Genomic DNA, 115,343 nt, shown 5'->3' with positions numbered 1-115,343 from the left:
CAAGATAACGGGCGATGTAAGCCGTAGCGGCAATATCCGAAATTGCCGGTAACTCATAAAGCTCAGCTTCAACCAGCTCAGCGTCAGCAGCGAGAATAGCTAACTCATCGGCTTTGGTGATTTCACCATCGGGGCGATAGAACTTAAGGCCGTTACGATCAAATGGAATATGGCTACCCGTAACCATAATGGCAGGCATGTTTTGCTGCATCGCGACAAAAGCCAATGCTGGAGTTGGCACAACCCCAAAGTATATGGGCTGCAGACCTAATGCAATCAAGGCGCTGGCACATGCCTGCGCCATTGCTTCACTGCTAGGGCGATTATCGATAGCAATAGCAACATGAGTGAATGCATAGTGCTGCTTCATCACGCCAACAAAAGCCTGGGTAAAAGCCATACAAACTTGGGGCGTAAACTGGGTTACCAATCCCCTTGCACCGCTGGTACCAAAAGCAACACCCGATGCCGAAATAATATCCGAAGTTATTTTCATCATGTTATCTCATAAAAAATTGTGGAATTTTACTCAAATTCTTAAATAGCAGGGCCTTTGGCCAAAAAACTCCATTTTTTTTCAGAGCAAAAATATCTTCTTTACTTTTCAAATAAATATTTTTCAAACTCCTATTGCTTGCACCACCAACACGCATTTTAATTAACACGTTTGAAATGTAAGCAAGCGTAATCTTATTAACCCACAAATATCTCAAAATAGAGTCATAATCAGCGGCTATCTTAAAATTCAAATCAAAAAATCCAAACTTTGAATACAGTTCACGCTTCATATAAAATGTTGGATGGGGCGGCATCCAACCATTTGCTAATTGCTTTCTTTCATAAACACCTGAGCGCCACAATCTGACTATTTTACTGGTATCCGTTTTATCAACATATTCGAGATCACCATATACAGCATCGACATTGTTTTGCTGAAAGCAATCGACAATATTTTGCACTATATGTGGCGAAGCAAACAAATCATCCGAATGTAAAAAACCGACTATATCACCGGTAGCAGCCGCAATACCTTTATTTAACGCATCGTAAATACCGCGATCTGGTTCAGAAATTATTTTAGCCACCCGAGTACAATTATCTTGAATCACCTCTAAAGTATTATCTTTAGAAGCACCATCTACAATAATATATTCGATATTAGTGTAAGTTTGCTGCTCTAGGGATTTTAAGGTATCGACAATAGTTGCTGAGCTATTATAACAAGCCGTAATAATAGATACTTTCATCAACTTCTACCGTATCTATCTTCAAAACGAACGATATCGTCTTCACCCAAGTACGAACCGGATTGCACTTCAATCAATTCAAGATCAACTTTGCCCGGGTTTTCAAGCGCATGTATCACACCTACTGGAATATAAGTCGATTGATTTTCGGTTAACAAAATATCCTTATCACCATTGGTTACTTTGGCTGTACCGGATACCACAATCCAATGCTCGGCGCGGTGATGGTGCATTTGCACCGATAACTTAGCGCCCGGTTTTACGGTAATACGCTTAACCTGAAAACGTTCGCCATTATCGATGGAGTCATACTTACCCCAGGGGCGATAAACCTCACGGTGGAATGTGACCTCGCTACGCAGCTCCGCTTTAAGCTGACCCACAATCGCTTTAACATGTTGTGACTGATCTTTATGGGCAACTAATACAGCATCCTTAGTGTTTACAATCACTAAGTCCTCAACACCTACTGTGGTGATAAGTTTATTGCCACCAAAAACTAAAGTGTTTTTAGTATCCACTGATTTAACATCACCATTGAATACGTTACCAGCGGCATCTTTAGCTGAAACTTCCCACAAAGCAGCAAAACCGCCAACATCGCTCCAACCCGCATCCATGGGTACTACCACTGCGTCTTTAGTCTGTTCCATCACCGCATAGTCAATAGAATCATCTGGGCAGGCTTCAAAGGCCGCTTTATCAATCCGAACAAAATCGCTGTCATTATTCTGCACCTGCATCGCAAGCTCACAGGCAGCATAGATATCAGGGCAATAGGCTTTTAATTCGGCAAGGTAACGGCTGGCTTTAAATAAAAACATGCCGCTATTCCAGTAATAATCACCACTGGCAATATACGCCTTAGCGGTTGCTAAATCTGGCTTTTCAACAAAGCAATCGACCACAAAACCGTGCTCACAGGCAGCGCCACGCTTAATATAACCGTAACCCGTTTCAGGTTTATCACCCACAATACCAAAAGTGACTAGCTTACCCGTAGCGGCTAACTCAGCGGCTTGACTAACCGACTGCTGAAATGCAGCAACATCTTCGATTACATGGTCAGCCGCTAACACCAATAACAAAGGGTCTTGTCCAGCTTCAACCGCTTTAAAGGCCGCTAAAGCAATAGCAGGCGCAGTATTACGGCCAACAGGTTCTAACAAAATGCCGTTATGTTTAACACCTAACTGGCGTACCTGCTCTGCGGCAATAAAACGATGTTCTTCATTACAAATTAGCATCACAGGTGCATGCTCAATGCCCTGTAAGCGACTAATCGTGTTTTGCAGCATGCTCGCTTTACCAGAAAGCGTTAAAAACTGCTTAGGAAAATTGCCACGCGACAAAGGCCATAAACGGGTGCCGGAGCCTCCTGCCATGATTACGGGTAAAATCATCATCAATCCTTCATTAACTCGGTATAGGTTTTATCAAAGTACCACTTAGTGTGGAGATGGACTTTAGGATCAGCCAGTAAACTAGGTACATCAAACCAGTGGTAACCGCCATGCTGCACAGCAAGAGGTAAATTGGCTAATGGGCCATCAAGCTGCAAGGTAAAAGCGATAGCAACATAATGGGTGCTTTCATCATCACCAAAAACATCAGAACTAAATACATTGTCAGTATAAAAATGATCAAAGGGCCCGAGTAAAGTCGCTTGGTCAATAGTAAACTCTTGTCCAAGCTCATCACGGGTTAAACGCTTAAAGGCATTGGCCAGTGATTCATTTTTTAAAATTCGCCCGCCGGGTACAAACCAGTAATCTTTTGCCGGGCGATTTAAGCGCTGGCCAAGTAACACTTGGCCACTTGAGTTGGTTACCACTAAATCGATCGACACTAAAGGCGTGCTTGCAATAACCGTTGAAAAGGTAGGTTGGTCTAAAAACATGCAGACCTACTTTCTAAAGTTATCTTGGTTAGCCAAGAACCATTGGTAGGTTGTCTGTAATCCCTGCTCCAAGGTTATCGAGGCCTGCCAACCTAAAGATTTTAGGCGTGATACATCCATCAACTTACGCGGCGTACCATCGGGTTTAGTGGCATCGAATACAATGTCACCGGTAAAACCCACCACTCTTGCAACGGTTTCGACCAATTCACGAATAGTGCAATCGACGCCAGTTCCCACATTGATATGACTTAACATAGGCTCGGTATTGGCTTCATAAGTCGCTTGGTCTAAATTCATTACATAAATAGAGGCTGCAGCCATATCATCAACGTGTAAAAACTCCCGCATCGGCGTGCCAGAGCCCCATGCAACCACCTGCAGGTCGCCCTTAAGCTTTGCTTCGTGAAAACGGCGCAGCAGCGCAGGAATGACATGGGAGTTTTCTGGGTGGAAATTGTCATTTTCACCATATAAATTGGTCGGCATTACTGAGCGGTAATTACGGCCATATTGACGATTGTAAGACTCACACATTTTAATGCCGGCAATTTTGGCAATCGCATAAGGCTCATTGGTCGGCTCTAAGGTACCAGTTAACAGTGCGCTTTCTGTCATAGGCTGGTCGGCAAGCTTTGGGTAAATACAGGATGAACCTAAAAACAATAACTCCTGCACGCCAGCGAGGTGCGCACTATGAATAATATTATTTTGGATAGTGAGGTTCTCGTAAATAAACTCAGCGGGGTAAGTATTATTGGCAATAATGCCACCCACTTTTGCCGCTGCAAGGTAAACTTGATCAATTTTTTGCGTGGAAAAAAAATCCCGAACTGCAACCTGGTCAAGCAAATCAAGCTCATCACGGCCACGGGTCACAACATTAACATCACTTTTTTGAAGTAATTGACGAACAATGGCAGAGCCGACCATACCACGATGACCAGCAACAAATATGTTTTTCATAAAAAACCCATCAAGCGAACAATTGAGAATAAACAAATAATAAAGATTCAAACGTACAAAGCACAAAAGCTGAGAGCCTAGCCCGCAGCTTTTGTGTTATTAACCCTTAATCAAGCAATAGTAAGTCACTTATATAGCAGGTTAATTGTAAGCAGTTAATTAGCGGATGCGTTACTCAACGGATACGCTAATATCGTAGCCATGACTTTTTAAAATGGCGTGTTGCTTAGCTTTATCTAAATCGTTCTGCACCATCTCAGCACACATTTGTTCAACCGTGATTTCAGGTACCCAGCCCAATTTGGCTTTGGCTTTAGATGGGTCGCCGAGCAAAGTTTCAACCTCCGCTGGGCGGAAGTAACGCGGGTCAACCTTTACAATCACATCGCCAACCTTAAGCGCAGCAGCATTGTCGCCCTCAATGGCGGTCACAGTAGCAATTTCATCTACGCCTTCACCCGTAAATTCTAGGGTAATTCCGAGCTCAGCCGCTGACATACGCACAAATTCCCGTACCGAGATTTGCTTGCCCGTGGCAATCACAAAATCTTCGGCCACATCTTGTTGCAGCATCATCCACTGCATGCGCACATAGTCTTTGGCATGGCCCCAGTCACGCAGTGCATCCATGTTACCCAGGTACAGGCACTTCTCCAGGCCCTGGGAGATATTGGCAATGGCGCGGGTGATCTTACGGGTCACAAAGGTTTCACCGCGGCGGGGGGACTCATGGTTAAACAAAATACCATTACAGGCATACATGCCGTAGGATTCGCGGTAATTCACCACAATCCAGTAGGCGTACATTTTTGCCACTGCATAAGGCGAGCGCGGGTAAAAGGGCGTGGTCTCACGCTGTGGAATCTCTTGTACTAGGCCATAGAGCTCAGAGGTCGATGCCTGATAAAAACGGGTCTTCTTCTCCAGCCCACAAATGCGAATAGCCTCAAGCAAGCGCAAGGTACCCATGGCATCCACATCCGCCGTGTATTCGGGGGATTCGAACGACACCGCTACATGGGACTGGGCGCCTAAGTTATAAATCTCATCCGGCTGGATCTCTTGAACCAACCGCACCAGATTCGAGGTATCGGTCAGGTCGCCATAGTGCAAGAAAAAATTAGGATTGGATTCATGTCTATCCTGATAGATATGATCTACGCGTTCGGTGTTGAATGAAGAAGCACGGCGTTTAATGCCGTGAACTTCATAACCTTTCTCTAATAACAACTCTGCTAAATAAGAGCCATCTTGACCGGTTACGCCGGTGATGAGTGCTACTTTCATTAATTTATACCTCTGTCAAAAAAGCCAATAAGTCTATGCTTCAAAATTCGGAAGGAATTAGGTTTACACAATAAACAACGCATAACTGCATTGCCAAAAAACAAAATAAAATCTCGATAGAGCAAAAAAGAAGGGTATTTAGCTAACAACACTCTAAATATTTTTCCCTGTCCCGTCGCATAAGTTAAATGCTTATCATAACTTAATGATCTTTTGGGATGAAAAACATAACAATCATCAGCCTCAAACACATGACTCTTTTTTATTTCCTGTAGATAATCAAACAAAAACAAAACATCTTCACCACTTTTAAAGTGAGTGTTTTGGCCGGGACCAAACGCTTCATTGAACTTTATACTGCGAACGTCAGACAACTTAATTAAATAAGACCAGACATATGTATCATATATCGGGTTTATTTTTTTTGGATGTCCATGTAGACTCGTTCGAATAGACTGCCCACCATCGATTAGGCAATCTGCAAATCTAACTTTTACTTTTGGATTAGCCAGGCGGTTAGTGGCAATAAATTCAGCACTATTCTTTGGCCAAAAAATGGAAGCGTCGTGAAATAAAATAAATTCAGCACCTATTTCCTTGGCGCGTTCCAGACATAAATTTCTCGCATTTGACACTCCCATAAAATCAATTTCAAACAAACAAAGATTATCTGGTAAGTCAGACCGTGATATTTTTTCGCCTTCACTACCTTGTAAAACAACAAAAACAAGAACATCCCCCCCCCAAGCATCGACTATGTGCTGAAATGAGGGAATTAGTGTTTTTACGTTTGCTAGCCAATCTGTTTTAGTCAGGCACACACCAACAAATAAGTCTACCCCAATTTTTGACTGACTCATTTAGTTAACCTTAACAGCCAATTTTTTAAGTAATGGTATGGCCATGCCATCACACCACGGCTACTTAACATAATTTTTACAGTAATATTTAAATCAGAACGCCACACTGCCTGTAATCGCTCCTGCCACATACGTGCTTTATTGGATGCTTGCGAGCTGACGCCGGTGGTATCAAAATTAGCAATACAGAGGTCAAGAGCCTTGGGTTTAAGACACGGCCAGACAGACAGCAGATGCGCATAATCAGCGCAAAAACGATAGCGAAGATCATAACCATGCTCGAATAAAGAACGGTGATAAATCATGCTTTGGTGGTTTATCATATGAGAGATAAGAAAAGGTAATGAACATTCTTGTTTATGCTCAACACTATCCGCTTTATGTGATCCATACACCATATTTATATCATCAGTTATATTATTTATATGTTCCAATAAAATCGAAAGCACATTATTTTTTTCAAAAGTATCACCTGCATTTAAAAAATAAACCCATTCACCAGAAGATAAATTTATACCTTTGTTCATCGCATCGTAGATACCAGCATCATTTTCACTCACCCAAGAATCAATACAAACACGATTATTATTTATAATATTAATAGTTTCGTGGCCTGACCCACCGTCGATAACAATAAATTCTATCAGACTACGGTCAATATTTTGATTAAGCAAAGAGTTAATCGTTTTTTCTAAACAAAATGGTGCATTATAAACAACGGTAATAACACTAATCACACATGACCTCTATGATATATTTTTTTATTCCATAGCAACATTGTAAATATTGATAAATAGCTAATTGTTAGATAAAAAATCACCAATCCAAATTCGAAAAAGCTGGTCCTGTATATATTTTGCACATTAGAGATAAATATTATCAAACCTATAACAAATGGCAATCTGCATATGGTTAATTTCAAATAAAAAAGTTTAGCCGTTATCAGAACAAAAAATGCAGTTATAATGAAGAAGTTACCGCAATAAAAAATACTTTCGGCAACGATATTACCTGCAAGGCCAAAGGAGAGTCCACTAATATTTGCAATCATCTCTCTATAATTCATTTCATCTCCTATTAAGCTACTACCAATTATTCCTGGCAAGAGAGATAAAATATATTTAAGGACCAAGTAAATGCCATCACCATTGAAACCGTGATATATTACATAATCTACAGTAACACGAGTATAGATAAACTCCCCGAAAGCTATAAAAAATGAATAAATACCATCGCCCTCGGCAAATCTACTTAATACCGGTAGAATCCCCAAAGCAGCAATTGAAAGTATCGCTGGCTTAAAATAAGTTTTATTATTTAAAATTGCAAAACACAGGTAAATAATAATAAACAACCTTATTATTATGCTTCTGCCACCCTGCATAAAATCTAAGGCAACAAAACATAAAAATGGAAGCAGCACAACTATTCTAGAGATTTTTCTTCTAGAGAAAAGCAAAATGATTAACAAGGCACTATATACATTTACAACGACACCAATCTTGTATGGCATATAAATCTGATTTGCAAAATAGTCATAAACTATTGCGCGATCTGCCCTTAATGCTAGTAATGTCCCACCATGTTTAACGCAAAGATAAAATAAGAACAAAAAAATAAAAAATGACAAAAATAAAAAACAACTTTCATTAAACTTATTATACTTTAACGGCTTGAATTTTAGCCCCTTCAAGTCAGCAGTTAACATGTAGCAAAACAAAATACCAATAAAAAATATCAAAACATAGAAATTACTACCAGTAAGTTCATCAACATTACTCGGCAATCCTGTTATTAAAATTTGATATGCACCAAAATAAACCAGTATATTTGCAACTAGCAAATAAAGTACCGCAAAAACAAGGAAGTAAAGCATTGGATTTAATAAAAAACCAATTAAATCACCACTAGCAACCGCTCTATCTAACCTTCTGAAAATATAATAAACTACAAATATAAATAAAATCAATTCAAATAAAATCATCTCTCCACCCAACAAGAGGAAACTATAATAGCACTATCACTTAATATTAGACTAAGCTGGTAATATTACAGTATATAATTAGCCAAGTTTATTTTAGTGAAACCATAATAGTGATACTGAAACCATAGTGTCAGGTTTTTCACTTTGACTTTCGCCATCAAGTTCATGAACCATAGGGTTCATATCCATCATCTTGAACTTTGCCATAAGTACCATGAGTTATGGAATTCTGTTTTTAGCAATAAGCGTTGCAAGCATCCGGGGTAGTAATTATTCATCAAGCAATAGGCATATATCACTCAGTTATGCAGATAACACAAGGCATCGAGTGTAACCAGCAATAGCACAAAATCCGCTTCATCAAGCTAAATCGCTTTTCTTTCATTGCCTCTGGCGTTGATATGGTACAAGGCGCCGGAAAATTCCAATCTCAACGGTCTGCTCATCATTATCCTGACTATGGCACACCACTTACATTGTTTGATACAGCTCAATATATTTCATCGCTACAACTTTACTATCAAATTCAACTATGACTTTTTCGCGAGCAGCAATAGCAAGTACTGATGGATTGTCATGATTTAAAATCCAGTTAATCCCATGTGCCAGATCTTCGATATCAAAAGGCTTAGCCAGATAACCTGTCTTTTGGTGTTCAATTAAATCTTCATTACCGCCAATAGCAAAGCCAACTACTGGTGTACCACATGCAAGAGACTCCATTATCGCGTTCGACAAGTTTTCCTGCAAACTCGGTACTACCATTACATCAGCAGCGCTATAAAGCACACGCAAACTGATGTCATCGTGTAAATGACCTAAATAATGTGCTTTTTGTTTGAAGCCTTGTGACTTTTTAGGTTCACTCGAACCAAAAACAACTAACTCATAGTCGGTAGACAATAATTCTAATGCGTTTGATAGATATTGAAAACCTTTGTTGATATCACTGGTAGCACTCATAGCACCAAATGCAATTATTTTTTTTCCCAGTGGGAGATTTAACAGTGTTCTTGCATAAGATTGTTCAAACGGTGAGTAGGATTTTGTATTAATTGGATTAGGTAAACAAATTACTTCAGTATCTTTAAACAAGCTTGATTTGCGTGCACAGTCCGTCAACCAGCTAGACAGCCCGATAATTTTGAGACTAGGGATTTTTCTAAAAGTCTTATTCTTTCTCTGCCAAACTTTACGGCTTAAATCTTGTTCTTGTTTGCTTGCTAATCTAGGACATTCACCACATGACTGAATGTACCGTGTGCAATCCCACATGATATGACATCCACCAGTAAATGCCCAATTATCATGCAAACTCCATACTATGGGCGCGTTAATCTTGGCGAGGTCCTCAGTCCGCACCATTCCACCGGCTATCCAATGCAAATGCACCACATCAGGATTTAGGGCGTTAATTTTTTCCACCAAACCTGAAAAAGGTACCCAACTAGGGCTAAATAATGTTTTAGTACGGTCTTTGTAACGTAGAACAGGCAAAGAATCTAAAGTCGGTCTAATTTTACCCATTGCCTTTTGAAACTTAGTTTCAGGCCTATGCACAGTAAAATCATCCGAAGATTTGGACTGTACTAACATTTGGCTATCAACACCCTCAGCCAGTAACGCTTTATGCAACCGATACGCCGCCCGTGCTGCCCCACCTTGAATGTCAGAAGTGTTTACAATAAGGATTTTCATTAAAAAATATTCTTTCCGATAACTAAGCGTGCCAGTTTGTTAGTCGCACGCACAATAAATGGCTTATTTTCGTTCTTATAAAAAAGTTTTACGGCTTCAACGGCTTGGTTCGATTCAGCTATTTCAGTCGGCCAGTTTAGATTTGATTTGGTGCACAAGGTATTTTCTGTGGTTACAAGCGTTTGCGAATTGCCACAATGTACACCACTGCCGTCGAGTCCAATATTATCAACATAGCTTTTACTCGGATTTAAACACAATCCACCATGTTCATAGATAGTTGCATACCAAAAAATCGCCCAAGTGTTAATTTTCCCTTAATTATTTGCGAGAACTTGTGACCAGAAGACACCAGTGCCATCCAAATCAAAATAATGTTTTTGTTTATCACTCCAGCTATCAATTAAGCGCAGAGGCTCTTTATTAAAATGCTGCCATCTCTCTGCCCAAGTCGCCCAACCCCAGCAATTCATCATCCGCCAAAAAAAGGCATCACCCAATCCATCAGTTTCAATCGGATAATTCCAACCACTGATATGCCAAACTTTAGGCTCAGTTTTATATTTTTCTAGAGCGGCATTCATAAATCCAAGAAATGCAGGGGAAGTTACAATATCGTCCTCTAACACTATGGCTCGACCATATTGCTGAGTCACATTGCTAACACCTTCGATAATATTTTGTGCCAATCCTACATTGTGCTCACGCATGTGCAAAGTCACACTTTTAAATCCTTTGACATCACTAATGACATCACGCACAGCTTGAACTTTAGATGCATCCTTTTCGCTGCGTGCGGCATCAGCATAAATGATTAGTTCAGTCTCTTTCGCTTCAAGGTTTGCTGCGAGCGCATCGAGAGTACACTGGGTGTGAACGGGACGGGCATAAACAAATAACACTACTGGAGCAAAGTTTTTCTGAGTCATAATTTTAATCTCAAGTTGAATTTTGACCTAAACGTAAGCATACAACTTTAAAAAAAATTATAGTCTACTTTGCTTGTCAGCAGATATTTTAAGCTATTTTACCAAAAATTAATTTTGATGACTTACTAACAACTCGTTTAAAAAATGACTTTAACAAAAACACATTTCTATCGTAAAAGTCATTAATCTTTATTTCTGATTCAAAAGATGACGAATGAGTTAATGGTATTTTTATTTCATATCTTGTTCGATTTGCTGCTTCAGAATCAGTGCTAAAAGTATGAGTAGCATCTACTCCAAAACCAACATTTGTGATCAAATTTAATTTTGGCACAATACATTTACCTTTATTCTTCAAAAGTAAATAACTAAACTGATAGTCCCATGTATTTATTTCTTTATTATGCATTTGTTCAAAAATATTTCCCCAAAATCTCACTGTGGGTTTATAGTTAGATATTTCACTTGGCAATATTTCACGTTGGTTTGTCCAATCAGACATTTCAGGATCATAATCTTTCCATGCTCTAGCCCAAGACGCCCATCCCCAGATTAATGGATATTTACAAAAACCATAATCTTCTCTCATACCAAAAGACTCAGGACCTCGCGCATCTCCTGAAATTAAATAAACACTATTATCATTTTTATATTTAGTTAATAACTCTTCACAATACCAAAAAAAACTTTGGCTTGGCAAACAGTCATCTTCTAAAATGATACCTTGTTGTTCATTTTCAAAAAACCAGGTGATCGCGCCACTCACAGCATATTTGCAACCGAGGTTTTTCTCTCTGAACAGTGTTTTTACTTCACAGTCCCAGTCGATGTTCTCTATAACATAGTCACGCACAGCCTGTACTTTTTCAGCTTCATCTTCTTTTGTTGCTCTGGCGCCGTCTGCTGCTATGTAGAGTCGAGGTGGTTTGGCTTGGCGAATCGCTTCAAAAACCTGTTTGGTAGTGTCCAGGCGGTTAAATACCAAAAAAAGTACAGCCGTGTTAAGTGGGTGTGGCGGCACGAATATTTCTGTAGTACTCATTATTTATTCCAATTATTATTTTTTAGCATATTGACGTAATCCGCTAACCTGCGGGTTGGCGACCAACCAAGTGCTTGCGTTTTATCGCTGATTACGTCAGCAGTCATACGATTGCCTTTGCGTTCTGGTAGCATTTCTATATCGCCGCCAAACAATGTAGCAACTTCCAGGATAGTGTAAGATTCTGGGCTACCAATACCAAACTCGTCACCATAGCCCTGTTCACCAACCAGAACTAATCCATCGATAATGTCATCAATATGGGTGAAATTTCGCTTTTGTGTGCCAGGACTTACCACTGTCAGTGGTTCACCATGCTTCATCTTTTCAGTCAATAAGGCAATGAGGGTCGCATATTTTCCGGAAGCAATTTCCCGCTTACCATACACATTATAAAAATAGGTGATGGCATAGGGTACATTGAACCAGTTACCGTAATTCATCACCAATTCTGTATTGGTGGCTTTTGTCCAAGCATACGGACTGGCTGAACGTCCCATGCCGCCATCGCCAAACTTGGTGCTACTGCCTGCGTAAAGAATTTTACAACCCGCTTTACGTACAAATTCCAATACCGCAAAAATGCCGTCTTTATTATATCGCCACACAGTTTCGATATCGTCAAAGCTTTGTTCTACACGGGAGTATTCACCCAAGTGATATACCATATCTGGAATAAAATTTACCAACTTGGCAATATCAACTGTCTCACCTTTGATATAGCACACATTTGGCACGTGATTTTCTTCCGAACCGGTGAAATAATTATCAAGTGAATACACTTGATTATTGGGATCTTTAGCAAGACGTTCACATAAATGACTGCCAACAAAACCGGCACCACCTGTAACAAGAATTTTTTTTGTAGCCATGGTTAATCTTTCCCAAATAAATCACGTGTATAAACTTTATCAGCAACTGTTTGTAACTGTTCGCTCATTCTATTAGCAATGATAATGTCAACGTCAGCTATAAATCGTTCAAAATCATGACAAACGGGTAAATCATGAAATTCAGTTAGCTTCAACTCTGGTTCATAAATACAAAGTTCAACCCCCTGCCCTTGCAGTCTGCCCATGACACCTTGAATAGCGGATGCACGGAAGTTGTCAGAGCCTGATTTCATTATCAAACGGTACACGCCAACTTTTTTAGGTTTACGCGCCATAATTTGGTGTGTAATAAAATCCATCCGGGTATCATTACTCTGAACAATTGCCTCGATAAGATCCTGAGGTGTTTGATCAAAGTTTGCCAACAACTGCTTAGTATCTTTTGGTAAACAATAGCCACCATAGCCGAAGCTGGGGTTGTTGTAGTGATTGCCAATTCTTGGATCAAGTCCCACACCTTCAATAATCTGTCTGGCATTAAGGCCATGCGTCTCGCAATAGCTGTCAAGCTCATTAAAATACCCAACACGCATTGCTAAATAAGTATTAGCAAATAGCTTAACAGCCTCAGCTTCGGTTGCATCAGTAAAGAGTACCGGCATATCTTTTCTGACTGCGCCTTCGATGAGCAAACTAGCAAAAATGCGGGCACGTTCCGATCGCTCACCAATAACTATTCTTGATGGATGCAGATTATCATAAAGGGCAGAACCTTCACGCAAAAACTCGGGCGAAAAGAAAATGTTATCAATACCAAACTTAGCTTTGATCCGCTGAACATAACCAACCGGTATAGTAGATTTGATAACCATTGTCGCATCAGGGTTAACGGTTAAAACATCTTTAATGACGGACTCGATTGATTTGGTATTAAAATAATGAGTTTCTGCATCATAATCTGTTGGTGTGGCAATAATAACAAAGTCAGCATTTTTATATGCTAATTCTTTATCAAGGGTACCAATAAGATTCAGGGATTTGTTAAGTAAATAATCCTGGATTTCAGTATCTTGTATAGGTGATTTGTTTGCATTTATCATATCAACCTTTTCTTTGATTAAATCTAATGCAATCACCTCATGGTGTTGTGCTAACAACACTGCGAGCGATAATCCTACATACCCTGTTCCGGCAACAGCAATTTTCATTTTAATTACAACCTATCAGAAATTAAAAAGTATTTAAAACTTAAAGAAGTGTTAAAATCATTTTACGTGATGGATATATTTGATTAGAAACAAACTCTTAATCTGCAAAATAAACACGTCACGACACAAAATAACATTTGTCAATATGGTGGAGCTAAGCTGCGCCAGCACAGCACTGATTGCTGCCCCTATAATGCCTAGTTGAGGTATTAATATTAAATTTGAAGTTAAACAAACTACTGCACCAACAATTGTCTTATACAAGCTGAGTTTTGATTTACCTTCATTCAAAATCCATAGACTTTGTGCTACACCCATATTAATAAGCAAATTAGTGAACACCAAGACAGCAAGCACCGAGGAACCCTTGGCATATTCACTACCGAACAATAATTCAACAGCATAACTGGATATTATTGCAACAGGGATGCAAATGAGCCAACCCAACAATGCAAAACCACGAAATATATTACTTAAACAAGCCCAATACACCTGTTCACTTTGCTGTTTCGCTCTTGCGACCATGGGGGCCAAACTGACTGAAAGTGTCATAGGTATAAATGTCCATAACATGGCTAACGGCAATACTGCAGCATAAATACCCAGCTCCACATCACCCAGCATTTCTTTAATCATGATCTGATCGATTCGCATATAAATGATGATCGACAGACCACCTAGAATAAATGGCCAAGATTCTATTAACAATTTGACTGCATGACTTTTAATTAACTGCCAAGGTTGCTTGCAAGTAAATTTTCTATATGCATATGTTAACGCCAAAGCGGCCAACAAAAACTCAATCGTCATCACAAGCGCAAATGCAAGCAGTGGCGCTTTATTTAAAATAAGTATAATTTTTAAGCCATTGGAAATAATATAAGCCATTAGCTTAGCAATAACGGTTCGCTTACTCTGACTTTGACTCTGAAACCAAAGATCAATAGTGTCAGCCGCTTGAAAAACCAAACCTGCACCTACAAGTGCTGTGATATATACAGTACTGTCATGCCAACCATTAGCCAAACCCATCCCAGCAATCGCGATTAACCAACAAAAGAAACCAACAATTAAACGTAAAGTAAAAACAGTACCGAGTATTTCACCTGCTTTGGCTTTATCTTTGGCAATATCACGGACGACAATGCCATCCATGCCGAGCAGTGCCACTGCTTGAAAGAAGGCCAAATACGCCAGTACATAAGCTAATTCACCAAATTGAGCCGGCCCAAGATAGCGTGCAACCCAAGCGCTTACCAATAATCCAAGGACTAATCTTATTAACTTATCAAACATCAACCAGCCACTGTTATTAATCGCAGCAAGTAAGCTATGATTGCCGGATAAGCGCTCGGATAATTTATTCGGTAGTAATTTCAACCATTTTGGTTGTAGGTTTTGTGCACTAGACAAGACAAATTCCTTCATTCTACTGGCTGAATGGCACTAACCAAACGAGAAAATTACGCTTTTTCATCTCAACCTCCAATCCAAGCTGAGTCACTTTTCATCCATTTTGAGACAGTTTCGTGCAATCTCTTGTAAAGCCAAGGTTTTAGTGTTTTCAGCTGTTTTCTTAAAACTGTCCCAATAGACAGTTCCGAGAATCTAGATTCTAGTTTTGCTCATTTCTCATAAAATGCCTTACCAGCACTATCATCACGCCTAACATGCCGCCGAGCAGCGTGCCTAATACACAAATTAAGGCGCGTTTGGGTTTGGCCTTTTCTTCTGGCGCGAATGCGGGGTCAATAGTTTTAAACACGTATTCATCGCGCACTTCGGCAAACATAATGGTTTTAGCTTGTTCTTCAATCAGTTTGTAAAGTACGGTTTTAATGTCGGCCACATTGGTTAGGGCGATTTGTTTATTTAAAAAATCGGTACTGCGGTGGGCCTCTGCGACATCACGGTCCTTCATCACTTTATTAATATCTTGAATTAACCAAGTGACCCATTGCTCTGCAACGGTTGGCGATAAATGCTCTACAGATAACGTCACCATGCCTGTGTCTTTGGCTGAATTTACCGCCATGATTTTGCTGAACGCTTTATAAGCCTCTTGCATTGATGGCTCAGGTTTTAATGGTGGTTCAACCTCGCGCACCCAGGTATTGGTTTGCTCGTTATATAGTTCTGGGTCATAGATAAGTTTATCGCTATCCCTATCCCACTTTTTGGCTGCCATTAAATCGGCAAGGATATTGTGCTTGTTGATAAACTCACTGGTAAATTGGCGAGACTTTAATACCTCAATTGCCAATTCGGTTTTATCTGTACCGCCTTTGCTACCCAGATTCACGCCCGCAAGGCTAGCTAAACCGCCAAATTGAGATGCTAACGCACTTAAACCACCGCCTTGTTCCTCAGATGCAGGCGCAAGCAGGGCTTCAGATTTGTAGATATTTGGTTGCTTTATGGCAAAGACGACCGCACCTATGGCAAATACAGCGGTAACAGCCAAAATAATCCATTTACCGCGCCAGATGACAGAGAACAGTTCTCGAAGATCGATTTCGTCGTCTTGCACTTGAGGGAATCTGGCATCGGATTGGTATGTGTTTGGATTTTGAGTAATTTGTGTGTTCATTTTTTTAGGTTCTAGGCCCTAGGTGCTAGGCCCTAGGAAAGCTTAAAGATATTTAAAGAAGGCACTAGGTGCTAGGTACTAGATTCTAGGTTTTAAATCCTAGGTTCTAGGGCCTAGAGCGAGCTTGCGAGCGTTCTAGCAGCAGCGTTTTTTGCTGCGTCCTAGAGGGCGTAGGCCGTCCTAGTTTCTACGTACTTTTATAATCTGCGGACTCTTCTCGGACACTACCTTTTCGTATTTTTATCAAAGAAGCAATCATTGCTGAAATTTCTTTAGCCTCTTTGATAAGAGTCATTCCGTTTTGTTTGTCTATTACGCCAATTTCTATCGCAATATATATCTGAGTAATCAGTTCCCCAGATGAACCTTTTGCAAAATAAAGAAATCTTGCTGACTCTGCATTTGACTCACGTTCCTCGCCCTCCGCTATGTTTGAGGGAATAGAAACTGCCGCTCTGGTCATCTGTTCTCTGAGCCCATAATCTCGGCAATTTTTAAGTTCCTTATAAACATCACATGATAGGCGGCAAGCTCGTTTCCAAACATCCAGTTGTTCGAATCGCATAAGAGCTCCTTTCAGTCGCGAGAATCGAGGAAAAGCAGAGTGTCGCTACGCAACTTCTAGATTCTAGAGCCACGCAGTGGCGTTCTAAAGCAGCGCTCTTTGCTGCGGCCTAGAGCGAGCTTGTGAGCGTTCTAGCAGTTGCTAAGCAGCGACCTATCATCTTCGTATTACAAACCAGCGATGGCTGAGATAGCAACTGCGGTGTTATAGATAATGCCTGTCACTTGCGACCAGAGCGTCAGGTTATCTTTATATTCAGTGTCTAGTGGAACAATCACAGTATCACCAGGTTGCAATTGCTCTCCACCGCTGAACCAGCTTGAACGTGATGGGATCAATACTGAACCATTAGCTTGAATAACATAGGTTCTTCCCTCATCAGCACGTTCTCTTGCACCACCAGACATGGCTAGATACTGGTCTATCGTTAAACCTTCTTTAAACCTATGGGTTGCAGGATGTTGGACTTCGCCCATTACTGCAATCGTTTGCTTAGTTGAAGGGACATATAAAATGTCGGCATCTTCTAACTGCAAATCTGCCTGAGTAATACCAAGTGAAATAGCAGGTAAATCGACAACTAAACGACCAACCGCTTTAATGTTTTCAAGGTCAGTTAGCATTAACTGTGCATCGGCATAATTAACTACCGTACCATCCTTCGAAATCCCACGGGTGGCAATATCACGACGGAGTTGGTCAGCCAGCTTTTTGATTTCAATCTGCTCTTGTTGGCGCACAGACTCACGTACAAATACTGCCGAAGGTAATGCTGCATATTCGGTAAAGCCACCCACACGGGTGATTAAATCACTTAAGGTTTCACCACGACGAATATTGTAACGACCAGGGAATTTAACCTCGCCTCTGACCTCAACCACTTTGGTCTCTTGCCAATCTGGTGTGGTCATCACAGTGAGAATATCTCTACCAGATAATAATAAATTGGCACTTTGGTTATTTTGCAGTGCTAAAGCAAGGTCAATATTTTTATGCTCAGTTTTAGAGCCAGAATTATCAACTACAGTTGATGTTAATTCTGCTCTAGTTGTGTAGGCACCTTCTTTCAAGCCACCCGCAGCAACAACTAAATCATTGACTCTTGCACCTGCGGTTAGCGGATAAAGCCCAGGTAAACGTACCTGACCATCAATTCCAACAACCTGTATCCCTGCCCCTGCTCGGCCTTGATTATTCAGCTTAACCATAACAGGGTAGAGTAATTCTTGACGTGCCATTTGATTACTGAGTTTGAGTAACTCTGTATCATCAAATAAGTTAGCCAACATTTTGTTGACGACACCTTTGACCACAGCGACATCTTCTGACTCAGTTTTATCAGTAACAACCACCCCTGCTAACTGCGTGCGCTGGGTTAATCTGCTCTTATCAAGCTGGACAAATCCAGCTTTAAATAAATCGGAACTAATTAATGTGTTTGTATTTAAGGAAGTTACCTTCTCAACGCGCTGTTTAACTAACTTATTCAGCTCGAAACGGTTTTGCACATCATCAGAAAAATTAAACACGATGACTTTATCACGGGCTTTTAGCTCAATATCTTGGTCACTGTTTTTATTGCTAATCGCTTTGCCCGGTGAAAACTGATGAACCTCAATATCGCCGTACTGGTTAACCTCACGAACCACTAAGGCATAATCTAAATCAGCTGAGATGGCTAAATCGCCCCAAATTGAGGGAAAAATATCACTGATTTTTTGCCCAGCAAACCATTGATATTTACCAGGTCGAACAACTGCGCCAACAACTGTCACTGCACTTTCAAATTGCTCTGAGGCATTTTTAACACGAATAACATCGCCCGCTTTCGCCAAGGTCATTTTGCCCTGTTCACTTGTGAGGTCGACATTAATAACGGTCTTTAAAGATTTACTGTTGTAACGCTCTACTGAACTGCTTTTGGGATACGCGCCTGGATTTAAACCTGCGGCCATTGCAATCACATCGGCCATGGTTTCGTTGTTTTTTAACTCATAAATGGCTGGGCGTCTGACTTCGCCAGAAACACTTACAAGACCACCAATAGAAGGAATAAATACGACATCTCCGGAATGTAAGCGCAGGTCGCCTGATGCATCACCTTTTAACAGCAGATCATATAAATCTAATGTACCTACAAGTTTGCCATTACGTTTTAATTGCACATTACGCAGCGAGCCGATTTCGTTAACCCCTCCAGCCACAAATAACGCTTGGGTAATAGTTGATAAGCTAGAAACGGTGTATGAACCAGGTTTGTAAGCATCACCCGCTACAAAAATACGAATTGAGCGCAATTCACCCATGGTGATATTGGACTCAATACCAATCATTTGTTGTTGAATACGTTGTGACAGCGTTTCTCTTAACTCAGAGAATGTCAAACCATTCACAGGAATAGGTCCTAATTCAGGGAATTGAATGACTCCTTCGCGATTAATCACTAGGTCGTATTCTTTATTTTCTTTCCCGTAAAGCTGTACTTTAATGTTATCGCCAGGGCCAACAAGATATTCTCCCGGTACTGGCACATCAGAAACTGGTGCAAAGGTGCTTGGCTCACCCGCGAACATTTCATAACCAAAGCGGCGCAATTTTAGGTTCGAAGAGTCCACGGAAAAATCTAATTCCGCTTTTTCTTTCTTATCATTTGCCGTATTAATGCGCTCAGGCTGCATTTCACGTTCGGAAACGACTTGTGGATTGGCTATCTGAGGTTGCGATTGGCCACCAGACAGCATGTTAGGGTCAATACCATATTGCCTGGCTAAACGCTGTTGCTCGGCTTTTGGTAATTGTTTGAATTGCTCAATCATCTGCGGAGAGGGAGTTAACGCTTGCGCCTGAGTGCCCATCAATACAGTGGCACTTAACCCCACTATGATGAATTTTTTGATTTGTTGTAACACCAGATATCTCCGATTGGGTTAAAGATGGAAAACATTAAAGCGGAGCTGACTACGCTCCTTCTAGATTCTAGGCCCTAGGTTCTAGGTGATAGAGCAGTGCTCTTTGCTGCGCTCTAGTGAACGAAGGCAGTCCTAGTGCTAGCAGGCCTTCGGACTTGCCACTGCTGCGCGTGGCGGGCGAGACCCCCTTCGGCATCCGCTAAAAGACAGAAATTGTTCTGTCTTATGCCTTTCAGGCACGCTACCGCCCATAGATTGCGGCCCCTATATTGCCCTTCGCATAGCGAATATTTATATTTTTCAAAACTTTAAATCAAAATATCAGTTAGCAATCACTTCTACTGATTATGTAAAGGCACGACCTTCACACGCTAAGAACAGTATTAAAGTAATGACCTCATACTTGCAGCAAGCTTAAACCTCGTACTGCAACTGCATAAAATCAAGTAAAACTTTAGTTGCAGTTTACATTTATCGTGACTTAGGACTTGATACGCATTGTAAAGCTCAGCAATCACGTCATCTGTATAAAAAACACGCACGCAATTTATATTTGATTTTTAATGGTGCAAATTTAGTTATTTTCAATAACGATGTAGCCATGACAAAAATAAGCCACTAAATATATTAACATTTTTATTTCAAGTTCAATTGCTACCAAACTAACAAAAAACAACCTATAGCAAATGTCTTACAAGACTCTAAGTAAAAATCTTACTCTGCAAAGTGAAACACTTCACAAATTACACCCGTTCAACCGAATGTTCAGGTACGGATAAGGTATTGATCTGTCCCATAATATTAAATAAAACGTGGCAACGTTTGTTAGCGCATTTCTCTTGGAAAATGCCTTCTAAATCTACAAACGGACCATCTTTAAAGCGAATTTTTTCCCCGGTTTTTAGCTCTAATTCATTGTCTAAAACTGATAGGGATGGGGTTAATTCTTTCATGCGAATGGCGTGAATGATGCGGTCGTCGATTGGTGTCATTTTTTCTTGTCAATTGACGATACGACTCACACCACGGGTAGAGTGGACCTGCTTAACACTTGTCTGGCTTGGATCGAAATTGATAAACAAATAGTTTGGAAACAGAGGCACACGGCAGATCCGCTTCTGACCGCGTTGAGATTTTTCTTCAGAGACCATGGGTAAGTATGTCTCTAAATTTTGAAGTGCTAAGTTCTGTTGTGCCCTCGCTTCACTTCGGGGCTTACAGTACAAAAGGTACCATGCCTTCATTTATATAATCTCACTACCCTATGTTGAGTGACGTCCATTCACGGCTCGCAATCATAGCAAAGTAGTTAAGACCGATGGAAGCAGTTTTTTAGTCCCCAAAGCATTGCCGCTCGGTATCTAAACAGCAGTCAGATATATTAGAAAAATCAATATTAATCGGTGTTGGCGGCAAGTTGCAGATAATCTCACCAGTTAGCAAGCCAAAATTGACTTTAGTTACTTTTAAAGGGTATATAAGGTGGGATTTTAGCGAAAATATCCCATTTATCGCTCAAATTATTACTTTTATTATAAGAACGTAACAATAACTCATACGTAAACCTCAGCGATTCAACAATTTAGTTTGGCTTTTAGGGGCAAGTTAAATCAGGAATTGACTGTTGAGAAATGAGAAGAGCAACAACTATTTTCTGTAGTGACATCATCCTGCTTCAGGGGCGCTACAGGCAATCACGAGCTTAAGGTGGAAACTTCATGAGCGTAGCAAAACCACAAGGGACAATGCTTGGCCATCCCAAAGGTCTGTTCCTTCTGTTTACAACAGAACTCTGGGAACGTTTTAGTTATTATGCAATGCGTGCCATTTTGGTGCTGTATTTGGTGGATAAAGTACAAAGCGAAGGTGGACACGGTTTAGGTTGGACGCAAGCCGATGCCATTTCGTTATACGGGACCTTCACTGGACTTGTTTACTTGACACCATTACTTGGTGGTTGGTTAGCCGACACCTTTCTGGGCCAACGTCGCGCCATTATGATTGGCGGTACTTTAATGGCGGCTGGTCAATTTATTTTAGGTACGCCCCATGCTTGGGTGCCTGGTATGGAAACTGAAGTTTTCTATGTTGGCTTAGGCACGTTAATCTTAGGTAATGGCCTGTTCAAACCGAATATTTCTACCATGGTGGGCGACCTGTACGAAGAAGGAGACCACCGCCGTGACGGTGCATTCACCATTTTCTACATGGGGATCAACGTTGGTGCTTTCCTCTCTGGTATTATCGTAGGTTCTGTGGTTGCCGCTTATGATGGCAATTTCCAAGCCGGCTTTATCTGTGCCGGTATTGGTATGATCCTGTCATTGATCATCCAACTTGTGTTTGCGCAAAAGTTACTCGGTGATATAGGTAGAACTCCCGCAGCTAAGCTTGAAAAGCAAAAAGCGGCAGAAAAAGGTGAAGTTCGTAAAGAGCCACTCACTAAAGTTGAACGTGACCGCATTAAAGTCATCATGGTAATGGGCCTATTTACCATCATTTTCTGGGCTGGCTTTGAGCAAGCTGGCGGCCTGATGAACCTGTTCACTAACGACTTTACCGACCGTATGATCGGCACTTGGGAAGTTCCAACCACTTGGTTCCAATCATTAAACGCGATGTTTATCGTGATTTTTGCCCCTGTTGTAGCCTCAATTTGGGTACGTTTAGGTAAGAATGAACCTAATTCGCCTGTTAAGTTTGCTTTGGGCTTAGTGCTGTTAGCCGTTGGCTTCTTATTTATGATCGGCGCCGTTGTTGAGATGGGTGGTGATGCCTCCGCAAAATCAAGCATGTGGTGGTTAGTGGGTGCTTATTTCTTCCATACCATGGGTGAACTGTGCTTATCACCTATTGGTTTATCTATGGTCACTAAGTTAGCTCCACTTCGTATCGCTTCGTTAATGATGGGTTCTTGGTTCCTATTTGTGGCCGCAGCAAACAAAATTGGTGGTGTGGTGGGTTCCTTTATTGGTCATGGCGGTGAAAAAGAAGAACAGCTTGCCAATGCAATGGCTATTTTCTCGGGTATTGCCATTACCGCGGCACTTTCTGGCGTGATCTTATACTTTATGGCTGATAAGTTAGTCGATTGGATGCATGGAGCAGAAAGTAAGCATCACAATGAAGCTGAAGCGCTAGAAGATGAAATCGCTGTCACTGCTGAGCACGAAGCAATTAAGCGTTAATCTCTGATCTGTATAATAAAAAACGCTGCACCTGGCAGCGTTTTTTATTTATTAACTTGTAATACTAATCGTATTAAATATCTGATCATTCAGCGGGAGTAAAACGGGCTTTAGACAAGGCGAAGGCTTGAAGGCATAGTGGCGCTCTGTCGAAAGCCTTAAGCCTTCCATGCCACTTAACCCTCCCCCCAAAATTACAAACTGAGTTGCAAAAAACCACCAGCGGGTAAATGGGGATCGTAAACTAGGCCTTTGAATTGATTATCTAATAATTGCTGTTTATGTGCTGATTCATTGGTGGCGATACACAGTTGCTCGTGAGGTAATATCGTGCGGAACTGAATACTCGGTTTCCCCCAATCTAACATTCCCAACTGTAAGCTCTCTGGGAGTGCCAGTGGGCTTAAACCTTCATCATTGCGTAAATAGCACCTTAGCCCCTTCCCTGCTTGTGCTATCGCGGCTCGATACCGAGTTAACTCTATCGCGACGTAAACAATATCAACGGTAATATCTAGACCAGACTTAGCTAAGCGCTCATTCAAGTAACTCAACATATTGAATGGCTCGATGATGGTTTTACTCTGGCCACTTCGAAAACTCTTCAGTTTTTGATTCACAAAACTACGCAGCAATACACAGGCAAATGCCGCGCGATTATCCTCAGGATAGAGATGAGCCATGTACATGATGAGGTAATCACTGCCCACCATGGTGGAGTCAATAAAATAGCTGCTGATATCACTACTTTTAAACAAGCTGTAATCGACTTTTGCGGCGGGATAGCTGATGTTAGATGCGGGAAAAAGCTGTTGTTGAACTTGCTTTGCCGCTTCTACACTTTGCTCGAGAAGTGACAAATTATCGTTCAGTTCTTGATGAGACAAGGCATCAAAATCTGCCTGCGTTACATCATCAAGTTGGCTTCGTTGTAAACCTTGCTGAATTGACTGCTCAATGATGAATAGATCAGATACGGGCTTGACCAAATAATCACATGCACCGATTCGCAGCGCTTCAACCACATCGGCCATCACATTATTACCTGAGATGACAATAGAAGGGACCAATGGGTCTAGTTTATTCATTTCTTTGAGCATATCCAAACCGCCAAGTTTGGGCATGCTCAAATCCGCTAAGATAATATCAAATCGCTGTTGCTTAAAATTAGTGAGTCCTTGCTCACCATCACAGGCCTGCACGACTTCAGCACCACGGCCGATAAGGAAGGTGGCAACGATTTGTCTAAAGACGGGATCATCTTCAACCCACAGAATAGAAACACCATTTAACGCCATAAAGATTCCTGCGTAACATTTACTGCAACTTCATTCAATCATGACATAGGAAGAATCTTAAATATGGCAATAACTTGGCTACACATTAACGCTAGCAGCCAAGTTAGCTCATAAGCTTACTCTAGTTCCTGCATGTATTGATCGAGCAACTCATCATCTTCTTGTTTTTGAGGAACATTACCATCATAGACCTTATAGTCCATGTGTTGTAAGTACGCATCCTTCACGAAGGTATATGGATCGAGCGCATTATCAACTAACCTTTCTTGGTCAATCGCAGATGCTCTCGCATGGAGACTCTTCAAACCCCATTTAACAACGGACTGCCATATCGTCAGCTCTGATAGTGGGAAGTATAGACCATCAACCCAATCTGATGCGAGTTCACGAACCACATAGGGACCGGCAAAAGGCGCCATGAAGTAAGGGCCATTAGGTACACCGTAATAGCCTAATACTTCGTTAAACTCATCCTGTTTACGCGGCATCCCCATCATATCTGCCACGTCAAAGACACCCAGCAACCCTATAGTACTATTGATGGTAAAACGACCGCCGGCATTCGCTGCCCATCCCCACTTACCTTGCAGCAGATTGTTGACCGCGCTACTAGGCTCTTCCAAATTCTGAACAAAGTTATTCACCCCCATTTTGGCAGGAAGTGGAATATAGTCGTTATAACCATGTGCAACGGGACGATACAGGTATCTATCTAGAAATAGATAGTTAAAGTCCCACATAGCACGGTTAAATCCTTCAAAGGGATCTCTTGGATCTTCGTAAGTAATTTTTACATTTGAAGCCGTATCCTTTGGAGTGGTCTCAGGTACAGCAGTCTCTGCACCATAGACCTTGGGCAGTAAGGCACATCCTAAAAGAACCCCTATCCATTTCAACTTCATATTACTCTCTTAAATAAATGTACTGCCGAGTTAACGAGTTTTCGTTAAAGTGACGACTAACAAGTGACGATAAAGGATTAGTACTCTAAGTCTTATACTCAGTATGACAGAGAAAATACCATCCAATCGCCTTGCATAAAGCGCATTAGCTTACTTAGCAAAATCGTTTGGTCAATTGTTAATTTTTAAATAACGTACCGTAAGATATTCTAGCAAGGGTCTAATATGGAGCCGATTCCACTCAGTCAAATGACTAATGCATCACTAATCACTGCGGGAGCGCAAAGTGATGTGCCAAGTGCTAACTTTCGGCCAATCCCTGCTGAAGTACAGTTATCCCCCGAAGGCGACAGTATTATTCTAAACGGTACAGAATATAATTTAAAGCTGGTTAATGCACTTCAACGCCAGGTTTTACTCAACGCGAGTCAATTACTTGTCAACCAAATCCCTGCGCAGACTACTGAATCAAGCTCAGTTAGTCAGACCAATCAACTCCTTGCATTAGGTACAACTGTCAATCTTAAGCTGCCTGATGCAATTATTTTGCTCGCGCAGCAAAACGGCATTCAACAATCAAAGCTCTACGCCTTTGCAGCTCGCCCACAAGGCTACCCGCTTCCAAACGTTATCGTTAATGAGAACACATTCCAGTTCGCTAACGGTGCAATTGTGCAGCAAGATCCTGGCACAAGGCTTAACGCCGGAGAATATCAGGCAAAAATCGCGCTTTCTCAAGGGAAACCTATTTTAGTGTTGACCCCAATACTGAGCAAACTTGAAATACAAATCGGCGCGCCAATAAATGAAACTCAGCTTCCCACTTTTGATAAACAATCTACCCATATTGTGATGAGCAAAATGGAGCCAGTGCAGATTATTACCCAGTTTCTGCGCAAGCTAGAGGGGCTGGTATCTCAATCGGATGCCTCAGCAAGTACTGCAACAACTAAACGTGAAGCGATACCCGAAACAAAGACTCAAATAGTAGGGAACGCTACAGACGTCCCTTTGTTCAAAAATAAGCAGGCCAATAATACTGCTAGTCTATCGCTTAGTACTGAACCTAAGCTGACTACAGGTCAGCAAAATTTGGAGCAAAGTAATAAATTTCAAAATCTTGAGTCCAAAGTAGCTGGCTCTCAACTCAAGGAAAATCTCAATGAACGCGCCGCTATAGAGGCCAAGAATGCAACAAACATAGCTAATGCTTTGTTAACTCAAAATAACAAATCTGATTCAACGGACCCACAAGCAAAAGTATCAAGTTTACTAAATGGATTATCGACAAAAGAATTCGCTAGTGACGCGACTCTCCAGAACCTTAAAACGCAGCCACCAGTAGACATTTCAAATACTCGCAAGCTACATACTGAAGAAAATACAATGATTAATCAGGTGCTTCAAAAAGCCTTTACTAAGGCTGGCGCGCTACCTATTGACCAGATGCTTGTGCGTAGCAACGCAAATTTAGCGGCTGAGCTATTAAAATTGTTACCCCATTTAAGCCCATCCCCTTTAGGTCAATTGAGCGACCCAAGTGAACTAAAGACTCAAATTCTTGGATTAGCCACGTTAAACCTTGCGACACCGCAACTAAACCAAGCTTCTACGCTATTCAACGCTGGTGTAATTACCTCACTATTTCAATTGTTATTGGGATTTCGAGCGAATAATAGCAACAACAGTATGAGCGCAAAGTTGGCTGATTATTTAGAACAGCTCCAAGCCAAAATCGGATTGTCCAGTCATCAACTTAATCAATTTAGTAAAGCGGGTGGCTTAGAAAGTATGGGGCAACTCGCCTCAAGCTTACAGCTTTACCAACAAGCTAGTAGTGAGAATAACGGCAACCTTGTATGGTTTTTTGCCCTTCCCTATGGGATTAATCAACGCCATGAACAATTAGAGGGTAAATTCGAGCGTGAAGCCGACAACGATGAACAACAAAAACATAAGGGCTGGCATTTACAATTGAAATTTAATCTCGCCCAAGGCCCCTTGTTGATCGCTGCACGGTTTCATCAACAGGTTTTAGATATCCAGTTTAAAGGGGATAATCAGCAGCTACTTAGTCGTGTCGATAACTTTTTAGCCCCACTTGGACAAAAACTATCCCAGCTAGGTTTTACACCAGGTGAACTATCGACACAATTGGCGCCCATTCCTGCTACCTTACTCCCTGGTGATCATTTTCTTGTGAAAACCAGAGCATAATTAACGAGGTCTATCTATGGCAGAAGAATGTAAAACCCAACAAGCAGTAGCCTTAAGCTATGACGGGAAACATGCTCCAAAAGTAGTCGCATCGGGTGAAGGGCTCATAGCAGATGAAATTATCGCCCTCGCCAAAGCCTCAGGGGTATATATTCACCAAGATCCCCATCTCAGCAATTTTTTACGACTATTGGAACTGGGTGAAGAAATACCCAAAGAACTTTATCTGCTGATCGCAGAACTCATTGCATTTGTCTATATGTTAGATGGCAAGTTCCCAGAGCAGTGGAATAACATGCATAAGAAGATTGTCGATAAGGCTTAAAACAGAGCAGGCTTAACGAGAGATGCTAAAATGCTTAGCTGCATGAGCGCTTCGCAACTAGAAAAACACAGCATCGCTCAATAACTGCTCCAGCAATGTTATTAACAAGCGGCTACTCCCCACCTAGTCTGACCAACATGGATGGTGGAAATGTCAGATTTGGTATTGAACAAAATTGACCTGCAGTCGTTTGCTCCTTGTCGATTCCAGCACCTCGCAGTGGCGCTCTAGAGACCGAAGGCCGCCATAGATGAGCCATTATTTTCGGTGTAAACGGATCAATAACTCAGCTTCGGCTTTTGGGAGCTCACACTCTTTGATTAACTCATCCACCCCAGCACCAAGAGCAACCATCTTCATCGCACGAGTGTAAAGTTTAGCTTGAGGGTCTTGTTGAGTAGACTCTTCAATACGCTCAGATTGCTGATGTAAGCGCTTTTCAAGCTCGATTACACGTCGCCCCATCCCAATTGTGCCACTGCGGAGCTCCTGCATTTCTCGCTTAAAGCTTTCACGCTGACGGTCACCTTCCTTCACTAAAACTGTCAAGGCCTCAACTTTACTGCGCAACTTACCTAATTGTTTTTGGAGGTAAAGGACTAATCCCAAACACGCAATTACATAAACCAAAGCTGCGATTATAAATTCATCGCCCATTCATAATCCCTACACATCTCGAAAGGCTAAATCCGCAAAGCTTAATAATGCTCAAAGCTTAAGAACGACTCGATACTCAATTTTATAGACAATAAAAAGCGGCAGAATTTACTGCCGCCGACAAATTCAAGCTTAGAGTTGATTTAACTCAGCCCATTCTTCATCTGATAACAGTTTGTCTAAGTCAACTAAGATCAATAGCTCGTTGTCGCGGTTACTGACGCCTTGGATAAACTTGGCACTTTCTTCAGTTCCGACATTTGGTGCGTTATCGATCTCTGAGCGGCGCAAATAAACCACTTCGGCAACACTATCAACCAAGATGCCAATAACTTGTTTTTCTGCCTCGATGATCACAATACGAGTTGAGTCATCCACTTCGGCAGACTGTAAACCAAAACGAGAGCGAGTATCGATAACCGTAACCACATTACCGCGTAAGTTAATAATCCCTAATACGTAATGTGGCGCGCCAGGCACTGGAGCGATTTCGGTGTAACGTAGCACTTCTTGCACTTGCATTACATTGATACCATAAGTTTCGTTGTCTAACTTAAAGGTAACCCATTGCAATACAGCATCATCTTTACTTGCAGCCACGGCTGCGACATTTCTTGAATCTTTCATGTTTACCTCAACCAATGGAGTCCTGACAGCCTAAACCCGCATCAAGCATTTCAACTAAGGCTTGAACGTGCAAAATGCCACACATTTGTTCTTTCACCACACCAGCTAACCAAGGACGTTTCCCCGCTTTGCTGCGCCAATTTACTTGCGATTTGTTAATCTTTACGGCATTAAGCAGGGACTCACAAGCTAATCCCCAATTACTGCCTTCTAATAATACAAGATATTGATAATTTACCGATTGCGCCAGTTTATCAGTGTATTTTTCTGGCATAACCCACGCACAAGTATCAACAAGATTTAACTGCTCTTCTCTGTGGGTTTGTACTCCCAAGAACCATGAAGGGCGGCCAATGATATGGTTAATCCTTTCAACCTTAACAATTCCACCAAGGCTAACCAAGGGAACTGCTAATGTTAAACCTGCTACTTTAAAGAATAGTACTTGAAATTCATCATCGAGCACTTCTTGCAAATCTTTTGTCACACTCGGAGGTGCAAAACCAACCTGCGTCTCTGGCGTTATCGAGTTAGACTCAATTTGTTCAGGTTCAACCACACTAGATTCAACAGTTTCCTCAGGTTTTGACACCATCGGTGTTACTGGTTTAACGGGTGTTGATACAACCTCCGCGGGTTTCTCCTCTGTAACATTGGCCGTTTTCAGCACAGGCGCAAGTAATTTTTCTAACGCCTGTTTATTCACCAGAGGGGGCGCACTCTCAGCGGTCGCCATAATCGTAGGCTTTGACTTAGCCAATTGGACTTCTGGCGTAGCAGTGTTTTTGACTTGTGTCTTAGACTGTTCATGATCGGCCAAAATGGCATCATTAAGTAGCTGAGCTTCAGTCTTTGTCTTCAGTGCTAAAGATGTCGAAACGCCCTCTTGAGGTTTAACTTGGGAAGCAACAAGAGCACTATCCTCTTCGTGCAACAGTAACTCAAAAAAATCAAAAACAGTTTCATCAACCGATTTTGACATGACCAAACTCCCCAACTAGAAGAAAATCTAATAATCTTTCGTAAGCTTTTACACCACGACACCCACTTGCATAATGCGAAGCAGGTAAATGTGCCAAACTTGCATCTCTAAATTTAGTATCAACAGGGATGACATCTCGCCAAAGGCTGTCACCATATTGTTCATTCAAAAGCTGTAGCGCGGCAGGAGAAGCTTTCGTGCGTTTATCATACATCGTTGGCACGACTGTATAACTGTAACGAGTTTTCTTCGACCTCCCCATAATCTCCATCGTCTTCACCATGCGCTCTAAACCTTTGATGGCGAGAAACTCAGTTTGCACAGGAATAACAATATGCTGGCTTGCCGCGAGCGCATTTACCATGAGTACCCCCAACACGGGTGGACAATCCACTATGGCTACATCATATTCATCTGCCACAAGCGCAAGTAAATTACGCAACACTAGCCCCATCCCCTCTTGATGACCCAATGCTCGGTCAAGCGTTGCAAGCGCCATAGTGGCGGGCAGTAAATCTAGGCCATCCACTAAGGTTGGTACGATATGTGACTGAACCAACTCTTTAGTTAAGTTTTTATGTGCGATGAAAACATCAAAGAGCGACCCTGGAACTTCTTCCGAATCAATACCAAGATAATAACCAAGCGAGGCGTGTGGATCGGTATCTATCATAAGTACACGTTTGCCCCGCTTAGCAAGTGCACCTGCTAAGCTAGCTACAGACGTGGTTTTACCCACCCCACCTTTTTGATTCGCAATGGTCCAGACCTTCAAAGCACTGACCTCTTTAATGTTAAAGCTTGGCGATTAGCTAGGCTTACTTAGAGTAACATCTGTGTTACTCACCTTCTCTTGTCGTCACTCGAATCCCACCATTGGGTAAACTAATGACTTTGACCCCATCAGCATTCTCAGAAATTACCACAGGAGCATTATCCAGAGGCGGCACGCTTTCCCTTGAAACAGATGGTGCCGTCTCTGAACGCAATGCATCAGGTACAGAATCCATTTGGGCTTGCGCTTTGGCATTACCATTTGAAGCTCTATCAAGCAGAGATGGTACCTCTGCTGAAGAGGACGCCGCTTGAGGCCCAAGTGTTACCGCTGTCTGCACTCCAGGCTCGGCCATTTTAAGCATTGCTTTAGTCTGCTCAGGATGCGAAGCAAGCCAATCGGCAATGGCTTGAGCCTGTTCATCAGGCACCATCAGCATGATTTGAGTTGACTCTAAACGCTTAACATCTGAACGCAGCTTTAAAATTTTTCTATGGTAATCAAAACTTAACGCACCAAGACACACTATAGCAATCGACATTAATACCATTATAAGCACAACATTCGTGCTTAAGTGTGAATTGGGACTAGCCACGTACCGACTCTTTTAATATTGACTCAGCCATGTGTTCCAATGAAATTGACTGAGTGGCAATTCCTGCACTAGCTACCGCTTGTGGCATACCATAAACTACACAGCTCGCTTCATCCTGCGCCCAAATGGTTGCACCAGCGGCTTTAAGCATTCGAGCACCTTCTCGACCGTCAGCTCCCATTCCTGTCAAAACCACAGCAAGCACATCACCACCAAACGCTTTTGAAGCAGAAGCAAATGTAATATCAACACATGGCTTGTAGTTCATTTCGGCACTGCCCGCGAGCACTTTAATGCGCCCCGTCACTCCGGTTCGCTCAACCATCATTTGCATACCGCCTGGCGCTAAATAGGCGCAACCTGGACGCAAAATATCACCATTTGCCGCTTCTTTTACCTCGATTTTACACAAACCATTGAGTCGATTTGCAAACGCTGGGGTAAACGCCGCGGGCATATGCTGAATCAGCAAAATAGGATGCGGATAATTTGCAGGGAATTGAGTCAGGATTTTTTGTAATGCAACAGGCCCACCTGTAGAAGTACCAATTAACAACAACTTGTATTGCTTACCACTGGCACGAATGGATGATACTGGTGAAGAACGAACTGGCGCCGAAACGTTTGGCGCTGACGTCCCAACACTCCCAAGCACAGCGCCCGAACTTGACCGTGGCGTAACGGGTGTCACGGGCGTAACACTAGGGCGTACAATTGGACGAAAAATCCTACGGCGACCTAAAGCTTTCACTCTTTGTTGCAAGAGCAAAATTGCTTCATCTTTATTGGTCGCAATATCTTCAAAACGCTTAGGTAAAAAATCCAAAGCGCCCGCATCCAACGCATCCAAGGTTGCTTTTGCACCATCGTGAGTTAACGATGAAAACATCAAAATGGGAGTCGGACACTTTGCCATAATCTCGCGCACAGCTGAAATACCATCCATGACTGGCATTTCGATGTCCATGGTAATCACTTGGGGGTTAAGCTCAGCAGCCATCTTCACCGCTTCGGCCCCATTAGAGGCCGTCGCGATCACTTCCAGTTCAGGATCTTGATTGACTATTTCACTAACACGTCGTCTAAAAAAACTTGAGTCATCAACGACTAATACTTTAATGGCCATTCCATTCCTTAGCTTGGAAACTAACTTTTATTTTTCGCATAATGCTTTAGTAATCCTGGGACATCCAAAATTAAAGCTATACCGCCATCGGATGTAATCGTTGCCCCTGCCATACCTGGCGTACCATGTAATAAAGCACCAAGCGGTTTAATGACCACTTCTTCTTGGCCAATCAGCGCATCTACAACAAAACCAATCTGCATAATGCCTAACTGCACAATCACTACATGGCCGTGTTTTTTATCTCCATGCTTAAAGTTGGTCTTATTTCGATGCAACCAATGCTCTAGATAGAAAAGTGGTACCGCCTTGTTGCGGACAATCACAGTCAGTTGTCCATCGACAATATTGGTCTTGGTGAGGTCGAGATGGAAAATTTCATTAACACTAGACAAAGGCAGAGCAAAAACTTGTTTAGCCACATCGACCATAAGTGTTGGCATAATTGCCAAGGTTAATGGCACTTTAATCTCAAGTATGGTGCCCTTACCTTTCATGGAGTCGATATGGACTGTACCGTTCAGCTGGGTAATACGGGTTTTAACTACGTCCATCCCCACGCCACGACCCGAAATATCTGATATTTCGACCTTGGTTGAGAATCCAGGAGCAAAGATCAGATTATAGGCTTCGTTATCGGTCATTCGAGCTGCGGAGTCTTCATCTAAAACGCCACGCTTGATTGCTATTTGTTTTAACTTTTCAGGGTCCATCCCTGCGCCATCGTCTTCGATTTTAAGCAGAATATGGTCACCTTCTTGGCTAGCAGAAAGTGTAATTACACCTGTTCTCGGTTTTCCACACGCCTCACGGTCACTAGGCATTTCAATACCATGGTCGACAGAGTTACGCACTAAGTGGACTAATGGATCTGCAAGCGCTTCAACAAGGTTTTTGTCTAAGTCAGTTTCTTCCCCGACCAATACTAAATCGATCTCTTTGTTGAGAGTACGGGCTAAGTCACGTACCACACGGGGAAAACGGCCAAAGACTTTCTTAATAGGCTGCATGCGGGTTTTCATCACTGCGCCTTGTAAGTCCGCAGTAACTAAATCCAAATTCGCAAGCGCTTTAGACATTTCTTCGTCATCACGACTTATGCCTAAGCTTACCAAGCGGTTACGCACCAATACTAACTCACCCACCATGTTCATGATCTGGTCAAGTCTTGCGGTGTCAACCCGAACGGTTGTTTCACCTTGAGGCACATTAGCAGAAGCTGCTGGCGCCACTTTGGCAGGTACTTTTTCAGCAACTGCAACCTCAGTTTTTACTGTTGCCGCTGCAGGCGTTGCTGTTGGCTTAGATGTAGGCGCCGTAGCATTAACCTTAGGTGTGACAGGCGTAACTGGTGTAGGAGCAGTTTGAACTGTTTTCGCAGGCTCAGTTTTGGTGATTGGTTTAGCAGGAGCACCGCCTTTTCCATGCAATTCATCCAGTAACCGTTCGAACTCATCCTCTGTGATTTCATCAGAATCGACTGGAGCAGGAGGTGGAGTCACGGCTTCAGCCTTAGGTTTTACTGGCGCAGCCGCTTCAACTTTACCACTAAATTTGCCAGAGCCATGAAGTTCATCAAGCAGAGCCTCGAACTCATCGTCAGTAATATCATCACTGGCACTGGCAGGTTGTGCTTGAGGTTTAATACTTGCTGAAACCGCTGGAGTCGCTTCAACTTTTGGAGACGTTACGCCGGGGCCTTTCCCTGAACCATGCAAGGCATCTAATAAAGCTTCAAACTCAGCTTCGTCAATTTCATCAATACTAGAGCTGGTTGAAGCGCCATTTTCAGCAGGCATTTCCTCAACAACAGCAACCTCGACAACAGGTTCAATGATCGGTTCTGGTTCTGGTTCAGGCTCTGGCTCAACTTCTGCACTAACTTGCCCCATTTCTGAAGGTAATGGCTCACCAGAACTGAGCATTTTCAATTTCGCAAGTAAGGCAGGATCGGCAGGTTCTTGTTGCTCCCCTTGCTGGGTTTGAGCAAACATCGTATTTATCGCATCAACGGCTTGAAGAATGATGTCCATTAACTCAGCGGTGACGCTACGCTTACCTGTGCGTAATAAATCGAATGTATTTTCTGCCTCATGGCAGACATCAACCATGGGAGTCAGACTAAGGAACCCTGCGCCGCCTTTTACGGTGTGAAACCCCCTAAAAATGGCATTTAGCAAGTCAGTATCATCAGGATTATTTTCAAGGGCGACAAGCTGCTCTTGAAGCAACTCTAATATTTCCCCCGCCTCAATTAAAAAGTCCTGGAGTATCTCTTCATCTACATCAAAGGCCATCAAATTGACTCCCAGTTAGAAACCCAGACTCGATAGCAGATCATCCACCTCGTCTTGACCCGTTACGACATCTTGACGAAGTTCGGCATTCATTATCGGCCCTTCAGCTTCAATATTATTTTTCTGAGTAATCTGACTCTCAATTATTGGCTGCTCACCAAACACCGTCAGCATAGACACCAGATTACTTTCAACTTCCATCACTAGATCGATTACCCGACGGATCATTTGTCCTGTCAGGTCTTGAAAATCCTGCGCCATCAATATTTGGTTGAGCAATTCACGTAATCGGTTTGAATCCAGTTCACTACGCGACATCAAATGCTGAACATTGTGACAAAGCACTTTAAAATCACCGAGTGCAATTTCACGACGCATTAACTTATCCCAAGATGGCATCACTTGCTGGATATTCGCGGTTAATGCATTCGCTAACGGCAAGCATTCTTCAACTGCATCCATCGTTTTATTTGCAGCTTGCTCCGTCATGTCAATGACATAACTCAGCCTTTCCTTAGCATCGGGTATTTCAGTATTAGCTAACTCAATCAAACGATTATCGATTTGGAAATCCATTAATGCGCTGTGTAGTTGCCGAGTCAGTTTTCCGACTTCGTCAAAGAGCTCTCTTTGGAGTGGAGCAGCGAGTTCCCTAAATAAATCATCCGCTTGAGTTTGTTCATTAGCGTTCAATAATTCAACTAAACGCTGCGCTTGCTCGAGCGTGATGAGCCCTGATGTTTGTGACTTCATAGCTCATCCCTGCTTAAGCGAGTCGTTCGAATATTTTATCTAACTTCTCTTTTAAAGTTGCTGCAGTAAAAGGTTTAACGACGTAGCCATTCACTCCTGCTTGCGCAGCAGCGATAATTTGTTCACGTTTTGCTTCAGCGGTCACCATAAGCACAGGTAAATGCTTAAGGGAGTCATCTGCTCTAATTGCTTTGAGCAAATCAATCCCCTGCATTCCAGGCATGTTCCAGTCTGTGACGACAAAATCAAAATCCCCTTTTTGCAACATTGGCAAGGCGGTTGAGCCATCGTCCGCTTCTTGGGTGTTGTTAAAGCCCAAGTCTCGCAACAAGTTCTTGATGATCCGTCTCATTGTCGAAAAGTCATCAACGATGAGAATCTTCATATTCTTGTCCAAGGTTTCCTCCGGTGAGCTGACATTCAGTGCTCAATTAATGATTATACTTATGTCCAATGCTTGAGTTTGCCTTTGAGTCGCAACATTGCCTGACTTAGAATCTGGCTAACACGCGATTCGCTTACCTCAAGAATGGCGCCAATTTCTTTTAAATTCAATGCTTCATCGTAGTACAACGATAGCACTAGCGCATCTCTTTCGGGCAATAATTTTATTGCCTCTACAAGTGCAGAATGAAACTGGGTCTCTGCCAACACTTCAAACGTACCATCACTAACATTATCGCTTGTAGTAAGTATATCCTGTGATACGCCTAAGTCCTCTATCCCTATGATTTTACCAACAGAAACATCGTTAAGAATATGATGGTACTCATCTAGCGTCATATCAAGTTTTTCTGCAATTTCTGTGTCGCGTGCATCACGACCCAGCACTTGCTCTAACTCATCAATGGCATGAGCAATTCGACGATTATTACGGTGGACAGAACGAGGAACCCAATCGCCACGACGGATTTCATCCAACATGGCACCACGGATCCTTATGCCGGCGAAGGTTTCAAACTTTGCACCTTTACCGCCATCAAACTTAGATGATGCTTCTAATAACCCCATCATCCCCGCTTGAAGCAAGTCATCGAGCTGCACTGAAGCAGGTAATCTGGCGAGCAAGTGATGTGCAATTCTTTTAACCAACGGTGCATACTGTTCAACGATTGACGTTTTATTGTCTAAACAAGTATACGCTGCGGCTTTATTCACTCGTTTTTTCCTCTTGAAAATCTGGTCGCTGAACTAATCGCTCAACGAAAAACTCCAAATGCCCACCAGGTTGCTGGGGTACTGGCCAGCTCATAATTTTATTCGCTAGACCATGGTAAGCAATCGCTGCAGGAGATTTAGGATAAGCCTCAACAACAAGCTTTTGCTTACGTACCGATTTACGCAGATTCTCGTCAAACGGTATCGTTGCCACTAATTCAAGTGCCACGTCTAAAAATCTGTCGGTCACTTTACTGAGTTTAGCAAACAATTCCATACCTTCGCGCAAACTACGCACCATATTTGCAACAATTTTAAAGCGGAAGACGCCGTGTTCACGGCTGAGGATTTTGATTAACGCATAGGCGTCAGTGATTGAGGTTGGCTCGTCACAAACAACAACTAGCACATCCTGTGACGCACGGGAGAAACTGAGCACCATATCTGAAATCCCCGCCGCGGTATCGACGATAAGAATATCAAACTGGGTACGCATCTCACTGAAAGCACGAATTAACCCCGCATGTTGCGCAGGACTTAATTCGACCATACCTTGAGTACCAGAGGTTGCGGGGACAATGCCAATACCTTTAGGACCGCGGACAATAATGTCGTCCAGCTCAGCATCGCCTGAGAGTACATGGGAAAGGTTACGTTCAGCACGGATCCCTAACATGACATCGACGTTTGCTAAGCCAAGGTCGGCATCAAGCACTAAGACACGCTTGCCCTTTTCGGCTAATGCTACTGCGGTATTGATGGACACGCTGGTTTTACCCACGCCACCTTTACCACCCGTAACCGCGATTACTTTCACTTTTTCGTTATAGGGTTGATTCATCATACGTAAACCACTTGCTTGATCCAGGGTCATAACTCTACTCAAATGCACAGGTCATATTATCTGACCACGCTGTGTCTGGTAACGATTGTTGTTCAGTGTTTTCTAAGGCCGCTAACGCTTGCTCTGCGAGCAATAAAGTATCGGCGACTTTCATATCTTCGGGCACTCGCTGCCCATCCGTAACATAACTTAATGGCAACCCACTTTGGATCAACACACTTAATGCGCCCGCTAACGACACGGATTCATCAAGTTTGGTGAGTACAACACCAGATAAGGGAATGCGTTTAAAGTGATTTACAGCATCTTGCAGCACGCGGCGCTGTCCTGTGGCAGACAGTACCAGATAACTGCGGATAGGTATTCTGCTATTTGCAGTTAAATTATCAAGTTGCTGGTAAAGACGCATATCTCGTTGGCCCATACCAGCAGTATCTATCAATACTAGCTTGCGATTTCTGAACTGATACAGAATTTGCTCTAGCTCAGCAAGATCATGGGCTTGCTTAACGGGGCATCCCATAATTTTGCCATAAGTCGCCAATTGCTCATACGCGCCAATACGATAATGATCCGTAGTAATCAAAGCCACTTGGTCCGCACCATGATGGGCAGCAAAGCGAGCCGCTAATTTGGCTAAAGATGTGGTCTTCCCCACACCCGTTGGGCCAACCAGCGCCACAACACCGCCTTGCTTAACGATATCATCACCTTGATTATCAAGCATATTGGCTAGACTTTGTGGCAAGGCACGAACTAATTCTGCCGGAGTATAGTGTTGGCTGAGCGCGGCTAGCTTGTTCGCGACCGCAGGAGAAAACTCAGCCTCCAATAATTTTGACTCCAGCATGGCGCCCACAGGATCGATACGTTTTTTGTGTTCAGTCATCAGCGCAGACACTTGATGGGTGAGCAGATTGCGTAAAGATGCTAACTCATCACGCATCGCTTCGAGATCCGCATTTTGCTTCTGTGATACCTGCGGCTTCTTATCGAAAGCATTTCCCATATCACGGCGCTCAGTTTTTTGCGCCGCGGGAGCCTGTAATGCTTGTGCCCACGCAGGCAGCTCCGCGTCTTGCTTTTGATGGGTGAGTTGTTGGTTTAAACGACTTTGTTGCTTCTCGAGCAAAGCTTGGAGAGAGTCCGCTGGTGCTGACGGTTTCAGCTTAGTTTCAGCACGAATCGGCGCTTTGGCACCAAGTGACACTAAATCATCACTCACATCCATAAAGGTAGGTGCTGCTGCAGGCGCTTTCGCTTTTGGCTCGTCGTAGTCAACGGCGGCCACAATCTCAATGCCGCCATTTACTTTCTTATTCGACATAATCACGGCATCGGAGCCGAGCGTGTCCTTCACTTGGGCCAGTGCAGCACGCATGTCTTTGGCAAAAAAACGTTTAATCTTCACTTATGCGTCCTCTACTGGCCGACGGCAGACACTATGCGTATTTGCTTTTCATCGGGGATTTCTTGATAAGAAATCACTCTGAGATTTGGAATAGTATATTTAACAAAGCGAGACAGTGTCGCACGTAACATACCTGACGTTAGCAATATAGCGGGTTGACCAACCATTTCTTGCTTTTGAGCGGCATCCGCTAAGGATTGCTGCATGCGCTCTGCAAGGCCTGGTTCGATATTGGGGCCATCGCCACCGGTTGCTTGCATTGATTGATGCAACATCTGTTCCAACTCTGGCGCCAAAGTTATGACGGGGATTTCAAGTTCAGGACCGGAGATCTCTTGAACTATCATGCGCTTCAATGCAATACGCACCGCCGCCGTTAACACTTCTGTATCGTTACTCTTAGTGCCGTATTCTAACAAAGTTTGCACTATGGTACGCAAGTCTCTGACAGAAACTCCTTCATTTAATAGGTTTTGCATCACTTTTACGACATTTCCGAGCGGCATCACATCCGGAATAAAGCCATCCACCAACTTAGGCGAATGCTTGGCAAGCATATCCATCAGTTGTTGCACTTCTTCGTAGCCTAAGAGTTTCGCCGCATTATTCGTCAATATTTGGCTGATATGGGTTGCCACCACTGTCGCGGCATCCACCACGGTATAACCTAAGGTTTGTGCATGTTCACGCAGCTCAGGGGCAATCCACACGGCTTCGAGACCAAAGGCAGGATCACGAGTCTCGATACCATCGAGCTTGCCATAAACTTGGCCTGGGTTGATGGCTAGCTCGCAGTCATGGCGAATATCCGCCTCACCGACTACCACGCCCATTAATGAAATGCGATAGGCATTGGGTGATAAATCGAGATTGTCACGAATATGTACCGCAGGCACCAAGAAGCCCAGTTCTTGCGAAAGTTTTTTACGTACCCCTTTGATCCGACTTAGTAATTCCCCACCTTGGCCCTTATCGACCAATGGGATTAAACGGTATCCCACTTCCAGACCGATAGTATCAACATGGTGTACATCGTCCCAACTGAGTTCTTTTGGCTCTCTCTCCAGTTTTTCAGTTGGACCCGTTTTAACCTGTTCGAGGGCTTTAGTGCGTTTAGCTTCATTACGTTTATACACAAAGTATGCGGCTCCGCCAGTGATTGCTGCGAAACCCAAAAACGCCATATGCGGCATGCCTGGAACTATGCCCATCACGAATAATACGCCCGCAGCGATGCTCAGAGACTTATGACTGTCAAACATCTGACTAATTAGCATCTGCCCCATATCGCCAGATTCATTTTGACGAGTCACCATCAACGCCGCGGCGATTGACAGTAATAAACCAGGGATTTGCGCGACGAGACCGTCACCGATGGTTAACAGAGTATAAATTTCAACGGCTTGAGAGAATGTCAAACCATGCTGCACAATCCCGATAATAAACCCACCGAGAATGTTGATAACCAAGATCATAATACCGGCAATCGCATCGCCCTTCACAAACTTAGACGCACCGTCCATTGCGCCATAGAAATCGGCTTCGCGGGTCACCTCGGCGCGTCTAGTTCTGGCTTGATCCTGATTAATAATGCCAGCATTTAAATCGGCATCGATGGCCATTTGCTTACCGGGCATCGCATCTAAGGTAAAGCGAGCACTCACCTCGGCAATACGGCCAGCACCTTTAGTGACAACGGCAAAGTTGATAATAATCAAAATGATAAATACGACTAGACCGACAGCATAGTTACCGCCAATCACCACGGAGCCGAAGGCCTCAATCACCTTACCCGCGGCGTCACCACCATTGTGACCTTCGAGTAATACCACACGGGTCGAGGCCACGTTAAGCGCGAGTCGCAGCAGTGTCGCAACTAATAAAACAGTTGGAAAAGCAGCAAAATCTAAGGGTCTGTCGGTATAAATCGCGACAAGAAGAACAATCAAAGCCAAGGCAATGTTAAAGGAGAACAAAACGTCGAGTAGAAACGGCGGGATAGGCAGCACAATCATAGCCAATGCAGCAAGCACTAGCATTGGCGTACCTATCCCCTTGAAAGAGCTCAGTCTCAACTGTTTTACTTGGCCTAGGGTGGCTTTAACATCCATTCACAGATACCTAAACTTTGACGTATAACAGCCTAAAAGCAAGAAATACGCCAACATCATGTGTTATACAACCAAGTAACAGATTAAAGAAATTGCCTTAAGAAATATCGACACAGCTTATCAGGGTTCACTGTTGTTTCGAGATTACATTTTTGTTTGTTCTGGCAAGTTGGTGCACGCTAAACGTAAAATAATGCCTCGTTATTCCCCTCAGCGAGGAGCTGCAGTTGTGGCGGCCAAAATTTACTTAAACGTCAACCGCCCTAATATTTAAGTTCGTCAGGAATAGGTTGATTAAGTGGAATGGGTATAGGTTTACGGCCACGCCCTTTTTGATACTGACGTAACTGGAATACATAAGCGAGTACTTGAGCGACCGCGGTAAATAAACCTTCGGGGATCTGCTGATCAAGCTTAGTGGTGTGATAAATCGCTCGAGCCAGCGGCGGCGCTGAAACGATGGCAATATTGTGCGCCCTTGCCACCTCACGGATTTTAAATGCAACATCATCAACACCTTTAGCGATAACAAAAGGCGCAGCAGAACGCTTTACATCGTATTTAATGGCCACGGCATAGTGCTCAGGGTTTACCACAATCACATCCGCATTAGGGACTTCAGCCATCATACGCCGCTGCGCTAACTCACGCTGCATTTGCCGAACTCGCCCTTTAACCTCAGGTTTACCTTCGGTATCTTTATACTCGTCTTTGACTTCCTGCTTAGTCATTTTCAGCTGTTTGTTGTGGTTCCAGATCTGAAACGGCACATCGATAACCACTATGACTAAGACGGAGGAGCAAAGCAGAATGAACATCCACACCAATAAATCCAGCGCATGATGGACGTTACCGGGGAGATGATCGGCAGACAGGAGCAGAATATCGTTGAAATAATGACTGAGTAGCAAATAAGCGGCAATTGCTACCACAGAGAACTTAGCAATCCCTTTGGTTAGTTCAACCAAAGCCTGCACACCAAACATCCGCTTAAACCCCGCAATCGGGCTCATCTTACTGGCTTTGGGCATCATGGCTTGAGTGGAGAAGTTCATCCCGCCAAGGGATACGTTACCGATAAATGCCACCACCACAATCAGTAACATAATCTTGAGTAACGGCCAGCCAATCTCGCTCCCCACGACGCCCCATACATTAAACATCTGGTTTGTATCAAAAATTGCCGCGCGGTCCATAGTAAATACGCGCTCGAATACGTTGGATAGGGCTTTCGCTATTCCAGGTCCGAGCATATATAAGCCAGTCGCCGCCGAGAGTAATACGGTCGCGGTACCTAACTCCTTTGAACGGGCTACCTGCCCTTTTTCTCGCGCCTGTTCGAGGCGCCTCCCGGTGGGTTCCTCGCTGCGTTCGCCGCTACTTTCTTCAGCCATTACGCGTTCCTATCCGGTTAGAATATGCCATTGGCTTGACACTGAAGCCCTAAAATATCACACAGCAAAAGCTGTGCCGATGCCCAGACTTCTTCGAAATGGGCCATCACGGGAGTCAAGGTCAACCATAAAATCAGCAGTCCACCAATCATAGTGATGGGGAAACCTATCGAGAAAATGTTCAGCTGCGGCGCGGCGCGGGTCATGACTCCAAAGGATAAGTTAACGAGTAGTAAAGCAATAATCGCCGACAGCGACATGGTCAGTGCCGCGCCAAACATATAGGAGCCCCATTCCGCCAGCGAGCGATAACTTGTCAAGGTTAATCCTTGATTCGAAATCGGTAAGGTCTCAAAACTGGCGACGAGCATGCGGATCATCAACAGGTGTCCATCGACGGCGAGAAAAATCAGCGTCGCGAGTAATAAAAAGAAGTTACCTATCACTGGCGTTTGTTGACCAGAGCCCGGATCAACCATAGAGGCAAAACCTAAGCTAGTTTGCATACCAATGATCTGACCCGTTAACACAAAGGTTTGCATCACCATTTGGGTCACAAAGCCCATGGCGACGCCAATAATGATTTGCTGAGCGGTAATAAAAACAGCGCTTAAGGAAAAGAGTTCGGCATCCTTAACGGGTGGCAATACCGGCGCAATGGCAAGAGTGATAGCTATAGCAAGAAGCAAACGTACCCGAGTCGGTGTTGTTGCGGCACCAAACACCACCATAACCATCAACATGCTGGCCACTCGAAACAGTGGCCACATATAAGAGGCTATGGTTTGCATTAAGGTATCGAGCAGCAGCTCCATGGACTTAACCTACCACTTGGGGAATGCGGTTAACCATTTCGATAAAGAAATCCATTAGAGTTTGCACTAGCCAATGGCCCATCAACATTAAACCTAGCAAGGTCACAAGTAATCGTGGTAGAAAACTTAAGGTCTGTTCGTTAATTGAGGTCGCCGCCTGGAACACCGCCACAATTAAGCCAATACCAAGCCCCGGCAGCACGATGGCCGAAACCATCATGACAATCACGGCTAAGGCCTCACGGAAAATATCGATTAGAGCTTCTGGCGTCATCGCGAATCTCCGCTCGTCTAACCAAAGCTATTGGCGAGTGTGCCCATTACTAGGCCCCAGCCATCGACAAGCACAAATAGCATGATCTTAAAGGGTAAAGAGACAATCATCGGCGAGAGCATCATCATACCCATGGCCATCAAGATACTGGCTACCACGAGATCGAGTACCAAGAAAGGCACAAACAACATAAAACCAATTTGAAAGGCTGTTTTAAGTTCGCTGGTGATAAAAGCTGGCACCAACACGCTCATTGGCGCTTCTTCTGGGGAATTAATGTTTTGATACCCCGAGATATCAATAAAGGTTTTCAGATCTGTGGTACGTACCTGCCCTAACATAAATGCCCGTAAAGGCTCCTTACCTTTATCGAAGGCCTGTTGCAGCGTGAGTTGCTCATCGATATAGGGTTTTACCCCTTGGTCATAAATTTTGTCGAACACAGGCGCCATAATGAAAAAGGTCATGAACAGGCTCATGCCAATCAAAACTTGGTTAGAAGGTGTCTGTTGTAAACCAATGGCTTGGCGCAAAATCGACAGTACTACAATGATGCGGGTAAAGGACGTCAACATAATGACCATAGCGGGGATAAAACTCAGCGAGGTCATTAGCAACAGGATTTGCATGGTCACCGAATATTCGGTCGAACCATCGGCGGCGGTTTTTACGGTTACCGCAGGCAATACACCATCGGCCGCACCCACCGATGCGGCAAACAACAGGGTACTGACCCCAATTAAGGTGAGTATGTACTTCATCATTGTTTTAATTTCGCCTGCCGTAGCTTTTCTGCAAAGGAAGTGGACTCAATTTCGATAGGCTCGGCTAATTTATCAATTAAATTAACCTGTTGCCCACTCACACCAAGTAAATACTGCTGCTCACCAACTTGAACCAATACGAGGCGCTCTTTCTGCCCAAGCGATGTAACTGCAAGGGTTTTTAGCACACTGTGATTCGTTGGAACTAAATTAAATCGCCTTAGCAAATAAGCTAAGACGAAGATGAGCAATAGCACTAAAATAAGGCCGCCAAGCATACTCGCCGCTGCCGCCATTTGTGATGGCTCGGTCACTTTTGTCGTTGCCACTGCACCTTGGTTGGCTACTTCAGCCATACTCGCCTGAGCCGCTGACGCTGCATTGAGAATTACGGATATGCTCATCTCTGTCCTTCAGGCTTATTCTTACTGGCTTAAAATTATTTAAGTTTTTTGATACGCTCAGTTTGACTGATCACGTCAGTTAAACGAATACCAAACTTATCGTTAACCACAACCACTTCGCCATGGGCGATAAGCGTGCCATTCACCATCACGTCTAGCGGCTCACCCGCCACCCTATCCAGCTCCACTACAGAACCTTGGTTAAGCTGCAGTAGGTTACGAATACTGATATAGCTGCGACCGACTTCCATAGAAATTGTCACAGGAATATCCAAAATGGTGTCTAGTTTGGCGGCTTCGGCCTTACTAATTGGCTGCGACTCGTCTACAAGCTCGTCAAGATCAATGGCGTTTGCTTCTTCCAATGCTTGCTCGGCCATGGCCGCTGCCCAATCGTCATCTGTACTCATCTCACTTCACCTTTATAATTCTGATATATCTCTGGCTTTGCCTTTACGTGTCACTAATTGCAGTTCGGACTTAACCGTCTCTGGACGTGGGATTTTTTCGTAAACTTTAAGCGCTAGATTATCGCGTGAACGCCCCATTTTACAGCGATATGTCGGTAAGTCTTCGATTTTCATCATAATGTATTCTGGCAGTTCAACAGGAATAATATCCCCTGCCTTAAAGTTCATGACGTCTTTGAGTGTGAGCTCATGCTCAACGACTGTAGCATCAAAGCCGACCTTTACGTCCATAATCTCGTCATGCAGCGCCTGTGACCAACGCATATCCGTATCTTGTTTATCACTCTGCACACCAGCATCGAGCAGTTCACGGATTGGTTCAATCATCGAATACGGCATAGTGATATGGAAATCGCCGCCACCGCCATCAACCTCGATATGGAAAGAGTTAATCACCACCACTTCAGTGGGACTGACGATGTTCGCCATTGCAGGGTTTACTTCGGAGTCTAGATAATCAAACTCCACATCCATCACGGGTGCCCAAGCATCTTTGTAGTCTTCAAAGATAATCTTAAGCAACAGTTGCACAATCCGACGTTCGGTTGGGGTAAATTCACGGCCTTCAATCTTGGCATGGAAACGACCGTCACCACCAAAAAAGTTATCCACCAAAATAAACACTAAGCGCGCTTCCATGGTAATAAGCGCGGTACCTTTTAAGGGATGAAAACGCACCATATTCAGACTGGTTGGAACGAATAAGGTATGTACGTACTCACCAAACTTAAGCATTTGCACACCGTTAATCGACACTTCGGCCGCACGACGCATCATGTTGAACATGCTGATCCGCAAGTGGCGGGCAAAACGCTCATTCACAATTTCGAGCGTGGGCATACGTCCACGCACAATACGGTCTTGGGAGGAAAAGTCGTAGGAGCGAGCTTCCAGCCCCGCGGCATCATTCTCACTGTCCTCTTCGACGTCATCCACTCCATGTAAGAGCGCATCAATTTCGTCTTGGCTTAATAAATCACTCACAGTATTGTCTTCGCCTCTTTAACGTGCTGAAGATAAAGGGTTATTGCATTACAAACCCGGTAAAGAGTACTTTTTCAACCACTTTACGTCCGGTCACGGATTGCAAGGTATTTTGTACACTCAAGAGCGCTAATTGCCGTAATTCGTCTTTACCTGCCTGAGTACTCAGTTTTTGCACATCTGCCCCGCTAAAGGTGGTTAACAACGCATCCTCAATTAATGGAATATGCTTTTGGGTCAACACGTCATCATCTTGGCCTCGAACCATCAATTGCACTTTAATTTCGACAAGTCGAGAGCGGTCTGGCCCAGGAAGATTGAACAAAAATGGACGTGGCATAGGCACATAGGCAGCCATTGCAGGTTCTGCAGCAGGCGCCTCTGCTTCGGTTTTAGCACCTTCAGCATCAGCGGGTACTTCATCACTACTACCAAGAAAAAACCACAGAGCACCACCAATTAGTAGGGCTGCTAAAACACCGACCCCAATAAAAATAAATAGCTTCTTTTTACTTTTAGGCGCTTCGGTACTTTCAAGTTCTAATGATTCTTCCTTGGCCATCTTCTGTACTCTTTAATTGGCTAAATGCGGGAATGGATTACGATGCGGATTATAATCCGCTTTATTACTATAGGTTACCTTCTTAAGCGTAATAATCTATACCCGAATTTAAACTAGTTGCTTGATTTAAACCTAAATCTAGCTCTTCTGCCGAGAAATCATCCATATTTCCGCTGCCCGAACCACCCGCTTCGCCAAATCCACCCTCGCGGCGTTGACCTTGGTCACCATGGGAAACATGACTGTCAGCCAATTGCATACCTTGTTCCTGTAATAATTCACGCAGGCGGGGAATGGCTTGCTCAACCACATCGCGGGTCTGAGATTGGGTAACATGGAACTGCACTTGCGTTTGGTCGCCATGTACTTGCACTTTAACTAGCATATGACCCAGTTCTGGCGGATCTAACCGAATTTCAGCCTGCTGGATCCCTTGACTTACCATAGTCACCAACTGCTGTTTCATCACGGGTGAAAAACGCTGGATCATCTCCTGCATTTGGTTTTGAGTTTCTACACCTTGGCGCAAGGAAAGCTGCACTTGTGGAATATCCTGACGATTTGTTACCTGCGTAGTCAAAGAATGCAATGAGGATACAGGTTTAAATTCAACAGGTTTAGATTCAACGCCCGATGATTCGTCTGTATTGAACGACGTTAAGCGACTATCTTGCGGTGTATCGAGACTGACGGCTAACTTGGCATCCTTTAGTAAAAATCCAGCAGAAATTTCAGCTCGGGAAGGATTTTCTGTAGCAAGATCAGGGTCAATGCTCACAGTTCCTAAGCTATTGGAATCTTTAACATTCGAAACAGAAGCTGCATTAACTTGTAATATATCCACATCGCTAGCAGAAGCTTTGATTGATGCTTGATTATCTACAGCCACAGGTGACATTGCTGTATCGGTCCGCGGTGTAGGCATATTCATCACCTTACCGCTAAGCTCCATCTCTTTTGTACCTAGTTCTTTTGAACCTAAAATAGGCTCTCCATCAATGGGTAAAATATGATTTTCGGACGTTTTAATAAACTTATCCGATCGTAAACTAGCCAGAACAAATCCATCATCAGCAATAGATGAATCCTCGCCGAAGGAGTTAGCCTTAAATGATATTTCAAGGGCAGCAGTCAGTGCATCATCTACAACCTCTTCAGCGCCATTAAGTGATGAAGATTGCGGTTGTAATATCTGCGCAGATACTTGCTCTGCATTTTGGCTGACCGTAGTTAACAAGCCAGCTTCCCTCTGCTCACCATTGGAATCAAGCTTTAGATTGCCAAGGTTTGCTGTGCTGGACTCAGTAAACCTAGCAAGTTCATCGGAAAAATTGCCAACAACAAGAGACTCATCAGTCTGAGATTGATCATCGGCCAAGATAGAGGAAGATGCTGGTTCTGCATCTTCAGTTGCTATGATATCAGCATCAAGCGGCAAAGCTTCACCCGGTGCTGCCGCTTTCTTCATCTCATTTGCCATCCCAATCTGGGCAAAAATTAAGTTGATATCGGCTTTATCATCGGTATCACTCTCGTCCACATTCGTCTCTGATTGTGACGATTTAACTGGCACTTCTTGAGAAACTCTAGTTTTCGTTGATGGAGTAGAAGTAGATGTTACTGATGCCAATGCAACAGAAAAATCTTCACTATTAGTATCTTGTGACATCGTCTTGCCAGAGCTTGCACCGTTTTTCGCGCTTGGCGCTAATAGGATATTGTTCATTTGTTGCATATCAGCTCCTAAACATTCGCCCGAGAAAATTCCATTCAGGCAACGTCAATTTATGCGGCTTCTGCCATATCTGGTATAAAGCAAGCAAATAAAATGCCAACAAATGGAGGTTACAGATTTAAGAAACAACTTAAACAAGCAATGGCGAGCTTTGGTTAGGGTTTATTGCGGCGAAAAAACTGTTGGGAAGCAAATTCATCGGTCATCTTTTGCTCTTTCTTCAACTCAAGCGCTTGGCGTTTTTTCTCTTTATTCTCTAAGAGTAGTTCTACCGCCTTGCGTTTCTTTTGCTTCTCGAGCCAATGCTGCTGACGATAATTTTTTTGCTTCTCACCATCGGCGACCACACGATTTTGCTGGGCAATCGCCTCATCGATTTGCCGAATAAAACGGTGAAATTGGTGATAATGACTGGCGCTGATGGCTTGACCTTGCTGTGACTGCATCTGCTTCATGTATTCCAATCGGTAGTTGTTGAGAGCATCTAACTGATTTTGTCGCTTTTGACACTCTAATTGCGCCGACTTCAGCAGTAGTGCTGCTTGCTCCTCTGAATCGAGGGCTAATTTTAATACCAGTAACAGAGGATCGGCATTCGCCATAACAGTCTCGATTATTTACATTGCGCCGCGAGTTGCCCAAGCATGACTTGGCTATCGGCAAAACTAAAGGCATCACGCATGGTTTGCCGTAAGAAGGCATTCATCGCAGGTTGTAGGCGTATGGCGTTATCGATTCGCGGATCACTGCCTTGGGCATAAGCCCCGATCGAAATCAGATCCTTATTCTGCTGATAAAGGGAATAGGTCTGTTTAACCCGGCGCATGGCTTCTAAGTGCTCGTTTGAAATCACCATTGGGGCCACACGGCTAATGGAAGCCTCAATATCGATTGCGGGATAGTGCCCAGAATCCGCCAGTGAACGGGAGAGCACAATATGCCCATCGAGGATCGCCCGAGAAGCATCGGCAATCGGATCCTGTTGGTCATCGCCCTCGGTCAGCACGGTATAAAATGCGGTGATAGAACCCTGTCCAGGGCCTCCATTACCCGCCCGTTCAACTAAACGCGGTAATTTGGCAAATACCGAAGGTGGATAACCTTTAGTCGCCGGTGGTTCACCCACGGCTAAGGCAATTTCCCGCTGCGCCTGGGCGTAACGAGTTAAACTATCCATTAATAACAATACGTTATAGCCTAAATCCCGAAAATACTCGGCGATACGAGTCGAGGTTTCACAGGCGCGCAGGCGCATCAGCGGTGAGGTATCGGCGGGCGCCGCCACCACAACCGAGCGTGCTCTGCCCTTTTCCCCGAGGATTTCTTCAATAAATTCTTTAACTTCGCGACCACGCTCACCTACCAGCCCCACTACAATAATGTCGGCCGTGGTACCTCGGGTCATCATACCTAGTAGCACACTCTTACCCACACCTGAGCCAGCAAATAGGCCCATACGTTGGCCCTTACCAACGGTGAGCATGGCATTGATGGCGCGCACCCCCACATCGAGTGGTTCAGTAATCGCACGGCGAGAAAGTGGGTTGATAGCGTTACTGTGCCTCGGCGCCTGCTGATCGGTCGATAAAGCGCCAAGACCGTCTAATGGCACACCGTTACCGTCGAGCACTCGTCCGAGCAGGGATAAACCAACATTTAGCCCCGTTTGCTCACCGAGGGGGATAACCCGCGCGCCGGGTAACACGCCGCGCAATTCTTCAATCGGCATAAGATACAGCAGCTCATCGTCAAAACCGACAACTTCGGCTACCAACTCTCCCGCCATGGTTTCGATGGAGCACAAGCTACCAACGGGGGCTCGACAACCACTCGCTTCTAAGGTCAAGCCAACAACACGCACCAGTTGACCACTGGCGACGGCTCGAAACGGCGGGACTTTGTCGATGCAATGATTCAGCTTATTCAGCAGTTGATGGCGGCGATTTTGCATCTTCCTCTCCATCATGTTGTTGCTGGTTGTTTCGAGCTTCGTCATCTAACTCGATGGTCGAGGCAATTTTAGCGGAATTTTCCTCATCAAGGTCCGCTTGGCGCTGTTGTTGCTGATGGCTTAAATGGGATTGCTGGTTACGTAAGGACTCAAAGACCGCATCAATGCGCGAAGATAGGGTTAAATCCACCAACGAGCGTTGGCTGCTGATAATACAGTCTCCCGAATTTAAGCTGGGGTCGGCCTCTAACTGCCACTGATTACGGTTTAATTGGGTACGGGTATAAAGCTGTTCAACCAAAGCGACATCGTCGGGATGCATACGAATACTGACGCTTTGCTCTTTAATCGGCAATGATTCAACCCCTAAACGCAGCGCAGATAAGATTTGCTCTGGATGAGTCTTAAGTTCATGGCCAATCACCGATTTAGCCAGCGCCATAGCGAGTGTCATTAAGGAGTGCTCAATATCACCATCGAGTAATTGCAGTGGCTTTTCAAACTGACTCAGCAGCCCTTCAAAGCGAGTGACTAATGATTTGGCTTCGGCAAGCCCAGCTTCGAGCCCCTGCTCATGCCCTTGCGCGAGACCTTCTGTATGGCCTTGCTCTAATCCTTCAAGTCTGCCCTGCTCTAGCCCTTCGGCGTAACCTTGAGTCTTGCCTTCGTTAAAACCTTCTTCTTCGGCCTGGGCGCGAATGTCTTCGATTTCCGCCATTGTCGGCGGGGCAACGGTTTCCGCTGACACTGTTTTCGGCGCTTGTTGCGGGCTGTAACCGAACAAGTTAGACATACTCACGTCTTCGGTTTCCGTTACATCGGGTAATTGCCAATGGCTGAACTCGATTTCAGCGTCGCTCACCACCCGATGAGACAATTTGTTGTCGCTATTGTCACTCCGATTAGAGGAACTCATCGCCACCACCGCCGCCTAACATGATTTCACCGCTGTCACTTAACCGACGTGCAATTGACAGAATTTCTTTTTGGGCGATTTCTACTTCGCTGATCCGGATAGGACCCATAGCCTCTAAATCGTCACGCAGCAATTCGGCAGCCCGTTTTGACATATTGCCCAGAATTTTGTCTTTGAGTTGATCGTCTGCGCCTTTCAGCGCCTTCATCAATACATCCTGCTGTACTTCACGCAGCAAGGTTTGGATACCGCGGTCGTCTACATCGATCAGGTTTTCGAATACAAACATTAAGTCTTGGATTTGCTGCGCCATTTCCTCGTCGGTTTCGCGCATGGTTTCCATCAACTGACTTTCGATACCAGTATCGAGGTAGTTCATGATGTTGGCCGCCGCTTTTAGGCCGCCCATCTTCGCTGCCTGCGCGCCACCTTGGCCGGCGAATTGTTTCTCCATGATATCGTTCAATTCCTGCAATGCCGCAGGTTGCACTTCTTCAAGGTTAGCAATACGCATCATTAAGTCTAAGCGGGTATTCTCTGGGAACTGGCCAAAAATCTCCGCCGCTTGGTCTGGCTCTAAATAAGATAAAACAATGGTTTGGATCTGTGGATGTTCATTTTGGATGATAGTGGCAACTTGGCGCGCATCCATCCATTTGAGCGAGTCCAAACCTTTGGCGCCGCTGCCCATGATAATTTGTTCAATCAAATTACCGGCTTTATCTTCACCTAAAGCCGCGGTTAACGCCTTACGGACGAACTCTTCACTGTTAAAACCAATCGAAGAATACTTTTGAATATCATCGAGAAACAGCTTATGTACCCCGATGACTTTTTCCTGACCGAAGTCTTCCATGGCCGCCATCGCCATACCCACCTTTTGCACTTGCTTAGGTTCTAAGTGCTTTAAAATGGAGGCGGCATCGGCTTCACTCAAACTTAACAGTAAAATTGCCGTTTTTTCGATACCGCTGAGATCCTTTACATTAAAGCCTGAAGTTTCAGCGGCATCTTTTGATTTATTCTCAGCCATTGTCTTGTAACCAGTTTTTCACGACTTGGGTAGAAAGCTCGGGCTCATTAGCCACAAGCGCACGGATAGCTTTAATCATATCATCATCTTTATGCAGATTAGGGATAAGAATTGAGCCATCGTCGGCATAACTATACTCTGCTTCTTTGGTATTGAGCATCCCTAAGGTATCGGCGGCGTATTGGTCTTCAATCTCGGCCAACTCATTACCCAATCTTGAATCCTCAGGCATATTTACGCTATCGGGATAGATTAAACGTTTGAGCATTGGACGAACTACCGCAAGGATCAACACTAAGATCACTAACGCACCAACACCTAACTTGACCGCACGCCAAAACCAAGGTTGCTCCCAAAGTTCAGGCGCAGGTACATCTTCAACCAATTGATCCATAAAGGGAACAGTAACAACCTCAAGCACATCCCCACGCTGCGCACTAAAACCTACTGCGCCTTCCAATAAACGACGGATATTTGTTAACTCTTGCTCGGTACGAGCAACACGCGCCACTTGGCCGTTTTCACCAGCGGCGCCCGGTTTAAAGTCCACCGCAACCGATACACTGACGCGGCGTACAACGCCAATTTGCTGACGGGTATGGCTGATCGTGGTGTCTAACTCAAAATTACGGGTCGCTTCTCTGTGCGAGTTACCTGCGGTCACACTTTCTGTTGCCTTGGTCGCATCCTGCGGAATATTAGACTCCATCGGAGGCTGATTCGATAAAGCACCAGGAATACCGCCAGAGGAACCCCCTGTAGAATTATTCTCAACCGTCATTTCACTACGTAATGAAGGTAAATCAGGGTTAAAGCGTTTTGCGGTTTGCTCAACCGCGGTGAAATCCATACTTACATCGACTTGTGAAGTGAAATTATCAGGCCCAAGAATGGGTGAAAGAATGGAATCAATTTTAGTGCGGTATTCAGCTTCTTTTTGCTGAACCAGTTCAAGCTCGCGACGAGCTCTTGCAGACACACCATCTTGGCTGCCTGAATTCAGTAAGCGGCCGTTAGAATCGGTGACAGTGACCCGTGAAGGCTCTAGGCCCTGAACCGCAGAAGCGACGATATCCACAATGGCATCGACCTCACCTTGGCCTAAACCGCCACGGCGAGTGTTAATTACAACCGTTGCACTAGGCTGAGCCGTATTGCGGGCAAACACGTTTTCTTTAGGTAGCGCTAAAATCACTTTGGCGCGGCTAACACTTTGTAGCTGTTCGATAGCGCGAGCCAAGTTTTCCTCTTGGCTGTGCTTCAGGCGAGCTTGCTCCATTCTTTGACTTACACCAAAACCACTGTCTTGGCTAAGATAATCTTGATTTGAAGCCGCGGCACTGTCGATACCCGCACGGCTAAGCATCATTTTTACTTCTTGATACTTATCTTCGGGCACCTTAACAACATCGACTTCTATCTGGTACTTAATTTTATTTTTATCAAGCACATCAAGTACCTGAACCATTTCCTGAGTTTCCATTTTACCTAATGGACGATACTCAGGCTCCTGTGCCCAGATCATGACAAACACCGCTAATGCCAAACAAATGGCGAGGGCTAAAATCATGGTGATCTGGCGCATCATATCCACACCACCTAGATTCCCCAACACACCCGATTTATGTTCTTGCTGAACACCTTGGTCCATTGTGCTGGCGTTAGATCCAACAATCATTTCTGTGCTCACGATTCGTACCTGCTAATTGCGTTATTCACTGGCCTAAACAGGCATGCTCATTATTTCTTTATAAGCTTCAACGAGCTTATTGCGCACTTGGACTGTGGCTTCAAAGGCGACACTGGCCTTTTCACGGGCGATAACAGTGTCCGAAAGACTCACTGTGGTATCCCCCATTTCTAATCGGGTCGCGAGATTTGATGAGGTTGACTGCAAGCCACTGACATTACCAATCGCTTGGGAGAGGAGTTGCCCAAAGTCAGCACCGCTGGTGTTATTCACTTGCTGCACAATATTATTGGGTGAAATCCCAAAAGAAGGTTTGATTTCACCTTGAAGTGACTGCATTTCCTGCAGTAATGAATTCGCGCCAATTTGCATGTCGTGCTCCCCATCGTCGAGTTATTGACGATTAAACTCTCTAGATAAACAGGATATGCAAAAGCACGGCCAAGTTTTCACTTAGCCGTGCTAAAAAGAATTTAGGGAATCGTCAAATATGAAATTGCCACAGGGTGACCCAGTGGCAAAGGTACTAGATAAGTTGCAAAACCTGCCTTAGTTAGGCAATTGAATCCCCATATCACGCATTCTGGCCATCTTGTATCTTAAGGTTCGCGCACTGATCCCGAGTTTCTCGGCAACCAGCTTTCGGCTACCTTGGCATTGCGCTAGGGTTTCGAGAATGATCACATGCTCCTGCGCCTTCAACTCTTCACCTAAACCTTCAGGCTCATTAGCGTATTCGGCTTCATCGGGTGACAGAGGCACATCTTGGGCATCGATAATAATATCGTTGGCGCTAATCACAGCTCCAGCACGTAAAATTAACGCGCGTTGGACAACGTTATCTAACTCGCGCACATTACCTGGCCAGCGATGACTAAGTAAACGACGACAAGCAGCCTCATCAAACTCAGGTAAATCCAGCACATTTAGCGCCTTTGCGTGCTTGGCTAGCAAATGCCGAGCTAGGGGCAAAATATCCGCAGGTCGTTGATTCAATGCGGGCCAGGTCAGTGGAAACACGTTTATGCGATAATAGAGATCTTCCCGGAATTGCCCCGCGGCAACTACGGCCTTTAAATCTCGATTCGAAGTGGCAAGCACCCGCACATCTAACTTAATGGTTTTGCGACCACCTAAACGCTCCACTTCACGCTCTTGTAGCACGCGCAGCAGTTTGGCCTGCAGTCCCAAATCCATTTCTGAAATTTCATCGAGTAATAAAGTACCACCCTGCGCTTGCTCAAATTTACCAGGACACGCCTGATAAGCACCGGTAAAGGCGCCCTTTTCATAACCAAATAAGGTCGCCTCAAGCATATTTTCGGGAATAGCTGCACAATTGATGGCCACAAATGCCTGATCGGCACGGCTGCTATGCTGATGAATATAACGGGCTAATACTTCTTTACCTGAGCCGCTTGGCCCTAGGATCATCACAGAGGCATCGGATGCCGCCACCCGCTGCGCCAAGGACAACAGCGCGAGACTCTTTTCATCGGCAACGACTGGTTGATCGCTATTTTGTTTGAGCGGTAAATAGCGGGAAACTTGGTTTAGCAACACCTCAGGAGCGAAAGGTTTTGCTAAATAATCAACCGCGCCCAACTTAATCGCACTGACCGCACTACCAATGGTGGCATATGCCGTCATCAGCAACACTGGCAACTTGGGGTGATGCTGCTGTAAGTAATTTAATAAGCCTAAGCCACCAATGCCCTGCATCTGCACATCGCTGATCACTAAATCAAACTGATGTTGCTTCAATGCGATAATGGCTTCCTCGCCGGAGGCCACATCAATACAGTCGTATTGCGCCAACATCAAGGTATCGAGCAATGCCTCACGCAGGGACGCATCGTCTTCGACTAAGAGTAATTTGGCTTCAGACATAGGGTTTCTCCAGCGGCAACACAGTAGCCGATTTCGCCTGCGGGAATGTCAATGACACAGTGCAACCTTTATTGGGCATACAACTCAATTGGATTTGGCCGCCATGATTGCGCACCACTGACTGCACAACGGCTAAGCCAAGGCCCGTTCCTTGCGTTTTGGTGGTAAAGAAAGGCTCCAACACTTTTTGTTGCATCTTGGCATCCAGCCCTTTGCCATTGTCGACCACATTGAGGGCTAACTGCTCGCCGATATCATTAGCAACGATTTGGATCTGCGTTGCTCCGGCTTCAAGGCTATTCATCACCAGATTATTCACGGCAGAACTGAGCGCATTCACATTCGCCAGCATTAAACCGTTGGAGGCATTGGTAACTGTCAATGCTGCGCCGCGCTGAGTCACAATCGGCTCACAGTTCGCCATGACAGTATTAATCACCTCATCAAGGTTAACCAGCTCACCCAATTCATCCTGCCGCCCTTTGGCCATCAGCAGCATATCGTTAACTTGGCGTTCAAGCTCATTGAGTCTATCGACTAATTTTTGCTGAAATTTTGCCTTTGCAGATTCCGATAATTTGGGACTGGCCAGATTTGCAGCATAGAGCAGTGCAGCCGACAGTGGCGTACGCACCTGATGCGCCAGCGTCGCGACCATTTTGCCGAGGGCTGATAAGCGCTGCAGATGGGACAGATTTTTTTGCAGTAGACGAGTTTCAGTCAGATCCGTCAGCACAATTAATTGGCCAGGTTCCGGCGTTAATGGGGTAATCGCCAATTTGACTCGGCGGCCATTACGTAATGACACCTCATGGCCGTCATCGTCCTGCGGTGCAAACGCAGTGTGGATCACATCAATCCAGCGCGCGCCGCATAACGACTGCTCCAGCAATTCCACGGCAACAGGGTTTGCATCGGTGACAATACCGTCACCGTTCAAAATCACCACGCCAGAGGGCATAGCCTGTAAAATATGCTCCATCCGATTGGACATATTGGCGGCCTCACGCAGTTGGTTCCATTGTTTGCTAGTGTGCTTGAATGTTTCAAGTTGCGCTAGTGGATGAGCAGACATAGTCACTCCGTCAAAAAATTGCTTCTGACGGAGTGTTTGCAGATTCTATGCCAAATTAAGAAATGAATTTAGATATGTAAAACAATAGGATAAACAACTGGAATATGACTATTCTTTCGTCATTCCGTACTTACGCATTTTCTCAACTAAGGTAGTACGGCGAATACCGAGCATTTCGGCGGCGCGCGCAACCACGTTATCCTGCTGTTCTAACGCTTGGCGTATCATATCGATTTCAAGCTCAGCCAACAGATCCTTAAGGTTAACCCCTTCCGGCGGTAACTCGCTCGGGAAACGGGTCTCAGGGATTTCAACCGGCTCTTCACTGGTGAAGATAGATGCCAGCGCATCACGTTCCTGTTGTTCTTCACTGAGCTCGATACTGTATTCAGGCACATCGATATGACGATACTTGATAGGCAAGTCATTCACATCGACTAACCCGCCCGGATATAAAATTGTTAAGCGCTCAACTAGGTTAGACAGTTCACGCACGTTCCCCGACCAAGCGTGTTCTTTTAACGATTCAATCGCCCGTTGAGTAAATCGAACTTTGCCACGGCCTTCGTTATAAACTCGGCTTACCAGCTCTTGCAACAATAAAGGAACGTCATCCTTGCGGTCGCTTAGTGCTGGCATTTCGATCGGAAAGACGTTGAGACGATAATAAAGATCTTCACGGAACTCATTGCTGCTAATCATGCTTTCAAGATCCCTGTGAGTCGCAGCGACAACGCGTACATCAGCGTTAATAGTTTTAGTGCCACCGACGCGCTCAAAGACACGCTCCTGCAGCACGCGTAGTAATTTGACCTGCATCTGCAAAGGCATATCGCCGATTTCATCGAGAAATAATGTACCACCTTCGGCAAGCTCAAAACGGCCCTTACGTGAGCTAATAGCGCCCGTAAAAGAGCCCTTCTCATGACCAAACAATTCGCTTTCGAGTAGTTCAGGCGGAATCGCACCACAGTTAACTGGAATAAAAGGTCCGTCACGACGTTCAGACAAGTAATGGATATTACGGGCAACCACTTCCTTACCCGTGCCCGACTGCCCGAGCACCAACACCGTCGCATCAGATGTCGCAACCTGACTGATCAAATGACGAACATTCGCGATGCCTTCACTGCGGCCCACTAAACTACGGAATAATTTGGTTTGATTAGCGCTGGTAGGAACTTGTGGACGTTTGACTTGCCCATAAACCTGACAGAAATGCAGTAGCTCTGTTAATTGTGGGTAGTTTAATGGCTCTTCAATTTGCCCAAGGATATTTGCAACCTGTAACTCGCCCACATTGCCAAAAGACAAAATGGGTTGCCACGGGTACTGACTCGCGAGCGACTTTAATTCGTCAACGGACACAGTCTCTGTGCTGATCACCAAAGCGCGATAACGGGTATCTTGGAGGCATGCACTTAATTTTTCGATGGCGATAATTTCGATCTGTTCGCCCAAAAATTCAAAAATGCAACACAAGCGACTTAAGCGCTCTGATGGGGTTCCGACAAGTAAAATTCGTTGATCTGTTTGCATCATTCAGTAGGCCGTAAAGCGCTAATTAGGTATCAATTCGCATTAATTATTTATGATTAGTTGCTGTAAAAGCTTAACAAATTCAATGTAACAATCTGTGCCACCATCACTACTGTGATGAATATTGTATTATCAGCAGTCGAGAAGCAAGCTTCGAATGCGGATTATGCCAAACTGAATTGATTTTAGTTCATTTATGCAGTGATTCTAGCGCTCAAAGTCAATTAATTGACACAAGCCAAAAAAAAAGACGCACTGAGTGCGTCTTTTATCACTTTAACCAGAGACGACTAACGAGCTTCCGCGTGAGAGGAAATATTGTGCTTATCGGCAGGAATAGCGTCCCAACCTTCCTTAATTGTCCGTAAAATATCGCACACATCATCAATCGCCTTTACATCATTATTTAAGTTGGCTTCTGAAATTTTGCGCAACATAAAGTCATATAAGTCACTGAGGTTTTTCGCGATTTGACCACCCGCATCCATATTTAAACTATTACTCAATCCGGTAATAATACCGATAGCTTTATTTATATAGATACCTTTATTGACTAAATCGTTTTGTTCGATAGCGTAACGGCTCTGAGCCAAGCGTTGTAATGCTCCAGCAAACATCAGCTGAATAATGCGATGCGGGGAAGCTACAGTAATTTCACTTTCAAGTGAAACCTTACGATATGATTGCAGTGACCCTCTCATAAACACCTACCTATTTGAATCTATAGTCTCATAAACACTGATCTGGCGCTTATTCTTACTGCTCGCATGTAATAATGCTTGCCTGTCAGCCATGAGCAAACTCGCCTTTTTAGAAAAGTCTTGAGTTAATGCAAGCTGACGCTGAAGATAGTTAGCATCCGTCATATTGGCATCAGCGACTAGTACATTGAGTAAAAGTTGACGCTCGTCTACCATACTCTGCAAATTTGAGACCAAGTCGTCGGTTTGAACATCTTCTGCAGGAATTCGTTTTAACTGCTCTAGCACTTGCTCTAGTGCACTATTGAGCTCATCAAGTTGCTTCACAACACTATTCCTTTTATCAAAAACTTTTTAGCTCTTTTTAACCGCTCCAGGAAGTGAATTCAATCGATCAACTAAACCACTGCTCTGTTGATTCAGTTGTCCAACGACTAAATCCATCGCATTAAATTGTTTGGTTAGACGGGCAGTAAGCTGATCCATTTTCAGGGTGAAAGCTTCTCTTTGGTCTGCCAAACGATTCTGCTGATTAGTAAAACTGGTTTGCCGATCAGCAATCAAGCCCCTAGCCTTAACATAACTATCTGAAAGTTCGTAGAATCGATTGGCAAGACCTTTATCGGGAGTTGCAAATAAAGCTTCAACACCTGACATATTTTCAGTAAGTGCTTTATTGAGTTTTGTATCATCTACTGAGAGTTTTCCATATCGGTCTGTTTTAATACCGATATCATAGAGTGCAATTGAGCCGCCATCCTCAGTGGGTATTCGCTCACTTGAGATACTCCTAAGCTGAGATTCAATAGAACGGATCATTGAATCACCTTGAAGTGCAGCAGCTGTTTTCTTATCTTTGTCGTAAGAAGACATCTTATCAATTGCCGTCGCTAAGCTATTGTAGGCATCAACAAAGGCTTGTACGTTGGTTTTTACTGCGTCGTTATCTTGCTCAATTTTAATCGTGGTAGTCTTTGCTATATCGGCATCTTTTAAATTCAACGTCACACCGGTAATGGCATTCTTCACCTCATTACTTTGTGAAGTGACCTTTTGATCATCGATATAAAGCACAGCGTTTTTGGCATCTTGCAATGTTGTTGTGTTGCCAGTACCAAACATATCTGTGATACCCGTTCCAGAAGTATCAGTAGCCGTTAGGGTTATTTGATTATCTTCACCTGTTTTATTGGAGCTGAAAACCAAGCGACTACCTGCGTCACTCGTAATGACTGTAGCAGTAACACCAGTGTTATCGGAGGCTTCATTGACTTTTTTAGCAATTGTTGCAAGCGAATCCGTTGCTCCGATATCAACAGAAAAACTTTTGCCATTGATATCAAAACCTAAACTGCCCTCACCTACAGGCTGAGTAGGATCGGCAACATTTGTACCCGCAATTTTGTGATTGGCTGCAAGTTGTTCAACTTTTATCCCAAAACTACCCGCTTGAGCCGTCTTATCTGCAGTAACACTTATGTAGGTGTCGCTACTCACAGAAATTTTCCGTTGATTTAATGCATCACCAGTTTGAAGTTTCTTAACGGCATCTTGAAACGTAGATAGCGCACTTTTTAAGGTTCCCATTGCAGAAACTTTTGCTTTAATGCTGTCTTCCGTCTTATTAAACATCGCTTCTTTGGGCGCTTTTTCAGCATCAACCAACACTTTTACAATGTTAGTAATGTCTAAACCCGAACCCATACCTGTCGCTGTTAATGCCATAAATACCTCTCACTCATCAACGGATAAATTACAATGTGAGATTTAAGCCTCTGTTTTCATTAGCAGACCTGTCACTTCTGACAGTTTTTCCGCTAGTTTCAGTGCTTCCTCACTCGGCATCTGTCTTATGACATCGCCAGTATCTCTATCCAAGACTGTCACTACTGCTTGCCCTGAGTTTTCATCAACTTTAAATGCAAGCCCTTTACGCATCATTGACATCATATCAGAAAGCTCAGAAGCCACTTGAGTTAACTTTCCGGGATTTTGTTCATTCTCTGCCGCACTTTGCTCTGTAGACTGTTCAACCGCAGATACGGCAGCATCGCGTTTTAATTCAACATCCGCCGTAGGTGCTTTCAGTGGTACTTGAGCCAAATCAACACGGTTTGAAGCCGCCATTGATGTGCTTGCTATATTAATATCCATAGCTATACCTCACCATCTTAAGCATTTGTCTTTAACTGCCTAACAAACACTATAACTTTAATGACCATTTATGTAGCAAAGGGAGATCCGTCTCCGAACCTCCCTTAGAGCCTTATACTTCAGTATGTTATTAAAGTAGTGATAAGGCCACTTGAGGTAATTGGTTAGCTTGTGCCAACATCGCTGAACCTGTTTGTTGTAACACTTGGTTCTTAGTCATTTGCGACGTTTCTTTCGCAAAGTCAACGTCTACAATACGGCTCTTAGCATCAGCAACGTTAGCTTGTGTGTTAGCACTGTTACTAATGTTGTACGCCAAACGGTTTTGCTTAGCACCTAAGTTAGCGCGTTGGTTATCAATGGTTTTAATTGCCGCGTCAATATTCGCTAACGCAGTAGAACGGCCTGCCGAACTTGCTACAGAAAGTGCATTTACTGAAAGCGCTGCAGCGTTAGTCGCAGTTACCGAAATAGTGATATCTTCACCTTCTTGATGGCCTACTTGGAAAGTTTTACCTGCTGAGAAGGTACCATCGAGTAACTTGGTACTACCGAATGCAGTAGTATCGCCGATTGCGGTAATTTCTAACGCAAGTTCGTCAATTTCACTCTGTAATGCCGCTAAGTCATCAGTACTGTTCGCACCGTTTTCTGCTTGAACAGTCAGGTCACGCATACGTTGCAACATGTTAGTTTGCTCTTGCATCGCACCTTCAGAGATCTGGGCGATTGAAATCGCATCGTTGGCGTTACGCATACCCACATCCAAACCACGTACTTGGCTATTTAAGCGGTTAGAAATCGCTAAGCCTGCAGCATCGTCTTTTGCGCTGTTAATACGTAGACCACTGGACAAACGTTCCATTGATGTGGCCAAATTGGTTGCTGAAGAGTTTAAGTTCTTTTGCGCTTTTAAAGATGTAACGTTTGTGTTTACTGTAATGGCCATGATCGTTTCCTCTTTATACCTGGCTTGTCTAAACTTGCCTGTCTACTTAAGCCAGGCGGGTCTTAGTGGTTACAGTATATTTAACGGCCGCACCTTTTTTATCTTTAGAATTATTTTTCAAAAATTTTTATCTATATAAAAAATCTTTTTTTTCATATAGATAAAAATTCCCACTAAAAAACTTTGCCTACTTTTCTAATCTTAGCTAGAAAAAGTAGGCAAAAGTACTCGACAAAAAATACGCTAACTTAAGCTTAGCCCAATAGTGACAACGCCACTTGCGGTAATTGGTTAGCTTGAGCAAGCATCGCAGAACCCGTTTGTTGCAATACCTGATTCTTAGTCATTACAGAAGTTTCTTTTGCAAAGTCCACATCTACAATACGGCTCTTAGCATCAGCAACGTTAGATTGGGTATTAGCACTGTTACTGATGTTGTACGCTAAACGGTTTTGCTTAGCACCTAAGTTAGCGCGCTGATTATCAATGGTTTTAATTGCAGCATCAATATTCGCTAACGCAGTAGAACGGCCGCCAGAACTCGCCACAGATAAAGCATTTACAGATAAGCTAGCCGCATTCGTAGTACCCACAGAAATCGTGATATCCTCACCTTCTTGGTGACCCACTTGGAACGTTTTGCCTGCTGAAAATAAACCTGTCATTAGTTTAGTATTACCAAATGCAGTACTATCACCAATTGCAGTAATTTCTAACGCTAATTGATCAATCTCTTTTTGCAACGCGTCCAAGTCGTCAGTGCTGTTCGCACCGTTTTCTGCTTGTACGGTCAGGTCACGCATACGCTGCAACATGTTAGTTTGTTCTTGCATCGCACCTTCAGCGATTTGAGCAATAGAAATCGCATCGTTAGCATTACGCATACCCACATCGAGGCCGCGCACTTGGCTGTTTAAACGGTTAGAAATTGCTAAACCAGCCGCGTCATCTTTAGCACTGTTAATACGCAGACCGCTCGATAGACGTTCCATAGAGGTTGCTAAACCACTATTGGAGGTATTTAAATTTTTCTGTGCCTTCATCGAAGTCACGTTTGTATTAACTGTAATAGCCATGTTGAGTTCCTCTTCCTAGTTATACCGCCAAGGCTTGGAGCTTGGCTAAATTTTTAACAATTTATCTTACAGAGGGTTAGGTCTTTGCTTTCTGTTAAATAAAGTCAAACAGGGAAACAGAACCCACCTTACTAAACACGTTAGAGACTGCGTTCAATGCAAGCTGCTGCTTTTCAAATTCCGTAATCGCTGACGCATAATCCAAATCTTCCAGAAGTGATAGTGCTGAAGTATTCACCACTTTCTCCTCTGTATGTGTATCCTTGTAGCGCTCGACGGTTTTCAGATTATTTCCCGCCACACTTCTGGCTGAACTCATCTGATTGACGCCGCTATCGATATTATTCAATAACTGTGCCAACTGAGCTTTTCCTTGGGGAGAATTTGCTGCGTTTGGATCTTCGATCAAAGCGATCGCATTACTGATCGTGTCGAAAATACTAACCTCAGCCTGAGGTTCCATGCTGAAACTATCTCCAGCGCTGGGTTTTCCGTCTATCTTGACCTCAATGCCATTAAAACTCACAGGATTCGTCGCATCGAAGTTAGCAACGTTTGCAACTGGATTATTTGCTGAATCAAGCACCTGTAGATTGACGCCACCAGAACCGTTATCAGAAAAATTAAAGGTATAAGTATCAGCCACATAAGTCGCTTGATCGGCTATTTTGGCTGTATCAACGTTAAATCCACCTTGCTGGCTGGCCAAATAATTGACGCTATAATCACCAAGACCATTAGGCGCTTTCATAAAGGCAAGATCGCCAGGAATATTGGTTCCGATGGCGACACCTGATTGCACTAAGCTATCTCGAACCCCTGAATCGCCGCTATATATGATCTTGGGTGGAGTTGAATTATCAAAAGAGAAAGGTTGTTTATCAGTACTAAACCCTGAGAACAGATAATTACCCGATTCATCTTTGCTATTGGCAATAGAGAGTAATTCTTCAAGACTATCTTTCATCTCATCGGCAATCATTTGCCGCTCTGAGTCAGATAGAGTGCCGTTGACAGCACGCATCAGCTGTTCACGAATAGAACCGGTTAAATCTTCAGCACTGCCCAATTTGCTTTCTGTAACGGCAAGGCGGTTATTGGCATAGTCGATATTCTTCATAAATTGATCGACTAAGGCATTACGTTGATTTAGGTTGTCGATACCTAAAGCCGCGACAGGATCATCCCCTGAGGTATTCACTTTTTTGCCACTGCTGAGTTGTTCAAGTACTTTGCTCGTTGCAGTTTGTTTCTGCAGCACGCTACTAATGCTTTGATTAAAGAGCTGCGCGGTTGATAGTCTCATCGTCACTTCTCCTAACGCACTGAGGTCAATAAAGTGTCAAAAATTTGCTGAGCGGTTGACATGATCCGCGCAGATGCTTGATAAGCCTGTTGGAAACGCATCAGATTGGCCGCTTCTTCATCTAAGTTCACGCCCGATTCGCTCTCTACTCTTGCATAAGCCTGTTGATAAATGGCCTCTGCAGAATCGACTCGCACGCTCGCCGCCTTGGTTTGACTACCAATATCTTGCTTGGTCTGTTCATATACATCAGCAAGTGTTGACTTACCGCCATTCATCACTTTAGATTCGCTGAGTTTTGCCATTGCTAAGGCATTGGTGTTATCCCCTTCGGCAAAGGATAAATCGAAGGTAAACTTGTCACCCACAGCCGCAGCACTGCTATCGACTTCAAAGGTAAAGCCAAATGCACTAATGCTCGGTGGCGTATACGCCGCTGGCGCGCCAAGAGATGTGCCATTGGCATCGAAGGCTTCAAAGGTGGGCGGCACGGCAGTGGTATCTAACTGAATGGTCAATTCGCCACCCGTTACGGGGAAGTTTGCAGCATTACGGTTAGTAATTTGCGTCAACTTAACTTGGGTATTGCCCGAGTTTGCCGCATCAGGTGTAATTTTAGGCGCTGCTGCGGCAATGCCTTTGGGATCTGTCATCACCACTTCAATACCATTAGCCGCTCCAGCTGTTGGGCGAATAGCGAATCGATCCCCAGATGCCATGGCTCCGGCTTTAATATCAATCGAGAATCCCGCGCCGCCTTCAAGCTTAGTGCCGTTTAAAGTCAGTGGCGTGATAGCGCCAGTCTGCGTATCTCGCAGTTCATAGGTCGAAGGTGCAGTAAAAGATAACTCGTATGAGCCACCCGTTAAGGCGCTGGTATCGTCGATATTGACACCTAAGGTTGCATTGCCTGTATTTCCAGAAAGACTTCCGACACGACCCAGAGACATCAAAGGATCGTTGATATCCTTAAAGATATTGCCGCCCACTTGACCATTAAGATCAATACCCTGCGCTTGTAGTTTATTAAAACTGTCAGCGACGCCTAAGGCTAATTGATCAAGCTCTAAGCTCGCAGGCATTAAAGTTTGGTCACGGTATTCAAACAATGCCCCCAACTGACCACCTAACTTACTCGGATCAGCCTTTACACTTTGTGAGCCAATGGTCGATACCAATTGCAATTCGTTAGGGAAAGGGTCACCCGTTGTCGTATTCATTGACATCGCGATCTCGCCCGAAACCAACATAATAGAGCCACCGAGCATGATGCTCTTGGCGCCATTTTCTAAGGGGATCACATTCACCTGTGCATACTGACTCAGCTCTTGCACGAGCGCGTCTTGCTTATCTAATAAAATCGGATCTTGGTTAGGTGATTTCATCAATTCAAGGTTGAGATTAGCAAGCTCAGTACTGATCTCATTGATACGCTTAGTCATGCCAGTGATTTGATCATTGGTTTGACTGAGTTGCCCATTTAGCGTCGACTGCATCTGATTCAAACTGTTTGCCAATTGTTTGGCATCGTTTAGGGTCGAACTGCGAATACCTAAATCAGCAGGTAAGTCCGCTAGACTGTTAAGGCCAGAAAACAGATCGTTCAAACTCTGTGGTACCACTTTGCCAATTTGGGAGAAAATTTGGTCTAGCTCACTTAGCTTGCCAAAGCTGGCCTCTGCTGCACTCAGAGTAGTTTGGCCAATACGCAACTCGCGCGCAGCGTAATCGTTATAAATACGTTTTACATCAGAGACATAAGTGCCAGTACCATAAAAACCATTTCCAAGACGTTGGGAGTCTAAGGTGGTTTGGGTCGCAACTTGTCGGTGATACCCCGCTGTATTGGCGTTGGCGATGTTATTACTGGTCACCCCCAGCTGTGACTGAGATGCGAGTACGCCGGTACGGGCAATATTTAATAGATCGATAGCCATTAGCCGATACTCCCCAATACTAACGTCTTATGAAGAATGATCATTTGTCTTCTCCTGGCAGTATCGACTTCAGCTCTTCGCTGATGGACTGCATGACTTTAATGACTTTTTCAGCATATTTAGGATCGGTGGCATAGCCAGCATCCTGCAATGCACGGATAAACTGAGTCGGTGACGCCGCCACTTTCTTGGCATCTTGATAACGCTCACCGTCAGCGATAAAGGATACGAAATCGTTAAAACTGTGCTCAAAATCAGCATACACACGGAAATCGGCTTTTTGTCTAACGGCAATACCCTGCTCAAATTCCAAGGTACTCACGTTAGCCTTATCACCTTGCCAGCGACGGTCGGCTTTAATATTGAACAGGTTATGGCTAGGCGCGCCATTATTGCCACGGACAATTTTTTGACCCCAACCAGTTTCAAGTGCCGATTGTGCCAATAACACTTCGGGTTTAGTGCCAAGTGCTTTGGCGGCTTTTTCCGCATGGGGATAAAGCGTCGCCAAAAATTCTTCACGGCTACCAAACTTAAGGGTCTTTTGCGTCTCCCTAAATGCCGCCGTCGGCAAGATTTGGCCGCTGATCACAGGTTCGATTGGCGATAAGGGTTGTTCTGACCAAGTAGGTTTAGGCGTATTTATGGCCAACAAACGCTCTGGCTTATCGATATCTAAGGAAGACGTCACCCCATTGGGGTTATCCACCTCAATGCTTGGGCGCGCAATCGAGGCTGGTACGCCTTGGGCTGCGACAACTGGCGCAGCAGTGCTTTGAGTTTCAGCTCCCGAGGTTGCTTGAGCTGGAATGTTGAATGCTTTCGCATCATGTTGCAGCTTCATACCACCGTCATTACGCAACACGGATGCGGGCGTAAACTGGCTCGACTCGGGGGATAATTGCTGCACCATCATGTCTGCAAGGCCCAGCACACCTTTATCCGATAAATCAACGGATAACTGCTGATCCCGCATTTGCTCATAAAACTTAGTGTATTGGCTGTTGAGTGGGCTGTCGGACTCAAATACTGCGTTCGCATCACGCATGCTCTTCATCAGCATTTGCACAAAAACACCTTCAAATTGTTGGGCGACTTTTTTCAAGGCGCCCTTCTCATCTTTCTGAGCTTGGGCACGCAGGGAATCCAGCCCACCCAGATCAAGAAAATGTGATGAACTTGAAAGCTTTTCCATGATTTTCCCGACAGAAATTAGATGATGATAAGTTCACCATGCAAAGCACCTGCCACTTTTAATGCCTCGAGGATAGCAAGCACATCTGACGGGGCTGCTCCCACTAAGTTTACGGCTCGCACTAGCTCATCTAACGTAGTACCAGGATTGAACATAAACATCCTGCGATTACTTTCGGTTGCGTTAATCGTACTATTGCTCGTCACTGTCGTTTGCCCATTAGCTAAGGCATTAGGTTGAGAGACCTGTGTCGCTTCAGCAATGGTCACAGTCAAACCACCATGAGTCACTGCGGCAGGCAATAACTTGACGTTCTGCCCTACCACAATCGTGCCTGTACGCGAATTAACGATCACTTTGGCAGACTCTTCAGCAGGCTCCACTTCGATATTCTCGAGCGTGGCTAAAAAAGATACCCGTTGTGATACGTCCCTTGGCGCACTGACCTGAATCGACGTTGCATCCAATGGCCGCGCCATATCAGGGCCAAGCAGATCATTAATCGCATCGGCCAAACGCTGCGCGGTAGAAAAATCAGCACGGCGTAAGTTGAACGTCAAATAATCGCCAGTTGAAAATGGTGTTGCTACGCTACGTTCAACAATCGCGCCGTTAGGAATACGACCCACGGTTGGCGTGTTTTGAATAACTTTAGAACCATCCAAACCATCGGCACTAAAGCCGCTGACCACTAAGCTGCCTTGGGCAATAGCGTACACATTGCCGTCGACACCTTTAAGGAAAGTCTGCAATAGCGTGCCGCCGCGCAAGCTTTTCGCTTCACCAAGGCTTGAAACGGTGACATCCAATTCTTGACCTGGCTTGATAAAGGCTGGCATATCCGCATGCACAGCCACCACAGCCACGTTTTTTATCTTGGGTCTAAAATTTTCAGGCAAATTAATGCCGAAATTTTTAAGCATGGTGGTGAATGTTTGTTCGGTGTAATTGGTTTTTTCGCCCGTACCGGGTAAACCCACTACCAAGCCGTAACCAATCAATTGGTTACTCCGCACCCCTTGCACATTGGCAATATCTTTAATGCGTTCAGCTTGGCTAGGCATAGAAAATGCGAGCATGGCTACGGCAAAAAAAAGTTTTAATTTCATGATACGACTCCTTAGAAGGGCCACCAATCGCTCATAAAGAACTGGCTTAACCAACCCACTTTTTGGGCATCAGCAAAGGTGCCTGTTCCGCTATACTGAATACGCGCATTGGCCATACGGGTTGAATCGATTGTGTTATCAGGCTTGATGTCCTGTGAACGAACGATCCCCGTTACACGAATAAACTCATCACCATTGTTAATCGATATCCACTTTTCGCCACGTACTACTAAATTGCCGTTATTGAGCACTTGCATCACGTTGGCAGAAATACTGCCATCTAAGCTGTTACTTTGATCAGCATCGGATTCTCGCTTAGTGTTCATACTGTCTTTGTAACGTAGGTCGAGGGGAATCCCCCCCACTGATACATTGCTGCCACCGGCATAGATGGGATCTAAAGTCATATCAGAACCTTTTTTGATCTGATTACCCGCGCTTTTTTTCGCCTGGGTCGCTTCCTTCAACACGATTGTGATGATGTCTCCCACTTTGTGAGCACGAATATCCGAATAAAGACTGGCCGCTTGACTGTCCTGATAAATTGACCCTGTCGCGGCAATTTTGGTTGGCGGCGCTTCGGGATAAACCGGCGCATAGAAGGGATCATCTGCAATCGGCTTCTTGGGGGTAGAACTACACGCCGTAAGCAAGAGCGCAGCGGCCAAAATAATATATCTAGCCATGATAATGTGCCTCTATAGATTCTGATTCACATAAGCCAGCATCTGATCAACCGCCGAAATCACTTTAGAGTTCATCTCGTAGATCCGCTGACTTTCAATTAGATTCACCAGCTCTTCGGTCACGTTTACGTTAGAGGTTTCTAACGCACCTTGACGAATCGCCCCCATACCATCGAGTGATGCAGTGCCTTGGATAGGCGTGCCACTGGCACCGGTTTCGGTGTACAGGTTTTGTCCCATAGGGTCTAAACCCGATGGGTTAATAAAATCAGACATACTGAGCTGACCCACAACTTGGTTATCAGCAGTTCCAGGTATTTTTACCGACACCTCACCTTCGGCAGATACGGTAATACTTGTCGCATCAGGTGGAATGGTGATAGCAGGTTGCAGCACATAGCCAGAGCCAGGCGTGACAATTTGCCCAGTATCATCCAAGGTAAATTGGCCGTTACGAGTATAAGCCGCGGTACCATCAGGGAGTTGTACCTCGAAAAAACCAGGGCCCTCGATCATCAGATCGAGCGAGTTATCGGTAGTTAACATATTGCCTTGGGTAAACATCTTTTGAGTAGCAACCACTTTAGTACCCGCACCGATATTTAAACCGTTTGGCAACTTAGTGTTTGAGGCACTAATGCCCCCCGCTTGGTTGACGGTTTGATAGAGTAAGTCTTCAAAGACGGCGCGGCTCTTTTTGTAGCCGACAGTACTGGCGTTAGCGACGTTGTTTGAAATCACCGCAATATCGGTTTGCTGTGCGTCTAAGCCAGTTTTACTAATCCATAACGCTGGATGCATAATTTATCTCCTAACTAATCCGCATTAACGAAGATGATGCGCGGTCGTTTTCTTCCGCGGTTTTCATCATTTTCACTTGCAATTCAAATTGTCGCTGTAAATCAATTAAGGACACCATCTCATCCACTGGATTGACGTTACTGCCCTCCACAGCCCCGCTTTCAACAAACACGCTCGGATCGGCTGGCGCTGGATTTCCCGAGGTCAAACGGAATAACCCATCCTCCCCGCGCAGCATTTGGGCGTTACCAGGATTGACCAGCTTTAATCGTCCCACCTCTTCGATCACTTCCGCTGTCGCGCCCTGAGGGCGTACAGAGATAATGCCATCCTGTGAAATAGTGACTTTTTCAATCGGCAGCGGTAACACAATCGGCCCCGCATCCCCCATCACGGGATTACCACGGTCGTTATGTAACAAACCCGTCGAGTCAAAACTTAAGCTGCCGGAACGGGTATAAGCTTCACTGCCATCTTGCGCCTGAACAGCAAACCAACCATCTCCTTTAATAGCAACGTCAAGATCACGTCCAGTACTTTTAATTGGACCTGCACGAAAATTGGCGGAGGGAGTTTCAACCATGGCAAATACCCTCGATGGCAATCCTTCACCAAAGGCTTGCATCGATCTGGCTTGTGCCATATCCGACTTAAATCCATCGGTATTGGCGTTAGCTAAGTTGTTGGCGCGCAAAGCCAACTCATTCATGTTTTGCTTAGCTCCGCTCATGGATATGTAGAGGAATTTGTCCACAGACTGCTCCGTCAAATTTTCAACCTGACAATAGCAAAGCAAGCATCATGCCAATAAAAACATATGCTAATTAACTGATAAATTGAGAGAAGATAATGAGGAAATCGCTATGGCGCCTAAAGAGGCTAAGAGTTGCCGCAGGCGGCAACTCTTAGAAAGGGAACAATCAACTTAACGAATCTGCAAAACAGTTTGCTGCAGTGTGTTGTTGACTTCTAGGGTACGAGAGTTAGCTTGGAAGTTACGTTGTGCCGAAATCAAATCGACTAGCTCAGTCGTTAAGTCAATGTTAGATTGCTCTAACGCCGAAGAACTTAAGCTTCCAAATGTGCCGCTATTAGGTTCCCCAGCTAGTGCAGGACCTGACGATAAACTCGCCTTCCATGAGGTATTACCTACCTGAGTTAAACCTTGCTCGTTAGCAAAACGAACTAAGGCAACGCGGGCTAATGGCACAGTTGAACCATTCGAGTAACTGGCGGTGATCAAACCATCTTCGCCAATTTCAACATTCGTTAAACGTCCAACGGTAGTTCCGTCTTGTGACAATTCAGTAGCGGCAAAGGGGGCAGAATATTGTGTTGGCGCATTGAACTTGATATTAACGGCTTGCGTGCCATCCGCTCCAGGACCTAACACCCCTGCGCCACCCACACCAAGCACTTCAGTCGTCACGGCGGCAGGATCACTACCGGTATACACACCGACCGAATTAAACTTCAGAACCGATCCCTTCCAACCACCTGCAGTTTGCGCAGTCCCTGTTGCATCGGGAGTGCCGTCACCATTGGTATCAGTCTGATAGGTTCCCGCTGGGCCTGAAATATCAACTTGCTTGCCATCAATTGCATAATAAGCGACCCAATTGTTTTCGCCATTGTAAGAACCATTGTTTGGCTTCACAAAGTAGGTGGTCATAATATGTGGCTCACCCAGCGAATCATAAATTGTCATTGAAGTAACGCTGTTATAGGTTTTCGAGTCTAGAGGGTCGAATGCTGCCGGATCGAGTGAACCATCTTTGGCATTAAGATTCATCTGTAAGGTAACGTTTTCAGTCTGAACAGGACTACCCGCAGTGTCTGGAATTTGTACTGGTTTAGCTGTAGTTAAACTTACTGATGTCGAGTTACCATCCTTGTCCACTGGGAAGGTTTGCAAATAATTTCCAGCAGAGTCAACCATGTAGTTATTTTTGTCGACTTTAAATGCACCCGCACGGGTAAACTGATGATCTAAGGTGCCGATTTCTGAAGCGGTCACAAAAAAGCCACCACCCTTAATCGCCAAGTCCAAAGAGTTATTAGTTAGTTGCAAACTACCTTGATGGAATTGCTGCGCGACTTGGCTTGTTGCGACACCGCCACCCACAGCCGTTTTTGAGTTTGAGAAAATTGAATTAGCGTAAACATCCGCAAATTCAGCACGCGACTCTTTAAAACCAATGGTATTAGCATTGGCAATGTTGTTCGCCGTAGTGTTTAAATCCTTCTGCGCAGCCGAAATGCCACTCAATGCAATGTTAAACGACATAATTCACCTCTACTTTTGCTCAATTCTTAGTGGACAAGTTGCGTCCATTTACCATCTTGAAAACCATTAAACTTCCGTGATCGCAAGCACATCCGACAACTTAAAGGCCATACCGCCTTTTAGATTCAAAATAGCTCCCGTGGCGGCAGTCCCTAAGGAAACACTTGTCACATGTGCATAAGTCGATACCGCTAATGCCTGTGTCTCCCCCTCTACCAAACCTGACGCTTTTATTGCATAGTTTCCGGTCGCAACAGGTTCACCTTTATCATTCAAACCATCCCACTTAACATCGATATTGCCCCCATTACTGCCATCGACGGTAAATGTCTTAACCACTTGCCCTTTCTCATCTTCGATTCGAATGTTGATGACGGGAATTTTTTCCGAAGTACTGATTACGCCATTCAAACCAGGACTTTCTGCAGAGATATACCCAGTATCCGTCGGTAATAACACCTTACGTCCGACTAATCCGGATGCTTGTAACGCTTGGCTCGATGTCATCACACTGTTTAAATTAACAATTTGATCATTGAGCTTAGAAATACCATCAACGGTAGAAAACGATGCCATTTGCGCAATCATCTGATCGTTATCGACGGGCTTAAACGGATCCTGCATCGATAACTGCTGACTGAGTAATGAGAAAAAATCTTCTTGAGTCAGCTGTTGGCTCTTAGCGTCAGGCACTGCAGACTTGCTAGGTAAACGCAATCCATCCAAAAATGGGTTGCCTGTAGAGCTAGTCGAAGTTGTAGAGGAATTAGTCGCTACTGTATTCGATTGAGTTTTTGTTTGAGCTACTTGCGACGAAGTTTGGCTCAATTGGTTAATGAGGCTCACAACTTACCTCCTAAATAACACATATTATTTACCCATCCCAAGTGTCTGTTGCAGCATAGATTTTGCAGCTTCAGCCACTTGAACATTCATCTGATATGAGCGAGAGGCAGAAATCATATCCGCCATTTCTTCCATGACGTTTACATTTGGTTTGTAAATAAAGCCATCGGCATCCGCCATCGGGTGATCAGGCGAATACTCTTTTAATAGGGGTTTATCACTCTCGACAATTCCCTTCACAGTGACACCTTGGGCAGCTTGCTGCTGGCTCTGTGCTTTCGCCATCTCCGCCTCGAAAATCGGGTGGCGTGAACGGTAGGTTTTATCGATACTACTAGAAACGGAATCGGCGTTAGCAATATTACTCGCCGTGGTATTTAGCCGCACAGATTGGGCCGACATGCCCGACCCCGCAACATCGAAGATATTAAATAAACTCATAATTAATCCCCTCTCAGCGCTTTTTTCATGCCACTAAATTTACTGTCTAAAAAACCTAGAGACATTTGATATTCAAGGGCATTCTGCATAAATGCTGACTGTTCTTGTTGGACATCGACGGTGTTACCATCCCCTGTATCAGGCTGGTTTGGCACTCGAAATTTGACGTACTGCCCCGACAATTGAGACAAACCAAAATGCTGCTCATTGCCCACCATTTCTAGACTATTACGCTGCTGTTGCTGGGATTTCGCCACATTTAACGCCGCAGAAAAATCGACGTCACGAGCTTTATAATGTGGCGTATCGGCGTTTGCGATATTGCTTGAAATCACTTCGGCACGCTCGGCGCGTATCCCCAACGTAAATTGGTGAACCCCTAGGGCCTTATCAAAACTAATCGCCATAAAATTGCCTCCATCGTGTCTCTCACGGAAGTAAAGCAATTCATGTGCCAACAAACTGATATCAGGGAAGAAAGTATTGGAGGGATATTGCTGGCAAAAAAATTACCGACACTTGTCGGCAATTTTCATTAATTATCAATAGATTAAGTTTTCTTTTGATAATAAATACCAGGATTGCAACGCACCATATCGAACTCGTCGGTCAAACCAGCTATCGATTCAGAAGCGCCTAAAAAGAGGATACCTTTAGGATTTAACGCGGCAGCAAATTGCCGCAAAATTTTTGCTTTTGCCTCAGGGGCAAAATAGATCAGCACATTTCGGCAGAAAATAATGTCGAACTTGCCCAGCAAAGTGTAACTCTCAAGCAGATTATGGGCACGAAAATTCACCAAGCGCTTAACGTTGTCCTTTACCCGCATGTTGCCGGAGGGCAATGCATCAAAAAACTGGCGCTTACGTTCCTCCGATAAGCCACGAGCCAAAGCTAAGCTATCGTATTCAGCATTCTTACAACGCTCCAACATCGAAGGCGATAAATCCGTCGCTTGAATCGAAGCTCCACCAGGCAATGCACCCGGTTTTTTCTGTTGATATTCTAAGATAGTCATTGCCAAAGAATAAGGCTCTTGACCTGATGAACAGGCTGCTGACCATATCTTTAATGGCCTGCCTAATTTACTGTATTCAGGCAGTAACACATTATTTAGCAATTCAAATGGATAGCGATCTCTGAACCACAGCGTTTCATTCGTTGTCATCGCATCGATAACTTCAGCCCTGAGCGCACGCTCCGTGGGTTTCATCGAATGTTTAACCACATCAGATAATGATGGTAGGTTATATTTCCCCATTAATGGCGCAAGACGGCTTCGTACTAGGTATTGTTTATTTTCACCCAATACAATTCCGCTATGTTGTTCTAGGAACAACCTAAATTGATTATATTCAGCTTCAGCGAGTGATTTATCAGGCACATTCACGTCCTAAATCCTATAGCAAGCACCACAATAAGTGCACAACAATCATGTAATAAGGGCTAGATTATAGCGTAAAGCTCCACTAGGCACTAACCCACACTCTCACTACAAACTTAAATGCTTGTTTACTGCCGCAGCTAATTCATCAGGATTGAATTTCGCGATAAAGTCATTAGCGCCCACTTTTTGCACCATGGCTTGGTTAAAGACACCACTTAAGGAAGTATGTAGCACAACCTTGATATGCTTGAGTTTTGGATCGTCCCGGATCTCAGCAGTTAAGGTGTAACCATCCATTTCTGGCATTTCAATATCTGAGATAATCAGCGGGATTTCTTCAGCAACATTATTCATTTCGCCAGCAATCGCTTTGAGTTTATCAAGCGCTTCACGGCCATCTTTTGCCGTATCTATCTGTAGATTTAACGACTCTAAGGCACGAATAATTTGCTTACGAGCAACCGCTGAATCATCAATCACCATAATATGGTAATGCTGGCTTCTGTCGATAGTAAGCTGATCATTCACTTCTTCACTGATCGCTGTTTTGACTGGAGAAATCTCATCTAGGATCTTTTCCACGTCCAAGATTTCAACCAGCTCGCCTTCGATTTCAGTAACCGCAGTTAAATAAGAGTAACGCCCCGCACCTTGTGGCGGTGGCATAATGGCTTCCCAGTTCATATTGATGATGCGCTCAACCGAACTGACTAAAAAGCCCTGCACACTTCGGTTGTATTCCGAAATGATAATAAAGCAATTTTCCGTACTTGCTAAAGGACGTCCACCAGTAGCCGCACTCAGATCGATGACCGAAATAGTGGTGCCACGTATATGGGCAACCCCTTTGACATAGGGATTAAGTTTAGGCAAGGTCGTTAATGGCGGACATTGCAAAACTTCTTTGACTTTGAATACGTTTATCCCAAACCGTTGACGACCATTCAACTTAAATAGCAACAGTTCTAGCCGGTTTTGACCTACGAGTTGGGTTCGTTTGTTGACTGAATCAAGAATACTCGACATAACTCTGCCTTGTTGTTCTGTTTATGTACGGCCCTAAAACTCGTTTGAGTATAGGCATATTAATTGCTTACGTCTTGTTATAGATAAACATAGTTGAAACTGAGTCAAACTTCTGACATTCAACAACCAAGTTAACGGCAATGAACAGTTTCACGCTTGATAAAAGTATAGGTGCATTCTGGCGTTACAAGCTAGTCTCTTCATTATGAAAGTAAATTTAGTCTATTTTTTGAGTGTTTTCGCATTTTTTATCTCCACGGCATCAAACGCTGCTCCCGTGGCACCTAGCATATCGGCGATATCCGAATTAGCTAAAGCCCTTATTAATGAAAAGATTTCAGTACCAGCAAACGCTAAGGTTGAGATCCTGCCACAAACAATAGATAACCGTTTGCTCCCATCCCAATGCTCGTCTCCCATTCATGTAGAGCTGGCTTCAGAACGTGAAATCAGTCGTAACAACACGATAAAAGTCAGTTGTGATACTCCCGATCTTTCCTATCCATGGCAAATCTTTATGTCGGTCCGTGTTGATATACTCTTTCCTGTTGTCGTGGCGAGTGAAACTCTCGCGCCAGGCGAGTTAATCAATCCTACACAGCTAGAAATTCGCTACGTCGACCAAAATAGTTTACGTGGTATGCAATTTAACGACATTAATCAACTTTCGGGTGTGCGTGTAAAGCGGCGCGTTGCCAAAAATTATCCTATTTTTGCCAACAACCTTTGCTTTGTTTGTAAAAATGATGCGGTATCGATTTATGTTCGTTCCAACAATTTTGTTCTTAAAACCCTAGGCGAAGCACTGCAAGATGGTAATATTGGCGACCAAATTAGAGTCAAAAATAGCAGCTCAAACAAGGAACTAGATGCTATAGTTACAGCCATTGGCGAAGTAGAAGTTAGAATGTAAAATAAGCTAAAGCTTTTCGATGAGCTGCCGATACCCCAGTTAAGAAATCCCGTATACACGACGCTGGAGCCTAAAATGGCAATTGATATTAGCAAATTTAACGCCGGAGCGGCCGCGCAAGTCCGTTCAAACAATACCAAAAAGAGCAGCGAAAGCGACCAGTCGACTCAAGTTGCAGCTAAGCCGACTCAACAAAAAGGTGACTCTGTTGTCATTACGGCTCAAGCTCAACAGTTACAGGGAGCTCAAACCAAAATGGCCAGCCTGCCTGAAGTCGATCAAAAGAAAGTGGCTGAAATTAAACAAGCCATTGCCGAAGGTCGCTATAAAATTGACCCCGAAAAGTTGGCTGCTAACATTGCCAGCTTCGAAGCTGAATTGAACGATCTTAATAAAGAGTAACTATGACAGAAATAGCTAAACTGGTAGATCAACAACACGCCCATTTGGCTGTTCTTAAACAAATTATTCTTAAGGAAAAAGGCGCTTTGGGTGACCAAAACGCCGATTTGCTTTTATCGCTTGCGGAGCAAAAATCGAAATGTCTGCAAGAGCTTAAAGCGAACGATGACTTGCTGGCTAATCACAGCGATAAATCTTTACTCACAGAGCAAATCGAACTGTCCCATAAATTGGCTGCAGCGAAAGAAGCGCTTGCCGAATGCAAAGAGCTAAATGCTCAAAATGCCAGTTTAATTGAAATGAATCTTGCAAGTTTGAATCGCTTTGCTCAAGCCTTACAGGCGAGTAGGAATGCCACTACACTGACATATAACGATAAAGGCAAAACCTCGACTTTTTCGAGCTTAGGTAATGATTTAAAAGCGTAAGTAAAGCGTCATATAAACGGGTACAAACAAAAGCCGCGCTACTTTGTGCGGCTTTTGTTTATCTGTATATCAACGAAGAGGAGCACTCTGCGCTACACCTAGAAATAGGTAACATCTTTAATTCTTTGCGGCCGACTCTGCTGCTGATAAATCTGCCATACCTTAGCAAAATCAAGTTCTAACTCAGTCACATAGTGATCCCCTGCTGGATAGCTTTTCACCACTCGAGCCCCGCGGATAACCCCTGTCACAGAAGCTTTAACATTGTCATCTGTCAGCATCCAATCACTGACACTGCTATTAGCGGTGATCTTCTGTCCATACACTTGTTCAGCCAGTTCACGGTAGGCCACAATTTTTGAGGCTTGCATCGCCATTAAGACTCGTTGAGATTGTTCTTTGGCAGGTTGAGTCGCTAGCGGGGCATAACCTATTGCCGTGAGCTTAGGAAAACTACTTGGCGGCACATCTTCCCACTGCACATATTTATCTTTCGCCGCACATCCGGTTAGCAGAAGCGCTGCAGCTATTAATAAGTAGCGTTTCATTTTCCATCTCCTAGTACTCGCACTTCATTCATACCTGGGCTCGACTGGCGGTATAAAATCCCATCCTGAGAGATAACTTGTTCCGAGGGCTGCATGTAATTGCTCAATTCTTTTTGGGTAACAAAAGTCTGTGATGCTGAAACTACACGGTTGTTACTTAGGGTAACAATCCGTGTATTGATAGCCATACCATTGGTTGTTGGACTCATAGTAGAGACAACAATATGGTCGACGGGTAAGTTAGTAGATAATCTTTGCCAGTCACGCGTCAAAATAAAATCACCATCAGGGGTAACACTGAGGCCATCAGCTAAATTCAGATCCACTACATTAAATTGAAAACTGTGTAATGACGTTATGAGCCCTTGTTGCAGCTGCTGCGCAAGTGCATTAGTCCCTTTTAGATCACCAACTAACACAGGCGTTGCAACAACAATAGGTTGATCTGAACGCAGCGCATCATTTTGTTTAACAAGCTCTGTCACTATACGCTGGGATAAATGGTTGATCACCGCCGTCGGCGGCAAACCATTGCCATCTACTAGGCTAGGTTTGGGCGGTACAACGGGTTTCGTCGTACAACCTACCAGCACCACAAGTGCCAGAGGAATAAATGCACGCTTCAGCATTGGAATAACCTCATCGTCTAAATCAATGCGACTCACATAAAGTCGCAGCCTTTGGCGTAAATCAAGCAAATATTAGACCAAGTCAAAATATTGCTTGGCATAAGCTACTCAGATTATCGACAAGTCCCGCAATAACTTTATCTACATTACACCAATCGGGCATACAATTTGCTTATGGCTGTATAACTCTGCCATTAAACTGACTGATTTCGCGAAGGGCTTATTAATGAACATACTGAGAAAGAATTTGCTCATAATCGGCAGCCTACTATTACTTACTGCACCAGCAAAAGCCGAGTGGGTTGAAGCGAGTGGCGAAGCAATTATTGCAAATGGCAACATAGCCCAAGCCAGAGAAGAAGCAATCAACCAAGCGGTAAGTTATGCCACCCTCAGCACCGGCATCCAAATCTCTAGTGAGCAGCAAACCACTAACGGTAATCTGACACAAAACAGTTTTGCGATTAATCGTTATGCCCAAGCAATTAGTATTCAATTACTAAGCGAGCGTATTCAAGGCAACAAAATCTATGTTTCACTTAGGCTCGATCTTAATGACGATCCAACTCAACAGTGCCCTACAGGCCAACTGAAAGCCGCAATACTAATCCCTCAGGCACAAATAAAAGACCGGGCACAGTTACGTTACGGACAATTATCGGGGTTTGAAGAAGCGATATCCGAAAAGCTCGGTAATAGCATAGATGACTATTCATCAACCGGATTTAGCCATATCCACGCAAAAGAAAGGCTCGATATTGCACAAGAACTGGTTGATATCCGCGGCTATCGACTCCCTAGTTGGCTAAGTGAAATCACCGATAGCCAATATATTTTATTACCCCAAATCATCGACATATCAACAGAGCCTGTGCAATCCACTTTTATGGGGTGGTGGGATGAAGCGCCACTAAGACAATTCCAATTTAAGCTCAGCCTTTATCACGGCATTAGCGGCGAAGAAGTTTGGAGCAAAACCTACAACACTTCGGCACCATGGGAATTTGAAGAACAAGCAATTATTGCACCTAATAGTGACCGTTTTTGGCGTTCATCCTATGGCAGAAATATCAGCCAGATAATCCAAGAAGCCACTCGTGATATTGATCGAACGCTCAATTGCCGACCACTATTAGGACAAGTCGTCAGCCGCCAAGGCGATAGAATTATCCTCAACTTAGGGCGAAAACATGGGATCCGTGTTGGAGATAAATTCCAAGTGGTTTTGCAACGAAACTTACCCGATAGACTTAACGAAATGCGCGCCGTTGCCACGAAAAGCCGAGCAACAGTACAAATTGAACAAGTGAGTGAAGAAAGTGCAACAGCAGTACTCGTTGACCAAAATGCGGCTTACAATGTACAGATAAACGACATCGCGCTTAAGATTTAACCAACTAAATCATAAGCCTTTTAATCAAAGATAAAACCAGTATAATCACAGGCGTCTCTTCATAGCTCAACAGGATAGAGCAGCCGCCTCCTAAGCGGCCGATCGGGGTTCGAGTCCCTGTGGAGAGACCAGATAGTGATGTCGGAAATATCAAAACGAAAGCTTCCGAGGAAACGGAATGACTGAACTATTTGCCACTAATCTGAGTATTATTGCTAAACGCTGGCCAATTGTGGCTGCTGCGATAAAAAGCCAATCAGTTGACCATCTTGATGCACACTTAGTCCAAGGCCAAAACCAAACTATCAGTGTTAATGGTATTCAGCTAAGTAGCCGTCATGACCGCATCGCTGAAGCACAGCTGTTTATTAGCACACTTCCATCAAATACTCACCAAGTCACGGTTTATGGCGTGGGTATGGGTGATGTTCCAAGTCTGTTGATTGAAAATCCGCACTATACTCGCATTGAAGTCTGCATTTTAAATTTGGCTGTATTCGCATTATTGCTTTGTTACACCGATCAGCGGGAATGGCTAAGTCATCCCAATGTAAACTTGAATGAGCAAGCAGGAAAAACTCTAAGTTTTCCTTATATTGCAATCACACCAGAACTCAATTTAGTTAGCAATGAAAATGCTATTATTCGAGATTTAATTGTATATGAGCTGAATCGTAATTATGCTAATCAGCAACACCTTAATAACGACAAAGTTGAGTTTCGATTTAAAAGTAATTCAAAAAATATTGAGAATGACCCAAGCGCAGACTTGCTTATACAATATTATAAGAAACCTCGGTGTCATGTTATAGCCTCTGGCCCAACACTAGAAGATCACTATGATTTTTTGCTAAAACAGCGACAGTTACCAGACAACTCAAGGCCATTAATGATTGCAGCCGATACATCATTAAAAGGGTTAATAAATCATGGCGTCTATCCAGATATTGTTGTTAGTATTGATATAAATATTCGTCTAGACCATATTCCTATTGAGGATACAGAAAATATTTCATTAGTGTATTTTCCAACTATATCACCTGACATTATTAGAGAATGGAAGGGAAATAGATATTGTGCATATTCAAAACATGCAAGATACGATACTCTATCAAACTACCAACCCAAATTGCGCTTATATACTAATGGAAGTGTAATTCACCCTATTATAGATCTAGCAGCTTATTTAGGTGCTTATGAGATATCCATGTTTGGTTGTGACTTTTGTTATGCAAAGAATAAAACTCATGCATTCTGGCCTGATGGTTCTTTGGGACCAAAAATAAATAATGCAAAACATTGGGTCCTTAATGGACGTGGTGATAGAGTGGAAACTGATTTAAACTTTAGAGGATATTTGAGAAGTTTAGAACTCTATATAAAAATTAAACCTAACATAAAGTTTTATCAATCCTCTCTAGATAGCGCCAGAATACTAGGAGCACAGTACAAGGACTTCACAAATGAATGAGAATGTTGAAATACCCCTGCTAATAAATGATTTAATAATCACATCAAAACATCTTAGACTAGGGGAAGAAGCTCAAGCATCTAAGCATCTTCGAATGTGTCTTGATAAACTAGAGACTCTTATCAGTACTGATATGGGGAAAAGCAGAATCGCGTCTTTATTACCTCAAATGTTGTCTGCACATGAAAGATCAGATTGGTTATCACTGGCTGATTATCTAGAGTTTGAAATCCCTGATATTCTAACTCACATATCTTAATGGAGCATTTTTTACAAATTAGAGTTGAGCGATAGGTCTATTAAAGTACAAACGGATAATTTATCTAAAGCCAATGCAACACTTCCCCAAGACCAGCCTACACCAAACCCCGACAGAACTAGTTTATTTTTTCGGGTAAGCAGTTCTTCAGAAAGAGACAGGCATAAGGCTAATGGGATCGATGCAGAACTCGTATTACCCACTTTTCGCATAGATATAATCACTTGCTCTTCGGCGAATCCGACTTTATCACCTAATCGCTTTAACATCATTTCATTTGCTTGGTGCATTACGCAGAAATCAACTTCATTCACTTGCCATTTTTTTTCAAATAAGCATGATTGAATTGATTTTGGAACTTCTCTTAGGGTAAATACAAAAACTTGCATACCATCCATAAACAGTTCGAATTTTTCATCAGGTTTTTTTGCGCCTCCGAAAGGCTGAATCAGATAAGGAGTGCCAGCACCATCAGTTCCAAGGGAAAAAACCATGTCATCACAATCTTTGCAATTCTCAATCGCAATCGCACTAACAGCATCTCCAAACAGTGCAGAAACTGAACGATTATTTTCACTATATTGTTGACTGGTTGTATCACCGACCACAAGTAAAGCTTTGCTCCGCGGTAAAGTATTTAATAACTGTGATATTTGCCACAGTCCATATACAAAACCGGAACATCCCAAATTAATATCAAAAGCCAAAGTGTTTTTATCTAAACCAAGTCTATGCTGGAGTTGTACAGCATTACCAGGCAAAGGATAATCCGGCGTTTGAGTGACAAAAAGAAGAATAGCGATGTCATCCTCAGCCCAATCCATACTGCTTAGAAGTAACTCACAAGCCTTATTGGCAAGATCTAGGGCTGTTTGCCCCTGACTGACAACACGTTTCGATTCAATCCCTGTAGCAGCAACAATACGCGCCATTTCTTGCGAGTCTTGAGAAGAAACGGCGTCTCGGTTCAACTTTTCTGTTTCGGGTAGTACAGATACTATTCCAGAGATAGTAACATTTTTAACTCGAGTGACTGTCATCAATATTCCTAAAATTTGCCTTATAAGCAAGAAGTTAGAGTGTTTCCAAAACAAGTTTGGTACTTTCAAGCTATATTATTCAATGTTATAGTTAAAACCAATACCCATTCTTACTTCAACAAGGTTATTTATGGAAGCCGTGATCAAATCAGTCAAAATTGCAGGAATGCAAGCTGCCGTGCCTCCCCATAGGCATTCCTATGTTGAAACTCCTGAGATCTTTACTCAAGAAGAAGCAGATAAAATATATGCTAGCACAGGTATACATAGTCGCAGGATTTTACCTCCACATCTTTGTGCATCTGATATGTGTATTGCTGCCGCACAGGTTTTACTTCAACGCTTGAACTGGTCACCAGAATCGGTGGATGTTCTCATTTACGTATCGCAAGATGCCGACTATGCACTTCCCGCAACAGCCTGCTTAATTCAAAACAGATTAGGACTTCCAACTTCTTCTGCATGCCTTGATGTTAGTTTAGGTTGTTCCGGTTTTGTCTATGGAACTTGGATCGCTAGTCAGTTACTAAACAGCTCAAATGGTAAGCGTGCTTTAGTACTTTGTGGAGATACATCAAGCCGACATCTACTCCCTGAAGATCGCGGTACGCTTCCTTTGTTTGGTGATGCAGGAGTAGCTACTGCACTTGAATATGATGAGAATTGGCCTGATTCATATGCGATTTTTGGGACAGATGGCACTGGTGGACAGCATATTGCCGTAAAAGCGGGCGGAAGGCGTAATCCTACCATGCCAGAATTAACGCCAAGATCAGAAGAAGAAGAAAAACAACTCTATAATGACTCTCGTCTATATCTTAATGGAGCGGCTGTATTTTCATTCACATTGAAAGTCGTACCTCAACTCGTAAAAGATACCCTTAGATTAGCCAATCTAATGGTTGATGAGCTCGATATGGTTGTTATGCATCAAGCCAACCAGTTTATCCTCGAACACCTCAGAAAAAAATCAAAAATCCAGGGTGATAAGTATCTGATAGATATGAAAGATTTTGGCAATACTTCAAGTGCATCAGTGCCATTAGCCATATGTCATAAGCTTCAACATTTTTTTGATAATCAAACTAAAAAGGTAATGTTAGGAGGATTTGGTGTTGGTTGGTCTTGGGGAGCAATAATCACGGATATAGGCCCCATTGTGTCGCCAGAAATAATTGAAATTGAAGATGATTTCGAGCCACTTTCTTTGGTGCAACAATAAAAATGAATATGAAGAATAAGCAATACCTAGTTACAGGCGCTGCAATTGACTCTGAAATAGGCTTTGCGATCTGCCAAAAATTGGATGCTGAAGGTGCTAAACTAATTCTTGTTGGTCGTAGAGAAGAGCCCTTACAACAAACAAAAGCACAATTAGGCAACGAGCATTATGTGATTCCGTTCGATCTGAGCCAACTGGATGATATCAATTCTCTCGCGATGACAATCGTTGAAAAATATGGACCGATCGATGGGTTTATTCACAACGCTAGTTTTCAAGGATACAGTCCGCTTCGAAATATTTCCCCAAAACAGATCAGAGATTATTTCGACATTAACTTTTCCGCAGCAGTCATGCTTACAGCCGCTTTTTCTCGCCAAAAACACTTTGTGCCAGGGGCAAGCTTTGTTTATATTGGATCAGCAGCGGGTCAACGAGGGTTAAAAGCACGCACTTTATATGCAGCATCAAAAGCAGCACTTACCTCACTGACCAAATCGGCAGCATTAGAACTTGCATCAAAATCAATAAGGGTTAATTGTGTTGCTCCAGCAATTGTAAAAGGAGCAAAATCAAATAAGCAATTTTTAACAATTGGAGAACAGCAAACATCAATGCTTCTCGCTTCGCATCCGCTGGGTTTAAGTGAACCGGAGGATGTTGCTAACTGCGTATATTTTTTATTAAGTGATATGAGTAACAAGATTACGGGAAGTACTCTCGCGGTAGACGGTGGCTTTCTTGCAGGCTAAACCTCTATGTGTTTTTTATGGTAATAGTAGCCATAAAATTGGTGCTGGGCATATCATGCGCTTATTTGCACTTGCTCAAGCTGCTAAAGCTTATTTCCAAATACTTTTTATCTATAAAACCTGTCCAGATGCTTTATTAGATAAACTTAAAGAAGAAGGATTCTCAACCCGAATTCTTTCCTCGCCGCTTGCTTTTAACGAGTTATCATCCTTTTCTGCGTCAGTTATCTTTATAGACGATTATGATCTAACATCAGATGAATGGCACACATTAGAACAGCTAAAATTATTTAAAGTTAAGCTTGATGATGGACTAGACTGCTCAAAGTATTTTGTTGACCTAGTGATAAATCCTGCACCAAATGCCAATTTAGATAGTTACGCCAAACGTTTTCCATCTTCCCAATTTTGTTTAGGTCCAAAATATACATATCTTAGAAAAGAGTTCTCAATATGTTCTTTTAAACCACTCAATGAAAGAAAAAATATACTTATTACATTAGGTGGTACTGATAGTAAATCCCTCGCGTACCCTTTATCAAAGAGTTTGCTATCCCGTCTTCCAGGGACAACAATTCAACTACTATTAGGAAAACAGCATCAAGATCAGTTAAATTTAGAACAATTACAACAACAATATAGCAATTTTAGCTTAATTTATAATCCAGCATCTGTAGCAAGTATCATGGTAGAAGCCGGATTAGCGATATCAGCTGCAGGGGGGACTCTTGGAGAGCTGGCATCGATGGGAGTTCCTACAATCGCATTGATCACTGTAGATAATCAAACACCTGCATTAGAGTCGCCGTTAAACAACACTTGGTATTTTGCTATCGATCTCAGATCTGCCTGTACGTCGGAAGTAAAATGCAAAAGAACATTTTCTTTGCTTGACAAAGTATCTGAAGAAGCCACCAATCTCTGGCATGATATATGCAAAAGAGAAAATATGAGTGAGCAAGCTCGCCAATTAATTGACTCTAAAGGCTGCCAACGTATTATCCAGAAACTACTTATAGGCTTAAAAACTGAGCAGGAACAGCAATGATTACCACGGAATCACTACATCCAGTATATTACTACGCCACTAATACATTTGAACAAGAAAAGTTCGCAGTATTCGAGAATAACTGGATTTTTGTTGGCTTTAGAGATGAACTATCAAAGAATAATGATTTTATCACGATTACAATTGGTAATACGCCGATTCTTGTTCAAAACTTCAATGGCGAACTTTCTGCACTATTGAATATATGCAGTCACAGAAAAGCTAAACTTCAACAAGAAAAAAAAGGGAACCGCTCGCTAATATGCCCATATCATTGCTGGAGTTACAAAAGCAATGGAGCATTAGCAGGTGTTCCACAAAATAAAACAGATTTTGGGTTAAATGAGACAACAAAAAAACATTTATCTCTTAAAAAATTCGCCCTCGAGCGTTGTGGTGAACTGCTTTTCGTTAGAGTAAGTCAAACGGGTCCCTCTTTATCAGAATTTTTAGGACCGTACTTTTCTATATTAGAAACAATATCAACAGATTTTAATGATCATATTCAAGAAGGAATTTATAGCTGGAAAACGAACTGGAAATTAGCTTGCGAGACTGTTTTAGAAGTTTATCATGTTGCAGGTACTCATCCAGACACTTTTGCAAAATTTGCTAGAGCAGAATGTGAAATTCATTATTTCAACGGGCATTCCACAGGCAATACGCCGTTACAAGAAGCGACCCATAAATGGTGGAATGGCGCGAGAAAACATTTGAAAATTAACCCACATGATAAATTTGATGAGTATAATCATTTTTTTATTTACCCGAATCTTGCCATTGGGTTAACAAATGGTTCACTCATGTCATTACAAACTTATGAACCTGTAGATTCAGTAACTACCCTTTTAAATTTTCGTTTGAGGATGATAAATCCACCAAGCGAAATTAAATCAAGTGAAGCATTAAAAGCTGCAGTTTGTATGAACTTCACAAAATTTAATCATACTATTTTAGAAGAAGACAGAATTGTAGCTGAATCTTGCCAAAGCAATATGACCTGTAATAATACTCCAGGCTTACTCGGTAAATGCGAAGACCGAATCCGTCACTTTCATAGTGCTTGGAGGGAGGATATAAATAAACCTACTGGAATTATAAAGCATGTTTAAGCCAAATATATTCATTCAAGGCAGAGAAATCAGTTCTCTTAAACCACCTTATGTGATTGCCGAATTATCAGGTAATCATAAAGGAGATCTATCTCAAGCACTTACCATGATAGATAGGGCTGCCTCAACAGGTGTAGATGCTATCAAGATTCAAACTTATAGTGCTGAAACAATAACACTTAACCACAATGGCCCTGAATTTAGGTTAGAAGGTGGGCTTTGGGCGGGTCGTACTCTCTATGATTTATATCAAGAAGCTCACACACCATGGGAATGGCATGAAGAATTATTTCAGCGAGCAAAAAAAAATAACATAACGTTATTTTCATCTCCATTTGATAAGACTGCCATTGACTTACTTGAATCACTTAACTGCCCTGCATATAAAGTTGCATCATTTGAAATTAATGACATTGGATTAATCACTGCTATAGCCAAAACAGGTAAACCAATAATTATGTCAACGGGGCTTGCTACACTAGAAGAGATCAATGAGGCCGTAACCGCCATTGCGAATGCTGGAGGCACTCAACTTGCTTTATTACACTGTATTAGTGGCTACCCAACTCCAATTGAAGATTGTAACTTGAGAACCATTTCCGATTTATGTCAAAGATTCGACTTCCCTATTGGTCTAAGTGACCACACGGTCGACAATACTGCCGCAATTACAGCAGTAGCTCTAGGTGCATCTATCATAGAAAAGCATTTTACACTTGATAAAACAGATGGTTCAGTTGATGCTGCTTTTTCGCTAGAACCAGATGAGTTTATTCTACTTAAGCAGGAAACCACTAAAGCCTATAGCGCTCTTGGGATGGCAGGTTATGATATAAAACCCAGTGAGCAAGGAGGACGGGAATACAGACGTTCATTATATGTTTGCAAAAATATCAAAAAAGGCGAGATATTTACTGAACAAAATGTTCGCTCAGTACGTCCGGCCAAGGGATTACATACTCGTTATTTGCCACAGGTTTTAGGACAACAGGCCGTAATGGATATCCCTTTTGGTACAGCGCTATCGGAACAACACCTAAGCATTCCTCTTAAAAAGGCACCTTAAAATGCCAAAAGTGATATGTATAAGCCAAGCAAGAATGGGTTCTAGTCGATTACCTGGCAAAGTGTTAGCGATGATCAATGGTAAACCAATGCTCGAATATCATGTTTCACGAGTGCATGAATCTACACTCATTGATCATCATATAATTGCCACAACGGATAGTGAACGTGATCACCCTATTGTAGATTTTTGTATAGAGAATAATCATCTTTTCTTTTGTGGAAACGAAGACGATGTGCTTTCGCGATTTTATCTGGCAGCGCTTCAGTTAAATGCTCAACCTGAAGATATTATTATTAGATTAACAGCTGACTGCCCACTTGTTTCGGGACAACTAATCGACGAAACAGTGTTGATGCATATGAAAGGCGCTAGCAATCAATACACACATGTTAGCTTAGATTACTTCCCTCGTGGCTTTGACGTTGAAGTCTTCAGTATGGAGAATCTTACTAAGGCTTATAACTTTGCAACTAAACCAGCAGAGCGAGAACATGTAACGCTATACCTATACAGTCAACCCAACATGATGATCGTACCGATTGAGTCAGGTAACGTAAAATGGAGCCAATACCGTCTCTGTGTAGACGAAGCAGATGATTTAGAGCTAATAAATCAATTAATCAATAAGTTAGGTAAAGACTGGTTGCATTCGAGCCCTGAAAAGATCTGTAATTTATTAGCCTCGCACCCAGAAATAGCCTTGCTTAACTCTGGTGTAATACAAAAAACAGTCCATTAAACTCAAAAGTTTTGGTTTTAGGCCGATAGAAAAATATTCTCCTATACAATAAAGCAAAAGAAGGTAAATACTATGAACAAGCAAGAATTTTTAAATCAACTTGAAGAAATTTTAGAACTAGACACCAATACACTTAAAGGAAATGAAGTATTACTGGATATAGAACAATGGGATTCATTAGCATTTTTAAGCATTATCGCTATGGCAGATGAACATTTTGACATTGTCATTCAAGGTGACAAATTGGAACAAATCAAGACTGTAGATGATCTTGTTGCACTAGTACAAGAGCATCTATCTGTTTAAGGTTTATAGCCATGACGTTAAACAATCCCATGGATTTAAGTGGGAAACGTATTTTAGTCACAGGAGCATCCAAAGGAATTGGTCGTGCCTGTGCTATATTACTATCCCAACTTGGCGCTCGAGTTGTTCTCAATGGACGCCAAGTTGAGCAACTTAATCAAACCCTAGCGTTAATGTCAGGCGAAGGCCATTCAATTGCAGTGTTTGATATGGCAAAAACCGACGAGCTATATGACTGGTTTAAATCTTTAACTAAGACCGAAGGTTATTTTGATAGTTTTGTGCACTGCGCAGGAATTCAAGAAACAAAACCGATACGCCTATTCGACCAAGCATTTTTTGACCAAACTATGCACGTAAATCTTGCCAGTGCTATGGCTATTGCCAAAGGATTTCGCACGAAGCGTGATAGAAGCAAACAGGGTTCTATCGTGTTTGTATCATCTATAGCAGGCCTTATTGGCCAGACTGGTAATACAATCTACGGAGCGAGTAAAGCGGGTTTAATGTCACTTACGCGTGGATTAGCAATGGAATTACTTAGAGATAATATTAGAGTTAACTGTGTTGCTCCTGCATTAATAGCCACTGAAATGGCACAGCGAACTAAAGAGAATATGACTGAATCTCAATTCCAACATATGTTAGACCAACATCCGATGGGTATTGGACAACCAGAAGACGTAGCTAATGCTGTCGCCTTTCTGATAAGTGATGCGGCAAAATGGATTAATGCGATAACATTGCCGGTAGAGGGTGGTTATCTTGCAAACTAAGAAGTAAAGCATGGCACTAAACTTTAAGCGTATAGATGAAACAGATGCTGAATTATTATTGAAATGGCGTACAACGCCAGAGATAACAAAGCATATGTTCACAGATCTAGTCGAACCATCGATCGAGAAACAACGAACTTGGATAAGGTCTTTAAAAGATCGCAAAGACTACCGAGGTTACATGATTCAAGATGACGGTTCATCAATAGGTTTTTTATGCTTCAGTGACATTGATTATTTCCATCGACGTTGTAGTACAGGTTCGTATATCTATGAACGGCATGCGAGACTAAAATATGGTGTGACAATGCATACTTATATTTGTAATTATGTTTTTCACCAGTTAAATTTTAACAAGATTGTCAACCATGTTTTAGATGCTAATGACAAAGTGGTCAAGTTGCAAAAGTTGCATAAAACTAGACTTGTAGGCCAACTAAAGCAGCATATTTTTAAAAATGGCCAGTTTTTAGACGTTTACATTTTCGAACAACTTAGAGAAGATTGGATTAATCAAAAACAACATTTCACATTAGATAAAATATCAAAATCATTTAATGACTGGAACTCTGCATGAAAAACCTAAAGAATTTAATAATAGAAAAGACTCGTAAAATTATCACGGAAAAGGGTGTTGACTGCCCAACAATAACCCTCAATAGCGAGTTTTTAAATGACTTACCTATGGATTCATTAGATCTAGCAACTTTGATAGTTTCATTAGAAATTTCAACTGGTTTAGATCCATTTAGAGACGGTTTTAAAACCTTCCATACTGTTGATGAACTGATTAATCTTTACACAGAGGCGAATTCTTAATGTTTGAAAAAAATGGTAAATTCAATCTAATTGAAAACAATGTTACCTATACTTTAGATAAGATTGTTGAGTTACCATATAATAAAGATTTAACCTCTATAGTAGTTAATTGTTCCTCCGATAATGAAAAACTCGTATCAAAAATGCTTCACGCCCTTTATGTTGGACAGCATCTTGATATACCAGTAATTTTTAACAGAACTAATCAACAGATTAACTTCCATAATATCCCAAAAAAATTTTCTGTCGGATTATTTACTTCAGGTACAACAGGTACACCAAAGCTAATATTCCATCTATTGAGTGATCTATTACCAAGAACTAACCAATCAATAAATAATTTTAGGTGGCTTTTGTGCTATCACCCAATGAGCTTTGCTGGTCTACAGGTTATATTACAAGCTGTTATTTCAAATAATGTGCTTGTCGTTGATGTAGATGCAAACGTGACTAAAAAAGCTCAACTTGCATGCCAATATAATATTGACGCTATCAGCGCAACTCCATCATTAATACGAAGTTTTTTGCTGTCATGGACGAAACAACTTCCACCACTTAAAACCATCACTTTAGGTGGTGAAATTGCGACTCAAGCAATTCTAGATGCCCTAAAAAGTACATTCCCAGATGCTAAATTAAGACACATCTATGCAACAACTGAAGCCGGTGTAGTTTTCACAGTAAAAGATGGAATTGCAGGATTTCCATTAGAGTGGAGAAACTCACATTTAAATGGATGGGAATTAACTTTTGATGAGTCATTAGTTCTACATAAAAAAGATATCACAATTAAAACAGGCGATACAGTAAAAATAATTGGCAATCGTGTATATTTTATTGGCAGAGAAGACAACATTGTCAATATCGGCGGTGTTAAAGTTAATCTAGAAGATATTGAACAAAAAATCCTTTCATTAGATGAAGTCATCGACGCAAGAGTCTATGCCAAGAGCAACCCTATCACAAATGCGATTGTTTGTGCCGAAATTGCCACACACGATGAATCCAAAGCGAGAGCAGCATTAGCCACTCTAAATAATAATTTAGACAATGCAGCAAAGCCTCGCATTGTAACCTTCGTAACAAATATATCTTTGACTGAAGCAGGAAAGAAATTAAGGAAAGTATAATGAAGCATGTTATTGTGACAGGCGGAAGTAAAGGACTTGGACTAGCGATTGTTAAGTACCTTCTTTCCGAAAACTATACAGTTTCAACTTGTAGCCGAGAAAGAAACTCCGCAATTGATGAATTACTTTCCCAATATTCAACTTTTCAATGGTTTCAAGTCGAAATAGGTAACGCAGAACAAACTGCTGAATTTGTTAGAAAAGCATGTACCTGGGCTAATGAAGCCAAACTTTGGGGGGTTATTAATAATGCAGGTATCGCAAAGGAAGGGATTTTAGCTACATTTCCTAATATAGAGACTGATTCTTTATTACAAATAAATTTACATGGTGCTATTTATTTAGCTCGCGAGGCCCTACGTATATTTTTAAGTCAAAATAGTGCAGGAAGAATTATAAACATTAGTTCCATTATTGGAAGCCGTGGTTATACCGGTCTAGCCGCATACTCTGCATCAAAAGCAGGATTAGATGGTTTAACAAGAGCACTGGCTAGAGAAAATGGACGACGAAATATAACTGTTAATTCTATTGCCCCTGGATATTTAGATACCGAAATGTCATCTACTCTAAGTGACAAAAAACGCGAGCAAATTATTCGTCGGACACCAATGCACAGACTTGGTCATGTGGATGACATAACACCTCTAGTCGGCTTCTTACTATCCGATGGTGCATCCTTTATTACTGGCCAGACTATTACTATTGATGGCGGAATTACAAATTAGGATACCAACATGTATAGAATCAAGTGTCAACTATGTGGAAAATCAGAATGGACTGATTTTTCTGAAATTACTTTTGGTCTCTGGCATCAAGTTTCTCACAGTTTAGAGCGCCAATCTAACAAATATCCTCTATCAAGATGTAATGATTGTGGACATGTTCAAGTTAGCATTGAATATACTCAATCTCTGTTTGACCAACTTTATTTTCATTCCGCGCAAGAAGCAGTCATGTGGGATGAGGAACATGTAATATCGAATGTTCCCTATATGGACATGCTTAATTTTTCTTCCCCACTTATCTTACCTAATGTCATCGTAGACTTTGGCTGCGGAGACGGAAAGTTGTTAAAAGTAGCAAGAGAAATATACCCTACTAGCACTTTAATTGGTATCGACTTTAATAATCGATGTGATAATGAATCGTTCGAATACATTTCATTCAATTTAAATAAATTAACTAATCTTAATAATTCATATTGGACAGATGGTATTGATTTTGCAGTGGCATCTCATATTCTAGAACATGTCTTAGACCCTATTTCATTTCTAACAGAAATAGGAAAGAGACTTAAAAAAGAAGGAACATTGTTTGTTGAGGTCCCTGATTTCTCATTAGAACATCCTGACACTTCAATAGGAATGAGTAACTTAGTCAATCTTCAGCACATTCATTACTTTACTTTAGATTCATTGGCCTTGGCGGCCAAGACTTCTGGTTTGAAATTAATTAAATATCAACAGTTCAGTACTGGTTATATCCCTAGATTGCAAGTTTTATTAAAGAGAAATGATTCAAGCTCTGACGAACTACTTCTTCCAAAAAATAGTCCAGATCCCTCAAGTGTAATAGTTAAATATCAATCTAAGTGTAAAAGCTTGCGTTTAAATCTAGCAGAATGCTTAATTAAATCAGTACAAGAGGAAGGAAAATGTGGATTATGGGGTATAGGTGCAGATTTTTGCGCCTTATTGAATGAGAATCCAGAGTTAGATATTCTCATCTCACAGAAGAAGCTCGTGTTATTTGACTACAATCTGAAAGAATATTTTTATAAAAACAATATCATACAATGTAGTTCTGAGATAGAAAAATTTCCATATTCGGTTTACATGTGTCCACTACTCGCAGAGACAAGATTAAAAATGAGAGAAGTGAGTTCTAAATTAAATAACGTTAAAGATACATTTTTATCAAGGAATGATTAATGCTGCAATCTAATGAAGTGGTTAACTGTGCCATTTGCCAGAAATGTGATTGGAACATTTTAGCTACACTAAAATCTGGCATTTGGGATACTAATAGTATTGATATTAGTCGTATTAATATTAATTTTCATATAGGAAATTGTAGAAATTGTAATCACGTCCAAATTATCACTCCCTATACGATAGATACTTTCAAAATATTATACTTTTCAAATAATGCAGAACCTGACATGTGGTGTGAATCTTCTTTAGAAAACTCTCCATATGCGCAGATGTATGAATTTATAAATGAGTATGTGCGGGATGGATTGCATATTGCTGATTTCGGAGCTGGCTCGGGAGTAACTCTGAAACTGATTAATGAGAGAGTTAATAATTCAACTCTGACTAGCATCGACTTTCATGATTATACTCAATCGGATTCAATTAATCATATTAAAGCTGATCTAAACAATCTAAGTGATATATCTTCTTATTTTAAAAATAATCCAATACAGATAGCGATAAGTACTCATGTATTAGAACACATTGTTAATCCTATTGAATATTTAAACAACATTACTAAATACTTGGATGTCGGAGGTTTAATTTTCATTGAGGTTCCGGATTGCAAGCCAAAACTTAGTGTACAAAATATCGCCTCCACGAATATCGTTCACGGCCAACACATTCACTACTATACGTTAGATTCTTTAGATGTTATAGCTCATCTTGCAGGATTAAAGATAATAAAGTCGAATCAATTAGTTAGTGGAAATATTCCAAGATTACAAGTGCTTCTCAAAAAATATACTACAAGACATGATATCATAAGAAAAATTAATCCTTGTGCTGATATTTTGGTTATCGATAGATTCACACAGTATACTGAACATCAAAAAAATTTATATAACTTAATTATTAGTAGCTTAAAAGATAACAAAGTTGTTAATCTCTGGGGTGTAGGAGGAGACTTTTACAACCTTATAACAAGCTATAGTGATTTAATTCAATATATAGAATCAAAAAAAATATTGCTTTATGATTATAGCCTTGCCAATCATCGGTTTTTAGGACAAAAAATATTATCGAGTACTGTTTTAAAAGATAGCGAGCTTGAGGTGATTTTAACTCCTATCTATGATCCAACAAGAGAAAGAATGAAAAAAATCTCTCGTAATTGGTCATCAATAATAATAGACCCTTACGAATAATAAAAATTACATTTTAATTAGAGAAGATAATTTTTTAACAATATATTCTAGTTCATCATTTTTAAGCTTAGGATAAAGCGGGAGCGTTAAACATGATTTATAGTATAACTCTGCATTTGGATAATCTCCTTCTTTAAATCCTTTTTTAAGATAAAATGGTTGTAAGTGAATTGGATAATAATGAACGTGTACGGTGATTCCTGCCTGACGCATTTCATCAAAAATCATCCTACGTTTCTCAGTATCATTTAGTATGATAATGAACAAGTGATACGCACTATATGTAACATTAGAGGGAGCTACAAATTTAATGCTTAAGTCATCCAAAAGGCTCATATAGTTAGATGCTAGGCTATTTCTTGTCTGAACAAACTCATCAATGCGGGATATTTGACTCAAACCCAATGAAGCTTGCAATTCTGTCATTCTATAGTTGAACCCTAGACTGTGCTGTTCGTAATACCAGTCCCCTTCGTGAGGTCTCAGCATTTTATCTGGAGCTTTCGTAATACCGTGGCTACGGTAAAGGGCCATTTTTTCTGCTAATTCTGGGCTGTTTGTCAAGGCCATACCGCCTTCGGCGCTGGTGATAATTTTAACAGGGTGAAAGCTAAAAACGGTAATATCTGAGTATAGGCAGCTACCCAAAGGGTATCCGCGATAGCTACCACCAATCCCATGCGAAGCATCTTCAATAACTTTAAAACAATATGTTTCAGCAAGTGCAGCGATCGCTGCCATATCGCAACTATGACCACATAAATGTACAGGGATAACAACCTTTGGGAGTTTTCCTATCCGAGCAGCTTGTTCTAATTTAATTGCCAATGCATTTGGACAGAGATTACCCGTTAGAGGATCCACATCGACAAAATCAATCTCAGCGCCACAGTAAAGTGCACAGTTTGCCGAGGCGACAAAGGAAATTGGAGAAGTCCATACCAAATCATTTGGCCCAACCCCAAGAGCGAGGCATGCAATATGTAAAGCTGAAGTAGCACTATTTACCGCTACGCCATAGCGAGCTGAACAATAGGAAGCAACAGCTGACTCAAATGCAGGAACCTTAGGCCCTTGAGTTAAATAATCGGACAATAGAACATCAACAACAGCATCGATATCTGACTGATTTATATCTTGTTTACCATATGGGATCATGCTTGAGAATCCAAATTCAGTATTTCACTAATGCTCAAGAAATGTGGATTATTTCCCGAATGATATTCAAAGCCCTGCTGAACAGATTTTCCTATCTCACCTAAGAAATTTTTCGAATAGTCATTCTCACGACCAAAAAACTTAATACTTGGAGTAATCACAAAATGATCATCAAATTCAATAGTGTGATGGGAATCATCCCCTGGACACATGACCTCATGCATTTTTTCCCCGGGACGAATACCTACAATCCGCTGCTCTAGACTTGGCCCATAGGCTGCGGCAAGATCTGTGATGCGTATGGAAGGAATTTTAGGTACGAAGATCTCTCCTCCTTGCATACGGGAGAAGTTTTTTAAAACAAAATCAACACCATCCTGAAGAGTAATCCAAAAACGTGTCATGTTGGGATGCGTAATGGGCAGCGAAGTCGCGCCATTGGCAATCAGTTGTTTAAAAAATGGCACGACTGAACCACGTGACCCCACAACATTACCATAGCGAACTGCGGCAAATCGCGTTTTGCCATCTCCTACCACGTTATTAGCAGCGACAAACAGCTTATCGGAGGCTAACTTAGTCGCACCATATAGGTTAATAGGACTCGCAGCTTTGTCTGTAGAGAGGGCGATGACCTTCTTCACATTATTACTGATGGCGGCCCGGATCACATTTTCAGCACCATGGATATTAGTTTTTATACATTCCATAGGGTTGTATTCGGCAGCAGGAACCTGTTTAAGTGCGGCGGCATGGATCACAAAATCCACATCTTTAAAAGCTTGCTTTAGGCGATCACTATCGCGCACATCACCGATAAAATAACGCATACATGGCGCATTAAACACTTGCTGCATCTCATACTGCTTTAATTCATCTCGAGAAAAAATGATCAATCGCTTCGGTTTATACCGTTCGAGAATGGTTTTGGTGTATTTTTGTCCAAATGACCCCGTGCCACCCGTAATCAAAATTGTTTTATTATCAAACATAGAGTTCCCCACTCAAGATTGTTAGCTTCAATTAACTACTTGCGACACTTATGATTAAATACTTCAATACAGTAACGATACAAGATTCTTGCCAACTCTGTGCATGCTCAAATGTTGACGTTCATGGTGCGACCTACAAACATATCTTAGGCAACTATATATAATATATGTAGTTTTTCATAGTTCTATTGGGATTAAGATAACATTTGTTCGCTTTTCATACCCTCCTCGCGTTACGTATACAGTGTCAATTAACCGTTGGTATAGGAGTTGCTTGCAAGAATCGTAATGACATAGTCTTATATAGCTATAACCAATACCTTCAATTGCTATCAGGGTAAGAATTTCATGCAATTACAATCTAACATTCTTAAAAATTTTGCTATTAGTCGCTTTAATGAGTACTACTTACCCAGTATCAATCGCAATACATTCGAGGTAATCGATTCAAAAACCTTCTATAATAGGAAATTTAAAACACTGTTCAGCCAACAAGATAAGTTGAACATAATCATTGGTATGGATTCAGGTCTGTTGGCTAACTATATACTTGAGCTAACTGAAGGTATTCCTGATGGCAGTAAATTTGTAATTATTGAATTATCTACTATTTTACCTTTATTACTTATAGATATACCTAGTGAGCTACGAAGCAAACTCGTTATCATAGATGAATCTGGTTTAGATGAACTATTTAAACAAGATGATATCAAACTTTTTATAGCAAAAGGTGAATACAGGTTAATCGCTTCATCTTCTGTATCCTCTCGCCATCTTGATGATTACAACACATTACTAAATACTGTTGAATCTAGATTGCAGAATGAATATTTTGACAACAGCATTAACTTTACACAAAAAATATTTGTTAGAACTCAGCTAGAGAATATTGCCGACAATCACACCCAAGCAAAAGAGCTTAGAAATAAGTATAAAGAAATGGTTTGTATTGTTATCGCAGGTGGTCCATCACTTGATGACACTATACATTGGATAAAGGAAAATCAAGATAATTTATATGTAATTGCTGTATCGCGGATTGCAGGAAAGCTGGCAAAGTTTGGTATCAATATTGATATTGTTGTCTGTGTAGATCCTCAAGATGTTAGCTTTGATGTGAGTAGAGGTATGTTTGAGTTAAGCGATGAAACCCTACTTGTACATTCATATCACGTCAATCCCAAAATATTATCTCAATGGCAAGGAAAATGCCTATATATGGGGCAACGCTTTCCATGGAATAATGAGAATGACTTCGACAACATACCGACTGTGGGACCAACAGTCACCAATAGTGCTATTCGTTTAGCTATAGAGATGGGGTTCAGGCAGGTCTTGTTAAGTGGTGTGGATTTTTGTTACTCCAAGTCTGGATATAGCCACGCAAGAGGTACTGTAGAAGCAAGTTTAGGGCCGAGTTTAGGGCACGATACATTATGGGTAAATACTTATGCAGGTTATCAAGCAGAGACCTTAATTCAACTTAAACAAGCAATGGAATCACTTGAAAATGAAGCTAAAACACACCCTTATGTTGATTTGATCAATTTGTCATCACATGCTGCATGTATTGAAGGAATTACTCATCAATCTACGGAAAAAATAACACTTCATCCATTAGTAAAAAGCAAACTACTATCCGATAGTCGCCTGTTCACAACAAAAGAAAATGATCTTAATGAAGTTTATTCTGAATGTAAAAATATAAAAAATGAACTTCTCAAGTTGCAACACTTAATCACTGATGCAAAAAAACTAACATCGAAACTTAACTTAGACGCAAAAAAAACATCCAACACTCTTGATAAAGTAGATAAAATCGAGTTTAAAATAAACAAAAAATATAAAAAACTATCTCAATTAATCAAGTTTTATGGTTACTTTGAGTTCTCTAAATTTTTAACAACTAGAGAAGTAGAAAGCTGGACACAACAGCAAATAAACCAAATGACGGAAAGGTATTATGAGGCATTTTCATCAAGCTGTGATCAAGTTTTTAAACTAGTAGAAAGTGCTTGTAACAAACTGCAAGATAGAATAAACGAGCTGGGAACTACTCCATTTAATACATTAGCAGAGCAATGGAAAAGAGATAATCAACCAGGAAGGTGCTTTATATGGAAAAAGATGCACCCTGCCTATTCATTCTCAGCAGATGAACAATTACTTTGGACGGAACTAAATAATCTATACCAGCTTAGCTTAACTCAAGTTAGGCAAGCCTATGTTGATACTCTCCATACTGGATCTGCTATGGAGCATGTCTACACAAAAATTTTACGGTTAAATAAATCTCAAAGTCATCAGGGCTTAGCATTACTTGTGCATAATCTTGCTCCACTAATAGAAAAGGATCCTGAAGCTAAGCGACTATATCATCTTGCATTATCCTTTCAACTCAGCCTTGAGCAACAGCCTCAACAAGCGCTGGATGCGTTGCTCGCATTACCCGAAGAACTCTATACGGAGATGGAGTTAAAACACATTATTTTACTTGCGCTAAAATTGAGCAAACTTGAGCTGGCCGAGTCAACCCTTGTCAAAATTTTGACCCACAGTGATGAGTACATGCCGCAGTATGCGCATATCCTTAAACTACGCGGAAAAATCCAAGAGTCAGTCAACGTCTATTTAGACTACTTAGAAAAATATCCTTCAGAGACTCAGACTTGGATAAAGCTTGGTTTATTTATGGTTGAACTCAATCAAGCTGAGGGTGCACATACTGCGTTTTCACATGCCTTAAATGCGGATCCTGACAATCAGGTAGCGCTGCATTATGTGGCAGAGCTAAACCGAATCATGACTGAAGCACAATAAGCCAGTTGCCGAGTGATAATAACTCCACTCGGCGATTTTGTTATTCATGCTTAGCATCTTATAATGAGCCCGTTTCAATCTTGCCATTTACTAGGAGATATTGCTTGGCTCATACCTATATACCTTTAGATACCTATCGCCGTAAGTGGATTTTTAACCACAAAGACTTGCCTGTGAGCGATGAGGACAAGACTGGCATTCTGCCGCTGACGGACAAAAGCGCCATGCTGGTTTGGAATCAGTGGATTAGCAATAAAAGTAGCCGTGCTGAGCAATTTACTAAAGGGGATTGGGCCGCTAAAACCAACGCATGGGTCAAAACGGATCATTGGCAGAGTGCGTGGGACAGTGAAGATAACAGTCTACCCGAGATGTTGGCCGAGTTTATCCAGTGGCCAGATGATACTCAGGTCTATTTTTGCTACGAAAAATACCAAGTGATTGAAACCCGTTGGGATGTCTTCGCCCGCAATTGGAAATGCTTTCTATTTTTTGATGATGGCCCAATCCTCATATCCCCTAAGCAGAAACAAGCGGTGATGTTTGAGCAAAACGGCCAATATAAATTAGGCGTTCGTAGCTAATCCCGCCTGCCAATAAGTCGAATGGGTCGAACCAATCATTCCGACTTTTTGCTTTCTTAGGGTGTTCATCAAAAGAAAGCTGTCCAACTTGATTTACCTCTTTGGCGATAGCTTGGCACAGATCAGGCTATCGCTCGTCTTTGGTTTCGATTAGTATCGCTTCGCAATCTACAGATAAATTCCCGTTTGAGTAGTCCGAATGATTGATACGCTCAACGGCCATAACTAAAAAATATGAGGTGTATGATGAAGTTACTCTCAACCTTAACGCTCACTACCGCTTTGCTTTTTCCACTATTCACCCAAGCAAAAGAAGTCTCTGGTGTCCAAGTCGCCGACAGCATCACGCTCGACGCTCAATCGCTGCAATTGAATGGCGTTGGTGTTCGCAGCAAATTCTTTATGGATTTGTATGTGGGAAGCCTGTATGTCCCCACCCCGAGCAAAACCATGACCGAGGTGATCAATGCCCCGGTTGCGGCGATTCGCCTGAATATTACGTCTGGAATGATTACGTCCGAGAAAATGCGTGATGCGATAACCGAAGGTTTTGAGCATGCAACCGCCGATAATACGACCGATATTCAGCCACAAATTGACGCCTTTATGGCGCTATTTAAGGATGAAATCAAAGAAGGCGACCAATTCACCTTGGTCGCTGATAAAAGCCGTGGCGTTACCGCCTATAAAAATGGCCAAGAACAAGCCACGATTGAAGGGGAAATGTTCCGCCAGGCCTTACTCAAAATTTGGCTAGGAGAAAAACCTGCCCAGAAGAGCCTCAAAGAGGCTATGCTGGGCCAGTAATTAAAATCGCAACTCGAGATCCAAGGCCACAGCGCCTTGGTTATCGAGATCAAGCGCAGCCTCATCGGTCACTTCTAATTCACCGTTAAAGTAGTAACCCGCGTAAAGATTCAGCGCAATGGCCGGCGTAGCTTGCCAACCAGCACGCAGATAACTCACCCACTCGTTTGTCTCCACCACGGTATCCTTATCGGCGACTAAAAATCGCTCGGTGCGACGTGAATTACCAAAGCCGACATTCCATGCTGGGCTCACTTGATAACTCAGCTCCAAACCCGCAGGGCCACTAAATCCCGCTTGGGATGGGTTCGCTAACCGCCAACGATCATTAATCTGCCAACTCACCGCCAGATAAGGCATAGTGCGTACTTCATCAATATCGTTTAAATACGCAACGCCAAAACCGAGCATATTGCCCGACTCGAAGGCATACATGGCCGACGCAACCACACCATAACTCTGCGCATGGCTCGCCGATGCGGTATCGGCATAGGCATATTGAAGTTGTGGCGACAACATAAAGGACCAATGCTTATCCATCCGATAGCTAAGGGATAGGCCCGCGCGATAACGGTCGATATTTTCCCAGGTTTCACCCGCATCACTAAACAGGCCAGCGGCGTTATTCGCCCCCGTTAAACGGATATTGCGCCAATCGTAATCAAGCCTATCGTAACCGACACGCATTCCAATAGACCACTGTTTATCTAGGGGAATATTGACGCTGGCGTTGAGTAATAAGCTGTCCCGCTGCAACTCTGTATCGCCATTGGCAACCGATGCACTCTGGGTACTAATCTGCGATACGCTCAGCTTAAATGGTTTATATTGCGCTGGTTGACGCGCCTCAGCCGCGGACACGGCATAACTTAAAAAAGGCGTTAATCCCAATCCTATATACATTAGGCTGGGCTTTATGCTGACTCGAGAATCAAGTGATTTAGTCACGCCTGCTCCTTGCGTTACTGTTAAGTCATTTGTTGCGGATAATACGCTCGATTTCAAACAAAAGTAAACTCTTTTCGAAGAAGATACAAACTGATACCAACCGCTTAATGTTGTTACACTCGGTAGGCTTTTAAGAACATCTCGGCACAACCCCGAATATACTGCTCACGTTCTCCCAATAAACTCTCGGTTTCAAGCCCCAACTCTAACCTGAGTTTCAATTCACCGAACAGCATCAAGCACAAACGTACCGCACAATGATGCGGCTGTGGAAATCTATATCGTCCAAGCGCTTCAACCGACACTAAATACTTTGTCAGCATCGCAAGCATATACTGTGGCCCCGCCTCAAAAAACAATCGCGACACTTCAGGGTGGCTCTCCGATTGCGCCACGCAGGCTTTAAATACGGTAATCGCCTCAGGGCTAACAATCATCTCACCAAATTGCAGCGCAAATTCAGTGAGGGTCGCTTCGGGTTGACTAGGGTCGCTGAGTAAGTCGGCATTTAAGTTGTGGCCAACGCACTTGGATTCAATCGCCGCCACAAATAAATCATCTTTACTGCCGTAGTGGGAATACACAGTTTGTTTGGACACGCCCGCCTGTTTCGCCACTTCATCCATGCTGGTATGGGGAAACCCCTGGCGACAAAACAAATCAATGGCCGCCACCAGCACTTGCTGTTTCTTTTGTTCACTGCGGCTCATCGGGATATCGGAGGACAGAGTCATATCTTCACTCAAGGTAGCAACATAATTAATTCGTATTAGTTAAGCATAAAATAGACTAGACAGTCCAGTTCTGCACAACTAGACTAGCAAGTCTAGTTACATAAACTTAACCTTGAGTTTACAACGGAAGGATTCAAATGGATCGAGCTGCCCGACGTTCTTGGCGTGCATTTTACGTTTGCGTGATTGCCGTCACCGCCTTAACGGCCTGTCAGAAGGAAGTGACAGAGCATGCCAACACGGCGCAATTACAAACCGTGACGACTGCGCCGCTGCGCTTGTCGGCTAGCTATCAGAGTGAGCAAGTATTCACTGGCACGATCCGCGCGGGCAATACCACGGGCGTCGGCTTCGAATTATCGGGTAAGCTCAGTGAGTTAAGCGTCGATAGCGGCGCTAAGGTGACACAAGGGCAAGTATTGGCCAAACTCGATACCCGCTTGCTCGATGCCGAGCATCAGGAGATCCAAGCCAGCCTTGCGCAAACTCAAGCCGATGTTGACCTGGCTACCAGCACCCTTAAACGTAATCTCGAACTTAAAAAATCGGGTTATGTCTCAGAGCAGTTACTCGATGAGAACCGCACACAACTGGCAAGCCTCGAAGCCGCTAAGCAAAGGCTATTGGCCTCACTACAAGCAAACCAGCTAAAACGCGATAAATCACAGCTGCTCGCGCCCTTCGACGGCATTATCAGCCAGCGGCAGCACAATCTAGGGGAAGTGGTCGCCGCCGGCAGCCCAGTGTTTACCTTAGTCGGCAGCGTTAATACCGAGGCCTATATTGGTGTCCCTGTGGCGGTAGCACAACAATTCGTCAATGGGCAGAATGTGACAGTGAGCGTGCATAATCAGCAATTTACCGCCAAGATTGCCGGGATCAGTGCCGAGGTTAACCCCATTAGTCGCACTCTGCAGCTGCGGATCAGCCTGCCTGCGCATGCCAATGTGATCAACGGTGAAATCGCCTATTTGCATCAACAACAAACCGTTGAGCAAGCAGGCTATTGGGTGCCAATATCGGCACTTATCGATGGGATCCGTGGTCGCTGGAATATCTATGTAACCACGCCATCTTCACATTCAACAACCGATAGCACTTCAACTCAGATAGAGCGTCGTGATGTCGATATCCTCTACACCACTCAAGATATGGCCTACATCCAAGGCGCGATTAAGGCCGACGAACAGTATGTGACTCAAGGCTTACATAAGTTAGTGGTGGGCCAAGCCGTTTCTTCCATCGCGTCGACGAGGTAATCATGATTAAAGCCTTCGTCGAAAATGGTCGCTTAGTCAGCCTAGTGATCGCCCTACTGCTGGTCGCGGGATTTGGCGCTATGTCCAGTTTGCCGCGCACCGAAGATCCACATATCACCAACCGATTTGCGTCTGTCATTACCCCTTATCCCGGCGCTTCTGCCGAGCGGGTCGAGGCGCTTGTCACCGAAGTTTTAGAAAATCAATTACGTCGCCTTGAGGAAATTAAGCTTATTCAATCCACCTCAAGACCCGGTATTTCGGTGATCCAGTTAGAGCTTAAAGATACCGTCACTGACACAGATCCCGTCTGGTCCAGAGCGCGGGATCTATTAGCCGATGCCAGAAACGCCCTCCCCGATGGTATACAAACACCGACCTTAGACGATCAAGTCGGCTACGCCTACACCGCCATTTTAAGTCTAGTGTGGAACGATAGCAGTCAACCGCGGGTAGATATGCTCAACCGCTACGCCAAGGAATTACAGAGCAGGCTTAGACTCTTATCTGGCACCGACTTCGTTAAACTCTACGGCGCACCCGAGGAGGAAATCCTGGTTCAGCTCGATGGTTATAAGATGAGCCAGTTGCAATTAACGCCGGGAACCATAGCAAAAATCTTAAGCAGCGCCGACAGTAAAATTGCCGCGGGCGAGATCAATAACAATCACTTTCGCGCCCTCGTCGAAGTCTCGGGTGAGCTCGATTCCCAAAGCCGTATTCGCCAGGTGCCACTCAAGGTGGATGCACAGGGACAAATTATTCGTTTAGGGGATATCGCCCACATCAGTCGCCAACCTAAAACCCCCGCTGACAGCATCGCCCTTGTCGATGGCGAGCAGGGCGTGTTTGTCGCTGCACGCATGCTTAACAATACCCGCGTCGATACCTGGCAAGGGCAAGTCAAACAGCTAGTCGATGAATTCAATCAAGAGTTGCCGGCCAATATCAAAGTCCAATGGCTGTTTGAGCAAAACAGCTATACCAGCGAACGCCTCGGCGGATTAATTATCAACCTATTACAAGGATTTGTGATTATTCTGGCAGTCTTACTGCTGACCTTAGGCTTAAGAAACGCGATTATCGTTGCCCTGTCGCTCCCCCTGACCGCCCTCTTCACCTTGGCCTGTATGAAATACATCGGCTTACCCATTCATCAAATGTCGGTCACAGGTCTAGTCGTCGCCCTTGGGATCATGGTGGACAATGCCATTGTGATCGTCGATGCCATCGCCCAGCGCCGCCAACAGGGGACGAGTCGCTTAAGCGCGGTAACTGAGACCTTACATCACCTCTGGCTACCCTTGGCAGGATCAACCATCACCACCATTTTAGCCTTCGCACCTATCGTGCTGATGCCGGGCGCCGCAGGAGAATTTGTCGGCGGCATCGCCATGTCAGTGATGTTTGCCCTAATGGGTTCCTATGTGATTTCCCATACTTTGATCGCCGGTCTTGCGGGACGCTTTAGCCTTGAAGGTAAACATCCTGTCTGGTATCAGCATGGCATCAATGTTCCTTTAGTGAGTGGTTACTTTCAGGCGAGCCTCAGGTTTGCGCTAAATCGCCCACTGCTAAGCGCAACGCTTATCGGGATAATTCCCCTGCTAGGCTTTTATGCTTCGGGCAAAATGACTGAGCAGTTTTTCCCGCCGTCGGATCGGGATATGTTCCAAATTGAGCTGTATCTCGCGCCCCATGTCAGCCTCGAAAACACCTTAAACCAAGTGCAGTTGATGGATAAGCAGTTGCATCAAATCGAGGGCATCACCCAAGTCGATTGGGTTGTGGGTGGCAATACCCCTTCGTTTTATTACAACCTAACTCAGCGCCAACAGGGAGCCACCAACTATGCTCAGGCCATGGTGAAAGCCAGTGACTTTAAGCGCGCCAACGCCCTTATCCCTGAGTTACAGCAAACCTTAGATAAGGCCTTCCCCGAGGCGCAGGTGTTAGTGCGTAAACTTGAGCAAGGCCCGCCCTTTAATGCGCCGGTCGAGTTAATGATATTTGGCCCTAACCTTGAGACGTTACGCTCACTCGGCGATGAAGTGCGCAATATCTTAGCCGCTACGCCCGATGTGCTGCATACCCGCGCAACGTTGAGCGCTGGCGCACCTAAAGTGTGGTTGCAGGTGAATGAAGATGCGAGTTTGATCAGTGGCTTAACCTTGACGGATATCGCCAGACAAGTGCAAATGGCCACGACGGGTGTTATCGGTGGCAGTGTGCTCGAACAGACCGAATCGCTGCCGATCCGTGTGCGTTTGGGTGACACCAGTCGTGAGCAGGCTAGCCGCCTCTCTGAAATTCAGCTAGTGACCCCCTCTGGCACAGCCGTGCCCTTATCAGCGCTGTCCCACAATGAGGTGCAAGTCAGTCGCGGGGCGATCCCGCGGCGAAATGGCCAACGCGTCAATACGATCGAAGCCTATATCGTCAGCGGCGTCTTGCCCGCTCAAGTATTAAATGATGTAAAAGATAAAGTCGCTGCTATTCCGCTGCCTACGGGTTATCGAATTGAAATTGGTGGCGAAAGCGCAAAACGTAATGAGGCAGTCGGTAATCTATTATCCAATCTGATGCTTGTCGTCACCTTGTTGCTGGCCACCGTAGTTTTGTCTTTTAACTCCTTTAGGCTCACTGCAATTATTTTACTGAGCGCATTACAGTCGGCGGGACTTGGGTTGCTTGCGGTGTATGTGTTTGGTTATCCCTTTGGCTTTCCGGTCATCATCGCCCTACTCGGCCTAATGGGGCTTGCGATCAACGCGGCGATTGTGATCTTGGCTGAGTTGGAGGATACCGAAAATGCACGTGCGGGTGATAAAGAGGTGATAATTACTACGGTCAGCAGCTGCGGCCGTCATATCAGCTCAACCACAATCACCACGGTCGGCGGCTTTATACCGCTTATTATTGCGGGCGGTGGCTTCTGGCCCCCCTTTGCCATCGCCATTGCCGGTGGGACTTTACTCACAACGTTGCTGTCGCTCGTTTGGGTGCCAACCATGTATTTATTGCTGATGAAAACACGCCGTATAGCCTCGACACAGGCGTTATCGACTCAAATCGCATCATGAACAAGGTATTGATATAACTTATCTTTAAGATGAAGTCGTTCTAATTTTAACGCCACAAAGTGCTCATCATCGGTGGGCACTTTGGTTAATTCAAGGGCGCGGATTTTATGGTCTAACTCGTGGTATCGCTCAGCCATCGCTGCAAAATGTGTATTATGTTTTTTTAGATGTTGGATATGGTCAATAAAATCTGGAAACTCATAAATCAACGCATGATTTTCGCCAAGCATAGCTTACTCCTTGTTATTTTCTATCGGCTTACTCGCAAAAATGCTGCGAAACACTTCCTTTTATCCACAGCAATATTACTCAATCTTACGATTTAAAAACTTAATTCTTATTGATTAAAGTTCACCTCTGTTATCGTATTAACGCTGGCAATCTGTCGGCGAACTATCTATAAATAATAGAAAATCTTAGACCCATATCAAGACCATGGCATAAAACATAGGTTACATTAGCGTTAACCTTTACCTATAGGATCGCACAATGAACTATAAAAATTGGCCTATTGCAAAACAGATCGGCGCCCTTGCTTTTATCCTCACCCTGATCATTTTCTGCATACTGAGTACCCTTTCCTACAAATCTGCTTCAAATGTACTAGAAGAAAAAGGCATTAGTGCTATGAAAGCCGAAATGCTTGCAGTATCAAACATGCTTGAACTGCAATATAGCAGCTTACTTCAACTGGCAAGACGTAATGCTGATGTCTTTAAAGAAATGTACCCAGGACAATTTAGTCTGTCGGATAACACCATCAATGTGCTCGGCGTGAACACTCCAGCATTATTTCACGAGAAAGAGCAGCTTAATTCTTCTAAGAGTAAAGTCGACCGTTTCGCCAACCTCACTGGTGGTACTGCTACCGTATTTGCCCGCGATGGAGATGACTTTGTACGTATTGCCACCTCTCTTAAAAAAGCTGACGGTACCAGAGCATTAGGGACTTTCTTGGGTAAAACTCATCCAGGTTATTCCACGTTAATGAAGGGAGATATTTACGAAGGATATGCCAAACTTTTTGGCAAAGACTATATGACTGTCTACCGACCCATTAAAAACATTGAAGGTAAAGTCATTGGGATCTTATATATTGGCTTCGAGATCACCCAAACACTTGAACAATTAAAAGAGGCAATGAATAAACTGACCTTAGAGGAAACAGGTCATTTTCTACTAATGCGTAAAGCAGATAATGTTCTGGTCGCAACACCTAAATTTAAGGCAGGAGAAACGGTAACCGAAGCGATGTTAGATGGATTAACACTCAGCCAAGCGGTTCAACACGACTCTGATTGGTACTACACCAATAGCCAGAATCAACAAATGTTTTCTCACGTTTTGGCCGTCCCAGGCTGGAATTGGTTATTAATCGGCCAAGTTAACGCGAACGAATTAAATGAAGAGAGTCTGTATCTTTTAACAATCAACGTCATCGTCGCCATTACCGGCATTTTGTTAATAACTGCTTTGCTGTCTTTAGTATTACTTCGCGCGTTAAAACCTTTGCACGCCCTTCAACGACATATGGAAGTCTTAGGGAAAGGTGATTTCAGCTATCACATACCGCCCTGTGCGCCAGAAAGCCATAATGAGGTTGATAGGATTACCAACAGCGTAGCCTCTATGTCTTCAGAGCTGAGGCACTTGATTGTCGCTTTACAAACTTCAGTACAAAGTATTGAGCAGCAAGCATCTAAAGCCCAAGATATTGCCAAACAAAATGGTGAAGAAGCCCAAGCACTGATGCAACAAACGGATCAAATTGCGACGGCGATTGAGGAAATGTCCACTTCAATCCGTGATGTAGCAAATCACGCTCAAGATGGGGCCAATCAAACTCAACAAGTGGATATGGCTGCCAAAGAAGGCCAGCTGCAACAAACTCGGTTAGTACAAGATTTGTTGAAATTAAGCCAACAACTCAGCAGTAGTCATCAAGCCGTGGAAAAAGTCAGTCAAGAAAGTGAGGCGATTAGTAAAGTTACTGAAGTGATTAACAGCATCGCTGAACAAACTAATCTACTTGCGCTAAATGCGGCGATTGAAGCTGCCCGAGCGGGTGAACAAGGACGTGGATTTGCCGTAGTTGCCGATGAAGTAAGAACCTTAGCACAACGCACTCAGTCATCCATTTTAGAGATTGGGCAAACCATTGAAAAACTGCAAACCCAAGTAAAAACGACCACCAGTCAAATGGCACAGAGTCACCAACTCGGTATCGCATCGGCAAATCAAGGGGAAGAAACCGGCAAACAACTCGAAGAAATTAACCGTCGAATTGCCGAGCTTGCCATTAGCTCTCGCAATATTGCCTCTGCAACCGAGCAGCAAAGCAGTGTTGCCCAAGAGATCACCCATAATCTGCACCAGATAAGCGAACTGGCTAATGAGGGCGAGCACAGAGCTACTGAAACGGTGAACTCAGCGAATGAGTTATCCTCCCTAGCCTTCGCTCTTAAGCAGCAAATTAGTCAATTTAAAGCCTAGGTCAAACCATTGCTTTGTCACGATACCGCCCGCTTCTTGGGCGGTATTTTTTTGCTTGATTAACGAAGTCAAAAAATGATGAACACCGCTAATAGCCATCACAGACAAATCCTCTAACCCCTGCTAAGTGAATCTTCCACCTTGAGACCTGTTTGGCTTTGGCTTTGGCTTTGGCTTTGGCTTTGGCTTTGGCTTTGGCTTTGGCAATTAAGCATAAGCTTTTAAATAGGCTTGAACTAAAGCTTTGTGCTAATCAATACTGTTCGGCTAAATCATATTGAGCCGTTTCTCTTATGGAAAGCCGCCGCTAACTTGTTGTTTGTTGCTTGTTACATTCGATATATCAGCAAATCAAACCATCTAAGCGAATCCTTTGAACTGAGTAATCAGGTAATAAAAAACCCCGCGATTGCGGGGTTTTAAAGGGTTCATGCTATAGGAGGTTAACTGTTACTCAGCGTCATCGCTTGAGCGGTCCATGTTCTCCGTGTTTTCAAGCCAAAGCGCATTGATAACACCGAAAGAACAGGCTAACAAAACCCCTAATATCCACGTGAAATACCACATAGTAGATGCTCCTTAATTCTAATAGAGTGAGGCTTTGTTATCTTCAATATGTTTGCGGGTTAAGCGACCAAACATCTTGAAGTAAGTCCATACAGTGTAACTTAACACGATTGGAACGAAGATAATCGCCGCCCATGTCATCACAGTTAATGTCATTTCACTCGCAGTCGCATCCCACATAGTTAAGCTCACATTAGGATCTAATGATGATGGCATGACGAATGGGAACATAGCTGCACCACAAGTTAAAATCACCATCGCCAGTGTCAGCGAGCTAAATAGGAACGCAAATCCTGAACGATTTAAGCGGCTCACCACGATTACCAGCAGTGGTAATGCCACACCTAATACTGGGAACAGCATAGTAATAGGATACTTATCATAGTTAGCTAACCAAGCACCTGATTCAACCGCGACCGTTTTCAGGGTTGGGTTTGACAATGCATGGTGATCCAGTGTTGAAGTCACTACATAACCATCAATACCGTTAGCTAGCCATACACCTGCAGCAGCAAATAATACCGCCACTAACAAGGCTAATAGTTGAGTTGCATTCGCAGCACGAACACGCAATTCACCTTCGGTTTTCATTTGTAGCCATGCTGCACCTTGCATCATAAACATAGCAGCGCTGACTAAGCCTGCGAGTAAACCGAATGGGTTCAACAGACCAAATAAACCGCCATGATAGGTAGCACGCAAGAATTCATCAAAATTGAATGGCACACCTTGCAGCAAGTTACCAAAGGCGACACCGATAATCAGTGGCGGAACAAAACCACCGACGAACAATGCCCAATCCCAGGACTTACGCCATTTTGGATTCTCGATTTTAGAACGGTAATCAAAACCCACTGGACGCATGTACAAGGCAAACAGCACTATCATCATGGCCACATAGAAGCCAGAGAAAGACACTGCATAAACCATAGGCCAAGCAGCAAATAAGGCACCGCCTGCGGTAATTAACCACACTTGGTTACCGTCCCAATGGGGGGCTACAGAGTTAACCATAATACGGCGTTCAGTATCGTCTTTACCGAGAATAGGCAGCAATGCACCTACCCCCATGTCAAAACCATCAGTAACCGCAAATCCGATGAACAGTACGCCGATCAGAGCCCACCAGATCATTCTCAATATTTCATAATCAAACATAATGAAATCCTCTGCTTAGGCTTCTAGTTTCTCGAAGTGGTAACGACCTGTTTTTAAGCTGCTTGGTCCAAGACGTGCAAACTTAAACATCAGGAACATCTCAATAATCAACAGCACTGAATAGAACAGGGTAATTGAGACAATACTGAACCACAGATCACCAGTCGTTAAACTCGATGCAGACATAAAGGTCGGCAACACCTCAGAGATGGTCCAAGGTTGACGGCCGTATTCAGCCACAAACCAACCACACTCAATCGCAATCCAAGGTAATGGCAAGCTATAAAGCGCAGCTTTAAGTACCCATTTCTTCTCTTCGATCTGATGACGAGTGCTTTGCCAAAACGCAGCTGCAAACACAAACAACATGAAGAAACCTAAACCAACCATAATACGGAAGCTCCAGAAAATTGGGGCAACACTTGGAATAGAGTCTTTCGCTGCTGCTTTAATTTGCTCTTCAGTCGCATCCACTACATTGTCAGTGTAACGCTTCAGGAGTAAGCCATAACCTAAGTCAACTTTAGCCGCTTCAAATGCTGCACGTAATTCTGGAGAAGTATCACCAGCACGCAGTTTCACCAGCATTTCATAGGCTTTCATACCATTACGAATACGCACTTCGTGTTCGGTAATTAAGTCGCGAATACCTGTGACTTCCTCATCTAAAGAACGTGTTGCCACGATACCCATAGCGTAAGGGATCTTCACCGCGAAATCGGTGTGCATGGTTTCTTGATTTGGGAAACCTACAGCAGTAAAGGCTGCAGGAGCTGGCTCTGTGTGCCACTCAGCTTCAATTGCCGCTAACTTAACGCGTTGTGCCTCACCCACTTTATAGCCTGATTCGTCACCCAATACGATAACAGACAGGATAGACGCCATACCAAAACTTGCTGCAATCGCAAATGAACGACGCGCAAAAGGTAAGTCACGTTTCTTAAGAATGTAGTAAGAGCTGATCGCTAAGATAAACATTGCGCCAGTCACATAACCAGAGGCGACAGTGTGAACAAATTTAACCTGTGCAACAGGGTTAAAGATGACATCTGCAAAACTGGTCATTTCCATACGCATGGTTTCGTAATTGAATACGCTGCCCACAGGGTTTTGCATCCAACCGTTTGCCACCAGAATCCACAGTGCGGAGAAGTTAGTACCGAAAGCCACAAGCCAAGTTACCGCTAAATGTTGACGCTTGCTGAAACGATCCCAACCGAAGAAGAACATACCTACGAAGGTCGATTCTAAGAAGAACGCCATCAAACCTTCAATGGCCAGTGGTGCACCAAAAATGTCACCAACATAATGCGAATAATAAGACCAGTTAGTACCAAACTGGAATTCCATCGCTAAACCCGTTGAAACACCCAAAGCAAAGTTGATACCAAACAACTTACCCCAGAACTTAGTCATATCTTTATAAATTTGTTTATCAGTCATCACATAGAGTGATTCCATGATAGCCAGCAAAAATGCCAACCCCAAGGTTAAGGGAACAAACAGGAAGTGATACATGGCCGTCAGCGCAAACTGCAGCCGCGATAGCTCAACAACCTCTTCAACAATCATCGGTGACTCCTTACGTGGTGCGTCCAATTGCTACGACAACATGAGCCATTCATAGCAAGTGCCTTTGTAGGATAGTGAGTTTTCATTTTGTGTTTATAACTGAAGCCAGTATAAACCGTTAAATTTCATCTTTTTCATTACATCGAAGCAGCAAGGCCTAAAAATCCCCTTTTTCCTCGCATACTGAGACACCTGTCACACTATCGCTCGGCTTTGAGACTTCCACCTCACCACCCAATCCTACAAATGATCCCATCGATATAAATATCATATAGTTAAGATATTTAATCGCTTTCATTTGTGAGTATTTTATACCACCCGCCTTTGATTCAAATCAATCAAACTCAGGGGTTTAGATGGGTTTTGCTACGGGGCACACACTTCACTTTCACCCACCGTTGACAGTGTCAAAAATATGAGGTAGAGAGCACTCAAAATTAAATTAAAAACCACTCTTTTGGCAATTTAAACAAAAAATCACATCCTAACCGCCAAAAACAAATAAAAACAAACAAAAAGCAACATTAACACTAATGAAACATTATATTTTTACATAAAGAATAATAAATAAAAACCTTTAAAATCAATATTTAAATTAAAAATGAAAAGCAACACCCCATAAATAACAACAAAATTTGATTAGTTTTTCTAATTTTTAAATATACTTTTTCTCGTTTGATAAGCTAATTCATACTGGTTAATATATCTCCTGTGTTAAGGAGACGGTTTGATGTGACTGGTGAAGCGCCCCAGACAAGCCAAACTCCGCGCACATAGGTATAACTTTGGTGTGGAGAAAACGATATGACAAATTTATTCGAACGTCTGGTTAACAGCTATAAGCTTGTTTTTGTTGAACTTTATACAGCTCGTGAGCTGTAATCGTTCACCGCTTACTCTGAAATAATACTGATTTGATTTGAAGTTTTGTTAGCGCAAAACGAGCCCCCTTCTCGATGAGTTGGGGGCTTTTTATTTTTATTGTCCGCAGATGGTGGGCTTTAAAGCAATTAAATAATGGTAATAAGGTTTTGTTTCACATGTGTGAACTACTTATTAAGAGGTATTTAGCTGATTAAGTCGGTATTTTTTAAATTGACTGCATTAGAAAAAGCGCAGATGAAGCTAACGTATTAAAATATATTATTTTTTTAAAAGATGCGTTTTATATATAAAAAAGGAGCGAAAAATTTCGCTCCTTTTTTTGCTCACTTTGACCAGTCCTAAATAGCGTTGACACTTTTCAAACTCATTTTGGAGAGTGTAATGACTTCAACAATTAAACGAACTCAACGCGATTATTC

Annotated in this window: 110 protein-coding genes, 1 tRNA gene and 1 pseudogene (1 of these 112 running past the window's edge); 30 read left to right on the top strand and 82 right to left on the bottom strand. The window is 43.2% G+C overall.

Translation table 11 applies throughout. The features are described 5' to 3' along the window. The 19 genes and pseudogenes from SHD_RS10975 to rfaH all read right to left on the bottom strand — a co-directional run. On the bottom strand, positions 1 to 499 hold the 5' portion of the coding sequence (locus tag SHD_RS10975; RefSeq protein ID WP_023267178.1) for a phosphomannomutase. 926 nt of this gene lie to the left of the window's left edge; the window shows 499 of its 1,425 coding nt (coding positions 1-499); the start codon lies at positions 497 to 499; its stop codon lies off the left edge, out of view. 1 nt (position 500) lies between these two features. After that, positions 501 to 1,247: a glycosyltransferase family 2 protein gene (locus tag SHD_RS10970; RefSeq protein WP_023267177.1), complete on the bottom strand. Its 747-nt coding sequence runs from the start codon at positions 1,245 to 1,247 to the stop codon at positions 501 to 503. Next, positions 1,247 to 2,650, bottom strand: a complete 1,404-nt coding sequence (locus SHD_RS10965) for a mannose-1-phosphate guanylyltransferase/mannose-6-phosphate isomerase (protein WP_039978137.1) — start codon at positions 2,648 to 2,650, stop codon at positions 1,247 to 1,249. The genes SHD_RS10970 and SHD_RS10965 overlap by 1 nt, the downstream gene beginning before the upstream one ends. A gap of 2 nt (positions 2,651 to 2,652) precedes the next feature. Next, positions 2,653 to 3,147 carry a GDP-mannose mannosyl hydrolase gene (locus tag SHD_RS10960; protein WP_023267175.1) on the bottom strand — a complete coding sequence of 165 codons (495 nt, stop codon included), beginning with the start codon at positions 3,145 to 3,147 and terminating at the stop codon, positions 2,653 to 2,655. Positions 3,148 to 3,153: 6 nt separating this feature from the next. Further along, on the bottom strand, positions 3,154 to 4,113 hold the full coding sequence (gene fcl, locus SHD_RS10955) for a GDP-L-fucose synthase (protein WP_023267174.1): 960 nt from the start codon (positions 4,111 to 4,113) through the stop codon (positions 3,154 to 3,156). 171 nt (positions 4,114 to 4,284) lie between these two features. Next, entirely contained in the window at positions 4,285 to 5,400 is a 1,116-nt protein-coding gene (gene gmd, locus SHD_RS10950) for a GDP-mannose 4,6-dehydratase (RefSeq protein ID WP_023267173.1), read from the bottom strand. After that, the gene (locus tag SHD_RS10945) at positions 5,400 to 6,260 is read right to left on the bottom strand and encodes a hypothetical protein (protein ID WP_023267172.1); all 861 of its coding nucleotides are present in this window, start codon (positions 6,258 to 6,260) and stop codon (positions 5,400 to 5,402) included. The genes gmd and SHD_RS10945 overlap by 1 nt, the downstream gene beginning before the upstream one ends. After that, the gene (locus tag SHD_RS10940) at positions 6,257 to 6,997 is read right to left on the bottom strand and encodes a glycosyltransferase family 2 protein (protein ID WP_023267171.1); all 741 of its coding nucleotides are present in this window, start codon (positions 6,995 to 6,997) and stop codon (positions 6,257 to 6,259) included. The genes SHD_RS10945 and SHD_RS10940 overlap by 4 nt, the downstream gene beginning before the upstream one ends. Then, the gene (locus SHD_RS10935) at positions 6,994 to 8,244 is read right to left on the bottom strand and encodes a hypothetical protein (RefSeq protein WP_023267170.1); all 1,251 of its coding nucleotides are present in this window, start codon (positions 8,242 to 8,244) and stop codon (positions 6,994 to 6,996) included. The genes SHD_RS10940 and SHD_RS10935 overlap by 4 nt, the downstream gene beginning before the upstream one ends. Before the next feature lie 471 nt (positions 8,245 to 8,715). Continuing rightward, positions 8,716 to 9,942 carry a glycosyltransferase family 4 protein gene (locus tag SHD_RS10930; RefSeq protein ID WP_023267169.1) on the bottom strand — a complete coding sequence of 409 codons (1,227 nt, stop codon included), beginning with the start codon at positions 9,940 to 9,942 and terminating at the stop codon, positions 8,716 to 8,718. Between the two features lie 317 nt (positions 9,943 to 10,259). Continuing rightward, positions 10,260 to 10,871, bottom strand: a complete 612-nt coding sequence (locus SHD_RS10925; RefSeq protein WP_023267167.1) for a glycosyltransferase — start codon at positions 10,869 to 10,871, stop codon at positions 10,260 to 10,262. Between the two features lie 88 nt (positions 10,872 to 10,959). Continuing rightward, the gene (locus SHD_RS10920) at positions 10,960 to 11,913 is read right to left on the bottom strand and encodes a hypothetical protein (RefSeq protein WP_023267166.1); all 954 of its coding nucleotides are present in this window, start codon (positions 11,911 to 11,913) and stop codon (positions 10,960 to 10,962) included. Beyond that, positions 11,913 to 12,785, bottom strand: coding sequence for an NAD-dependent epimerase/dehydratase family protein (locus SHD_RS10915; protein WP_023267165.1), 873 nt, complete (start codon positions 12,783 to 12,785; stop codon positions 11,913 to 11,915). The genes SHD_RS10920 and SHD_RS10915 overlap by 1 nt, the downstream gene beginning before the upstream one ends. 2 nt (positions 12,786 to 12,787) lie before the next feature. Beyond that, on the bottom strand, positions 12,788 to 13,954 hold the full coding sequence (locus SHD_RS10910; RefSeq protein WP_023267164.1) for a nucleotide sugar dehydrogenase: 1,167 nt from the start codon (positions 13,952 to 13,954) through the stop codon (positions 12,788 to 12,790). Positions 13,955 to 14,011: 57 nt separating this feature from the next. Beyond that, positions 14,012 to 15,367 carry a flippase gene (locus SHD_RS10905; RefSeq protein ID WP_052031013.1) on the bottom strand — a complete coding sequence of 452 codons (1,356 nt, stop codon included), beginning with the start codon at positions 15,365 to 15,367 and terminating at the stop codon, positions 14,012 to 14,014. A 202-nt stretch (positions 15,368 to 15,569) separates the two neighbouring features. Next, the gene (locus SHD_RS10900) at positions 15,570 to 16,544 is read right to left on the bottom strand and encodes a Wzz/FepE/Etk N-terminal domain-containing protein (RefSeq protein WP_023267162.1); all 975 of its coding nucleotides are present in this window, start codon (positions 16,542 to 16,544) and stop codon (positions 15,570 to 15,572) included. Between the two features lie 187 nt (positions 16,545 to 16,731). After that, on the bottom strand, positions 16,732 to 17,109 hold the full coding sequence (locus SHD_RS10895; protein WP_039978135.1) for a four helix bundle protein: 378 nt from the start codon (positions 17,107 to 17,109) through the stop codon (positions 16,732 to 16,734). Positions 17,110 to 17,276: 167 nt separating this feature from the next. Further along, the gene (locus SHD_RS10890; RefSeq protein WP_023267159.1) at positions 17,277 to 20,018 is read right to left on the bottom strand and encodes an SLBB domain-containing protein; all 2,742 of its coding nucleotides are present in this window, start codon (positions 20,016 to 20,018) and stop codon (positions 17,277 to 17,279) included. 743 nt (positions 20,019 to 20,761) lie between these two features. Further along, positions 20,762 to 21,262: pseudogene (gene rfaH / locus SHD_RS10885) on the bottom strand (transcription/translation regulatory transformer protein RfaH). 474 nt (positions 21,263 to 21,736) lie between these two features. Here rfaH and SHD_RS10880 point away from each other — a divergent pair. Next, positions 21,737 to 23,206, top strand: a complete 1,470-nt coding sequence (locus SHD_RS10880; RefSeq protein WP_023267157.1) for a peptide MFS transporter — start codon at positions 21,737 to 21,739, stop codon at positions 23,204 to 23,206. Between the two features lie 194 nt (positions 23,207 to 23,400). On the opposite strand, the gene SHD_RS10875 is transcribed toward SHD_RS10880, so the two are convergent. Then, positions 23,401 to 24,504, bottom strand: coding sequence for a response regulator (locus SHD_RS10875; protein ID WP_023267156.1), 1,104 nt, complete (start codon positions 24,502 to 24,504; stop codon positions 23,401 to 23,403). A 116-nt stretch (positions 24,505 to 24,620) separates the two neighbouring features. Continuing rightward, positions 24,621 to 25,406, bottom strand: coding sequence for an MlaA family lipoprotein (locus tag SHD_RS10870; RefSeq protein WP_023267155.1), 786 nt, complete (start codon positions 25,404 to 25,406; stop codon positions 24,621 to 24,623). 225 nt (positions 25,407 to 25,631) lie between these two features. On the opposite strand from SHD_RS10870, the gene SHD_RS10865 reads away from it, so the two are divergent. Further along, entirely contained in the window at positions 25,632 to 27,623 is a 1,992-nt protein-coding gene (locus tag SHD_RS10865) for a flagellar hook-length control protein FliK (RefSeq protein WP_023267154.1), read from the top strand. A gap of 16 nt (positions 27,624 to 27,639) precedes the next feature. Beyond that, positions 27,640 to 27,948, top strand: coding sequence for an EscU/YscU/HrcU family type III secretion system export apparatus switch protein (locus tag SHD_RS10860; protein WP_023267153.1), 309 nt, complete (start codon positions 27,640 to 27,642; stop codon positions 27,946 to 27,948). 258 nt (positions 27,949 to 28,206) lie between these two features. On the opposite strand, the gene SHD_RS10855 is transcribed toward SHD_RS10860, so the two are convergent. The 50 genes from SHD_RS10855 to SHD_RS10610 all read right to left on the bottom strand — a co-directional run bounded on the left by SHD_RS10855 (position 28,207) and on the right by SHD_RS10610 (position 76,681). Continuing rightward, positions 28,207 to 28,605 (bottom strand): DUF2802 domain-containing protein, encoded by a 399-nt coding sequence (locus SHD_RS10855; protein WP_023267152.1) that lies wholly within the window; start codon positions 28,603 to 28,605, stop codon positions 28,207 to 28,209. Positions 28,606 to 28,737: 132 nt separating this feature from the next. Further along, complete coding sequence (locus tag SHD_RS10850; protein ID WP_023267151.1) at positions 28,738 to 29,232, bottom strand: chemotaxis protein CheW; 495 nt, start codon at positions 29,230 to 29,232, stop codon at positions 28,738 to 28,740. Between the two features lie 7 nt (positions 29,233 to 29,239). Next, positions 29,240 to 30,214 carry a chemotaxis protein CheW gene (locus SHD_RS10845; RefSeq protein ID WP_023267150.1) on the bottom strand — a complete coding sequence of 325 codons (975 nt, stop codon included), beginning with the start codon at positions 30,212 to 30,214 and terminating at the stop codon, positions 29,240 to 29,242. Continuing rightward, the gene (locus SHD_RS10840) at positions 30,198 to 30,989 is read right to left on the bottom strand and encodes a ParA family protein (protein ID WP_023267149.1); all 792 of its coding nucleotides are present in this window, start codon (positions 30,987 to 30,989) and stop codon (positions 30,198 to 30,200) included. The genes SHD_RS10845 and SHD_RS10840 overlap by 17 nt, the downstream gene beginning before the upstream one ends. 64 nt (positions 30,990 to 31,053) lie before the next feature. After that, positions 31,054 to 31,539, bottom strand: a complete 486-nt coding sequence (locus SHD_RS10835; protein ID WP_023267148.1) for a hypothetical protein — start codon at positions 31,537 to 31,539, stop codon at positions 31,054 to 31,056. A gap of 37 nt (positions 31,540 to 31,576) precedes the next feature. After that, positions 31,577 to 32,710: a protein-glutamate methylesterase/protein-glutamine glutaminase gene (locus SHD_RS10830; RefSeq protein ID WP_023267147.1), complete on the bottom strand. Its 1,134-nt coding sequence runs from the start codon at positions 32,708 to 32,710 to the stop codon at positions 31,577 to 31,579. A 20-nt stretch (positions 32,711 to 32,730) separates the two neighbouring features. Further along, positions 32,731 to 35,007 carry a chemotaxis protein CheA gene (locus SHD_RS10825; RefSeq protein ID WP_023267146.1) on the bottom strand — a complete coding sequence of 759 codons (2,277 nt, stop codon included), beginning with the start codon at positions 35,005 to 35,007 and terminating at the stop codon, positions 32,731 to 32,733. Between the two features lie 15 nt (positions 35,008 to 35,022). Next, positions 35,023 to 35,760 carry a protein phosphatase CheZ gene (locus SHD_RS10820; RefSeq protein ID WP_023267145.1) on the bottom strand — a complete coding sequence of 246 codons (738 nt, stop codon included), beginning with the start codon at positions 35,758 to 35,760 and terminating at the stop codon, positions 35,023 to 35,025. Positions 35,761 to 35,773: 13 nt separating this feature from the next. Then, the gene (cheY, locus tag SHD_RS10815) at positions 35,774 to 36,157 is read right to left on the bottom strand and encodes a chemotaxis response regulator CheY (RefSeq protein WP_007649667.1); all 384 of its coding nucleotides are present in this window, start codon (positions 36,155 to 36,157) and stop codon (positions 35,774 to 35,776) included. A 47-nt stretch (positions 36,158 to 36,204) separates the two neighbouring features. Further along, positions 36,205 to 36,918 (bottom strand): RNA polymerase sigma factor FliA, encoded by a 714-nt coding sequence (locus SHD_RS10810; RefSeq protein ID WP_023267144.1) that lies wholly within the window; start codon positions 36,916 to 36,918, stop codon positions 36,205 to 36,207. Further along, positions 36,911 to 37,792, bottom strand: coding sequence for a MinD/ParA family protein (locus SHD_RS10805; RefSeq protein ID WP_011622085.1), 882 nt, complete (start codon positions 37,790 to 37,792; stop codon positions 36,911 to 36,913). Before SHD_RS10805 ends, SHD_RS10810 begins: the two co-directional genes overlap by 8 nt. 4 nt (positions 37,793 to 37,796) lie before the next feature. Then, positions 37,797 to 39,173: a flagellar biosynthesis protein FlhF gene (gene flhF / locus SHD_RS10800; RefSeq protein ID WP_023267143.1), complete on the bottom strand. Its 1,377-nt coding sequence runs from the start codon at positions 39,171 to 39,173 to the stop codon at positions 37,797 to 37,799. A gap of 11 nt (positions 39,174 to 39,184) precedes the next feature. Then, positions 39,185 to 41,284, bottom strand: coding sequence for a flagellar biosynthesis protein FlhA (flhA, locus tag SHD_RS10795; RefSeq protein ID WP_023267142.1), 2,100 nt, complete (start codon positions 41,282 to 41,284; stop codon positions 39,185 to 39,187). Positions 41,285 to 41,547: 263 nt separating this feature from the next. Then, positions 41,548 to 42,678, bottom strand: coding sequence for a flagellar biosynthesis protein FlhB (gene flhB / locus SHD_RS10790; protein ID WP_023267141.1), 1,131 nt, complete (start codon positions 42,676 to 42,678; stop codon positions 41,548 to 41,550). A gap of 17 nt (positions 42,679 to 42,695) precedes the next feature. After that, complete coding sequence (fliR, locus tag SHD_RS10785; protein WP_023267140.1) at positions 42,696 to 43,493, bottom strand: flagellar biosynthetic protein FliR; 798 nt, start codon at positions 43,491 to 43,493, stop codon at positions 42,696 to 42,698. 4 nt (positions 43,494 to 43,497) lie between these two features. After that, positions 43,498 to 43,767 (bottom strand): flagellar biosynthesis protein FliQ, encoded by a 270-nt coding sequence (gene fliQ, locus SHD_RS10780; protein ID WP_023267139.1) that lies wholly within the window; start codon positions 43,765 to 43,767, stop codon positions 43,498 to 43,500. Positions 43,768 to 43,784: 17 nt separating this feature from the next. After that, complete coding sequence (gene fliP / locus SHD_RS10775) at positions 43,785 to 44,531, bottom strand: flagellar type III secretion system pore protein FliP (RefSeq protein ID WP_011622079.1); 747 nt, start codon at positions 44,529 to 44,531, stop codon at positions 43,785 to 43,787. Then, a complete protein-coding gene (gene fliO, locus SHD_RS10770; RefSeq protein WP_023267138.1) occupies positions 44,528 to 44,935 on the bottom strand; it encodes a flagellar biosynthetic protein FliO in 408 nt (135 codons plus the stop codon). Before fliO ends, fliP begins: the two co-directional genes overlap by 4 nt. Positions 44,936 to 44,970: 35 nt before the next feature. Then, the gene (fliN, locus tag SHD_RS10765) at positions 44,971 to 45,345 is read right to left on the bottom strand and encodes a flagellar motor switch protein FliN (RefSeq protein WP_011716424.1); all 375 of its coding nucleotides are present in this window, start codon (positions 45,343 to 45,345) and stop codon (positions 44,971 to 44,973) included. Between the two features lie 12 nt (positions 45,346 to 45,357). Next, the gene (gene fliM, locus SHD_RS10760; protein ID WP_023267137.1) at positions 45,358 to 46,389 is read right to left on the bottom strand and encodes a flagellar motor switch protein FliM; all 1,032 of its coding nucleotides are present in this window, start codon (positions 46,387 to 46,389) and stop codon (positions 45,358 to 45,360) included. 40 nt (positions 46,390 to 46,429) lie between these two features. After that, a complete protein-coding gene (gene fliL, locus SHD_RS10755) occupies positions 46,430 to 46,951 on the bottom strand; it encodes a flagellar basal body-associated protein FliL (RefSeq protein ID WP_023267136.1) in 522 nt (173 codons plus the stop codon). A gap of 82 nt (positions 46,952 to 47,033) precedes the next feature. Further along, positions 47,034 to 48,686: a flagellar hook-length control protein FliK gene (locus tag SHD_RS10750; RefSeq protein ID WP_023267135.1), complete on the bottom strand. Its 1,653-nt coding sequence runs from the start codon at positions 48,684 to 48,686 to the stop codon at positions 47,034 to 47,036. A 155-nt stretch (positions 48,687 to 48,841) separates the two neighbouring features. After that, on the bottom strand, positions 48,842 to 49,288 hold the full coding sequence (gene fliJ, locus SHD_RS10745; RefSeq protein WP_023267134.1) for a flagellar export protein FliJ: 447 nt from the start codon (positions 49,286 to 49,288) through the stop codon (positions 48,842 to 48,844). Between the two features lie 11 nt (positions 49,289 to 49,299). Continuing rightward, positions 49,300 to 50,637 (bottom strand): flagellar protein export ATPase FliI, encoded by a 1,338-nt coding sequence (gene fliI / locus SHD_RS10740; protein ID WP_023267133.1) that lies wholly within the window; start codon positions 50,635 to 50,637, stop codon positions 49,300 to 49,302. Further along, on the bottom strand, positions 50,606 to 51,553 hold the full coding sequence (fliH, locus tag SHD_RS10735) for a flagellar assembly protein FliH (RefSeq protein ID WP_023267132.1): 948 nt from the start codon (positions 51,551 to 51,553) through the stop codon (positions 50,606 to 50,608). The genes fliI and fliH overlap by 32 nt, the downstream gene beginning before the upstream one ends. Beyond that, a complete protein-coding gene (fliG, locus tag SHD_RS10730; RefSeq protein ID WP_023267131.1) occupies positions 51,540 to 52,586 on the bottom strand; it encodes a flagellar motor switch protein FliG in 1,047 nt (348 codons plus the stop codon). The genes fliH and fliG overlap by 14 nt, the downstream gene beginning before the upstream one ends. Beyond that, the gene (fliF, locus tag SHD_RS10725) at positions 52,579 to 54,264 is read right to left on the bottom strand and encodes a flagellar basal-body MS-ring/collar protein FliF (protein ID WP_023267130.1); all 1,686 of its coding nucleotides are present in this window, start codon (positions 54,262 to 54,264) and stop codon (positions 52,579 to 52,581) included. Before fliF ends, fliG begins: the two co-directional genes overlap by 8 nt. A 45-nt stretch (positions 54,265 to 54,309) precedes the next feature. Then, on the bottom strand, positions 54,310 to 54,648 hold the full coding sequence (fliE, locus tag SHD_RS10720; protein WP_011625692.1) for a flagellar hook-basal body complex protein FliE: 339 nt from the start codon (positions 54,646 to 54,648) through the stop codon (positions 54,310 to 54,312). Between the two features lie 177 nt (positions 54,649 to 54,825). Next, the gene (locus tag SHD_RS10715) at positions 54,826 to 56,166 is read right to left on the bottom strand and encodes a sigma-54-dependent transcriptional regulator (protein WP_023267129.1); all 1,341 of its coding nucleotides are present in this window, start codon (positions 56,164 to 56,166) and stop codon (positions 54,826 to 54,828) included. After that, positions 56,159 to 57,241: a sensor histidine kinase gene (locus SHD_RS10710; protein WP_023267128.1), complete on the bottom strand. Its 1,083-nt coding sequence runs from the start codon at positions 57,239 to 57,241 to the stop codon at positions 56,159 to 56,161. Before SHD_RS10710 ends, SHD_RS10715 begins: the two co-directional genes overlap by 8 nt. Positions 57,242 to 57,349: 108 nt before the next feature. Further along, positions 57,350 to 58,783, bottom strand: a complete 1,434-nt coding sequence (locus SHD_RS10705; RefSeq protein ID WP_023267127.1) for a sigma-54 dependent transcriptional regulator — start codon at positions 58,781 to 58,783, stop codon at positions 57,350 to 57,352. Positions 58,784 to 59,070: 287 nt separating this feature from the next. Continuing rightward, on the bottom strand, positions 59,071 to 59,481 hold the full coding sequence (gene fliS / locus SHD_RS10700) for a flagellar export chaperone FliS (protein WP_039978131.1): 411 nt from the start codon (positions 59,479 to 59,481) through the stop codon (positions 59,071 to 59,073). Between the two features lie 6 nt (positions 59,482 to 59,487). Continuing rightward, positions 59,488 to 59,808, bottom strand: a complete 321-nt coding sequence (locus SHD_RS10695; RefSeq protein WP_023267125.1) for a hypothetical protein — start codon at positions 59,806 to 59,808, stop codon at positions 59,488 to 59,490. 27 nt (positions 59,809 to 59,835) lie between these two features. Beyond that, a complete protein-coding gene (gene fliD, locus SHD_RS10690; RefSeq protein WP_023267124.1) occupies positions 59,836 to 61,206 on the bottom strand; it encodes a flagellar filament capping protein FliD in 1,371 nt (456 codons plus the stop codon). Between the two features lie 42 nt (positions 61,207 to 61,248). Further along, a complete protein-coding gene (locus SHD_RS10685) occupies positions 61,249 to 61,635 on the bottom strand; it encodes a flagellar protein FlaG (protein WP_023267123.1) in 387 nt (128 codons plus the stop codon). Positions 61,636 to 61,765: 130 nt separating this feature from the next. Next, on the bottom strand, positions 61,766 to 62,584 hold the full coding sequence (locus tag SHD_RS10680; RefSeq protein ID WP_023267122.1) for a flagellin N-terminal helical domain-containing protein: 819 nt from the start codon (positions 62,582 to 62,584) through the stop codon (positions 61,766 to 61,768). Between the two features lie 254 nt (positions 62,585 to 62,838). After that, a complete protein-coding gene (locus SHD_RS10675; protein ID WP_023267121.1) occupies positions 62,839 to 63,660 on the bottom strand; it encodes a flagellin N-terminal helical domain-containing protein in 822 nt (273 codons plus the stop codon). A gap of 94 nt (positions 63,661 to 63,754) precedes the next feature. Beyond that, entirely contained in the window at positions 63,755 to 64,966 is a 1,212-nt protein-coding gene (flgL, locus tag SHD_RS10670) for a flagellar hook-associated protein FlgL (protein ID WP_023267120.1), read from the bottom strand. Between the two features lie 11 nt (positions 64,967 to 64,977). After that, positions 64,978 to 66,903 carry a flagellar hook-associated protein FlgK gene (flgK, locus tag SHD_RS10665; protein ID WP_023267119.1) on the bottom strand — a complete coding sequence of 642 codons (1,926 nt, stop codon included), beginning with the start codon at positions 66,901 to 66,903 and terminating at the stop codon, positions 64,978 to 64,980. Between the two features lie 40 nt (positions 66,904 to 66,943). Beyond that, positions 66,944 to 68,098 (bottom strand): flagellar assembly peptidoglycan hydrolase FlgJ, encoded by a 1,155-nt coding sequence (gene flgJ, locus SHD_RS10660; protein ID WP_023267118.1) that lies wholly within the window; start codon positions 68,096 to 68,098, stop codon positions 66,944 to 66,946. Positions 68,099 to 68,115: 17 nt separating this feature from the next. Beyond that, entirely contained in the window at positions 68,116 to 69,207 is a 1,092-nt protein-coding gene (locus SHD_RS10655) for a flagellar basal body P-ring protein FlgI (protein WP_023267117.1), read from the bottom strand. An 11-nt stretch (positions 69,208 to 69,218) separates the two neighbouring features. Continuing rightward, on the bottom strand, positions 69,219 to 69,893 hold the full coding sequence (flgH, locus tag SHD_RS10650) for a flagellar basal body L-ring protein FlgH (RefSeq protein ID WP_023267116.1): 675 nt from the start codon (positions 69,891 to 69,893) through the stop codon (positions 69,219 to 69,221). Between the two features lie 12 nt (positions 69,894 to 69,905). Beyond that, on the bottom strand, positions 69,906 to 70,694 hold the full coding sequence (gene flgG / locus SHD_RS10645) for a flagellar basal-body rod protein FlgG (protein WP_023267115.1): 789 nt from the start codon (positions 70,692 to 70,694) through the stop codon (positions 69,906 to 69,908). A 10-nt stretch (positions 70,695 to 70,704) separates the two neighbouring features. Continuing rightward, entirely contained in the window at positions 70,705 to 71,448 is a 744-nt protein-coding gene (gene flgF / locus SHD_RS10640; RefSeq protein WP_039978130.1) for a flagellar basal-body rod protein FlgF, read from the bottom strand. A 171-nt stretch (positions 71,449 to 71,619) separates the two neighbouring features. Continuing rightward, entirely contained in the window at positions 71,620 to 72,981 is a 1,362-nt protein-coding gene (gene flgE / locus SHD_RS10635) for a flagellar hook protein FlgE (RefSeq protein ID WP_023267113.1), read from the bottom strand. 66 nt (positions 72,982 to 73,047) lie between these two features. Further along, positions 73,048 to 73,827 carry a flagellar hook assembly protein FlgD gene (flgD, locus tag SHD_RS10630; RefSeq protein ID WP_023267112.1) on the bottom strand — a complete coding sequence of 260 codons (780 nt, stop codon included), beginning with the start codon at positions 73,825 to 73,827 and terminating at the stop codon, positions 73,048 to 73,050. Between the two features lie 24 nt (positions 73,828 to 73,851). Next, positions 73,852 to 74,268 carry a flagellar basal body rod protein FlgC gene (gene flgC, locus SHD_RS10625; protein WP_023267111.1) on the bottom strand — a complete coding sequence of 139 codons (417 nt, stop codon included), beginning with the start codon at positions 74,266 to 74,268 and terminating at the stop codon, positions 73,852 to 73,854. Between the two features lie 2 nt (positions 74,269 to 74,270). Next, positions 74,271 to 74,675, bottom strand: coding sequence for a flagellar basal body rod protein FlgB (flgB, locus tag SHD_RS10620; RefSeq protein WP_023267110.1), 405 nt, complete (start codon positions 74,673 to 74,675; stop codon positions 74,271 to 74,273). A 143-nt stretch (positions 74,676 to 74,818) separates the two neighbouring features. Then, on the bottom strand, positions 74,819 to 75,658 hold the full coding sequence (locus SHD_RS10615; RefSeq protein ID WP_011716394.1) for a CheR family methyltransferase: 840 nt from the start codon (positions 75,656 to 75,658) through the stop codon (positions 74,819 to 74,821). Positions 75,659 to 75,760: 102 nt separating this feature from the next. After that, complete coding sequence (locus tag SHD_RS10610; RefSeq protein ID WP_023267109.1) at positions 75,761 to 76,681, bottom strand: chemotaxis protein CheV; 921 nt, start codon at positions 76,679 to 76,681, stop codon at positions 75,761 to 75,763. Between the two features lie 205 nt (positions 76,682 to 76,886). Between SHD_RS10610 and flgA the strand changes: the two genes are divergently transcribed. The 3 genes from flgA (at position 76,887) to SHD_RS10595 (ending at position 78,424) form a co-directional block, all read left to right on the top strand. Continuing rightward, positions 76,887 to 77,594 (top strand): flagellar basal body P-ring formation chaperone FlgA, encoded by a 708-nt coding sequence (gene flgA, locus SHD_RS10605; protein WP_023267108.1) that lies wholly within the window; start codon positions 76,887 to 76,889, stop codon positions 77,592 to 77,594. A 75-nt stretch (positions 77,595 to 77,669) separates the two neighbouring features. Continuing rightward, a complete protein-coding gene (gene flgM, locus SHD_RS10600; RefSeq protein WP_023267107.1) occupies positions 77,670 to 77,996 on the top strand; it encodes a flagellar biosynthesis anti-sigma factor FlgM in 327 nt (108 codons plus the stop codon). 2 nt (positions 77,997 to 77,998) lie between these two features. Next, entirely contained in the window at positions 77,999 to 78,424 is a 426-nt protein-coding gene (locus SHD_RS10595; RefSeq protein WP_023267106.1) for a flagella synthesis protein FlgN, read from the top strand. Positions 78,425 to 78,522: 98 nt separating this feature from the next. Here the strand turns inward: SHD_RS10595 and SHD_RS10590 are convergent, their stop codons facing one another. Continuing rightward, the gene (locus SHD_RS10590; protein ID WP_023267105.1) at positions 78,523 to 78,972 is read right to left on the bottom strand and encodes an LPP20 family lipoprotein; all 450 of its coding nucleotides are present in this window, start codon (positions 78,970 to 78,972) and stop codon (positions 78,523 to 78,525) included. Further along, a complete protein-coding gene (locus SHD_RS10585) occupies positions 78,969 to 79,601 on the bottom strand; it encodes a FlgO family outer membrane protein (protein ID WP_039978153.1) in 633 nt (210 codons plus the stop codon). Before SHD_RS10585 ends, SHD_RS10590 begins: the two co-directional genes overlap by 4 nt. 226 nt (positions 79,602 to 79,827) lie before the next feature. Here SHD_RS10585 and SHD_RS10580 point away from each other — a divergent pair, with 226 nt between their 5' ends. The 4 genes from SHD_RS10580 (at position 79,828) to SHD_RS10565 (ending at position 82,724) form a co-directional block, all read left to right on the top strand. Next, positions 79,828 to 80,994 carry a flagellar assembly protein FlgT gene (locus SHD_RS10580; protein WP_023267103.1) on the top strand — a complete coding sequence of 389 codons (1,167 nt, stop codon included), beginning with the start codon at positions 79,828 to 79,830 and terminating at the stop codon, positions 80,992 to 80,994. A 55-nt stretch (positions 80,995 to 81,049) separates the two neighbouring features. Beyond that, positions 81,050 to 81,125, top strand: a tRNA-Arg gene (locus tag SHD_RS10575). 47 nt (positions 81,126 to 81,172) lie between these two features. Then, positions 81,173 to 82,465 carry a motility associated factor glycosyltransferase family protein gene (locus SHD_RS10570; RefSeq protein WP_023267102.1) on the top strand — a complete coding sequence of 431 codons (1,293 nt, stop codon included), beginning with the start codon at positions 81,173 to 81,175 and terminating at the stop codon, positions 82,463 to 82,465. Further along, positions 82,458 to 82,724, top strand: coding sequence for a hypothetical protein (locus tag SHD_RS10565; protein WP_023267101.1), 267 nt, complete (start codon positions 82,458 to 82,460; stop codon positions 82,722 to 82,724). Before SHD_RS10570 ends, SHD_RS10565 begins: the two co-directional genes overlap by 8 nt. A gap of 11 nt (positions 82,725 to 82,735) precedes the next feature. Here the strand turns inward: SHD_RS10565 and SHD_RS10560 are convergent, their stop codons facing one another. After that, complete coding sequence (locus SHD_RS10560; protein ID WP_023267100.1) at positions 82,736 to 83,764, bottom strand: ketoacyl-ACP synthase III; 1,029 nt, start codon at positions 83,762 to 83,764, stop codon at positions 82,736 to 82,738. A gap of 130 nt (positions 83,765 to 83,894) precedes the next feature. Between SHD_RS10560 and SHD_RS10555 the strand changes: the two genes are divergently transcribed. The 14 genes from SHD_RS10555 (at position 83,895) to SHD_RS10490 (ending at position 95,864) form a co-directional block, all read left to right on the top strand. After that, positions 83,895 to 84,986, top strand: a complete 1,092-nt coding sequence (locus tag SHD_RS10555) for a 3-oxoacyl-ACP synthase III family protein (RefSeq protein ID WP_023267099.1) — start codon at positions 83,895 to 83,897, stop codon at positions 84,984 to 84,986. A 2-nt stretch (positions 84,987 to 84,988) separates the two neighbouring features. Further along, positions 84,989 to 85,738: an SDR family NAD(P)-dependent oxidoreductase gene (locus SHD_RS10550; protein WP_023267098.1), complete on the top strand. Its 750-nt coding sequence runs from the start codon at positions 84,989 to 84,991 to the stop codon at positions 85,736 to 85,738. Further along, on the top strand, positions 85,728 to 86,786 hold the full coding sequence (pseG, locus tag SHD_RS10545) for a UDP-2,4-diacetamido-2,4,6-trideoxy-beta-L-altropyranose hydrolase (protein WP_039978129.1): 1,059 nt from the start codon (positions 85,728 to 85,730) through the stop codon (positions 86,784 to 86,786). Before SHD_RS10550 ends, pseG begins: the two co-directional genes overlap by 11 nt. Beyond that, complete coding sequence (locus SHD_RS10540; protein ID WP_023267096.1) at positions 86,783 to 87,898, top strand: aromatic ring-hydroxylating oxygenase subunit alpha; 1,116 nt, start codon at positions 86,783 to 86,785, stop codon at positions 87,896 to 87,898. Before pseG ends, SHD_RS10540 begins: the two co-directional genes overlap by 4 nt. Next, positions 87,891 to 88,964 (top strand): pseudaminic acid synthase, encoded by a 1,074-nt coding sequence (pseI, locus tag SHD_RS10535; RefSeq protein WP_023267095.1) that lies wholly within the window; start codon positions 87,891 to 87,893, stop codon positions 88,962 to 88,964. The genes SHD_RS10540 and pseI overlap by 8 nt, the downstream gene beginning before the upstream one ends. Position 88,965: 1 nt before the next feature. Beyond that, positions 88,966 to 89,706, top strand: coding sequence for a cytidylyltransferase domain-containing protein (locus SHD_RS10530; RefSeq protein WP_039978127.1), 741 nt, complete (start codon positions 88,966 to 88,968; stop codon positions 89,704 to 89,706). A 72-nt stretch (positions 89,707 to 89,778) separates the two neighbouring features. Further along, on the top strand, positions 89,779 to 90,012 hold the full coding sequence (locus SHD_RS10525; protein WP_023267093.1) for an acyl carrier protein: 234 nt from the start codon (positions 89,779 to 89,781) through the stop codon (positions 90,010 to 90,012). 11 nt (positions 90,013 to 90,023) lie between these two features. After that, positions 90,024 to 90,788: an SDR family NAD(P)-dependent oxidoreductase gene (locus SHD_RS10520; RefSeq protein WP_039978126.1), complete on the top strand. Its 765-nt coding sequence runs from the start codon at positions 90,024 to 90,026 to the stop codon at positions 90,786 to 90,788. A 10-nt stretch (positions 90,789 to 90,798) separates the two neighbouring features. Continuing rightward, positions 90,799 to 91,365, top strand: coding sequence for a UDP-4-amino-4,6-dideoxy-N-acetyl-beta-L-altrosamine N-acetyltransferase (pseH, locus tag SHD_RS10515; RefSeq protein ID WP_023267091.1), 567 nt, complete (start codon positions 90,799 to 90,801; stop codon positions 91,363 to 91,365). Beyond that, positions 91,362 to 91,607 (top strand): acyl carrier protein, encoded by a 246-nt coding sequence (locus SHD_RS10510; protein ID WP_023267090.1) that lies wholly within the window; start codon positions 91,362 to 91,364, stop codon positions 91,605 to 91,607. Before pseH ends, SHD_RS10510 begins: the two co-directional genes overlap by 4 nt. Next, positions 91,607 to 92,737: an AMP-binding protein gene (locus tag SHD_RS10505; RefSeq protein ID WP_023267089.1), complete on the top strand. Its 1,131-nt coding sequence runs from the start codon at positions 91,607 to 91,609 to the stop codon at positions 92,735 to 92,737. Before SHD_RS10510 ends, SHD_RS10505 begins: the two co-directional genes overlap by 1 nt. Beyond that, positions 92,737 to 93,465 carry an SDR family NAD(P)-dependent oxidoreductase gene (locus SHD_RS10500; protein WP_023267088.1) on the top strand — a complete coding sequence of 243 codons (729 nt, stop codon included), beginning with the start codon at positions 92,737 to 92,739 and terminating at the stop codon, positions 93,463 to 93,465. Before SHD_RS10505 ends, SHD_RS10500 begins: the two co-directional genes overlap by 1 nt. Positions 93,466 to 93,474: 9 nt before the next feature. After that, positions 93,475 to 94,671 carry a class I SAM-dependent methyltransferase gene (locus SHD_RS10495; RefSeq protein WP_023267087.1) on the top strand — a complete coding sequence of 399 codons (1,197 nt, stop codon included), beginning with the start codon at positions 93,475 to 93,477 and terminating at the stop codon, positions 94,669 to 94,671. After that, positions 94,671 to 95,864, top strand: a complete 1,194-nt coding sequence (locus SHD_RS10490; protein WP_023267086.1) for a class I SAM-dependent methyltransferase — start codon at positions 94,671 to 94,673, stop codon at positions 95,862 to 95,864. The genes SHD_RS10495 and SHD_RS10490 overlap by 1 nt, the downstream gene beginning before the upstream one ends. 6 nt (positions 95,865 to 95,870) lie before the next feature. On the opposite strand, the gene pseC is transcribed toward SHD_RS10490, so the two are convergent. Both pseC and pseB read right to left on the bottom strand, forming a co-directional pair. Next, positions 95,871 to 97,022, bottom strand: coding sequence for a UDP-4-amino-4,6-dideoxy-N-acetyl-beta-L-altrosamine transaminase (gene pseC / locus SHD_RS10485; RefSeq protein ID WP_023267085.1), 1,152 nt, complete (start codon positions 97,020 to 97,022; stop codon positions 95,871 to 95,873). Further along, positions 97,019 to 98,014, bottom strand: a complete 996-nt coding sequence (pseB, locus tag SHD_RS10480) for a UDP-N-acetylglucosamine 4,6-dehydratase (inverting) (protein ID WP_023267084.1) — start codon at positions 98,012 to 98,014, stop codon at positions 97,019 to 97,021. The genes pseC and pseB overlap by 4 nt, the downstream gene beginning before the upstream one ends. A gap of 348 nt (positions 98,015 to 98,362) precedes the next feature. Between pseB and SHD_RS10475 the strand changes: the two genes are divergently transcribed. The 3 genes from SHD_RS10475 (at position 98,363) to SHD_RS10465 (ending at position 102,225) form a co-directional block, all read left to right on the top strand. Next, positions 98,363 to 100,834, top strand: coding sequence for a 6-hydroxymethylpterin diphosphokinase MptE-like protein (locus tag SHD_RS10475; RefSeq protein ID WP_023267083.1), 2,472 nt, complete (start codon positions 98,363 to 98,365; stop codon positions 100,832 to 100,834). A 104-nt stretch (positions 100,835 to 100,938) separates the two neighbouring features. Continuing rightward, entirely contained in the window at positions 100,939 to 101,418 is a 480-nt protein-coding gene (locus SHD_RS10470) for a DUF2947 domain-containing protein (RefSeq protein ID WP_023267082.1), read from the top strand. 246 nt (positions 101,419 to 101,664) lie between these two features. Continuing rightward, positions 101,665 to 102,225, top strand: a complete 561-nt coding sequence (locus SHD_RS10465; RefSeq protein WP_039978124.1) for a chalcone isomerase family protein — start codon at positions 101,665 to 101,667, stop codon at positions 102,223 to 102,225. Here the strand turns inward: SHD_RS10465 and SHD_RS10460 are convergent, their stop codons facing one another. Then, on the bottom strand, positions 102,226 to 103,128 hold the full coding sequence (locus SHD_RS10460) for a DUF6268 family outer membrane beta-barrel protein (protein WP_023267080.1): 903 nt from the start codon (positions 103,126 to 103,128) through the stop codon (positions 102,226 to 102,228). A 158-nt stretch (positions 103,129 to 103,286) separates the two neighbouring features. Then, positions 103,287 to 103,907: a TetR/AcrR family transcriptional regulator gene (locus tag SHD_RS10455; protein ID WP_023267079.1), complete on the bottom strand. Its 621-nt coding sequence runs from the start codon at positions 103,905 to 103,907 to the stop codon at positions 103,287 to 103,289. A gap of 137 nt (positions 103,908 to 104,044) precedes the next feature. Here SHD_RS10455 and SHD_RS10450 point away from each other — a divergent pair, with 137 nt between their 5' ends. Both SHD_RS10450 and SHD_RS10445 read left to right on the top strand, forming a co-directional pair. Then, positions 104,045 to 105,166 carry an efflux RND transporter periplasmic adaptor subunit gene (locus SHD_RS10450; protein WP_023267078.1) on the top strand — a complete coding sequence of 374 codons (1,122 nt, stop codon included), beginning with the start codon at positions 104,045 to 104,047 and terminating at the stop codon, positions 105,164 to 105,166. 2 nt (positions 105,167 to 105,168) lie between these two features. After that, complete coding sequence (locus SHD_RS10445; protein WP_023267077.1) at positions 105,169 to 108,249, top strand: efflux RND transporter permease subunit; 3,081 nt, start codon at positions 105,169 to 105,171, stop codon at positions 108,247 to 108,249. Here the strand turns inward: SHD_RS10445 and SHD_RS10440 are convergent. Then, entirely contained in the window at positions 108,234 to 108,479 is a 246-nt protein-coding gene (locus SHD_RS10440; RefSeq protein ID WP_023267076.1) for a YdcH family protein, read from the bottom strand. The genes SHD_RS10445 and SHD_RS10440 overlap by 16 nt on opposite strands. 259 nt (positions 108,480 to 108,738) lie before the next feature. Between SHD_RS10440 and SHD_RS10435 the strand changes: the two genes are divergently transcribed. Further along, a complete protein-coding gene (locus SHD_RS10435) occupies positions 108,739 to 110,742 on the top strand; it encodes a methyl-accepting chemotaxis protein (RefSeq protein ID WP_023267075.1) in 2,004 nt (667 codons plus the stop codon). A 450-nt stretch (positions 110,743 to 111,192) separates the two neighbouring features. Here SHD_RS10435 and cydX read toward each other — a convergent pair whose 3' ends face one another. The 3 genes from cydX to SHD_RS10420 are packed head-to-tail and all read right to left on the bottom strand — an operon-like array spanning position 111,193 to position 114,039. Next, positions 111,193 to 111,309 (bottom strand): cytochrome bd-I oxidase subunit CydX, encoded by a 117-nt coding sequence (gene cydX, locus SHD_RS10430; RefSeq protein ID WP_011622029.1) that lies wholly within the window; start codon positions 111,307 to 111,309, stop codon positions 111,193 to 111,195. An 18-nt stretch (positions 111,310 to 111,327) separates the two neighbouring features. After that, positions 111,328 to 112,467 carry a cytochrome d ubiquinol oxidase subunit II gene (gene cydB, locus SHD_RS10425; protein WP_023267074.1) on the bottom strand — a complete coding sequence of 380 codons (1,140 nt, stop codon included), beginning with the start codon at positions 112,465 to 112,467 and terminating at the stop codon, positions 111,328 to 111,330. 15 nt (positions 112,468 to 112,482) lie between these two features. Then, positions 112,483 to 114,039, bottom strand: coding sequence for a cytochrome ubiquinol oxidase subunit I (locus SHD_RS10420; RefSeq protein ID WP_023267073.1), 1,557 nt, complete (start codon positions 114,037 to 114,039; stop codon positions 112,483 to 112,485). Positions 114,040 to 115,343 lie beyond the last annotated feature (1,304 nt).

Source organism: Shewanella decolorationis S12 (assembly GCF_000485795.1).
Lineage (GTDB): Bacteria > Pseudomonadota > Gammaproteobacteria > Enterobacterales > Shewanellaceae > Shewanella > Shewanella decolorationis.
This window is presented reverse-complemented; position numbering and strand designations above follow the sequence as displayed.

Excerpts from the sequence above, each read along its gene's own strand:
- SHD_RS10970 (WP_023267177.1), bottom strand. The coding sequence starts at position 1,247 with ATGAAAGTATCTATTATTACGGCTTGTTATAATAGCTCAGCAACTATT.
- SHD_RS10965 (WP_039978137.1), bottom strand. The coding sequence starts at position 2,650 with ATGATTTTACCCGTAATCATGGCAGGAGGCTCCGGCACCCGTTTATGG.
- SHD_RS10960 (WP_023267175.1), bottom strand. The coding sequence starts at position 3,147 with ATGTTTTTAGACCAACCTACCTTTTCAACGGTTATTGCAAGCACGCCT.
- fcl (WP_023267174.1), bottom strand. The coding sequence starts at position 4,113 with ATGAAAAACATATTTGTTGCTGGTCATCGTGGTATGGTCGGCTCTGCC.
- gmd (WP_023267173.1), bottom strand. The coding sequence starts at position 5,400 with ATGAAAGTAGCACTCATCACCGGCGTAACCGGTCAAGATGGCTCTTAT.
- SHD_RS10945 (WP_023267172.1), bottom strand. The coding sequence starts at position 6,260 with ATGAGTCAGTCAAAAATTGGGGTAGACTTATTTGTTGGTGTGTGCCTG.
- SHD_RS10935 (WP_023267170.1), bottom strand. The coding sequence starts at position 8,244 with ATGATTTTATTTGAATTGATTTTATTTATATTTGTAGTTTATTATATT.
- SHD_RS10930 (WP_023267169.1), bottom strand. The coding sequence starts at position 9,942 with ATGAAAATCCTTATTGTAAACACTTCTGACATTCAAGGTGGGGCAGCA.
- SHD_RS10925 (WP_023267167.1), bottom strand. The coding sequence starts at position 10,871 with ATGACTCAGAAAAACTTTGCTCCAGTAGTGTTATTTGTTTATGCCCGT.
- SHD_RS10920 (WP_023267166.1), bottom strand. The coding sequence starts at position 11,913 with ATGAGTACTACAGAAATATTCGTGCCGCCACACCCACTTAACACGGCT.
- SHD_RS10915 (WP_023267165.1), bottom strand. The coding sequence starts at position 12,785 with ATGGCTACAAAAAAAATTCTTGTTACAGGTGGTGCCGGTTTTGTTGGC.
- SHD_RS10910 (WP_023267164.1), bottom strand. The coding sequence starts at position 13,954 with ATGAAAATTGCTGTTGCCGGAACAGGGTATGTAGGATTATCGCTCGCA.
- SHD_RS10900 (WP_023267162.1), bottom strand. The coding sequence starts at position 16,544 with ATGAACACACAAATTACTCAAAATCCAAACACATACCAATCCGATGCC.
- SHD_RS10895 (WP_039978135.1), bottom strand. The coding sequence starts at position 17,109 with ATGCGATTCGAACAACTGGATGTTTGGAAACGAGCTTGCCGCCTATCA.
- SHD_RS10880 (WP_023267157.1), top strand. The coding sequence starts at position 21,737 with ATGAGCGTAGCAAAACCACAAGGGACAATGCTTGGCCATCCCAAAGGT.
- SHD_RS10875 (WP_023267156.1), bottom strand. The coding sequence starts at position 24,504 with ATGGCGTTAAATGGTGTTTCTATTCTGTGGGTTGAAGATGATCCCGTC.
- SHD_RS10870 (WP_023267155.1), bottom strand. The coding sequence starts at position 25,406 with ATGAAGTTGAAATGGATAGGGGTTCTTTTAGGATGTGCCTTACTGCCC.
- SHD_RS10865 (WP_023267154.1), top strand. The coding sequence starts at position 25,632 with ATGGAGCCGATTCCACTCAGTCAAATGACTAATGCATCACTAATCACT.
- SHD_RS10860 (WP_023267153.1), top strand. The coding sequence starts at position 27,640 with ATGGCAGAAGAATGTAAAACCCAACAAGCAGTAGCCTTAAGCTATGAC.
- SHD_RS10855 (WP_023267152.1), bottom strand. The coding sequence starts at position 28,605 with ATGGGCGATGAATTTATAATCGCAGCTTTGGTTTATGTAATTGCGTGT.
- SHD_RS10850 (WP_023267151.1), bottom strand. The coding sequence starts at position 29,232 with ATGAAAGATTCAAGAAATGTCGCAGCCGTGGCTGCAAGTAAAGATGAT.
- SHD_RS10845 (WP_023267150.1), bottom strand. The coding sequence starts at position 30,214 with ATGTCAAAATCGGTTGATGAAACTGTTTTTGATTTTTTTGAGTTACTG.
- SHD_RS10835 (WP_023267148.1), bottom strand. The coding sequence starts at position 31,539 with ATGGTATTAATGTCGATTGCTATAGTGTGTCTTGGTGCGTTAAGTTTT.
- SHD_RS10830 (WP_023267147.1), bottom strand. The coding sequence starts at position 32,710 with ATGGCCATTAAAGTATTAGTCGTTGATGACTCAAGTTTTTTTAGACGA.
- SHD_RS10825 (WP_023267146.1), bottom strand. The coding sequence starts at position 35,007 with ATGGCCTTTGATGTAGATGAAGAGATACTCCAGGACTTTTTAATTGAG.
- SHD_RS10820 (WP_023267145.1), bottom strand. The coding sequence starts at position 35,760 with ATGAAGTCACAAACATCAGGGCTCATCACGCTCGAGCAAGCGCAGCGT.
- SHD_RS10805 (WP_011622085.1), bottom strand. The coding sequence starts at position 37,792 with ATGACCCTGGATCAAGCAAGTGGTTTACGTATGATGAATCAACCCTAT.
- flhA (WP_023267142.1), bottom strand. The coding sequence starts at position 41,284 with ATGGATGTTAAAGCCACCCTAGGCCAAGTAAAACAGTTGAGACTGAGC.
- flhB (WP_023267141.1), bottom strand. The coding sequence starts at position 42,678 with ATGGCTGAAGAAAGTAGCGGCGAACGCAGCGAGGAACCCACCGGGAGG.
- fliR (WP_023267140.1), bottom strand. The coding sequence starts at position 43,493 with ATGGAGCTGCTGCTCGATACCTTAATGCAAACCATAGCCTCTTATATG.
- fliQ (WP_023267139.1), bottom strand. The coding sequence starts at position 43,767 with ATGACGCCAGAAGCTCTAATCGATATTTTCCGTGAGGCCTTAGCCGTG.
- fliP (WP_011622079.1), bottom strand. The coding sequence starts at position 44,531 with ATGATGAAGTACATACTCACCTTAATTGGGGTCAGTACCCTGTTGTTT.
- fliO (WP_023267138.1), bottom strand. The coding sequence starts at position 44,935 with ATGAGCATATCCGTAATTCTCAATGCAGCGTCAGCGGCTCAGGCGAGT.
- fliN (WP_011716424.1), bottom strand. The coding sequence starts at position 45,345 with ATGAGTACAGATGACGATTGGGCAGCGGCCATGGCCGAGCAAGCATTG.
- fliL (WP_023267136.1), bottom strand. The coding sequence starts at position 46,951 with ATGGCCAAGGAAGAATCATTAGAACTTGAAAGTACCGAAGCGCCTAAA.
- SHD_RS10750 (WP_023267135.1), bottom strand. The coding sequence starts at position 48,686 with ATGCAACAAATGAACAATATCCTATTAGCGCCAAGCGCGAAAAACGGT.
- fliJ (WP_023267134.1), bottom strand. The coding sequence starts at position 49,288 with ATGGCGAATGCCGATCCTCTGTTACTGGTATTAAAATTAGCCCTCGAT.
- fliI (WP_023267133.1), bottom strand. The coding sequence starts at position 50,637 with ATGCAAAATCGCCGCCATCAACTGCTGAATAAGCTGAATCATTGCATC.
- fliH (WP_023267132.1), bottom strand. The coding sequence starts at position 51,553 with ATGAGTTCCTCTAATCGGAGTGACAATAGCGACAACAAATTGTCTCAT.
- fliG (WP_023267131.1), bottom strand. The coding sequence starts at position 52,586 with ATGGCTGAGAATAAATCAAAAGATGCCGCTGAAACTTCAGGCTTTAAT.
- fliF (WP_023267130.1), bottom strand. The coding sequence starts at position 54,264 with ATGATTGTTGGATCTAACGCCAGCACAATGGACCAAGGTGTTCAGCAA.
- fliE (WP_011625692.1), bottom strand. The coding sequence starts at position 54,648 with ATGCAAATTGGCGCGAATTCATTACTGCAGGAAATGCAGTCACTTCAA.
- SHD_RS10715 (WP_023267129.1), bottom strand. The coding sequence starts at position 56,166 with ATGTCTGAAGCCAAATTACTCTTAGTCGAAGACGATGCGTCCCTGCGT.
- SHD_RS10710 (WP_023267128.1), bottom strand. The coding sequence starts at position 57,241 with ATGTCTGCTCATCCACTAGCGCAACTTGAAACATTCAAGCACACTAGC.
- SHD_RS10705 (WP_023267127.1), bottom strand. The coding sequence starts at position 58,783 with ATGATGCAAACAGATCAACGAATTTTACTTGTCGGAACCCCATCAGAG.
- fliS (WP_039978131.1), bottom strand. The coding sequence starts at position 59,481 with ATGAGAGGGTCACTGCAATCATATCGTAAGGTTTCACTTGAAAGTGAA.
- fliD (WP_023267124.1), bottom strand. The coding sequence starts at position 61,206 with ATGGCATTAACAGCGACAGGTATGGGTTCGGGTTTAGACATTACTAAC.
- SHD_RS10685 (WP_023267123.1), bottom strand. The coding sequence starts at position 61,635 with ATGGATATTAATATAGCAAGCACATCAATGGCGGCTTCAAACCGTGTT.
- SHD_RS10680 (WP_023267122.1), bottom strand. The coding sequence starts at position 62,584 with ATGGCCATTACAGTAAACACAAACGTTACATCTTTAAAAGCGCAAAAG.
- SHD_RS10675 (WP_023267121.1), bottom strand. The coding sequence starts at position 63,660 with ATGGCTATTACAGTTAATACAAACGTGACTTCGATGAAGGCACAGAAA.
- flgL (WP_023267120.1), bottom strand. The coding sequence starts at position 64,966 with ATGAGACTATCAACCGCGCAGCTCTTTAATCAAAGCATTAGTAGCGTG.
- flgK (WP_023267119.1), bottom strand. The coding sequence starts at position 66,903 with ATGGCTATCGATCTATTAAATATTGCCCGTACCGGCGTACTCGCATCT.
- flgJ (WP_023267118.1), bottom strand. The coding sequence starts at position 68,098 with ATGGAAAAGCTTTCAAGTTCATCACATTTTCTTGATCTGGGTGGGCTG.
- SHD_RS10655 (WP_023267117.1), bottom strand. The coding sequence starts at position 69,207 with ATGAAATTAAAACTTTTTTTTGCCGTAGCCATGCTCGCATTTTCTATG.
- flgH (WP_023267116.1), bottom strand. The coding sequence starts at position 69,893 with ATGGCTAGATATATTATTTTGGCCGCTGCGCTCTTGCTTACGGCGTGT.
- flgG (WP_023267115.1), bottom strand. The coding sequence starts at position 70,694 with ATGCATCCAGCGTTATGGATTAGTAAAACTGGCTTAGACGCACAGCAA.
- flgE (WP_023267113.1), bottom strand. The coding sequence starts at position 72,981 with ATGTCGTTTAACATTGCATTGAGTGGCATTTCGGCTGCGCAGAAGGAT.
- flgC (WP_023267111.1), bottom strand. The coding sequence starts at position 74,268 with ATGAGTTTATTTAATATCTTCGATGTTGCGGGGTCGGGCATGTCGGCC.
- flgB (WP_023267110.1), bottom strand. The coding sequence starts at position 74,675 with ATGGCGATTAGTTTTGATAAGGCCCTAGGGGTTCACCAATTTACGTTG.
- SHD_RS10610 (WP_023267109.1), bottom strand. The coding sequence starts at position 76,681 with ATGTCGAGTATTCTTGATTCAGTCAACAAACGAACCCAACTCGTAGGT.
- flgA (WP_023267108.1), top strand. The coding sequence starts at position 76,887 with ATGAAAGTAAATTTAGTCTATTTTTTGAGTGTTTTCGCATTTTTTATC.
- flgM (WP_023267107.1), top strand. The coding sequence starts at position 77,670 with ATGGCAATTGATATTAGCAAATTTAACGCCGGAGCGGCCGCGCAAGTC.
- SHD_RS10595 (WP_023267106.1), top strand. The coding sequence starts at position 77,999 with ATGACAGAAATAGCTAAACTGGTAGATCAACAACACGCCCATTTGGCT.
- SHD_RS10590 (WP_023267105.1), bottom strand. The coding sequence starts at position 78,972 with ATGAAACGCTACTTATTAATAGCTGCAGCGCTTCTGCTAACCGGATGT.
- SHD_RS10585 (WP_039978153.1), bottom strand. The coding sequence starts at position 79,601 with ATGCTGAAGCGTGCATTTATTCCTCTGGCACTTGTGGTGCTGGTAGGT.
- SHD_RS10580 (WP_023267103.1), top strand. The coding sequence starts at position 79,828 with ATGAACATACTGAGAAAGAATTTGCTCATAATCGGCAGCCTACTATTA.
- SHD_RS10570 (WP_023267102.1), top strand. The coding sequence starts at position 81,173 with ATGACTGAACTATTTGCCACTAATCTGAGTATTATTGCTAAACGCTGG.
- SHD_RS10565 (WP_023267101.1), top strand. The coding sequence starts at position 82,458 with ATGAATGAGAATGTTGAAATACCCCTGCTAATAAATGATTTAATAATC.
- SHD_RS10560 (WP_023267100.1), bottom strand. The coding sequence starts at position 83,764 with ATGACAGTCACTCGAGTTAAAAATGTTACTATCTCTGGAATAGTATCT.
- SHD_RS10555 (WP_023267099.1), top strand. The coding sequence starts at position 83,895 with ATGGAAGCCGTGATCAAATCAGTCAAAATTGCAGGAATGCAAGCTGCC.
- SHD_RS10550 (WP_023267098.1), top strand. The coding sequence starts at position 84,989 with ATGAATATGAAGAATAAGCAATACCTAGTTACAGGCGCTGCAATTGAC.
- SHD_RS10540 (WP_023267096.1), top strand. The coding sequence starts at position 86,783 with ATGATTACCACGGAATCACTACATCCAGTATATTACTACGCCACTAAT.
- pseI (WP_023267095.1), top strand. The coding sequence starts at position 87,891 with ATGTTTAAGCCAAATATATTCATTCAAGGCAGAGAAATCAGTTCTCTT.
- SHD_RS10530 (WP_039978127.1), top strand. The coding sequence starts at position 88,966 with ATGCCAAAAGTGATATGTATAAGCCAAGCAAGAATGGGTTCTAGTCGA.
- SHD_RS10525 (WP_023267093.1), top strand. The coding sequence starts at position 89,779 with ATGAACAAGCAAGAATTTTTAAATCAACTTGAAGAAATTTTAGAACTA.
- SHD_RS10520 (WP_039978126.1), top strand. The coding sequence starts at position 90,024 with ATGACGTTAAACAATCCCATGGATTTAAGTGGGAAACGTATTTTAGTC.
- pseH (WP_023267091.1), top strand. The coding sequence starts at position 90,799 with ATGGCACTAAACTTTAAGCGTATAGATGAAACAGATGCTGAATTATTA.
- SHD_RS10510 (WP_023267090.1), top strand. The coding sequence starts at position 91,362 with ATGAAAAACCTAAAGAATTTAATAATAGAAAAGACTCGTAAAATTATC.
- SHD_RS10505 (WP_023267089.1), top strand. The coding sequence starts at position 91,607 with ATGTTTGAAAAAAATGGTAAATTCAATCTAATTGAAAACAATGTTACC.
- SHD_RS10500 (WP_023267088.1), top strand. The coding sequence starts at position 92,737 with ATGAAGCATGTTATTGTGACAGGCGGAAGTAAAGGACTTGGACTAGCG.
- SHD_RS10495 (WP_023267087.1), top strand. The coding sequence starts at position 93,475 with ATGTATAGAATCAAGTGTCAACTATGTGGAAAATCAGAATGGACTGAT.
- SHD_RS10490 (WP_023267086.1), top strand. The coding sequence starts at position 94,671 with ATGCTGCAATCTAATGAAGTGGTTAACTGTGCCATTTGCCAGAAATGT.
- pseC (WP_023267085.1), bottom strand. The coding sequence starts at position 97,022 with ATGATCCCATATGGTAAACAAGATATAAATCAGTCAGATATCGATGCT.
- pseB (WP_023267084.1), bottom strand. The coding sequence starts at position 98,014 with ATGTTTGATAATAAAACAATTTTGATTACGGGTGGCACGGGGTCATTT.
- SHD_RS10475 (WP_023267083.1), top strand. The coding sequence starts at position 98,363 with ATGCAATTACAATCTAACATTCTTAAAAATTTTGCTATTAGTCGCTTT.
- SHD_RS10465 (WP_039978124.1), top strand. The coding sequence starts at position 101,665 with ATGAAGTTACTCTCAACCTTAACGCTCACTACCGCTTTGCTTTTTCCA.
- SHD_RS10460 (WP_023267080.1), bottom strand. The coding sequence starts at position 103,128 with ATGTATATAGGATTGGGATTAACGCCTTTTTTAAGTTATGCCGTGTCC.
- SHD_RS10455 (WP_023267079.1), bottom strand. The coding sequence starts at position 103,907 with ATGACTCTGTCCTCCGATATCCCGATGAGCCGCAGTGAACAAAAGAAA.
- SHD_RS10450 (WP_023267078.1), top strand. The coding sequence starts at position 104,045 with ATGGATCGAGCTGCCCGACGTTCTTGGCGTGCATTTTACGTTTGCGTG.
- SHD_RS10445 (WP_023267077.1), top strand. The coding sequence starts at position 105,169 with ATGATTAAAGCCTTCGTCGAAAATGGTCGCTTAGTCAGCCTAGTGATC.
- SHD_RS10440 (WP_023267076.1), bottom strand. The coding sequence starts at position 108,479 with ATGCTTGGCGAAAATCATGCGTTGATTTATGAGTTTCCAGATTTTATT.
- SHD_RS10435 (WP_023267075.1), top strand. The coding sequence starts at position 108,739 with ATGAACTATAAAAATTGGCCTATTGCAAAACAGATCGGCGCCCTTGCT.
- cydX (WP_011622029.1), bottom strand. The coding sequence starts at position 111,309 with ATGTGGTATTTCACGTGGATATTAGGGGTTTTGTTAGCCTGTTCTTTC.
- cydB (WP_023267074.1), bottom strand. The coding sequence starts at position 112,467 with ATGTTTGATTATGAAATATTGAGAATGATCTGGTGGGCTCTGATCGGC.
- SHD_RS10420 (WP_023267073.1), bottom strand. The coding sequence starts at position 114,039 with ATGATTGTTGAAGAGGTTGTTGAGCTATCGCGGCTGCAGTTTGCGCTG.